The 111,237-nt window shown below is 69.8% G+C and carries 108 protein-coding genes and 1 tRNA gene (2 of these 109 only partly in view); 66 read left to right on the top strand and 43 right to left on the bottom strand.

The window, feature by feature from the left end; genetic code table 11:
* The 3 genes from AC1RU4_RS08585 to AC1RU4_RS08575 all read right to left on the bottom strand — a co-directional run.
* Window positions 1-630, bottom strand: partial view of an NAD(P)-dependent oxidoreductase gene (locus AC1RU4_RS08585; protein ID WP_492890640.1) — the 5' portion only. It extends 273 nt beyond the left edge of the window; the window shows 630 of its 903 coding nt (coding positions 1-630); its start codon is at window positions 628-630; its stop codon lies off the left edge, out of view.
* A 76-nt stretch (window positions 631-706) separates the two neighbouring features.
* The gene (locus AC1RU4_RS08580; protein ID WP_492890639.1) at window positions 707-1,315 is read right to left on the bottom strand and encodes a malonic semialdehyde reductase; all 609 of its coding nucleotides are present in this window, start codon (window positions 1,313-1,315) and stop codon (window positions 707-709) included.
* A gap of 108 nt (window positions 1,316-1,423) precedes the next feature.
* A complete protein-coding gene (locus tag AC1RU4_RS08575) occupies window positions 1,424-2,386 on the bottom strand; it encodes a LysR substrate-binding domain-containing protein (RefSeq protein WP_492890638.1) in 963 nt (320 codons plus the stop codon).
* 194 nt (window positions 2,387-2,580) lie between these two features.
* On the opposite strand from AC1RU4_RS08575, the gene AC1RU4_RS08570 reads away from it, so the two are divergent.
* From AC1RU4_RS08570 to AC1RU4_RS08520, 11 genes are all read left to right on the top strand, one after another.
* On the top strand, window positions 2,581-3,501 hold the full coding sequence (locus AC1RU4_RS08570; RefSeq protein WP_492890637.1) for a LysR family transcriptional regulator: 921 nt from the start codon (window positions 2,581-2,583) through the stop codon (window positions 3,499-3,501).
* Between the two features lie 147 nt (window positions 3,502-3,648).
* Window positions 3,649-4,827 (top strand): ABC transporter substrate-binding protein, encoded by a 1,179-nt coding sequence (locus AC1RU4_RS08565; RefSeq protein WP_492890769.1) that lies wholly within the window; start codon window positions 3,649-3,651, stop codon window positions 4,825-4,827.
* Between the two features lie 29 nt (window positions 4,828-4,856).
* Complete coding sequence (locus AC1RU4_RS08560) at window positions 4,857-5,840, top strand: Bug family tripartite tricarboxylate transporter substrate binding protein (protein ID WP_492890636.1); 984 nt, start codon at window positions 4,857-4,859, stop codon at window positions 5,838-5,840.
* Complete coding sequence (locus AC1RU4_RS08555) at window positions 5,841-6,959, top strand: 4-oxalomesaconate tautomerase (protein WP_492890768.1); 1,119 nt, start codon at window positions 5,841-5,843, stop codon at window positions 6,957-6,959. It begins immediately after the preceding gene.
* Window positions 6,960-6,981: 22 nt separating this feature from the next.
* On the top strand, window positions 6,982-7,707 hold the full coding sequence (locus AC1RU4_RS08550; protein WP_492890635.1) for a PIG-L deacetylase family protein: 726 nt from the start codon (window positions 6,982-6,984) through the stop codon (window positions 7,705-7,707).
* Window positions 7,704-8,393 (top strand): 4-carboxy-4-hydroxy-2-oxoadipate aldolase/oxaloacetate decarboxylase, encoded by a 690-nt coding sequence (locus AC1RU4_RS08545; protein WP_492890634.1) that lies wholly within the window; start codon window positions 7,704-7,706, stop codon window positions 8,391-8,393. Before AC1RU4_RS08550 ends, AC1RU4_RS08545 begins: the two co-directional genes overlap by 4 nt.
* 4 nt (window positions 8,394-8,397) lie before the next feature.
* Window positions 8,398-9,252, top strand: coding sequence for a branched-chain amino acid ABC transporter permease (locus tag AC1RU4_RS08540; RefSeq protein WP_492890633.1), 855 nt, complete (start codon window positions 8,398-8,400; stop codon window positions 9,250-9,252).
* Window positions 9,253-9,299: 47 nt separating this feature from the next.
* Window positions 9,300-10,265: a branched-chain amino acid ABC transporter permease gene (locus AC1RU4_RS08535; protein ID WP_492890767.1), complete on the top strand. Its 966-nt coding sequence runs from the start codon at window positions 9,300-9,302 to the stop codon at window positions 10,263-10,265.
* A gap of 3 nt (window positions 10,266-10,268) precedes the next feature.
* On the top strand, window positions 10,269-11,021 hold the full coding sequence (locus AC1RU4_RS08530) for an ABC transporter ATP-binding protein (protein WP_492890632.1): 753 nt from the start codon (window positions 10,269-10,271) through the stop codon (window positions 11,019-11,021).
* Window positions 11,014-11,757, top strand: a complete 744-nt coding sequence (locus tag AC1RU4_RS08525) for an ABC transporter ATP-binding protein (protein WP_492890631.1) — start codon at window positions 11,014-11,016, stop codon at window positions 11,755-11,757. Before AC1RU4_RS08530 ends, AC1RU4_RS08525 begins: the two co-directional genes overlap by 8 nt.
* Before the next feature lie 75 nt (window positions 11,758-11,832).
* A complete protein-coding gene (locus AC1RU4_RS08520) occupies window positions 11,833-12,798 on the top strand; it encodes a catechol 2,3-dioxygenase (protein ID WP_492890630.1) in 966 nt (321 codons plus the stop codon).
* 417 nt (window positions 12,799-13,215) lie between these two features.
* On the opposite strand, the gene AC1RU4_RS08515 is transcribed toward AC1RU4_RS08520, so the two are convergent.
* Window positions 13,216-13,291, bottom strand: a tRNA-Ala gene (locus AC1RU4_RS08515).
* A 157-nt stretch (window positions 13,292-13,448) separates the two neighbouring features.
* Window positions 13,449-13,850: a TIGR02300 family protein gene (locus tag AC1RU4_RS08510; protein WP_492890629.1), complete on the bottom strand. Its 402-nt coding sequence runs from the start codon at window positions 13,848-13,850 to the stop codon at window positions 13,449-13,451.
* Window positions 13,851-14,008: 158 nt separating this feature from the next.
* Between AC1RU4_RS08510 and aroA the strand changes: the two genes are divergently transcribed.
* The 6 genes from aroA (at window position 14,009) to rpsA (ending at window position 20,245) form a co-directional block, all read left to right on the top strand.
* A complete protein-coding gene (aroA, locus tag AC1RU4_RS08505; protein ID WP_492890628.1) occupies window positions 14,009-15,379 on the top strand; it encodes a 3-phosphoshikimate 1-carboxyvinyltransferase in 1,371 nt (456 codons plus the stop codon).
* Window positions 15,376-16,017, top strand: coding sequence for a (d)CMP kinase (cmk, locus tag AC1RU4_RS08500; RefSeq protein ID WP_492890627.1), 642 nt, complete (start codon window positions 15,376-15,378; stop codon window positions 16,015-16,017). The genes aroA and cmk overlap by 4 nt, the downstream gene beginning before the upstream one ends.
* Window positions 16,007-16,486 carry a carboxymuconolactone decarboxylase family protein gene (locus AC1RU4_RS08495; RefSeq protein ID WP_492890626.1) on the top strand — a complete coding sequence of 160 codons (480 nt, stop codon included), beginning with the start codon at window positions 16,007-16,009 and terminating at the stop codon, window positions 16,484-16,486. Before cmk ends, AC1RU4_RS08495 begins: the two co-directional genes overlap by 11 nt.
* On the top strand, window positions 16,483-17,250 hold the full coding sequence (gene cobF, locus AC1RU4_RS08490) for a precorrin-6A synthase (deacetylating) (RefSeq protein WP_492890625.1): 768 nt from the start codon (window positions 16,483-16,485) through the stop codon (window positions 17,248-17,250). Before AC1RU4_RS08495 ends, cobF begins: the two co-directional genes overlap by 4 nt.
* Window positions 17,251-17,364: 114 nt before the next feature.
* Complete coding sequence (locus AC1RU4_RS08485) at window positions 17,365-17,589, top strand: hypothetical protein (protein WP_492890624.1); 225 nt, start codon at window positions 17,365-17,367, stop codon at window positions 17,587-17,589.
* 949 nt (window positions 17,590-18,538) lie between these two features.
* Entirely contained in the window at window positions 18,539-20,245 is a 1,707-nt protein-coding gene (rpsA, locus tag AC1RU4_RS08480; protein WP_492890623.1) for a 30S ribosomal protein S1, read from the top strand.
* A gap of 146 nt (window positions 20,246-20,391) precedes the next feature.
* Here rpsA and AC1RU4_RS08475 read toward each other — a convergent pair whose 3' ends face one another.
* On the bottom strand, window positions 20,392-20,673 hold the full coding sequence (locus AC1RU4_RS08475; RefSeq protein WP_492890622.1) for a hypothetical protein: 282 nt from the start codon (window positions 20,671-20,673) through the stop codon (window positions 20,392-20,394).
* Between the two features lie 251 nt (window positions 20,674-20,924).
* Between AC1RU4_RS08475 and AC1RU4_RS08470 the strand changes: the two genes are divergently transcribed.
* Window positions 20,925-21,662 carry an ArsR/SmtB family transcription factor gene (locus AC1RU4_RS08470; protein WP_492890621.1) on the top strand — a complete coding sequence of 246 codons (738 nt, stop codon included), beginning with the start codon at window positions 20,925-20,927 and terminating at the stop codon, window positions 21,660-21,662.
* Window positions 21,663-21,690: 28 nt separating this feature from the next.
* Here AC1RU4_RS08470 and AC1RU4_RS08465 read toward each other — a convergent pair whose 3' ends face one another.
* Both AC1RU4_RS08465 and AC1RU4_RS08460 read right to left on the bottom strand, forming a co-directional pair.
* Window positions 21,691-22,239, bottom strand: a complete 549-nt coding sequence (locus AC1RU4_RS08465; protein ID WP_492890766.1) for a sugar O-acetyltransferase — start codon at window positions 22,237-22,239, stop codon at window positions 21,691-21,693.
* 226 nt (window positions 22,240-22,465) lie between these two features.
* Window positions 22,466-23,107 (bottom strand): glutathione S-transferase, encoded by a 642-nt coding sequence (locus AC1RU4_RS08460; protein ID WP_492890764.1) that lies wholly within the window; start codon window positions 23,105-23,107, stop codon window positions 22,466-22,468.
* 507 nt (window positions 23,108-23,614) lie between these two features.
* On the opposite strand from AC1RU4_RS08460, the gene AC1RU4_RS08455 reads away from it, so the two are divergent.
* Window positions 23,615-24,892: a polyhydroxyalkanoate depolymerase gene (locus AC1RU4_RS08455; protein WP_492890620.1), complete on the top strand. Its 1,278-nt coding sequence runs from the start codon at window positions 23,615-23,617 to the stop codon at window positions 24,890-24,892.
* A gap of 95 nt (window positions 24,893-24,987) precedes the next feature.
* Window positions 24,988-26,085, top strand: coding sequence for a bifunctional transcriptional activator/DNA repair enzyme AdaA (locus AC1RU4_RS08450; protein ID WP_492890619.1), 1,098 nt, complete (start codon window positions 24,988-24,990; stop codon window positions 26,083-26,085).
* A 232-nt stretch (window positions 26,086-26,317) separates the two neighbouring features.
* Here the strand turns inward: AC1RU4_RS08450 and hemH are convergent, their stop codons facing one another.
* From hemH to AC1RU4_RS08420, 6 genes are all read right to left on the bottom strand, one after another.
* Complete coding sequence (gene hemH, locus AC1RU4_RS08445) at window positions 26,318-27,394, bottom strand: ferrochelatase (protein ID WP_492890618.1); 1,077 nt, start codon at window positions 27,392-27,394, stop codon at window positions 26,318-26,320.
* A gap of 96 nt (window positions 27,395-27,490) precedes the next feature.
* Window positions 27,491-28,195, bottom strand: a complete 705-nt coding sequence (locus tag AC1RU4_RS08440) for a glutathione S-transferase N-terminal domain-containing protein (protein ID WP_492890617.1) — start codon at window positions 28,193-28,195, stop codon at window positions 27,491-27,493.
* Window positions 28,196-28,445: 250 nt separating this feature from the next.
* Window positions 28,446-29,873 carry a homospermidine synthase gene (locus tag AC1RU4_RS08435; RefSeq protein WP_492890616.1) on the bottom strand — a complete coding sequence of 476 codons (1,428 nt, stop codon included), beginning with the start codon at window positions 29,871-29,873 and terminating at the stop codon, window positions 28,446-28,448.
* 248 nt (window positions 29,874-30,121) lie between these two features.
* Window positions 30,122-30,736 carry a GNAT family N-acetyltransferase gene (locus AC1RU4_RS08430; protein WP_492890615.1) on the bottom strand — a complete coding sequence of 205 codons (615 nt, stop codon included), beginning with the start codon at window positions 30,734-30,736 and terminating at the stop codon, window positions 30,122-30,124.
* A gap of 191 nt (window positions 30,737-30,927) precedes the next feature.
* Window positions 30,928-32,058, bottom strand: coding sequence for a type III PLP-dependent enzyme (locus AC1RU4_RS08425; RefSeq protein WP_492890614.1), 1,131 nt, complete (start codon window positions 32,056-32,058; stop codon window positions 30,928-30,930).
* Window positions 32,059-32,647: 589 nt separating this feature from the next.
* Entirely contained in the window at window positions 32,648-32,887 is a 240-nt protein-coding gene (locus tag AC1RU4_RS08420; protein ID WP_492890613.1) for a hypothetical protein, read from the bottom strand.
* A 94-nt stretch (window positions 32,888-32,981) separates the two neighbouring features.
* Between AC1RU4_RS08420 and AC1RU4_RS08415 the strand changes: the two genes are divergently transcribed.
* The 7 genes from AC1RU4_RS08415 (at window position 32,982) to AC1RU4_RS08385 (ending at window position 39,096) form a co-directional block, all read left to right on the top strand.
* Window positions 32,982-34,589: a gamma-glutamyltransferase family protein gene (locus tag AC1RU4_RS08415; protein ID WP_492890612.1), complete on the top strand. Its 1,608-nt coding sequence runs from the start codon at window positions 32,982-32,984 to the stop codon at window positions 34,587-34,589.
* A 63-nt stretch (window positions 34,590-34,652) separates the two neighbouring features.
* The gene (locus AC1RU4_RS08410) at window positions 34,653-35,792 is read left to right on the top strand and encodes an alpha-D-ribose 1-methylphosphonate 5-triphosphate diphosphatase (RefSeq protein WP_492890611.1); all 1,140 of its coding nucleotides are present in this window, start codon (window positions 34,653-34,655) and stop codon (window positions 35,790-35,792) included.
* Window positions 35,793-35,804: 12 nt separating this feature from the next.
* Window positions 35,805-36,557 carry a DUF1045 domain-containing protein gene (locus tag AC1RU4_RS08405; RefSeq protein WP_492890610.1) on the top strand — a complete coding sequence of 251 codons (753 nt, stop codon included), beginning with the start codon at window positions 35,805-35,807 and terminating at the stop codon, window positions 36,555-36,557.
* The gene (locus tag AC1RU4_RS08400) at window positions 36,554-37,174 is read left to right on the top strand and encodes an LbetaH domain-containing protein (RefSeq protein ID WP_492890763.1); all 621 of its coding nucleotides are present in this window, start codon (window positions 36,554-36,556) and stop codon (window positions 37,172-37,174) included. Before AC1RU4_RS08405 ends, AC1RU4_RS08400 begins: the two co-directional genes overlap by 4 nt.
* A 112-nt stretch (window positions 37,175-37,286) precedes the next feature.
* Window positions 37,287-38,264: a signal peptide peptidase SppA gene (gene sppA, locus AC1RU4_RS08395; protein WP_492890609.1), complete on the top strand. Its 978-nt coding sequence runs from the start codon at window positions 37,287-37,289 to the stop codon at window positions 38,262-38,264.
* A gap of 81 nt (window positions 38,265-38,345) precedes the next feature.
* Window positions 38,346-38,639, top strand: coding sequence for an integration host factor subunit beta (ihfB, locus tag AC1RU4_RS08390; RefSeq protein WP_492890608.1), 294 nt, complete (start codon window positions 38,346-38,348; stop codon window positions 38,637-38,639).
* A gap of 46 nt (window positions 38,640-38,685) precedes the next feature.
* Window positions 38,686-39,096 carry a lipopolysaccharide assembly protein LapA domain-containing protein gene (locus tag AC1RU4_RS08385; RefSeq protein WP_492890607.1) on the top strand — a complete coding sequence of 137 codons (411 nt, stop codon included), beginning with the start codon at window positions 38,686-38,688 and terminating at the stop codon, window positions 39,094-39,096.
* A 111-nt stretch (window positions 39,097-39,207) separates the two neighbouring features.
* Here AC1RU4_RS08385 and AC1RU4_RS08380 read toward each other — a convergent pair whose 3' ends face one another.
* Complete coding sequence (locus tag AC1RU4_RS08380; protein WP_492890606.1) at window positions 39,208-39,624, bottom strand: Ohr family peroxiredoxin; 417 nt, start codon at window positions 39,622-39,624, stop codon at window positions 39,208-39,210.
* Between the two features lie 272 nt (window positions 39,625-39,896).
* Here AC1RU4_RS08380 and AC1RU4_RS08375 point away from each other — a divergent pair, with 272 nt between their 5' ends.
* The 8 genes from AC1RU4_RS08375 (at window position 39,897) to AC1RU4_RS08340 (ending at window position 50,671) form a co-directional block, all read left to right on the top strand.
* The gene (locus AC1RU4_RS08375) at window positions 39,897-40,787 is read left to right on the top strand and encodes a TIGR01459 family HAD-type hydrolase (RefSeq protein ID WP_492890605.1); all 891 of its coding nucleotides are present in this window, start codon (window positions 39,897-39,899) and stop codon (window positions 40,785-40,787) included.
* A 143-nt stretch (window positions 40,788-40,930) separates the two neighbouring features.
* Window positions 40,931-41,878 (top strand): bifunctional riboflavin kinase/FAD synthetase, encoded by a 948-nt coding sequence (locus AC1RU4_RS08370; RefSeq protein ID WP_492890604.1) that lies wholly within the window; start codon window positions 40,931-40,933, stop codon window positions 41,876-41,878.
* Between the two features lie 129 nt (window positions 41,879-42,007).
* Entirely contained in the window at window positions 42,008-45,073 is a 3,066-nt protein-coding gene (gene ileS, locus AC1RU4_RS08365) for an isoleucine--tRNA ligase (RefSeq protein WP_492890603.1), read from the top strand.
* On the top strand, window positions 45,070-45,567 hold the full coding sequence (lspA, locus tag AC1RU4_RS08360) for a signal peptidase II (protein ID WP_492890602.1): 498 nt from the start codon (window positions 45,070-45,072) through the stop codon (window positions 45,565-45,567). Before ileS ends, lspA begins: the two co-directional genes overlap by 4 nt.
* Before the next feature lie 84 nt (window positions 45,568-45,651).
* Window positions 45,652-46,347, top strand: coding sequence for a hypothetical protein (locus AC1RU4_RS08355; protein WP_492890601.1), 696 nt, complete (start codon window positions 45,652-45,654; stop codon window positions 46,345-46,347).
* A gap of 299 nt (window positions 46,348-46,646) precedes the next feature.
* Window positions 46,647-48,038, top strand: coding sequence for a M16 family metallopeptidase (locus tag AC1RU4_RS08350; RefSeq protein WP_492890600.1), 1,392 nt, complete (start codon window positions 46,647-46,649; stop codon window positions 48,036-48,038).
* Window positions 48,039-48,118: 80 nt separating this feature from the next.
* The gene (locus AC1RU4_RS08345) at window positions 48,119-49,456 is read left to right on the top strand and encodes a M16 family metallopeptidase (RefSeq protein ID WP_492890599.1); all 1,338 of its coding nucleotides are present in this window, start codon (window positions 48,119-48,121) and stop codon (window positions 49,454-49,456) included.
* A gap of 171 nt (window positions 49,457-49,627) precedes the next feature.
* On the top strand, window positions 49,628-50,671 hold the full coding sequence (locus AC1RU4_RS08340) for a hypothetical protein (RefSeq protein ID WP_492890598.1): 1,044 nt from the start codon (window positions 49,628-49,630) through the stop codon (window positions 50,669-50,671).
* A gap of 71 nt (window positions 50,672-50,742) precedes the next feature.
* Here the strand turns inward: AC1RU4_RS08340 and AC1RU4_RS08335 are convergent, their stop codons facing one another.
* Complete coding sequence (locus AC1RU4_RS08335) at window positions 50,743-52,038, bottom strand: DUF3422 family protein (RefSeq protein ID WP_492890762.1); 1,296 nt, start codon at window positions 52,036-52,038, stop codon at window positions 50,743-50,745.
* A gap of 354 nt (window positions 52,039-52,392) precedes the next feature.
* Between AC1RU4_RS08335 and AC1RU4_RS08330 the strand changes: the two genes are divergently transcribed.
* Entirely contained in the window at window positions 52,393-53,103 is a 711-nt protein-coding gene (locus AC1RU4_RS08330; protein ID WP_492890597.1) for a hypothetical protein, read from the top strand.
* On the opposite strand, the gene AC1RU4_RS08325 is transcribed toward AC1RU4_RS08330, so the two are convergent.
* Window positions 53,096-53,530 (bottom strand): hypothetical protein, encoded by a 435-nt coding sequence (locus AC1RU4_RS08325; RefSeq protein WP_492890596.1) that lies wholly within the window; start codon window positions 53,528-53,530, stop codon window positions 53,096-53,098. The genes AC1RU4_RS08330 and AC1RU4_RS08325 overlap by 8 nt on opposite strands.
* 279 nt (window positions 53,531-53,809) lie before the next feature.
* Here AC1RU4_RS08325 and AC1RU4_RS08320 point away from each other — a divergent pair, with 279 nt between their 5' ends.
* The 6 genes from AC1RU4_RS08320 (at window position 53,810) to AC1RU4_RS08295 (ending at window position 60,967) form a co-directional block, all read left to right on the top strand.
* The gene (locus tag AC1RU4_RS08320; RefSeq protein WP_492890595.1) at window positions 53,810-55,345 is read left to right on the top strand and encodes an FAD-linked oxidase C-terminal domain-containing protein; all 1,536 of its coding nucleotides are present in this window, start codon (window positions 53,810-53,812) and stop codon (window positions 55,343-55,345) included.
* A gap of 21 nt (window positions 55,346-55,366) precedes the next feature.
* Window positions 55,367-56,785 carry an 8-oxoguanine deaminase gene (locus AC1RU4_RS08315; RefSeq protein ID WP_492890594.1) on the top strand — a complete coding sequence of 473 codons (1,419 nt, stop codon included), beginning with the start codon at window positions 55,367-55,369 and terminating at the stop codon, window positions 56,783-56,785.
* Window positions 56,786-58,015 (top strand): FAD-binding protein, encoded by a 1,230-nt coding sequence (locus AC1RU4_RS08310; RefSeq protein ID WP_492890593.1) that lies wholly within the window; start codon window positions 56,786-56,788, stop codon window positions 58,013-58,015.
* 5 nt (window positions 58,016-58,020) lie between these two features.
* Window positions 58,021-59,340 carry a glycolate oxidase subunit GlcF gene (glcF, locus tag AC1RU4_RS08305; protein WP_492890592.1) on the top strand — a complete coding sequence of 440 codons (1,320 nt, stop codon included), beginning with the start codon at window positions 58,021-58,023 and terminating at the stop codon, window positions 59,338-59,340.
* A 40-nt stretch (window positions 59,341-59,380) separates the two neighbouring features.
* A complete protein-coding gene (locus AC1RU4_RS08300) occupies window positions 59,381-59,749 on the top strand; it encodes an antibiotic biosynthesis monooxygenase family protein (protein WP_492890591.1) in 369 nt (122 codons plus the stop codon).
* Between the two features lie 216 nt (window positions 59,750-59,965).
* Window positions 59,966-60,967, top strand: coding sequence for an asparaginase (locus AC1RU4_RS08295; protein ID WP_492890590.1), 1,002 nt, complete (start codon window positions 59,966-59,968; stop codon window positions 60,965-60,967).
* A 98-nt stretch (window positions 60,968-61,065) separates the two neighbouring features.
* On the opposite strand, the gene pnp is transcribed toward AC1RU4_RS08295, so the two are convergent.
* Window positions 61,066-63,219, bottom strand: a complete 2,154-nt coding sequence (pnp, locus tag AC1RU4_RS08290) for a polyribonucleotide nucleotidyltransferase (protein WP_492890589.1) — start codon at window positions 63,217-63,219, stop codon at window positions 61,066-61,068.
* 29 nt (window positions 63,220-63,248) lie between these two features.
* On the opposite strand from pnp, the gene AC1RU4_RS08285 reads away from it, so the two are divergent.
* On the top strand, window positions 63,249-63,500 hold the full coding sequence (locus tag AC1RU4_RS08285; RefSeq protein WP_492890588.1) for a hypothetical protein: 252 nt from the start codon (window positions 63,249-63,251) through the stop codon (window positions 63,498-63,500).
* Between the two features lie 47 nt (window positions 63,501-63,547).
* Here AC1RU4_RS08285 and rpsO read toward each other — a convergent pair whose 3' ends face one another.
* The 8 genes from rpsO to rimP form a co-directional block, all read right to left on the bottom strand.
* Complete coding sequence (gene rpsO, locus AC1RU4_RS08280) at window positions 63,548-63,817, bottom strand: 30S ribosomal protein S15 (protein ID WP_492890587.1); 270 nt, start codon at window positions 63,815-63,817, stop codon at window positions 63,548-63,550.
* 186 nt (window positions 63,818-64,003) lie between these two features.
* A complete protein-coding gene (locus AC1RU4_RS08275; protein ID WP_492890586.1) occupies window positions 64,004-64,285 on the bottom strand; it encodes a TM2 domain-containing protein in 282 nt (93 codons plus the stop codon).
* Window positions 64,286-64,353: 68 nt separating this feature from the next.
* The gene (gene truB, locus AC1RU4_RS08270) at window positions 64,354-65,475 is read right to left on the bottom strand and encodes a tRNA pseudouridine(55) synthase TruB (RefSeq protein ID WP_492890585.1); all 1,122 of its coding nucleotides are present in this window, start codon (window positions 65,473-65,475) and stop codon (window positions 64,354-64,356) included.
* Window positions 65,472-65,900, bottom strand: a complete 429-nt coding sequence (gene rbfA / locus AC1RU4_RS08265; protein ID WP_492890584.1) for a 30S ribosome-binding factor RbfA — start codon at window positions 65,898-65,900, stop codon at window positions 65,472-65,474. The genes truB and rbfA overlap by 4 nt, the downstream gene beginning before the upstream one ends.
* 159 nt (window positions 65,901-66,059) lie before the next feature.
* Window positions 66,060-68,834 carry a translation initiation factor IF-2 gene (infB, locus tag AC1RU4_RS08260; RefSeq protein ID WP_492890583.1) on the bottom strand — a complete coding sequence of 925 codons (2,775 nt, stop codon included), beginning with the start codon at window positions 68,832-68,834 and terminating at the stop codon, window positions 66,060-66,062.
* A 64-nt stretch (window positions 68,835-68,898) separates the two neighbouring features.
* On the bottom strand, window positions 68,899-69,594 hold the full coding sequence (locus AC1RU4_RS08255; RefSeq protein WP_492890582.1) for an RNA-binding protein: 696 nt from the start codon (window positions 69,592-69,594) through the stop codon (window positions 68,899-68,901).
* A 39-nt stretch (window positions 69,595-69,633) separates the two neighbouring features.
* Window positions 69,634-71,256 (bottom strand): transcription termination factor NusA, encoded by a 1,623-nt coding sequence (nusA, locus tag AC1RU4_RS08250; RefSeq protein WP_492890581.1) that lies wholly within the window; start codon window positions 71,254-71,256, stop codon window positions 69,634-69,636.
* Complete coding sequence (gene rimP, locus AC1RU4_RS08245) at window positions 71,256-72,098, bottom strand: ribosome maturation factor RimP (RefSeq protein WP_492890580.1); 843 nt, start codon at window positions 72,096-72,098, stop codon at window positions 71,256-71,258. Before rimP ends, nusA begins: the two co-directional genes overlap by 1 nt.
* Before the next feature lie 266 nt (window positions 72,099-72,364).
* Between rimP and AC1RU4_RS08240 the strand changes: the two genes are divergently transcribed.
* Together AC1RU4_RS08240 and AC1RU4_RS08235 are read left to right on the top strand one after the other, a co-directional pair.
* Window positions 72,365-73,249: a 4-(cytidine 5'-diphospho)-2-C-methyl-D-erythritol kinase gene (locus AC1RU4_RS08240; RefSeq protein WP_492890579.1), complete on the top strand. Its 885-nt coding sequence runs from the start codon at window positions 72,365-72,367 to the stop codon at window positions 73,247-73,249.
* A gap of 9 nt (window positions 73,250-73,258) precedes the next feature.
* Window positions 73,259-73,582: a YnfA family protein gene (locus AC1RU4_RS08235; protein ID WP_492890578.1), complete on the top strand. Its 324-nt coding sequence runs from the start codon at window positions 73,259-73,261 to the stop codon at window positions 73,580-73,582.
* 34 nt (window positions 73,583-73,616) lie between these two features.
* Here AC1RU4_RS08235 and AC1RU4_RS08230 read toward each other — a convergent pair whose 3' ends face one another.
* Window positions 73,617-74,627, bottom strand: coding sequence for a polyprenyl synthetase family protein (locus AC1RU4_RS08230; RefSeq protein ID WP_492890577.1), 1,011 nt, complete (start codon window positions 74,625-74,627; stop codon window positions 73,617-73,619).
* A 159-nt stretch (window positions 74,628-74,786) separates the two neighbouring features.
* Here AC1RU4_RS08230 and AC1RU4_RS08225 point away from each other — a divergent pair, with 159 nt between their 5' ends.
* From AC1RU4_RS08225 to AC1RU4_RS08190, 8 genes are all read left to right on the top strand, one after another.
* The gene (locus AC1RU4_RS08225; RefSeq protein ID WP_492890576.1) at window positions 74,787-75,011 is read left to right on the top strand and encodes a putative signal transducing protein; all 225 of its coding nucleotides are present in this window, start codon (window positions 74,787-74,789) and stop codon (window positions 75,009-75,011) included.
* 11 nt (window positions 75,012-75,022) lie between these two features.
* Window positions 75,023-75,820: a tRNA1(Val) (adenine(37)-N6)-methyltransferase gene (locus AC1RU4_RS08220; RefSeq protein ID WP_492890575.1), complete on the top strand. Its 798-nt coding sequence runs from the start codon at window positions 75,023-75,025 to the stop codon at window positions 75,818-75,820.
* Between the two features lie 31 nt (window positions 75,821-75,851).
* A complete protein-coding gene (locus AC1RU4_RS08215) occupies window positions 75,852-76,748 on the top strand; it encodes a S49 family peptidase (protein ID WP_492890573.1) in 897 nt (298 codons plus the stop codon).
* Window positions 76,749-76,787: 39 nt separating this feature from the next.
* Window positions 76,788-76,982 (top strand): hypothetical protein, encoded by a 195-nt coding sequence (locus AC1RU4_RS08210; RefSeq protein WP_492890572.1) that lies wholly within the window; start codon window positions 76,788-76,790, stop codon window positions 76,980-76,982.
* 168 nt (window positions 76,983-77,150) lie between these two features.
* Entirely contained in the window at window positions 77,151-78,344 is a 1,194-nt protein-coding gene (locus AC1RU4_RS08205; RefSeq protein WP_492890571.1) for an efflux RND transporter periplasmic adaptor subunit, read from the top strand.
* Window positions 78,345-78,353: 9 nt separating this feature from the next.
* Window positions 78,354-80,387, top strand: a complete 2,034-nt coding sequence (locus AC1RU4_RS08200) for a MacB family efflux pump subunit (RefSeq protein ID WP_492890570.1) — start codon at window positions 78,354-78,356, stop codon at window positions 80,385-80,387.
* A gap of 86 nt (window positions 80,388-80,473) precedes the next feature.
* Complete coding sequence (purD, locus tag AC1RU4_RS08195) at window positions 80,474-81,751, top strand: phosphoribosylamine--glycine ligase (protein WP_492890569.1); 1,278 nt, start codon at window positions 80,474-80,476, stop codon at window positions 81,749-81,751.
* Window positions 81,752-81,827: 76 nt separating this feature from the next.
* Window positions 81,828-82,733 carry a patatin-like phospholipase family protein gene (locus AC1RU4_RS08190; RefSeq protein ID WP_492890568.1) on the top strand — a complete coding sequence of 302 codons (906 nt, stop codon included), beginning with the start codon at window positions 81,828-81,830 and terminating at the stop codon, window positions 82,731-82,733.
* 57 nt (window positions 82,734-82,790) lie between these two features.
* Here the strand turns inward: AC1RU4_RS08190 and AC1RU4_RS08185 are convergent, their stop codons facing one another.
* Window positions 82,791-83,219, bottom strand: coding sequence for a nucleoside deaminase (locus tag AC1RU4_RS08185; RefSeq protein ID WP_492890761.1), 429 nt, complete (start codon window positions 83,217-83,219; stop codon window positions 82,791-82,793).
* A gap of 106 nt (window positions 83,220-83,325) precedes the next feature.
* On the opposite strand from AC1RU4_RS08185, the gene AC1RU4_RS08180 reads away from it, so the two are divergent.
* Together AC1RU4_RS08180 and rsmD are read left to right on the top strand one after the other, a co-directional pair.
* Window positions 83,326-85,677, top strand: a complete 2,352-nt coding sequence (locus AC1RU4_RS08180) for a pseudouridine synthase (protein WP_492890567.1) — start codon at window positions 83,326-83,328, stop codon at window positions 85,675-85,677.
* Window positions 85,678-85,695: 18 nt separating this feature from the next.
* Window positions 85,696-86,259, top strand: coding sequence for a 16S rRNA (guanine(966)-N(2))-methyltransferase RsmD (gene rsmD / locus AC1RU4_RS08175; RefSeq protein WP_492890566.1), 564 nt, complete (start codon window positions 85,696-85,698; stop codon window positions 86,257-86,259).
* 3 nt (window positions 86,260-86,262) lie between these two features.
* Here rsmD and AC1RU4_RS08170 read toward each other — a convergent pair whose 3' ends face one another.
* Window positions 86,263-87,048, bottom strand: coding sequence for an alpha/beta hydrolase (locus AC1RU4_RS08170; RefSeq protein ID WP_492890565.1), 786 nt, complete (start codon window positions 87,046-87,048; stop codon window positions 86,263-86,265).
* Window positions 87,049-87,365: 317 nt separating this feature from the next.
* Between AC1RU4_RS08170 and infC the strand changes: the two genes are divergently transcribed.
* The gene (gene infC / locus AC1RU4_RS08165; protein ID WP_492890564.1) at window positions 87,366-87,890 is read left to right on the top strand and encodes a translation initiation factor IF-3; all 525 of its coding nucleotides are present in this window, start codon (window positions 87,366-87,368) and stop codon (window positions 87,888-87,890) included.
* 126 nt (window positions 87,891-88,016) lie between these two features.
* On the opposite strand, the gene AC1RU4_RS08160 is transcribed toward infC, so the two are convergent.
* The 5 genes from AC1RU4_RS08160 to AC1RU4_RS08140 all read right to left on the bottom strand — a co-directional run bounded on the left by AC1RU4_RS08160 (window position 88,017) and on the right by AC1RU4_RS08140 (window position 93,198).
* Window positions 88,017-89,369, bottom strand: coding sequence for a bifunctional folylpolyglutamate synthase/dihydrofolate synthase (locus AC1RU4_RS08160; RefSeq protein ID WP_492890563.1), 1,353 nt, complete (start codon window positions 89,367-89,369; stop codon window positions 88,017-88,019).
* 17 nt (window positions 89,370-89,386) lie between these two features.
* Entirely contained in the window at window positions 89,387-90,322 is a 936-nt protein-coding gene (gene accD / locus AC1RU4_RS08155; protein ID WP_492890562.1) for an acetyl-CoA carboxylase, carboxyltransferase subunit beta, read from the bottom strand.
* 97 nt (window positions 90,323-90,419) lie between these two features.
* On the bottom strand, window positions 90,420-91,259 hold the full coding sequence (trpA, locus tag AC1RU4_RS08150; RefSeq protein WP_492890561.1) for a tryptophan synthase subunit alpha: 840 nt from the start codon (window positions 91,257-91,259) through the stop codon (window positions 90,420-90,422).
* Entirely contained in the window at window positions 91,256-92,488 is a 1,233-nt protein-coding gene (trpB, locus tag AC1RU4_RS08145; RefSeq protein WP_492890560.1) for a tryptophan synthase subunit beta, read from the bottom strand. Before trpB ends, trpA begins: the two co-directional genes overlap by 4 nt.
* A complete protein-coding gene (locus AC1RU4_RS08140; RefSeq protein WP_492890559.1) occupies window positions 92,485-93,198 on the bottom strand; it encodes a phosphoribosylanthranilate isomerase in 714 nt (237 codons plus the stop codon). Before AC1RU4_RS08140 ends, trpB begins: the two co-directional genes overlap by 4 nt.
* Before the next feature lie 219 nt (window positions 93,199-93,417).
* Between AC1RU4_RS08140 and cysP the strand changes: the two genes are divergently transcribed.
* The 3 genes from cysP to cysW all read left to right on the top strand — a co-directional run bounded on the left by cysP (window position 93,418) and on the right by cysW (window position 96,291).
* Complete coding sequence (cysP, locus tag AC1RU4_RS08135; RefSeq protein WP_492890558.1) at window positions 93,418-94,443, top strand: thiosulfate ABC transporter substrate-binding protein CysP; 1,026 nt, start codon at window positions 93,418-93,420, stop codon at window positions 94,441-94,443.
* A gap of 145 nt (window positions 94,444-94,588) precedes the next feature.
* On the top strand, window positions 94,589-95,410 hold the full coding sequence (gene cysT / locus AC1RU4_RS08130; RefSeq protein ID WP_492890557.1) for a sulfate ABC transporter permease subunit CysT: 822 nt from the start codon (window positions 94,589-94,591) through the stop codon (window positions 95,408-95,410).
* Between the two features lie 2 nt (window positions 95,411-95,412).
* Window positions 95,413-96,291: a sulfate ABC transporter permease subunit CysW gene (gene cysW, locus AC1RU4_RS08125; protein ID WP_492890556.1), complete on the top strand. Its 879-nt coding sequence runs from the start codon at window positions 95,413-95,415 to the stop codon at window positions 96,289-96,291.
* Between the two features lie 205 nt (window positions 96,292-96,496).
* On the opposite strand, the gene polA is transcribed toward cysW, so the two are convergent.
* Window positions 96,497-99,457: a DNA polymerase I gene (polA, locus tag AC1RU4_RS08120; RefSeq protein ID WP_492890555.1), complete on the bottom strand. Its 2,961-nt coding sequence runs from the start codon at window positions 99,455-99,457 to the stop codon at window positions 96,497-96,499.
* 107 nt (window positions 99,458-99,564) lie between these two features.
* Here polA and truA point away from each other — a divergent pair, with 107 nt between their 5' ends.
* On the top strand, window positions 99,565-100,314 hold the full coding sequence (gene truA, locus AC1RU4_RS08115) for a tRNA pseudouridine(38-40) synthase TruA (RefSeq protein WP_492890554.1): 750 nt from the start codon (window positions 99,565-99,567) through the stop codon (window positions 100,312-100,314).
* A 168-nt stretch (window positions 100,315-100,482) separates the two neighbouring features.
* Here truA and AC1RU4_RS08110 read toward each other — a convergent pair whose 3' ends face one another.
* Both AC1RU4_RS08110 and AC1RU4_RS08105 read right to left on the bottom strand, forming a co-directional pair.
* Entirely contained in the window at window positions 100,483-101,817 is a 1,335-nt protein-coding gene (locus AC1RU4_RS08110) for a dihydroorotase (protein WP_492890553.1), read from the bottom strand.
* Between the two features lie 121 nt (window positions 101,818-101,938).
* A complete protein-coding gene (locus tag AC1RU4_RS08105; protein ID WP_492890552.1) occupies window positions 101,939-102,997 on the bottom strand; it encodes a sensor histidine kinase in 1,059 nt (352 codons plus the stop codon).
* A 238-nt stretch (window positions 102,998-103,235) separates the two neighbouring features.
* Here AC1RU4_RS08105 and AC1RU4_RS08100 point away from each other — a divergent pair, with 238 nt between their 5' ends.
* The 6 genes from AC1RU4_RS08100 to AC1RU4_RS08075 all read left to right on the top strand — a co-directional run bounded on the left by AC1RU4_RS08100 (window position 103,236) and on the right by AC1RU4_RS08075 (window position 107,375).
* Window positions 103,236-104,042 carry a Crp/Fnr family transcriptional regulator gene (locus AC1RU4_RS08100; RefSeq protein WP_492890551.1) on the top strand — a complete coding sequence of 269 codons (807 nt, stop codon included), beginning with the start codon at window positions 103,236-103,238 and terminating at the stop codon, window positions 104,040-104,042.
* A 218-nt stretch (window positions 104,043-104,260) separates the two neighbouring features.
* Window positions 104,261-105,106 carry a CAF17-like 4Fe-4S cluster assembly/insertion protein YgfZ gene (ygfZ, locus tag AC1RU4_RS08095; protein ID WP_492890550.1) on the top strand — a complete coding sequence of 282 codons (846 nt, stop codon included), beginning with the start codon at window positions 104,261-104,263 and terminating at the stop codon, window positions 105,104-105,106.
* Window positions 105,106-105,720 (top strand): DNA-3-methyladenine glycosylase I, encoded by a 615-nt coding sequence (locus AC1RU4_RS08090; protein WP_492890549.1) that lies wholly within the window; start codon window positions 105,106-105,108, stop codon window positions 105,718-105,720. The genes ygfZ and AC1RU4_RS08090 overlap by 1 nt, the downstream gene beginning before the upstream one ends.
* On the top strand, window positions 105,717-106,364 hold the full coding sequence (locus AC1RU4_RS08085; RefSeq protein ID WP_492890548.1) for an HD domain-containing protein: 648 nt from the start codon (window positions 105,717-105,719) through the stop codon (window positions 106,362-106,364). Before AC1RU4_RS08090 ends, AC1RU4_RS08085 begins: the two co-directional genes overlap by 4 nt.
* A gap of 13 nt (window positions 106,365-106,377) precedes the next feature.
* Window positions 106,378-106,881 (top strand): tyrosine phosphatase family protein, encoded by a 504-nt coding sequence (locus AC1RU4_RS08080; protein ID WP_492890547.1) that lies wholly within the window; start codon window positions 106,378-106,380, stop codon window positions 106,879-106,881.
* 221 nt (window positions 106,882-107,102) lie between these two features.
* Entirely contained in the window at window positions 107,103-107,375 is a 273-nt protein-coding gene (locus AC1RU4_RS08075) for a hypothetical protein (RefSeq protein WP_492890546.1), read from the top strand.
* Window positions 107,376-107,770: 395 nt separating this feature from the next.
* On the opposite strand, the gene rpsU is transcribed toward AC1RU4_RS08075, so the two are convergent.
* The 6 genes from rpsU to dnaJ all read right to left on the bottom strand — a co-directional run.
* The gene (rpsU, locus tag AC1RU4_RS08070; RefSeq protein ID WP_213755039.1) at window positions 107,771-108,010 is read right to left on the bottom strand and encodes a 30S ribosomal protein S21; all 240 of its coding nucleotides are present in this window, start codon (window positions 108,008-108,010) and stop codon (window positions 107,771-107,773) included.
* A gap of 193 nt (window positions 108,011-108,203) precedes the next feature.
* A complete protein-coding gene (locus AC1RU4_RS08065; protein ID WP_492890545.1) occupies window positions 108,204-108,827 on the bottom strand; it encodes a DUF1330 domain-containing protein in 624 nt (207 codons plus the stop codon).
* A 10-nt stretch (window positions 108,828-108,837) separates the two neighbouring features.
* Complete coding sequence (pyrF, locus tag AC1RU4_RS08060; RefSeq protein ID WP_492890544.1) at window positions 108,838-109,566, bottom strand: orotidine-5'-phosphate decarboxylase; 729 nt, start codon at window positions 109,564-109,566, stop codon at window positions 108,838-108,840.
* 37 nt (window positions 109,567-109,603) lie between these two features.
* Complete coding sequence (locus AC1RU4_RS08055) at window positions 109,604-110,200, bottom strand: NADPH-dependent FMN reductase (RefSeq protein WP_492890543.1); 597 nt, start codon at window positions 110,198-110,200, stop codon at window positions 109,604-109,606.
* 32 nt (window positions 110,201-110,232) lie between these two features.
* Window positions 110,233-110,928 (bottom strand): class I SAM-dependent methyltransferase, encoded by a 696-nt coding sequence (locus AC1RU4_RS08050; protein ID WP_492890542.1) that lies wholly within the window; start codon window positions 110,926-110,928, stop codon window positions 110,233-110,235.
* Window positions 110,929-111,117: 189 nt separating this feature from the next.
* Window positions 111,118-111,237 carry the final stretch of a molecular chaperone DnaJ gene (dnaJ, locus tag AC1RU4_RS08045; RefSeq protein ID WP_492890541.1) on the bottom strand. It continues 1,023 nt past the right edge of the window, so 120 of the gene's 1,143 nt are visible here — the last part of the coding sequence; its start codon lies beyond the right edge, outside the window; its stop codon occupies window positions 111,118-111,120.

Genomic DNA, 111,237 nt, shown 5'->3' with positions numbered 1-111,237 from the left:
GGTGAGGATGACGGGGTCGATGCCGGCCTTGCGCGCCGCCATGAAGCATTCGTAGCTCAACGCCTCGAGCCCCTTCACCATGACGCTTCGCACCATCTTGACGAGGGTCGCCGATCCCACATCCGCCCCGGCGAGCGACAGCTTCATGCCGAAGGGTTCGAGTGTGCTGATGAGCCGCCCCGCCTGCGCGCCCGCCACCAGGCAGGGCGTCTTGTGGCCGGCGGGATGCACCGGCGCCATGATGGCGAGGTCGATATAGCAATCCGCATTGGCCAGCGACGCGGCGGCGGTCTTCTTGCGGCCGGGGGAGACCGAGTTGACGTCGACGAAAATCTGACCCTGGACCAGCGATGGCGCCGCCGCATGGGCGACGTCGAGGCTGGAGGCCGCCGTCACCGCCGAAACCACGATGTCGGCGCCGTTCATCGCATCGGCGAGAGTGGAGGCGAGCCGCACGCCGATGCGTTCGGCAGGCTCGCGCACCCGCGGCTCGTTGCCGGCTATGTCGTAGGCCGAGATGTCGCGCAGGCCCTCGCCGATCAGGCCTCCGGCGATCGCCTGCCCGGCCTCGCCGAAGCCGATGAAACACAGACGCGATCCGCTGAAGCTGTTCACCGTCGATCCGCTCATGCCGTTTCTTCCTCTGGTTCGCCTTCCCGCCGGTACGCCCGGCCAATGCCCGCTGCGGAGCACGGCCGGCACCGCGCTAGGCGATGGTGCAGATGTCGTCGAAGGCGAACCGCGCCGCCCGGGGGCGGACAGTGGCGGGGTCGCCATATCCAATGTTGATGAGGAAGTTCGACTTGACCTGCCCACCTGGAAAGAAGGTTTCGTCGACGACGTCGTGCAGGAAGCCGGACATCGGGCCGCAATCGAGCCCCAGTGCGCGGGCCGCCATCAAGAGGTAGGCGCCCTGAAGCGTGGCGTTGCGGAAGGCCGCGCGCCAGGACAGGTCCGGATCGGCGATGTAGCCGGCACGCCGGTCCACCGCATGGGGCGCCAGCAATTCCAGATGATCGTAGAAGTGGCTGTCGATGCCGAGCACGGCCGTCACCGGCGCCGCCATCGTCTTGTCGACATTGCCCGGCTTGAGCCCGGCGCGCAGGCGTTCCTTCGCTTCGCGCGACTTCACGAAGACGATGCGCTGCGGCGAGATGTTATTGCTGGTCGGCGGCATGCGCGCAAGGTCATAGAGATCGCGCAGCTGTCCGTCCGGCACCGGTCGGTCAAGCCATCCGTGGTAGGTGCGTCCTTCGCGGAAGAGGAGATCGAGGGCGGTTTCCGACAACCGCTCCCGGGTGACACGATGATCCATAGCCGCCTCGCCATTCGGGGAGTGGCGAAGTGATATCAAGTGAGATTGGCCCCGTCCTCCAGCCGGGAGGGTGCACAGCTATAACCTTTGGTAATAGCGGAGGCCGCCTCAGCGATCGTCGAGCAGGCCGGTCGCGCGCAGCTCGCGCACATATTCCCGCAGCGCCGCGACCATGGCGGCGAGGTTGGGCGGGTGGCGGCGGTGGCGCAGCGTGATCACGCCGGCCGGGCGTTTGCCCGAGGCCAGCGGGAGCGGCAGCATGCCGACGATGCCGCGCCGCAGATCGCCGGCCAGCATCAGCCGCGGCAGCGCGGTGACGAAGTCGCTGGTGAGGACCAGTTCGCGGATGAACGAGGTCGAGGTGGAGCGCAGCGTGCCCACCGGCAGCGTCAGCCCGGCATAGCTCAGCACGGCGTCGATCTCGTGCCCCAGTCGCTGATCGAGCGAGGGCAGCACCAGTCCGTAGTGGACGATCTCCGAGAGATCGGGATTCGGGGAAGCGAACAGCGGATGGCCGCTGCGCGCCAGCAGCGAGATCGGCTCGTGATAGATCGTCTCGCGCTGGACATCGCAGACCGTCTCCAGGTCGTAGAGCCGGCCGACGATGACATCGAGCTTTCCGCTTTCCAGCTGCGGCATCAATTCGGCGGTACGGCCTTGGACGATGCGGATGTCGAGATCGGGATTGGTGCCCCGCAGCCGGGCCAGGGTCGGCGGCAGCACGCTGGAGGCGGCGGTCGGCAGCGCCCCGACGACCAGCGTCCCGGCCCGTCCCTGTCGCACCATGTCGACGTCGTCGGCGAGCCGCTCGATCAGCGAGACGATGGCCCGTGCGCGCTCGATGACGACCCGGCCATAGGTGTTGACGAGGATGCCGCGCGCCATGCGATCGAAGATCTGCACCCCCAGCGTATCCTCGACCTCCTGGACGGCCTTGGTCACGGCCGGCTGGGAAATGTTCAGTTGATGGGCGGCCCCGAGGAAGCTTCCCTGCTCGCCGACCGCGATCATGATCTGCAATTGCCGCAGCTTGAGACCGGTGATGAGCTTGTTCTGCACGACGTTCCGCATCCCCGTGTCCGCCGGATTCTTCGTATTTTGACGCGGACGGTAGAGCGGCTCCCGTCGCTTGGCGATAGCGCATCGCCCGCCTCGCGCCAAAATGACCCGGCAGGGAGCCGGCATTGCGTGGGGCCGGACGACATGTTTGGCTGTCGCCGCGCAGGTGCGGGTCGGCGGGGCGGCATGCGGGTTGGTAGGGTTCGATGCGGATCGACGTTCTCGGACTTCAGGCCTTCGTCACCATCGCCGAGCGCGGCAGCTTCCATGCCGCCGCCTCGCATCTCAACCTGTCGCAGACCGCGCTCAGCCACCGGATCCGCAAGCTGGAAGAACTGCTGTCGACCCAGCTTCTCCTGCGCACCACTCGCCAGGTTTCGCTGACGCCGGCGGGCATCGCCCTGCTGCCGCGGGTGCGAAAGGTCTTCGAGGATCTCGGCATCGCGCTCGACGAGGTGCGCGACTCCCATGAGGTGATCGAGGAGAAGGTCGCCGTCGGCTGCCTGCCGACGGTGGCGATGAAATGCCTGCCGCTGGCCATTATCGACCTGCACCGCGATTTCCCGCGGGCCAAGGTGGCGATCCATGACAATTCCGCCAGCGAGATTGCCGAGAAAGTGCAATCCGGCCAGGTGGAGTTCGGCGTCACCATCGTCGCCGCCAATCGATGGGACCTTGAGCTGAAGCCGGTCGTCAAGGAGCCCTTCGTTCTGGTCTGCCACAAGAGCATGCCGCTGGCGGATGCCGCGTCGCTGACCTGGGCGCAGATCGACGGGCTGCCGCTGGTGCGCATCAGCGCCGAAACCGGCAATCGCGTGCTCATCGACGACGCGCTCGGCTCGAGGGGCGAGGCGATGTCATGGCACTTCGAGGTGCAGCGCGTGTCCACCGCGGTGAGTCTGGCGCGGGCCTGCGTCGGCTACACCATCGTGCCCCTGCTCGCGCTGGGAGCGACCGAGGCGTCGGACGTCGTGGCCATCCCGCTGCGCTCGCCGACGGTGACGCGCACCCTCGGCGTGGTCACGCGCAAGGGCGTGCCGCTGAGCCCGGCCGGCCGCCAGTTGCTCAAGCTGCTGACCCGCCGGCTCAAGGACAGCTTCCCGCATCCGGAGGCCGATGAATCCTGAACAGGATTCATCAATCGCTGCATTCTGATCATTTGATTGCCTAAAGCCGTCGTCTCATGGTGCGCGCAATGCTTGCCGTGGCCGCCGCTACGTCATCCCGGCAAAGCGAAAAATCAAAATAAAAATCTCCGAGGAGAACGCCAGATGATGATCAATCGACGCCATCTTTTCGCCGGCGCCGGATTTGCGCTCGCCGCCGTGGCGACCCACCGTGCCGCCGCGGATTCCGGCACGGTCAAGGTCGGCCTCATTGCTCCGATGACCGGGCCGTTCACGTCAACGGGCCGCATGCTCGAAGCCGGGGCGCGCCTCTACATGGCGCAGGCCGGCGATACGGTAGCCGGCAAAAAGATTGAGCTTATCCTGCGTGACGACACCGGCGTCGCCGATGTGACACGCCGCATCGCCCAGGAAATGGTGGCGAATGACGGCGTCGAGGTGCTGGCCGGATTCGGGCTGACGCCGCTGGCGCTTGCCGTGGCCCCGCTCGCCACCCAGGCCAAGGTGCCGGAAGTGGTGATGATGGCCGCCACCTCGGTGGTGACCGAGAAGTCGCCCTATATTGTGCGTGCCGCCTTCACCCAGGGCCAGACCACCGTTCCCATGGCCGAATGGGCCAAGGCGAACGGGATCAATCGCGTCGTCACCATCGTCGCCGACTATGCGCCCGGCATCGACACCGAGACCGCCTTTGTCAGCCGCTTCAAGGAGTTGGGGGGCGAGGTCGCCGAGACCATCCGCGTGCCGCTCTCCAACCGCGACTTCGCGCCGTTCCTGCAGCGCGCGGCCGATGCCAAGCCGGACGCCCTGTTCGTCTTCGTGCCGACCGGCCTCGGCGCCACGCTGATGAAACAGTTCGTGGAGCGCGGGCTCGACAAGGCCGGCATCCGGGTGCTCGGCGAGGGCAGCGTCACCGAGGACGACATCATCACCCAGATGGACGATTCGGTGCTCGGCATGGTTACCTCGCACCATTACTCCGCCGCCCATGACAGCCCGGAGAACAAGGCTTTCGTCGCGGCCTTCCGCGCCGCGAATGGCGGGCTGCGCCCCAACCACGTGGCGGTCCATGCCTATGACGGCATGCGGCTCATCTACGAGGCACTGAAGAAGACCGGCGGCAAGACCGACGGCCCGGACCTCATCGCGGCGATGAAGGGGCTGAGCTGGGAGAGCCCGCGCGGTCCGCTGACCATCGACCCGGAAACCCGTGAGCCGATCCAGAACATCTATATCCGCCGCGTCGAGCGACGGGACGGCGAACTCTACAACATCGAATTCGCCACCATCCCGCACGTCAAGGACCCGGCGAAGATCCGTTCCTGACGCCATCCCCCAGATCAAGAGATACGCACATGCTCAGCAGACGCTCGGTTCTGGCGGCTCTCGGCGTCGGCACGGTCGCCGCCCCCGCCATCCTTCGCGCCCAGTCCGCCTGGCCCTCGCAGATGATCAGGATCGTGGTGCCCTTCACCCCGGGCGGCAGCACGGACCTGCTCGCCCGCCTCATCGCCAACCGGATCTCCCCGTCGATCGGCGGGCCCGGCATCATCATCGAAAACAAGCCGGGTGCCGGCGGCATGACCGCCGCCACCGAGGTCGCCAAGGCGGCGCCGGACGGCCACACGTTGATGATGGGGCATATCGGCACGCTCGCCTTCAACCCGGCGCTCTATCCCAACCTGCCCTACGATCCGCTGCGCGACTTCCAGCCGGTGGCGCTCGTCGCCTCGGTGCCCAACATCCTGGTGATAAACCCGGAGGTGCCAGCCCGGGATTTCGGCGAATTCGTCGCCTATGCCAAGGCCAATCCCGGCAAGCTGAACTACAGCTCCGGCGGCCAGGGCAGCGCCGCCCATATCGCCGGTGCCTATCTCGCCTATCGGGCCGGTTTCCAGGCGGTGCACATACCCTATCGCGGCACGGCGCCGGCGGTGGTGGATCTCGTTGCCGGGGTGGTGCAGTTCACCCTCACCGGTGGCCCCGCCGTGCTGCCCTTCGCCAATAACGGCAAGCTCCGGGCGCTTGGCATTGCCAGCGCGAACCGCGCCACCTTCGCCCCGCAGCTGCCGACCATCGCCGAGAGCGGATTGCCGGGCTTCGAGGCGGTGCAGTGGTATGGCATCGTCGCGCCGGCCGGGACGCCGATGGCGATCGTCGACCGGCTCAACCGCGAGATCAACGCCCAGCTCGATACGCCCGAATTCGTAGCGGCGCTGGAGAAGGACGGAGCGGTGGCGAGCAAGCGAACACCTGATGGGTTCAGGCAGCTCATCGCCAGCGAGATCCCGATTTGGCGGGAGGTGATCACGCAGGCAAACATCACGGCGGGAGGCTGAATCGTGCAGACCGGCATCAATTGCATGCTCGTGCGCGGTGGCACGTCGAAGGGGGCCTATTTCCTCGCGGAAGATTTGCCTGCCGATGCCGACCTGCGCGACCGCCTGCTGCTGGCGCTGATGGGGTCACCGGACAAGCGCCAGATCGACGGCCTTGGCGGCGCCCATCCGCTGACGAGCAAGGTCGCGATCATCTCGAAGTCAACGCTGCCGGATTGCGATGTCGACTTCCTGTTCGTCCAGGTAGGTGTCGACAAGCCCCTCGTCGACACGACTCCCAACTGCGGCAACATCCTGGCCGGGGTCGGGCCGTTCGCTCTGGCGCGCGGTCTGGTGCCGGCCACGAGCCCGCGCGCGACGGTGCGCGTGCGCACCCTCAATACCGGCACCATCGCCGAGCTGACGATGGAAACGGAGGGCGGACTGGCCCGGACCGAGGGGTCGGCGCGCATCGACGGCGTGCCGGGCACCGCGGCGCCGATCAGCATCGGATTTCTCGATGCGGAAGGCTCGGTCTGCGGCGCATTGCTGCCCACCGGCAACGCCGTCGACATCGTCGACGGTGTCGAGGTCACGCTGATCGACAATGGCATGCCGGTCATCGTGCTGCGCGCCGCCGATGTCGGGCGCACCGGCTATGAGAGTCGCGACGCGCTCGACAAGGACACCGAGCTCAAGCGGCGCATCGAGCGTATCCGCCTCGCCGCCGGCCCGCTGATGAATCTCGGCGACGTCTCCGGCAAGGTCGTGCCGAAGATCGCGCTTGTGGCGCCGCCGCGCGAGGGTGGGGCGATCTGCACGCGCAGTTTCATCCCGCACGAGTGCCACAGCGCAATCGGCGTGTTCGCCGCGGTGACGGTCGCGACCGCCGCCGCCCTGCCGGGATCGCCGGCGGCCTCGGTGGCGGCGATGCCGCCAGGCCGGCAGCGCTCGATCAGCGTCGAGCATCCTACCGGCGAATTCACCGTCGACCTCACGGTCGGCGGCACGGCGGAAAGGCCTGTCGTCGAACGCGCCGGCCTGCTGCGCACCGCCCGCATCCTGATGGATGGCCGGGCCTTCGCGCCCGCCTCCGTATTGGCGACGGAGCGCAATCCCGCCCGCACCGCTGCCGAATAGCATTGCAACAGAGGACTATCCTATGGCTGACAAGCCGAAATCCGGTCTCGTCATCACGGCCCATCCCGGCGATTTCGTCTGGCGTGCCGGCGGAGCGATCGCGCTGCACGCCGCGCGCGGCTTCACGATGAAGATTCTGTGCCTGTCCTATGGTGAGCGCGGCGAGAGCCAGTTCGCCTGGAAGGCAGCCGGGGTAAACATGGCCGACGTCAAGGCGCAGCGGCGCGAGGAGGCCGAACGGGCGGCGCGGATTCTCGGCGCCGAGATCGAATTCTTCGACGCCGGCGACTATCCCCTGCGCACCACGCCGGAAATGCTCGACCGGGCGATCGACGTGTTCCACGAACTGAGCCCGTCCTTCGTGCTCACCCACTCGCTCCACGATCCCTACAATGTCGACCACCCGGAGGCGACGCGCTTCGCCCAGGAGGCGCGGATCATCGCCCAGGCCGCCGGGCACAAGCCGGATCCGGCCCGCGCCTATGCCGCGCCGCCAGTGTTCCTGTTCGAGCCCCACCAGCCTGAGCAGTGCGATTACAAGCCGACGGTCATTCTCAATATCGATGAGGTCTGGGAGGCCAAGCGCAAGGCTTTCGAGGTGCTCGCCGCCCAGAAACACCTCTGGGAATATTATACCCGCGTGGCGCTCAACCGCGGCATGCAGGGCGGGCGCAATTCCGGCCGCGCGATGACGTATGGCGAAGCCTATCAGCGCCTGTTCCCCGAAGCCCTCGAGGTGCTCGCATGAACCCCGTCGTCATCCGCACGGCCAAGCGTGCCGCTGTCGCCGACATCGCCACCCTCGGCGAGCACGGCGTCGCCACCACGCACGAGGCGATGGGCCGCAGCGGTCTCATGAAACCTTACATGCGGCCGATCTATCCCGGCGCGCAGATCGCCGGCAACGCGGTCACCGTGCTCACCCAGCCGGGTGACAACTGGATGATCCATGTGGCGATCGAGCAGGTGAAGCCCGGCGATGTGCTGGTGATCGCCTGCACCACCGATAACACCGATGGCATGTTCGGCGACCTGCTCGCCACCTCGCTGAAGGCGCGCGGCGGTATCGGCGTGATCACGGATACCGGCGTGCGCGACGTGCGCGTGCTCACCGAAATGGGCCTGCCGGTATGGGCGCGGGCGATCTCGGCGAAAGGCACCGTCAAGGCGACTCCCGGCAGCGTCAACGTGCCCGTGGTCTGCGCTGGCGCGCTGGTCAATCCTGGGGACGTCATCGTAGCCGACGACGACGGCGTGGTGGTGGTGCCGCGGCTCGAGGCCGCCACCGTGGCCGGGAAGGCCGCGGCGCGCGAGGCGAACGAGGCGCAGAAGCGGGCGCGGCTCGCCTCCGGCGAGCTCGGCCTCGACATGTATGCGATGCGCGATGGGCTGGCGAAGGCGGGTCTCGTCTATATCGACGACCCCGAAGGCTAGCTCGATGCTGACGATTCTGTTCGACGGCGTCGCCTTCGGGATGCTGCTGTTCATCCTCGCCTCCGGCCTCGCCGTGACCCTCGGGTTGATGAACTTCGTCAACCTCGCCCACGGCGCCTTCGCGATGGCCGGTGGCTATGTCACGGTGATCCTGATGCAGCGCTATGGCGTGCCGTTCATCGCAACGCTGCCAGCGGCCTTCCTTGTGCCGGCGGCGATCGGGGCGGGGCTGGAGCGCAGCATCTACCGGCCGATGTACGCCAAGACCCATCTCGACCAGGTGCTGTTCTCGATCGGACTGGTGTTCATGGCGGTGACCGCCGTCGACTATGCGATGGGCTCGCAGCAGCAGCTGGTGCGCTTGCCGGCCTGGCTCCAGGGACGGTTCGACATTGCCGGCATCGGCATCGGCAAGTACCGCGCCTTCGTCATCGTCGTGTGCGGCCTGCTCGCCCTTGCCCTGCAGTCGGTGCTGGCCGGCACCCGCTTCGGCAGCCGGCTGCGGGCGGCGGTGGACGACCAGCGCGTGGCGCGCGGGCTCGGCATCAATGTCGGCGCCATCTTCACCGCGACCTTCGCCGTCGGCTCCGGCCTCGCCGGGCTCGGCGGGGCGCTCGGCGCCGAGATGCTCGGCCTCGATCCGACCTTCCCGCTGAAGTTCATGATCTACTTCCTGATCGTGGTGACCGTCGGCGGTACGTCCAGCATTACCGGCCCCTTCGTCGCGGCGCTGATGATCGGCGTCGCCGACGTGGCCGGCAAATACTACGTGCCGCAGCTCGGCGCCTTCATCATCTACCTTCTGATGGTTGCCGTGCTCGTCACCCGGCCCAATGGCCTGTTCGCGAGGTCGAGCTGATGAGCGTCTCCCTGAGTTCCGAGGCCTGCCTGCCGCTGGCGACGCGCATGGCCGCGCGGCTGGCCGCCAGCCGTCGTTGGAAAGGCGCCGAGTTCTTCTTCTGGGCGGCGGCTGTGGCGGCACCTTTCGTCATGCCGAAGGCGGCGCTGCTCCTCAACGAGATTGCCATCCTCGGCTTGTTCGCGATGTCGCTCGATCTCATCCTCGGGTTCACCGGCATCGTCTCGCTCGGCCATGCCGCTTTTCTCGGCGCGGGGGCCTATGCCGCCGGGCTGTTCGCGCTGCATGTCTCGCCGGACCCGCTGGCGGGGCTCCTCGTCGCCATGGCCGCCGCGGCGGTCTTCGGCTTCCTCGCCAGCTTCCTCGTGCTGCGCGGCAGCGACCTGACCCGGCTGATGGTGACGCTCGGCATCGCGCTGCTCGCCTATGAGGCGGCCAACGCCCTGCGGGACATTACCGGCGGCGCCGACGGGCTGCAGGGCATCGCGATGGGGCCGCTGCTCGGCCTGTTCGATTTCGACATGCGCGGCCAGACCGCCTATGCCTATTCGCTCTCCATCCTGTTCGTGCTGTTCCTCGCCGCGCGGCGGATGACGAAATCGCCCTTCGGCCTCTCGCTGCGGGCGATCCGCGACAACCGGCTGCGCGCTTCGTCCATCGGCATCGCCAGCAAGCTGCGCATCGTCACCATCTACACCATCGCCGCCGCCTATGCCGGCGCGGCGGGCGCGCTGATGGCACAGACGACGCAGTTCGTCTCGCTGGACGTGCTCGATTTCCATCGCTCGGCCGATCTCATGCTGGTCCTGATCATCGGTGGCGCGGGCTATCTCTATGGCGGGCTGATCGGCGCCGTCGTCTTCAAGGTGCTGCAGGACGCCATCGCGTCGATGACCCCGCAATATTGGCAGTTCTGGATCGGCCTTCTGCTGGTGCTGTTCATTCTCGGCGGCCGCGAGCGGCTAAACTCCCTCATCGCCGCGGCCCGGCGCCGGCTCGGCTGGAGATCCTGAGCCATGGACGCAGCCCTGAGGACGGTCAATCTCGTGAAGCGCTTCGGCGGCATCACCGCCACGAACGACGTGTCGCTCACCGTCGAGCGTGGCGCCCGTCACGCGCTGATCGGCCCCAATGGTGCCGGCAAGACCACCTTCGTCAACCAGCTTACCGGCGTGGTCCGACCGACCTCCGGCCGCATCGAGCTCGACGGGCGGGACATTACCCGTGCCTCCGGCGAGGCACGGGTGCGGCTGGGCATGAGCCGGACGTTCCAGATCAACCAGCTGTTCCGCAGCATGTCGCCGATGGAGATGCTGTTGCTGGTACTGTCGGAACAGCATCATCTCGGGTTTCGCCTGTGGCGCCGGCTCGACGCCTCCGCCGATCTCATTGCCGAAGCGGCGGCGATCGCCGAGCGGTTCCGGCTCGACGACGTGATCGACGTGGAGATCGCGACGCTGGCCTATGGCAAGCAGCGCCAGCTGGAAATCGCCGCCGCCTTCGCCGCCCGCCCGCGCGTGCTGCTGCTCGATGAGCCGGCGGCGGGCGTGCCGGAAGCCGAGCGGCACGACTTGCTGCGGACGGTGGCGGACCTGCCGGCCGATGTCAGCGTCGTCCTCATCGAGCACGACATGGACCTCGTCTTCCGCTTCGCCACCCGCATCACCGTCCTCGTCAACGGCACCGTCATCGCCGACGGTGAGCCCGGCAAGGTCGCGGCCGATCCGGCGGTGCGTGCCGCCTATCTCGGGGAGAGCCTCGATGCCTGATGTGCTCGAAGTGTCCGGCCTGTGCGCCGGCTATGGCGAGGCCGCGATCCTGCACGGCATCGATCTCGCGCTCGGCGAAGGGCGCTCGCTGGCGCTGCTCGGACGCAACGGCGTCGGCAAGACCACGCTGATCAATTCGCTCGTCGGCGTGACCCGGCGGACCGCCGGCACGATCTCGGTAGCCGGCCGCGATATTACCGGCCTCTCGCCCGAACGCCGCGCCCGCGGCGGGATCGGCTGGGTGCCGCAGGAGCGCAACATCTTCCGCTCGCTCACCGTGCTGGAAAACCTGACCGCCGTCGCGCTGCCCGGCGCCTGGACGCCGGAGCGGGTGTTCGAGATGTTCCCGCGGCTCGCCGAGCGCCGGAAGAACCTCGGCAACCAGCTCTCCGGCGGCGAGCAGCAGATGCTCGCCATCGGCCGGGCGCTGGTGCTCAACCCGAAAGTGCTGCTGCTGGACGAGCCGACCGAGGGCCTCGCCCCCATCATCGTCGAGGAACTCCTACGCGCGCTGAGGCGGATATTCCTCGACGAGGGCATTGCCGGCATCGTGGTCGAGCAGCATGCCCAGAAGATCCTGAGGATGACGGACCAGGCGATCATTCTTGACCGCGGCCGCGTGGTGTACCGCGCGACGAGCCGCGACCTGCTGGCCGACAATGATGCACTGCAGGCCTTTCTTGGCGTCGCTGCCCAACCGCCGGCGGCTCCGCCCGGCGATCGCCGCCTCGCCTGAACCTTGGACGAGCCAAACGTTCAACGACGTAGATGCCCAACGATATGCCGGCCCCCAGGGCTGCAGAGGAACGCCATGACACCGGAACCGATCTTCGACGTCGCCCATCTCGCCCATGTCGAGCTGCTGACGAACCAGCCGGAGCAAAGCCTCGACTTCTTCGTCAATCTGATAGGCCTGACCGAGAGCGGCCGAGAGGGCGATTCCGTCTATCTCAGGGCGTGGGACGACTACGAGTTCCATTCGCTGAAGCTGACGGCCTCCCACACCACCGGCGTCGGCCATATCGGCTATCGCGCCACCAGCGAGCAGGGGCTGCTGCGGCGCGTCGCCGCCATCGAGGCGATGGGCGCCGGCCTCGGCTGGACCGAGGGCGATCTCGGCCACGGGCGCTCCTATCGCTTCCTCGACCCGGACGGCCACGTGTTCGAGATCTATTTCGACACCCGCAAATATGTGGCGCCGCTCTCCGAGCGACCGGCACTGAAGAACCAGGCCCAGCGCAAGCATGGTCGCGGCGCCGGGGTGCGCCGGATCGACCACGTGAACCTGCTGGCAAGGGATGTCGGCGCCATTCGCGATTTCCTGCCGAAGGCGCTGGGCAGCCGTGTGACCGAACAGATCGTGCTCGATTCCGGCGAGGTGGCCGGCTGCTGGTTCACGGTCAACAACAAGACCTACGACATCGCCTACACGCGGGACTTCACCGGCAGCAGCGGGCGCTTCCACCATGTGACCTACGCGGTCGACCAGCGCGAACAAGTGCTTGAGGCCGCCGACCTGTTCCTCGAGAACGGCGTCCATATCGAGACCGGCCCGCACAAGCACGCGGTGCAGCAGACCTTCTTCCTCTATGTCTACGAGCCGGCCGGCAACCGGGTCGAGGTCGCCAATGCCGGCGCCCGGCTGATCCTCGACCCCGACTGGCAGACGGTCACCTGGACCGAAACCGAGCGCAGGAAGGGCCAGGCCTGGGGCTTGAAGACGATCGAGAGTTTCCACACACACGGCACGCCGCCGGTCGTATCAGCCGGACATTGAGGGATCTGGCCTGCCGTTCAGGCGAAGCTGGCTTGCGGCTTGCGTCGGTTCGGCAGCGGGATCGTCGTGGCGGAACGGCCCGGCCTCGATCGCGTGCCAATGCCCATGCGGCCTGCCGGCCTTGAGCCGCGTCAGCGCCATGCGGGTGCATTCGAATGTGACGCTGGCGAGATCCGCGCTCCAGCGATGCGGGCCGGGCCGGCCAGCTTGCGCAGCCGAGCGCGGTGCAGGGGCCGGCAGGTGTCAGCCCGCTCCAGCCTGCCCTGACAGCCACCCCGATTTCGGAATCACCACGGCCCAATCCGCGCCGGACGACGCCGGGCTCGCCATGTGCTTCCGAAGGGCCAAACGCGGAAGGGTACGCACCGCACCGGGCGAGCGACGCGAGCTATCCAATTCATATCAAAAGGAGAAATTTGGTGGAGCCAGGCGGAATCGAACCGCCGACCTCTTGAATGCCATTCAAGCGCTCTCCCAACTGAGCTATGGCCCCACCGGGGGCGTCGGGCGTGCGAGCGTCACGGAAGTGGCTCGCTTGGGGATCGCCCGACTTGTCGCGGCGGCGTCAACCGCCGCGGGACGCCCGTAAAGCACACGGCGAAGGAGACTGCAAGCCTCCAATTCGCATCTTGTGCCTTCATCAAGCGCTTTCAGCCTTCCTCGTCGTCCTCGATGCCGTCGCCGATCAGGTCGGTGACGTCGTCGTCGCCGTCCTCATCCTCTTCGAGGAAGGTGTCGTCGTCATCGCCATCGGCCTCGACTTCGTCGTCGATCTCGATGTCGTCGTCGGTCGCCGCCGCCTTGGCCGGGGTAGCGGCCTCCTCGTCGGCATCCTCCAGCGACACCAGTTCGACGTCCTCGACCTCCTCCGTCTCGGGATCCGCCTCGGCTACGGCCGCGCGGGCGGGTTCGGGGCGGCCGCGGGAAATCGGCACGGTGATCGGCACGATCTGCCCGGTATAGGGCGAGATCACCGGATCCTTGTTCAGATCGTAGAATTTGCGCCCGGTTACGGGGCAGACACGCTTGGTGCCAAGTTCGGGTTTCACCACGGTTAGGACCTCGGAAGGTGGTGGGTGAAAAGGGTTGCTCCCATTGAACGCAGGTTCCGGCGCTGTCAAGCTGCAATTGCAGAACCCGTGACGGGGCTCACGCGGGCGTGTTAGGACAGCGGCGCGCTAGAATCCATGCTCCGTCCGAGGTGCCTTACATGAGTGCCGTTGCCTCCCATTCGAGCGGACACGCCGCCGCGCCTGCCCCTGCGACCGCGTCCCGATCCGGCGCGCTCGAAGGTTCGGTGAAGGTGCCGGGCGACAAATCCGTCTCGCACCGCGCGCTCATCTTCGGGGCCCTGGCCATTGGCGAGACGCGGATTTCCGGCCTTCTCGAAGGCGAGGACGTGCTCAACACCGCCAAGGTCTGCGCCGCGCTCGGCGCCCGGGTGGAGCGGCTCGGCGCGGGGGAATGGCGCGTCCAGGGCGTCGGCATCGGCGGCCTGCGCGCCCCGGCCGCCGCGCTCGATTTCGGCAATTCCGGCACCGGCGCCCGGCTGATGATGGGCATGGTGGCCGGCAGTCCCATCGAGGCGACCTTCGACGGCGATGCCAGCCTGCGCCGCCGCCCCATGCGCCGCATCCTCGATCCGTTGGAGCGCATGGGCGTCGAGGTGGTGGAGGCGGCCGAAGGCGGGCGCCTGCCCATTCGTCTCAAGGGGCCGCTCGACCTCATCCCCGTCGTCTATGAAAGCCCGGTCGCCTCGGCGCAGATCAAGTCGGCCGTGCTGCTCGCCGGCCTCGGCGCGCCGGGCGAGACGGTGCTGATCGAGAAGGAGGCGAGCCGCGACCATACCGAGCGCATGCTCGCGCATTTCGGTGCCGACATAAGGGTGGAGCCCCATGGCGCACACGGCCGCAGGGTGACGCTGAAGGGCCGGCCGGAACTGAAGCCGGCGCCGATCCACGTGCCGGCCGACCCGTCTTCCGCCGCCTTCCCGCTGGTCGCGGCGCTGATCGTGCCGGGCTCGGAGGTCGTCATCAACGGGGTGATGACCAATCCGCTGCGGACCGGATTGTTCAAGACTCTCATGGAGATGGGGGCCTCCATCGAGCTTCTCGGCGAGCGGGTCGAGGGCGGCGAGAGCGTCGCCGACCTGCGCGTGCGGGCCTCCGACCTCACGGGCGTCGACGTGCCGGCCGAGCGGGCGCCTTCGATGATCGACGAGTACCCGGTCCTCGCGGTCGCGGCCTCCTTCGCCCGCGGCACCACGCGGATGCGCGGGCTTTCCGAGCTCCGGGTGAAGGAATCCGACCGGCTGGCGGCGGTGGCGGCCGGCCTCGCACAGGCGGGCGTCGCCTATTCCATCGAGGGCGACGACCTCATCGTCGAGGGGACCGGCGCGGTCGCGGGCGGCGGCACCGTCGCCACCCATATGGACCACCGCATCGCCATGAGCTTCCTGGTAATGGGGCTCGCTTCCAGCAAGCCTATGAAAATAGACGACATTTCCTTCGTCGCCACCAGCTTCCCCGCCTTCGTGCCGCTGATGACCGGCCTCGGCGCGGCGATCGAGGCGGTTGCATGATCATCGCCATCGACGGGCCGGCGGCATCGGGAAAGGGCACCGTCGCCCGCGCGCTGGCGGCGCATTTCGGGCTGCCGCATCTCGATACCGGCCTGCTCTATCGTGCTGTCGGCCGTGAGGTTTTGGCCCGCGGCCTCGATTTTTCCGACATTCCCGCCCTTGTCGGGCTGGCCGCCGCGCTGGAGGTGAATGCCCTCGACCCGGAGGCGCTGAAGGCCGGTCCCGTGGGGGAGGCGGCCTCGCGCGTCGCGGAAATTCCCGAGGTTCGTCAAGCACTTATACAGCTCCAGCGCGACTTCGCCGGCCAGCCCGGCGGGGCGGTGCTGGACGGGCGCGACATCGCCACCGTCATCGCGCCGCAGGCGGAGGTGAAGATCTTCGTCACCGCGACGCCGGAAGCCCGCGCCGCCCGGCGCTTTTCCGAGCTTTCCGCCCGCGGCGAAGACGTGACGGCGCATTCGGTGCTGGAGGATATTCTCAAGCGCGATCAACGTGATACAGGCCGCGCCAATGCCCCGCTGGTGCGGGCGCCGGACGCGGTGCTGCTGGACAATACCGGGCTCGACAAGCACGCCAGCATCGCCCGCGCGCTGGCCATCGTCGCCGAGCGAACCGGAGGCCGATCGGATGTCCGGTGAGGATGGTGCGGTGTACGGTGAGGCCGGGAATTTCGAAACCGGGACCGATCGGCGCGGTTCGCCCGACGAGACCAGCGCCGAGCGGCTCGCCCGCGGCCATGAGCGGCTGGGCCGGATCACCGGGCGCTCCGGCGAGGAGGTGATGGCGGCGATGGCCGACGTCGCCCCCGACTTCGCCCGCTATATTTTCGAGTTCGGCTATGGCGACATCTATTCCCGCCCCGGGCTCGACCTGCGCACCCGCATGCTCGCCACCGTCGCCGGCCTGGTCTGCCTCGGCCATGCCCAGCGCGAGCTGGAGGTGCATATCGGCTCGGCGCTGAATTGCGGCGCCTCCCGCGAGGAAGTGGTGGAGACCATCATGCAGATGGCGCTCTATGCCGGCTTCCCCGCCGCGCTCGACGCGCTGTTCGTCGCCCGCCGCGTCTTCGCCGCCCGCGACGCCGTGCCCCCGGCGGCGGAAAAATGACCCGCCGCGTCCTCGTCATCGGCATCGGCATGGGCGACCCCTCCTCGCTCACCCTGCGGGCGGTGGCGGCGATCAACCGGGCGGATCTGTTCTTCCTGCTCGACAAGGGCGAGGCGGCGGCCGAGCTGATCCACCTGCGCGAGGCGATCCTGACCACGCACCGCCGCGCGCCCTGGCGCAGCGTCACCGCGGCAAGTCCGGCACGGGAGAAGGGCGGCGGCTACCGCGCCGGCGTGGAGGCCTGGCACGCGGCGCGGGCGGCGCTGCTGGCCGGGCTGATCGCGAGCGAGCTGCCGGAGGACGGGGTCGGGGCGCTGCTCGTCTGGGGCGACCCGATGCTCTACGATTCCACGCTGCGGGTGCTGGAGGCGGCGCGGGGACTGGGCGCCGCGTTCGAGATCGAGGTGGTGCCGGGCATCACCGCCGTGCAGGCGCTGTGCGCGGCGCACGGGATCCCGCTCAACGGCATCGGCGAGAATGTGGAGGTGACCACCGGGCGGCGCGTGGCCGCGAAGACGCCCGACGCGCCGGCCTTCGTGGTGCTGCTCGACGACGGCATGGGCCTGCGCGCCGCGATGGAGCGCGGCGAGCCGCTCGACATCTGGTGGGGGGCCTATCTGGGCACGCCCGACGAGATGCTGCTGGCGGGGCGGCTGTCGGATGTCGGGGAGGAGATCCTGCGTGCGCGGGCCGAGGCGCGGGCGCGCAAGGGCTGGGTCATGGACGTGTGGCTGGGACGGGAGGCTGCGGCGCGGGCGGGCTGACGGTCCGGGGCGGGATGGCGCATGACGCTTCCGCAACGACCGGTGCTGCCGCATGATCGTGCCCTACCGGCCTGCTTTCGGGTCGGCCCCGCCCCTGCGCGCCGGAGACCGACCATGGCCGACAATGTTCCCGTCCCGCTACCCGACATCCAGGCGGGCTACGTGCCGACCCATCCCGAGGAGATCCACGGCGACTACGACCTGCGGATCGGCAGCTTCATCCGGCTGCAGGGCACCGGGCGGATCACCCCGGCCGGGCTGGTCTGCGGCGGCATCTGCGCTGCGACGGTGCTGCTCGCGACAGCGGTGCTGGTACGGGCGGCGCGCTCGCGGGGGTAGGCGCTGCCGCGCGGGGGGCGGGAGGGCCGTGTGCGGTGGGGCCGTATCCAGGCACGCCGGACGAGATGCTGATGGCCCGAAGGCCACCCTATGCTGAAATGAGAGCGAGCGCTGATGTCGCAACCCTATATCAAAATTTAAGAGGGCCTTGATCTATTTGTAATTCGAGTTCGACTTGAAATTCAAATATCGATCTGCTTCATTAAATAGCAATTCGCCGAATTCAGTAGTTTCTTTAGTCATTCCGATACGGCTTACGTGAATATAGGCCTCGGAAATCAGCAACGCATCCTCCCGTATTCGAATATAAATTCGGCATTCATTTTGCTTGAATGCAATGTGCGGCTTCAGCTTGGTTGGTCATGAAGCCTATGGTGCTCCCCGTTCAAGAGGCGCACGATCGTGACTCGAATTTCGCAGTCGGTATCTTCAACGGGCATCTTCCTCTTAATCCCTTCATTCGCTTGCCATCCCCCTCCCCTTGGCTTATGACACGCGCGTCCGGGCGTCCTCACAAGGATCAGCCGTCGCGGGCGGGCCGGGGATGCGGGAAGCGCGTCCCTGCTATCGGAGGATAGCCCGCCGCGCTTCCGATCCGGCCGCCGCAGGACCGATCGATTTCCGGCCCTCGTCAGCGGCCGTCCGCCTTCCCATATAATGGCTCGTGAAGCCGGTCGCGCCGCCCGTTCGGGTGGCCGCCGGCAGGCATCGCCCCTGCCGGGCGTCGCCGCGAGCCTTCCGGTGCCCGGTCTCCGCCTGGGCGGGCCGGCCGGATGGGAAGCGGGCCGCCGGCACGGCCGAAACCTATCGTCGCTCCGCCACGGCCACCGCGCCGGGTCTTTCGGGGGTCGCACCCCGGAAGGCTGCACCGGGACCGCCAGACCCGTTGCCCGTGGCGAAGACGACGTCCATCAACCCGTCCGGCGCAATCCCTGGCTCAGGAGCATCTATGTCCGCTACTCAAACCGCACTTGCGTCCCGCGACGATTTCGCCGCGATGCTCGAAGAGAGCTTCTCTCTCGCCGAACCCGCCGAAGGCTCGGTGGTCAAGGGCATCGTCGTCGCCATCGAAAAGGACCTCGCCATCATCGACATCGGTCTGAAGACCGAAGGCCGCGTGGCGCTGCGTGAATTTGCCGGCCCCGGCCGCGACCAGCAGATCAAGGTCGGCGACGAGGTCGAAGTCTATCTCGAGCGCGTCGAGAACGCGCTCGGCGAGGCCGTGCTGTCGCGCGACAAGGCCCGCCGCGAAGAGAGCTGGGTCCGTCTCGAGAAGGCGTTCAACGCCACCGAGAAGGTCACCGGCGTGATCTTCAACCAGGTGAAGGGCGGCTTCACCGTCGATCTCGACGGCGCCGTGGCCTTCCTGCCGCGCTCGCAGGTCGACATCCGCCCGATCCGCGACGTCGGCCCGCTGATGCACAACCCACAGCCGTTCCAGATCCTGAAGATGGACCGTCGCCGCGGCAACATCGTGGTCTCGCGCCGCACGGTTCTCGAAGAGACCCGCGCCGAGCAGCGCCACGAGCTGGTGCAGAACCTCGAAGAGGGCCAGGTCATCGACGGCGTGGTCAAGAACATCACCGATTACGGTGCGTTCGTCGACCTCGGCGGCATTGACGGCCTGCTGCACGTCACCGACATCGCCTGGCGCCGCGTCAACCACCCGACCGAGGTGCTGAACATCGGCCAGACGGTCAAGGTGAAGATCATCAAGATCAACCACGAGACCCACCGCATCTCGCTCGGCATGAAGCAGCTGCTCGGCGATCCGTGGGAGGGCATCGAGGCCAAGTACCCGGTCGAGGCCCGCTTCAAGGGTCGCGTCACCAACATCACCGACTACGGCGCGTTCGTCGAGCTGGAGCCGGGGATCGAGGGCCTGATCCACGTCTCCGAGATGAGCTGGACCAAGAAGAACGTCCATCCCGGCAAGATCGTCTCCACCTCGCAGGAAGTGGAAGTGGCGATCCTCGAGGTGGATCCGGTCAAGCGCCGCATCTCGCTCGGCCTCAAGCAGACCCTGCAGAACCCGTGGGATGCCTTCGCCGAGAAGTATCCGGCCGGCTCCACCGTCGAAGGCGAAGTCAAGAACAAGACCGAGTTCGGCCTGTTCCTCGGCCTCGACGGCGACGTGGACGGCATGGTGCATCTCTCGGACCTCGACTGGAACCGTCCGGGCGAGCAGGTCATCGACGAGTTCAAGAAGGGCGACGTGATCAAGGCGGTCGTCCTCGACGTGGACGTCGACAAGGAGCGCATCTCGCTCGGCGTGAAGCAGCTGGCCGGCGACCCCTTCGCCGATGCCGGCGAGCTGAAGAAGGGCGCGATCGTCACCTGCGAAGTCACCGACGTGAAGGACGGCGGCGTCGAGGTGAAGATCATCGGCACCGACATGTCGACCTTCGTGAAGCGCTCGGAACTGGCCCGCGACCGCGGCGACCAGCGCCCGGACCGCTTCGCCGTCGGCGAGAAGTTCGATGCCCGCGTCATCCTGTTCGACCGCAAGGCGCGCAAGGTGCAGGTCTCGATCAAGGCGCTCGAGATCGCCGAGGAGAAGGAAGCCGTGGCCCAGTTCGGCTCGCAGGATTCCGGGGCGTCGCTGGGCGACATCCTCGGCGCCGCGCTGAAGAAGGCCAACGAGAAGGCCGACTGAGCGGAATCCGCTCGATCGCCTGATCGATGAAGAATGAGACGGCCGGCGTGGCGACACGCCGGCCGTTTTGCTTATGGGGGCCGGGAATGATCGCCCGCGCCTGCGCGGCATCCCGCCCGATCGGGGATGGCGGCTCCACCGGGATCCTAGATCGAGGGCGGCGGCTCCACCGCCGGCGGCAGGCTGTCGGGCGGCAGTTCCTGCGGCGTGTCGCCGGGGCGGATATCCGGCTCGCCGCGGCCGGGCGGGGGAATGTCGGGACCGCGATCCGGCGGATTGGGGTCCTCCACCGGCGCCGGCGGGCTGTCCGGCGTCTCGGCCGGGGCGGGAATGTCCGGCCCGCCGGGCTCGGGCGTGCGCGGCGGCTCCGGCAGGTCCGGGGCGGCGGGCTCGGGAATGTTCGGATCGACGGCGCTCGGTACGGTCATGGCGTCCTCCTGTGTCACGAAGAGAACGGGCCGAGGCGCACCGGGGTTCCGGTCCGTCGCCCGGCCGTGCCCGGCGATGCTTCGGCGCCGGCCGAAATGTCAAGGGCTGACCGGACGGCCGGCGGCTGCTAGCCTCGGTTCGGTCGAGGTGGACGACCTTGGCGGGGAAAATGCGCGCGCGAGCGGCGCTCGGGGCGGCCCGCGTCGCTCGGAGGCGCCGCTCCGGGCGGAAAGGGTGCGAGGATCGGGCCATGGCGCAGATCGTTTCGGGAAGCCAGATCGCCGAAATCGCCGCGCTGGTCGGCGATCCCGCCCGCGCCAACATGCTGATGGCGCTGATGGGCGGCCGGGCGCTGACCGCCGGCGAACTGGCGCGCCATGCCGGCGTGACCGCGCAGACCACCAGCGGCCATCTCGCCCGGCTGGCTTCGACGCGGCTGGTGACGGTGTCGAAACAGGGCCGGCACCGCTATTACCGGCTCGCCTCGCCGGAGATCGCCGAGGTGATGCACGCGCTGACGCTGGCGGCGAGCGTGGGTCCGCCGCGCCACCGCCCCGCGGGTCCGCGCGACGAGGCGCTGCGGCTGGCCCGCAGCTGCTACGACCATCTGGCCGGCCGGCTGGCGCTGGCGCTCGCCGATGCGCTCGCCGCGCAGGGCCTCGTCGCGCAGTCGGACGACATGGCGGCCCTGACGCCGGAAGGGCGGGGATTCTTTGCCGACTTCGGGCTCGACCTGCGGGAGAAGCCGGGCATGCGCCGCCCGCTCTGCCGGACCTGCCTCGACTGGAGCGAGCGCCGGCCGCATCTCGCCGGGCGGCTCGGCTCGGCGCTGCTCGACAGGCTGATCGAGCTCGGCTGGCTGGCGCGCGTGGCCGACAGCCGGGCGCTGGCGGTGACCCGTGCCGGCGAGGCGGGGCTCGCGGCGCAGTTCCGGCTGCCCGCCGACTGGCGCTGCGATCCGTTGGCGCCGGCTGCCCGCGCGGCCTGAGGCGGGGCGGCGAGAGGCCGCCCGCCGCCTACCGCACCCGCGCGGGGTTGCCGACCGCCTTCGCTCCCGCCGGCACGTCCCTGGTCACCACCGCGCCGGCACCGACCAGCGCGTCGTCGCCGATGGTCACGCCCGGCAGAATAATGGCCCCGGCGCCGATCCAGACATTGCGCCCGATGGAAACCTTGCGGCCGAATTCGAGGCCGGAGCGTCGCTCGCCGGCGTCGCGCGGGTGGTCGGCGGTGAGGATCTGCACCCCCGGCCCGATCTGCGTGCCGTCGCCGATGCGCACCTCGACCACGTCGAGGATCACGCAGTTGAAATTGAGGAACACCCCGGCGCCGAGCCGGATGTTGAAGCCGTAGTCGCAATGGAAGGGCGGGCGCACCACGGTGCCGGCGCCGACCGCCCCGAGCCGCTGGCGCAGCAGCGCGCCGCGCGCGGCTTCCGGCAGGCCCAGCGAGGCATTGTAGCGCGCCATCCAGGCGAAGGCGGCGGCCTGGCAGGCCTGAATTTCCGGGTCGCCGGCGTGGTAGAGCTCGCCGGCGAGCATCTTCTCGAACTCGCTCGGGGGCATGAAATCGCTCTGAAGCTTGAGGGCGGCCTGCGCCATGTCTGTCGTCCGGCTTGTATCGCCCGGCCGGGCGAGGGGCCATCGACTAGCGGAGTTCCGCCCTGCCCGGAAGCGCCGGCGCCATCACGTTTGGCGACGCTTTGAATCGCGGGGACGAACGCCGGCGGCGGGCGGGTCTAAAGCTTCCGTTCATGCTTCCGCGGGGCGGGCCGGCGCCGCGTCCCGCCGGTCAGAACTCGACGTCGAGCTCTTCCATCTCGTCCGGCTCCACCCGCGCGTCCCCGCTCCATTCCAGCATCGGCGGGAAGGCCAGCATGGTCTTGCAATAGGCGGCGCTCAGCGGGTCGAGCGGCACGTCATAGGTGGCGAAGCGCGAGCAGACCGGCGCGTACATCGCATCCGCCATGGTCGGGGCGGCGCCGAACAGATAGGGGCCGCCATAGGTCTTGAGGCACTCGTTCCAGATGGCGACGATGCGCTGGATGTCGCCCTGCGCCCCGGTCCACACCTTGAAGCCGGGATGGCGCGCCTTGATGTTCATCGGCAGCGCCGAGCGCAGATTGGCGAAGCCGGAATGCATCTCGCCGCAGATCGAGCGGCAATGCGAGCGCGCCGCCTGATCGCTAGGCAGAAGCCCGGCCTCTGGCGCGATTTCATGCAGGTACTCGGCAATGGCGAGCGTGTCCCAGATGCGTAGCCCCCGATGGTCCAGCCGCGGCACCAGGAAGGAGGAGGACTGCAGCAGCAACTCGGCGCGGATGCTGGGATCGTCGGCGGAAACCCGCGCCTCCTCGAAGGCGAGGCCGGCCATGCGGCACAGCAGGAATCCGCGCAGCGACCATGAGGAATAGTTCTTGCTACTCAGCGTCAGCGTCGCCGCCGCAGGCGAGCGGGCGCGCGGAGCGGAGCTTTCGGTGGTTTCGGGTGTTGACGAGGATGCGGCCTTGCCGGCCGGCGATGTGCGGGCCGAAGCCTTCCCGGCCGAAGCCTTACCGGCGGCTGCAGGCTGTGCGGGAGCCGGTTTTTCGGCCACGGGGGCCGCGTCGTCGTCGGGCGCCTTCATGCGCTTTGGCGGGCGGCGTCTGGAAGCGGCGGCCGAGGCGGGCATGATCGGTGGTCCTGTGTTGACGCGGGCGAGCATAGCTGACCTCCGGGCAATCACACTTCGTGCCATTCCCGATGGCGCGCGCGCGATACCGGCCCGCCGCACCGGCCGGCGGCCGACTCCTTCGTCGTATCGTGCTGGCGCCGGCTTTGTTCTAGCCTGCCCGGATGCGCGCCGCGGCGCGTGCTGCCGGCGGCGTCCCGCAGCTGCCCGTCCCCTCCTCCGCTCCGGGTTCCTCCGTTCCGGGCCCCTCCGCTTCAGGCTCCGCCGCGCATGATGTACGCTGCCTATCAGGCCCAGGCCGACCTTCTCGATCCGATGCGCACCATGGCGCGGCTGTCGCGACGGATGATCGAGACCACGATGGGCGGTTTCGGCGGCCTCGGCCTCGGGGGCGCCGGCTTCGGCGGCCAGGGTTTCGCGGGCCAGGGTTTCGGCGGCCTCGCGCTGCTGCGCAACGTCACCGCCATGCTGGAGATGTTCGAGCGCTCCAGCCTCAGCCACAAGCGCCCGGCCTTCGATATCGGCACCGTCACGGTCGGCAATCGCGAGGTGGCGGTCACCGAGGAAGTGACGGCGAGCCTGCCCTTCGGCTCGCTGCTGCATTTCAGGAAGGATGTCGACCAGAAGCAGCCGCGCATCCTGGTGGTGGCGCCGCTTTCCGGCCATTTCGCCACCCTGCTGCACGGCACGGTGAAGACGCTGCTGCCGGAGAACGACGTCTACATCACCGACTGGCACAATGCCCGCGACGTGCCGCTTTCCGAGGGCGCCTTCGGCTTCGACGATTATGTCGAGCACGTCATCCGCTTCCTGGAGATCATCGGGCCGGGCGCGCACGCGCTCGCCGTGTGCCAGCCCTGCGTGCAGGTGCTGGTGGCCACCGCGGTGATGGCGCAGCAGGACAACCCGGCGACGCCGCATTCCATCACCCTGATGGCCGGGCCGGTCGACACCCGCGTCAACCCGACCAAGGTCAACGATCTCGCCACCTCGAAGCCGCTCGACTGGTTCGAGCAGAAGCTGATCGCCACCGTGCCGCCCGGCTTTCCCGGCGTCGGGCGGCGGGTCTATCCCGGCTTCGTGCAGGTGAGCGCCTTCATGGCGATGAACATGGACCGGCATGTGAAGGCGCATGTCGAATTGTTCGAGAACCTCGCCATGGGCGAGCACGAGAAGGCCGCGACCGCCAAGAATTTCTACGACGAGTATTTCGCCGTGCTGGACCTCGCCGCCGAGTTCTATCTGGAGACCATCCGCATCGTGTTCCAGGAGCACGACCTGCCGCGCGGGGTGCTGACCTACAGGGGCGATCCGGTGGATTTCCGCGCCATCCGCCGCACCTCGCTGCTCACCGTCGAGGGCGAGCGCGACGACATCTGCGCGGTCGGCCAGACGGTGGCGGCGCAGGACATCTGCTCCTCGCTGCGCCCGCACCGCAAGCGCCACCACATGCAGGCCGGCGTCGGCCATTACGGCGTGTTCTCGGGCCGGCGCTGGCAGGGCCAAGTCTATCCGCTGGTGCGCAACCACATCCTGTCGGCGGACTGAGGCGGGGAGGCGCGGCGTTCGGCGGGGCCGGCGGAATCCGAAATCGGTGCCCGATTTCCGGCGCCGGCATCGCCGGTTCCTGATAATTTTGCCGCATGCTTTTCGATCTGCCGGACCCACGGACACTCTATCGCGCCCTGCTCGACCGGGACGAGCGCTATGACGGCCAGGCCTATGTCTGCGTCGCGACCACCGGCGTGTTCTGCCGGATGACCTGCCCGGCCCGCAAGCCGCTGTTCGAGAATTGCAGCTTCCACGGCACGATCGGCGAATGCATCGAGGCCGGGTTCCGCCCGTGCAAGCGCTGCCATCCGCTTGCCCCGGCCGCCAATGCCGACCCGGTCGTCGCGGCGCTCCTCGCCGCGCTCGACGAGCGGCCGGACCGCCGCTGGAGCGAGGATCACATCGCGCGCATGGGCTTCGACCTGTCGACGGTGCGGCGCAGCTTCAAGCGGCATTTCGGCATGACCTTCCTGGAGATGGCGAGGCAGCGGCGCCTGCGCGAGGGCTTCGAGACCCTCGCCGACGGCGGCAAGGTGATCGACGCCCAGCAGGAGGCCGGGTTCGAATCGGCCAGCGCCTTCCGCGCCGCCTTCGCCCGGCTGCTCGGCCGCGCGCCGGGCGAGCTCGCGGGCGGCGACGGGACGGGGCGCGGCATGTTGCTGGCCGACTGGATCGCTACGCCGCTCGGTGACATGATCGCTATCTCGGACGCCTCGCATCTGCATCTGCTGGAATTCATCGACCGCAAGGGCCTGCCGGCCGAGGCCGGGCGTCTCCATGCGCTCGCCAAGGGCGATCTCGGCATCGGCTCCCATGCGCCGACCGAGCAGATCCGTGCCGAGCTGGGGGATTTCTTCGCCGGCCGCTCGGCCGTCTTCGAGACGCCGCTGGCCCTGCACGGCAGCGCCTTCACCCGCGCCGTCTGGGCCGAGCTGCGGCGGATCCCGCCCGGCACCACGGTGAGCTATGGCGAGATCGCGCGGCGGATTGGCCAGCCGACGGCGACGCGCGCGGTGGCGCGGGCGAACGGCGCCAACCAGCTGGCGCTGATCATTCCCTGCCACCGGGTGATCGGGGCCGACGGTTCGCTGACCGGCTATGGCGGCGGGCTGTGGCGCAAGCAGAAGCTGCTGGAGATCGAGCAGCACTATCAAAGGCCGGCGCCGGCGGACGGAAGGCCCGGCGCCTGACCATCGCGCATCTCCATCCCGAGCGCCCGACCTGCAAAGCCTGCAAAGCGCAAGCGCACCCCGCGGCGGCAGTCGGCTCCCTCTCCCCGACGGGGAGAGGGCTGGGGTGAGGGGGTTCTCCGACTTGGTGGCCGGGCTCCCCCTCACCGACCCGCTTTGCGGGCCACCTCTCCCCGACGGGGAGAGGGAAGGAAGGGCGTTCGGCGGGGGAGGCGGCCGCGGGGCGAGGGGTTCAACCCAGGTCCACCCAGCCGGCTAATTCGCGGCGCACCACCTGCTCCAGCACGTCGATGCCGGGCTCGCTGTCGTTCAGGCAGGGGATGAAGTGGAACTTCTCGCCGCCATTATGGTGGAAGATCTCGGCATTCTCGCCGGCGATCTCCTCCAGCGTCTCCAGGCAATCGGCGACGAAGCCGGGGGTGAGCACGGCGAGCCGCTTCACGCCGGATTTCGCCAGCGCTTCCACCGTCTTGTCGGTATAGGGCTGCAGCCATTCCGCCTTGCCGAAGCGCGACTGGAAGGTGAGCTTCAGCTTGCCCTCCGGCCAGCCGAGGCGCTCGCGCACCAGCCGCGCGGTCTTGTAGCAATAGCAGTGATAGGGATCGCCCTTGTCGAAATATTCCCTGGGGATGCCGTGAAAGGAGGCGAGCACCAGCTCCGGCTCCCAGTCCAGCCCGGCAAGGGATGTTTCGATCGAGGTGGCGATGGCATCGATATAGACCGGGTCGTCCGGCCACGGCGCGGCCACCCGCAGCACCGGCTGCCAGCGCATCGCCTTCAGCGCATCGAAGGCGGCGTCGCAGACGGTGGCCGAGGTGGCGGCGGCATATTGCGGATAGAGCGGCACCAGCAGGATACGCTCGCAGCCCTGGCTTTGCAGCGCCTCCATGCGCGAGGCGATGGACGGGTTGCCGTAGCGCATCGCCCAGTCGAAGACGAGGCGGCGGTCGAGGCCGGCGAGGCGGTCCTCCAGAGCGTTCGACTGCGCGCGGGTGATGGTGCGCAGCGGGCCCTCGTTGAGCTCCCTGTTCCAGATGGTCTGGTAATCCCTGCCCTTGGCCTGCGGGCGCTTGGACAGGATGATGACGTTGAGCAGGAACCACCACAGGACGCGGTTGACCTCGATCACGCGGCGGTCGGAGAGGAATTCCTTGAGATAGCGCCGCATCGACCAGTAATCGGTACCGTCAGGCGTGCCGAGATTGACGATGAGCACGCCGATCTTGCCGAATTTCACCGGCGGATGGTCCGCGGGCAGATGCCCGGCGGCGCCGGACGGCGTAACGGGGGGCGTCACGTTCTGGTTCATCTCGGGTCCCGACCTGTCGGCTTTCGCCCGCTTATAGGCGAATTCAGCAGCGATGCCACCACGCCGGATCGGGCGCGGTGGCAGGCCTTGTACGCATCAGCCGCGCGGGGGGATCTCCAGCCCGCGCTGCACGGCGGGACGGGCAAGGCCGCGCGCGAGCCAGGCGGGGACGTTCTTCAGCTCGTCATAGGCGACCAGCTCGCCGGCGCCGTAGAAGCCGATCAGGTTGCGCACCCAGCCGAGCATGGAGATGTCGGCGATGGTGTAGGCGTCGCCCATGATCCAGTCGCGACCCTCCAGCCGGTCCTCCAGCACGCGGAGGAGGCGCCTGGATTCGGCGGCGTAGCGGTCGCGCGGGCGCTTGTCCTCATAGTCGCGGCCGGCGAATTTATGGAAGAAGCCGAGCTGGCCGAACATCGGGCCGATGCCGCCCATCTGGAACATCAGCCACGCGATGGTCTCGTAGCGGGCGGCGGGATCGGCGGGCAGGAACTGGCCGGTCTTGTCGGCGAGATAGATCAGGATGGCGCCGGATTCGAACAGGCCGAGCGGCTTGCCGCCGGGGCCGTTCGGATCGAGGATCGCCGGGATCTTGCCATTGGGGTTGAGCGCCAGGAATTCCGGGGTCCAGCTCTCGTCCTTGCCGATGGCGACCGTATGCGCCTCGTAGGGCAGGCCGGTCTCCTCCAGCATGATCGAGACCTTCACCCCGTTGGGGGTCGGGAAGGAATAGAGCTGCAGGCGGTCGGGATGCCGGGCCGGCCAGCGGCGGGCGATCGGGAAGGCGTCGAGGTCGGTCACGGGGAGCTCCGGGGCAGGGAAGGATCGGAGCTTAGGTAGGGATTGGATGCTGGGATGCCAGAGTGGCGGGGCGCATCGATGCGATGAGAACGCGCCTCTCAAGGAGAGACGCGCCGCTGAAGCGAGGTCATTCCCGGCTTGGCCCGGCGACCCCCTCTTTTCCCTTGCCGGGCCCGGCCTGAAAACGGAAATGGCCGGGACAAGCCCGGCCACGTTGTCGTTCGTTGCGCGATGCGCGGGTTCGAAGACCTCACCGCACCAGGATGTTGCGGAACTGCCAGGGGTCGGAGGTGTCGATGTCCTCGGGGAACAGGCCCGGTCGGCCGTCGAGCGGCGTCCAGTCGGTGTAATAGCCCTTCACCGGGCCGAGATAGGGCCTCTGCACCTGCAGGCAGCGCTTGTAGTCCATCTCGTCGGCCTCGACGATGCCGGCTTCCGGGTTTTCCAGCGCCCACACCATGCCGGCGAGCACGGCGGAGGTGACCTGGAGGCCGGTGGCGTTCTGGTAGGGCGCGAGCTTGCGGGTCTCCTCGATGGAGAGCTGCGAGCCGTACCAATAGGCGTTCTTCGCGTGGCCGTAGAGCAGCACGCCGAGCTCGTCGCGGCCGTCGACGATCTCGTGCTCGTCGAGGATGTCCCAGTCGTCCTGGAACTTGCCCTCGGCGCCGAACATCTCGTGCAGCGACAGCACGGCGTCGTTGGCCGGGTGATAGGCATAGTGGCAGGTCGGGCGGTACACCGCCGTCCCGCCGTCGCGGACGGTGAAATAGTCGGCGATGGAGATCGCCTCGTTATGGGTGACGAGGAAGCCGTATTGCGGGCCGGGCGTCGGGCACCAGCTCCGCACGCGGGTATTGGCGCCGGGCTGCAGCAGGTAGATCGCCGCGCCGCAGCCGGCCTCGTGGGTGCGGCCGTTCTCGGGCATCCACGTCTCGTGGGTGCCCCAGCCGAGCTCGGCCGGCTGCAGCCCCTCGGAGACGAAGCCCTCCACCGACCAGGTGTTGACGAATACGTTCATCGGCTTGGGATTGCGGGCGCGCTGGGTGTCGCGCTCGGCGATGTGGATGCCCTTCACGCCGGCGTCCTGCATCAGCTTGCCCCAGCCCTCGCGGGTGGTCGGCTCCTCGAAGGAAAGGCCGATTTCGGTGGCGACGTCGACGAGCGCCTGCTTGACGAACCACGACACCATGCCCGGATTGGCGCCGCAGCAGGACACCGCGGTCGGCCCGCCGGGAGTGGCACGCTTGGCGGCCAGCATGGATTCGCGCAGCGCGTAGTTGGAGCGGCTGGCGGTGCTGGCGTTCTTGTCGAAATAGAAGCCGAGCCACGGCTCGACCACGGTGTCGATATAGAGGCAGCCGCATTCGCGGGCGAGCTGCATCATGTCCACCGAGCCGGTATCGACGGAGAGGTTCACCATGAAGCCGCGCCCGCCGGTGGTCAGAAGCGGGGTGAGCAGCTCGCGGTAATTCTCTCGGGTGACATGGGCCTGCACATAGCTCACGCCGCGCTCGTCAAGCAGCGCGCGGTCGTCGTCGACCGGATCGATGACGGTGAGACGGTCCTTGTCGAAATCGAAATGGCGTTCGAGCAGCGGCAGCGTCCCGCGACCGATCGAGCCGAAGCCGATCATCACGATGGGACCGTCGATTTTTGCATAGACCGGCCAGACCGCCATTCTCAGGGAACCTCCTACAGAGCCTTGGTAATTCCAGGGTGCGCGCACCATGGGCAGGCGAGCGTGCCGCGTCAATGGTGACGCGCGCGTGACGGGCGTCGGCAGGACGCCGCTGGTCATGGGGTGCGCCGCCCCGGGGGACCGCGATGAGCGACCTTCCGCGCCGGGGCGGCGCGAGGAGCATGCCCGGCACAAGCCGAACGGCTTTGCGGTCGGAACATGCCCGGACCTGTCGAGGCGCCGGCGCCTCAGGCCGAGCGCTTCAGTTCGGCGGGCGCGGTCTCGCGGGCGATCAGCTCGGAGAGGCTCGGGGCGGCAAGCGCCGCGCCGGTCGGGCTGACCAGGCCGCGCGCGCCCTTGAGCGCGCCCGGCTGCAGCTCCAGCCCGAGGAAGCGCGAGCGCTCGAAGGCGCCGGGCAGCCACAGGCCCCCGGCATGCGCCGGATCGAAGCCGAAGCGCGCGTAATAGGGCGCGTCGCCGACCAGCAGGATGGCGCCGTGGCCGAGACGCGACGCCTCGACGATCGCCACGTTCATCATCGCCTTGCCGAGGCCGCGGTCGCGGAACCACGGATGCACCGCCAGCGGGCCGAGCAGCAGCGCCGGCCGGGCCGGGCCCGCCGTGACGTGCCACAGCCGCAGCGTGCCGATGACCCGGCCATCGGCGCCATGGGCAGCGAAGGCGAGCCCGTCCGCCGGCTTGCGCCCTTCGCGCAGCCGTTCGCAGGTCTTGCCGAGGCGCGCGGCGCGGCCGAAGGCGAGATCGAGCAGCGCCTCGCGCTGGGCGATGTCGGCCTCGCGCTCCAGCGAGATCGCGGGGGCGGGACCGGCGAAGGGGACGAGGGTCGAAGCGGCGTATTCCATGGCAGCCTCCAACGCCCGGGTTCGCCGGGCAAAGAGGTGAAGGGAATTGTGGAAGTCCGGAACGACGGGTTCGTTCCGTCCGGCCGCGCGAGGGCGGCATCCGCCGGGAGGCGGGGGAAGATCCCGGACCGCCGCTGGCGCGGCGACCGGGAATCCTGAAGGAAACGGGGAGCCCGGCTCAGATCACGCGATCAGATCACGTAGGACTTGAGCGGGTCGAAGCCGTTGAACGCCACCGCCGAATAGGTGGTGGTATAGGCGCCGGTGGCCTCGATCAGCACCTTGTCGCCGATCGCCAGCGAGATCGGCAGGAACACCGGGTCCTTCTCGTACAGCACGTCGGCCGAATCGCAGGTCGGGCCGGCCAGCACGCAGGGCTCCACCGCGTCGCCGTCCCGCGTGGTGCGGATCGGGTAGCGGATCGCCTCGTCCATCGTCTCGGCGAGGCCGCCGAACTTGCCGATGTCGAGATAGACCCAGCGCATGGTGTCGGTGTCCGACTTCTTCGAGATCAGCACCACTTCCGCCTCGATCATGCCGGCCGCGCCGACCATGCCGCGGCCCGGCTCGATGATGGTTTGCGGGATGGCATTGCCGAAATGCCGCGACAGGGCGCGGAAGATCGCCTCGCCATAGGCCTCGGCCGCCGGCACGTCCTGCAGGTAGCGGGCCGGGAAGCCGCCGCCGAGATTGACCAGCGACAGCTGGAAGCCGCGCTCGGCGCACTGGGCGAAGATCGTCGAGGCGGACGCGAGAGCGGCGTCCCAGGCCTCGACATTCTTCTGCTGCGAACCGACATGGAACGACACGCCATAGGCTTCGAGCCCGTTGCGATGGGCATGCTCCAGCACGTCGACGGCCATCTCGGGCTCGCAGCCGAACTTGCGCGACAGCGGCCATTCGGCGCCGGCGCCGTCGCACAGGATGCGGCAGAACACCTTCGAGCCGGCGGCGGCGCGGGCGATCTTCTCGACTTCCTCGACGCAGTCGACCGAGAACAGGCGCACGCCGAGCTGGAAGGCGCGCGCGATGTCGCGCTCCTTCTTGATGGTGTTGCCATAGGAGATGCGGTCGGCGGTGGCGCCGGCGGCGAGCGCCATCTGGATCTCGGCGACCGAGGCGCAATCGAAGCACGAGCCGAGCGCGGCCAGCGCGCACAGCACTTCCGGCGCCGGGTTGGCCTTCACCGCGTAGAACACGCGGGTGTCCGGCAGGGCGCGGGCGAAGGCGGCATAGTTGCGGCGCACGACGTCGAGATCGACGACGACGCAAGGACCGTCCTCACGTCGGTTGCGCAGGAATTCACGGATACGGTCGGTCATGGCGCTCTCCCACAGACCCGAAGCTTCGACCCATGGATGCGACCACCCGCCCGCGGCGCCAATGAGCCGCGTTCGTGGCGAGAAATTGCATCCGTTCGCCGGCTGCACGGTTTTTGCCGCAAAGCCGGATGGAATGGAGCCGTGGCAGCGATGCGATCACGCGCGCATGTGGAGGGCGCCGTGCTCGATCGATGCCTTCGCTTGGTACGGGAAACCCGACCGCACGCCCGGCAAGAAGTAGTGCCTCTTCAGTTTCCCGACCTTTGGAGGGCCGACAGAGACCAAAAAAGCCCGCTACGTCGTTGCTTCAAGTCACGTTCCCCGCTGAGAGCGAGGTGCGCCGGTTTCGCCTCCGGCTACCGATCTGACTGGTGACGTTCCGGCCTCTTGTCCGGACTGTCACCGATCGGCACGCGACCACAGGCACGTGCGAATATTGGGCGAGGGTGATGTAGGGATATTCGCCGTCACATGCAAGCGGCTTTTACGGTTTTTTGCATGCCAGGACGGGGAGCGCCGGCGGCGGGGGTGCCGTGATCCGGTACGCTGTGCCGGCTAAGGGGTCGGGCGGGCGGGCAGCCGCCTGCGCTCAGCCCTCGACGAAGGGCTCGACGCTCTTGGCCTTCAGCACGAATCGATAGATGCCGTAGAGGGCGAGCAGGCCGAACAGGCCCTCGAAGATCAGTTCCCACACCAGGCTCGCCTGGAACAGCGCGGCGATGGCCCAGCCGGCGGCGAGGCCGGCGCCGATCAGCTCGGCCCCGAGCAGGATGGCGGCGCTCATCACCGTGCTGACATGGTCCCAGCGAATGCGTCGGCCCGTGCTCATCGCTCTCTCTACCCTTAATCGACGGCGCGCAAACTGCTATGCCGCGTCTCGCCGGTCAAGTCGCGCGGCCGGACCTCGATTCGGGAGACCAGGAATGGATCGCTTCGCCGCACATGAAAGCCGTCACGGCGGCCGGGGCGTGATCGCCGCGCCGCACCGGCTCGCCGCGCTGGCCGGGCGCGCGGTGCTGGAGGAGGGCGGCAACGCGGTGGAGGCGATGATCGCCGCCGCCGCCGCCATCGCCGTGGTCTATCCGCACATGAACCATCTCGGCGGCGACGGCTTCTGGCTGATTCGCGGGCCGAACGGAAAGCTGCGCTATATCGAGGCCGCCGGCTATGCCGGGGCCGGGGCGACGCGGGCCTTCTACCTCGACAAGGGCTTCGACGCGGTGCCGGGGCGGGGACCCTTCGCCGCGCTCACCGTGCCCGGCCAGATCGGCGGCTGGCAGCTGGCGCTGGAGACCGCCAAGGCGCTGGGCGGGCGGATGCCGCTGAAGCGGCTGCTGGAGGATGCCATCCTGCATGCGCGCGAGGGCTCCCCCGTCTCGCCGTCGCAGGCGCGGCTCACGCAGGAGAAACTCACTGAGCTGAAGGACGTGCCCGGCTTCGCGAGTGCCTTCCTCACCGACGGCAAGCCGCCGGAGGCCGGCAGCACGCAGCGCGCCGAGCGGGTCGCCGACACGCTGGACCGCCTCGCCGGCGCCGGGCTCGACGATTACTATCGCGGCGATGTCGGGCGCGAGCTCGCCGCCGACCTGGAGCGGGCCGGCAGCCCGGTGACGCGGGCCGACCTCGCGAACTATCGCGCGGTGGTGCGGCCGCCGCTCGCCGCCAGGCTCGACAACATGAAGCTGTGGGGTTCGCCGCCGCCGACCCAGGGCCTCGCCAGCCTGATGATCCTCGGCGTTTTCGAGCGGCTCGCCGTGCCGGAGGCAGAGGGCTTCGCCCATGTGCACGGGCTGGTCGAGGCGACCAAGCGCGCCTTCCTGGTGCGTGACCGGGTGGTCACCGATCACGACCGCGTGAAAGTCGAGCCGGCCGACTTCCTCACCCCCGCGGCGCTGGCGCGCGAGGCCGACCTCATCGACATGCGCCGGGCCCTGCCCTGGCCTCAGGTGGCGCAGCGCGGCGACACGGTGTGGCTCGGCGCGGCGGATTCGTCCGGCCTGTCGGTGTCCTATATCCAGTCGATCTACTGGGAATTCGGCTCCGGCCTCGTTTCCCCCTCGACCGGCATTCTCATGCAGAATCGCGGCTCCTCCTTCTCGCTGGATCCGCGGGCGGTGAACCCGCTGGAGCCGGGCCGCCGGCCGTTCCACACGCTCAATCCCTGCATGGCCGAATTGCCGGACGGGCGGATCGTCGTCTTCGGCACCATGGGCGGCGAGGGCCAGCCGCAGACCAATGCGGCGGTGATGAGCCGCTATGCCCGCTTCGGCGTGCCACTCGGCCAGGCGGTGGCGCGCCCGCGCTGGCTGCTCGGCCGCACCTGGGGCGACGACACGGTGGGGCTGCGCGTCGAGGGCGCCTTCGATTCGCGGGTCGCCGACGATCTCCTGCGCGCCGGCCACAATCTCTCCGTCCTGCCGGAGTCCTACAGCGACACGATGGGCCATGCCGGCGCGGTGGTGCTGCACCCGAAGGGGAATATCGAGGGCACGCACGACCCGCGCTCGGACGGCGACGCCGAGGCGGTGTGAGGTGGCCATTATGTGGCACCGCGCTTCATCGAACGGTCACGGCAACATGCGAGACGCGCGCCGATGGAAACGATTCTCACCCATGCCCGACTCGTGCTCGACGATGCCATCGTCGAGGGAACGCTGGTCTTCGAGGGCGGCACCATCCGTGCCGTCGACGAGGGCCGTTCGCATCTGCCGGCCGCCGTCGATTGCGGCGGCGCCTATCTCGCGCCCGGCCTGATCGACCTGCATACCGACGCGCTGGAAGGCCATTTCGTGCCGCGCCCTAGGGTGATCTGGCCGGACGCCCGCGCCGCCGCCCTCGCCCATGACGCGCAGATGGCCGGCGCCGGGGTGACGACGGTGTATGACGCCATCTGCGCCGGCGGCTTCGACCAGTCCAAGGCCGACCGGCGGGCGCTCTATACGGTGATGCTCGACGCGGTGGACGAGGGCATGGCGCGCGACATGTTCCGCGTCGAGCACAGGCTGCACCTGCGCTGCGAGCTCACCGACCCGACGCTGGAAGAGCTGGTGGCGAGCGCCTGGGGCCGCCCGACCCTCGCCCTCGCCTCGCTGATGGACCATACGCCGGGCGCCCGGCAATGGCGCAATGTCGCACACCTCAAGACCTATCTCTCCGGCATCGGCAAGACCGAGGCGGAGATGGAGCGCGAGCTCGGCGAGCGCGCCGCGCGCGGCCAGGCCGCCGTCCCCGGCAATTTCCGCCGCATGGTCGACCTGTTCGCCGGCTCCGGCATCGTGCTGGCAAGCCATGACGACACCACGCCGGCCCATGTCGACGACGCCAAGGCCGCCGGCTGCACCATTTCCGAATTCCCCACCACGCCGGAGGCGGCGCGGGCGGCACGGGCGGCCGGCCTCGCCACCATCGGCGGGGCGCCGAACGCGGTGCGCGGCGGCTCGCATGCCGGCGGCGTGTCGATGCGCGAGCTCGCGGCCGAGGGCGTGCTCGACGCGCTGGCCTCCGACTACGTGCCGGCGAGCCTGCTGCAGGCCGCCATCGCCCTCACCCGCACCCCCGGCCTGCCGCTGCACGCGGCGCTGGCGCTGGTGACGTCAAAGCCGGCCGCGCTGGCCGGGCTCGCGGATCGCGGCCGGCTCCGGCCGGGGCTGCGCGCCGACCTGCTCACCTTCATCCTCGTCGACGGCACGCCGGTGGTGCGCGAGGTCTTCCTCGCCGGCCGGCGCATCTTCTGAACGGGAGACCGCATGACCGCCATTCCGGCCGAACCCCGCTACGCCATCTATTACGCCCCGCCGGCCAGCAGCCCGCTATGGCGCTTCGGTTCCTCGGTGATCGGCTACGACGCCGAGACCGGGCGCGAGCCGCCGCTGCCGGCATTGAGCCGCTTTTCCCCCGAGCGCTGGCGCGACCTCACCACCGAACCGCGCCGCTACGGCTTCCACGGCACGCTGAAGGCGCCGTTCCGCCTCGCCCCCGGCAGGGACGAGGCCGGGCTGCGCGCGGTGTGCGCGCGCTTTGCCGCCGACCGGGCGAGCTTCGCCTGCGCCGGGGTGGCGCTGGCCTCGATCGGCCGCTTCTTCGCGCTGAAGACGGTGTCGACCTGCGCGGCGCTGAACCGGCTGGCGGCCGGGGCGGTGGCGGCTTTCGACGATTTCCGCGCCCCGATGAGCGAGACCGAACGCGAGCGGCGGCTGCGCGCGCCGCTGACCGAGCGGCAGAAGGACTATCTCTCGCGGTGGGGCTATCCCTATGTGCTCGACGATTTCCGCTTCCACATGACGCTGACCGGCCCGCTCGACGAGCCCGACCGCGCCGCCGCCGAGGCCGAGCTCGCCGAGCTGTTCGCCCGCAGCGGGGCGGACGGGCCGCTGATCGTCGGCGGCATCGCGCTGTACCGGCAGGATTCGCGCCAGGATTCGCGTCGGGACGGCGGTAATGGCAACGGCTCGGGCGGCGAGCGCTTCCGCCTCGTCGAACGCTTCGCCTTCGGGAGCTGACGCGCGTGAAGCTGGGTGTGGAGCCGCTGATCGACCCGACCGCCGAACTGCACGCCAGCCGCCTCGGCCGCTACACCGAGGTCGGCGAGCGCACCCGGCTCGTCGAGGTCGAGCTCGGCGACTATTCCTATGTCGTGAACGACAGCGACATCGCCTATGCCACCATCGGCAAGTTCGTCTCCATCGCCGCGATGACCCGCATCAATCCCGGCAACCATCCGATGGAGCGGGCGAGCCAGTCGCATTTCACCTATCGCGCCGGCGATTATTTCGAAGGCGAAACGAACGAGACGGCGCTGTTCGAGTGCCGCCGCGCGGCACGGGTGACCATCGGCCACGACGCGTGGATCGGTCACGGCGCCATCGTGCTGCCGGGCCGGCATGTCGGCACCGGGGCGGTGGTGGCGGCCGGCGCGGTCGTCACCAGGGACGTGGCGCCCTACACGATCGTCGGCGGCAATCCGGCGCGGCCGATCCGCGCGCGCTTTGCCGCCGCCATCGGCGAGCGGCTGGTCGCGCTCGCCTGGTGGGACTGGGAACATGCGCGGCTGCAGGCGGCGCTGCAGGATTTCTGCGCGCTGCCGGTGGAGGCGTTTCTGGAGCGGCACGGCGGCTGAGCCAGGCGGCATTTGAATACCGCCCTGCCGGATCGGGATGGTTCCGGCCTTGCGCCGGCCCGGCATGGGCTCTACCTCAGGGGCTCATTTCGCTGAGGAGCGGCCGCACGCGATGATCGGCACTGCGATGGACGTCGATTCCCTGCTCGACCGCAGGCGGCTGCGGCGCAAGCTCACGTTCTGGCGGGTGGCGGCGCTGCTGCTGGTCGCCGCCGCCGCCACGCTGGCGGCGATCTGGTGGAGCGATGGCGGCATCACCCCCCGTTCGGCGCCGCATGTGGCGCGGGTGGTCATCGGTGGCGTGATCCGCAACGACCGCGAGCGGCTGGAGATGTTCGACGACATCGCCAAGTCCGGCGCCCGCGGCGTGATCGTCGCCGTCGACAGCCCCGGCGGCACCGTGGTCGGCTCGCAGGCACTCTATGACGGGCTGCGCCGGCTCTCGGCCAAGCTGCCGGTGGTGGCGGTGGTCGACGGCATGGCGGCGTCGGGCGCCTATATCGCCGCCATGGGCGCCGACCATATCGTGGCGCCGCGCAACGCCATGGTCGGCTCCATCGGCGTCATCTTCCAGTATCCGAACTTCTCCGAGCTGATGAAGACGGTCGGCGTCTCCTACGAGACCATCAAGTCGAGCCCGCTGAAGGCGGTGCCGAACGGCTTCGAGCCGACCAGCGAGGCGGCGCGGGCGGCGGTGCAGTCGCTGGTGAGCGACAGCTACGACTGGTTCCGCGACCTCGTCTCCGAGCGGCGGCTGCTCACCGGCGACAAGCTCGCCCTGGTGGCCGACGGACGGGTGTTCACCGCCCACCAGGGCCTGCCCCTGCGCCTCGTCGACGAGCTCGGCGACGAGCGCACCGCGAGGCAATGGCTGGCGCGCGAGCGCGACGTGCCCGAAAGCCTGCCGGTGCGCGATTGGCGCACCGGGCGGACCAGCAGCGAATTCGGCTGGCTGCGCGGCGCCGCCGTCCGACTTATGTCGCTGTTCGGCCTCGACGATGTGGCTTCCGTGCTGCTCGATCCCGCCTTTGACGCCGGCGGCCAGTCTCGCCTTGACGGTCTGTTGGCCCTCTGGCACCCTCGCGACTAGGCTGGGCGGAGCCAACAGTTTCCAGAATAAGGTGTTTTCGGATTTGCGACGAGCCGAAGACGAAAAGGGGCCGGGGCGTCGATGATCAAGTCGGAACTAGTCCAGCGTATCGCGGAAGCGAATCCGCATCTCTATCAGCGCGACGTCGAGAATATCGTCAATGCGATCCTCGACGAGATCGTCGGAGCACTCGCCCGGGGAGACCGGGTGGAACTGCGCGGCTTCGGCGCCTTCTCGGTGAAATCGCGCCCGGCGCGCACCGGGCGCAACCCGCGCACCGGCGCCCATGTGGCGGTCGACGGGAAGGCCGTGCCGTATTTCAAGACCGGCAAGGAAATGCGCGAACGCCTCAATGACGGCGTCGATCTGGAATAGCGTCACCGCAGAATGACGCGTCTGGAATAGATTCGGGAGTGAATGCGTGCTGCGCCGCATCGTATTGATCGTGCTGATCCTGCCGGTGTCCATCGGCCTCGTCATGCTGGCGGTGGCCAACCGGCACCCGGTGTCGCTGGTGCTCGACCCCTTCGCCGGGGCGCTGTCGATCGAGCTGCCGCTGTTCGCGGTGGTGTTCGCCAGCCTCATCGCCGGCGTGGCGCTGGGCGGGCTCACGGTATGGTTCAAGCAGGGCCGCTACCGCAAGGCGGCACGCAGCGCCGGGCGCGAGGCGCGCCGGGCCAATGCCCAGGTCGAGAGCCTGCGCGCGTCGATCTCCGAGCGGCCGGAACGCGCGCCGCGCGGACTCGCGCCGGGCGGACTTGCAGCGGGCGGACTTCCGGCGCCGGGCGGAAGGGCTCCCGCCGCGCTGCCGGACCGGCGCGACGCCGCCTGAGCGCAAACGCGACCGGCGCCCGTGCGGCGCCGGTTTCCTGTTCGTCGGACGCGGGGATGCCCCGGCCATGCGCCGGGGCCGTGCAGGCGTGCGCCGAGTTGCGCCCCCGGCTTACTCGACGGCGAGCTCGACCGGGATGTTGCCGCGCGTCGCCTTGGAATAGGGGCACATCTGGTGCGCGGCCTCGAGGACTTCCTGCGCCTGCTCCTTGCTGAGCGCCGGCGCCTTGAGCGTGAGCTTCACCGCGAGGCTGAAGCCGCCCTCGCCCTTCTGCAGCGAGGCGGCCACCGTGACCGAGGCATCGGAGACGTCGAGCTTCTTCAGCCCGCCGACCGCTTCCACCGCCGAGCCGAAGCAGGCGGCATAGCCGGTGGCGAACAGGTGCTCGGGCGTGGTCTTGCCCGGCTCCAGCACGCCGTTCTTCGGCATGCCGAGATCGACGGAGACCGAGCCGTCGCTGGTGGCGGAATGGCCGTGGCGGCCGCCCTTGGCGGTGGCGGTGCCGGTGAAGAGCGTGGTCGCGGTCATTGGGAAACTCCCTGTGCGGTGGTTGAAGGAATGTAAGGCGATGAGCGCAATATAGCTCTATCTATATCGTGCGACAATATCGTGAACGATATATTTTTCGATACCGCCGGTCTCACCTTATGTGCTGCCCTGCTGCCGCCCCTGCATCCGGCTCCACCCCGGCGGGAGGCTGCCATGCCGCCGACGGCCTTGTGCCCGGCGGGTGGGCGTGGCACTCCGGGCATGGCATTTGCCGCCTCCCGATCCCGCCTGTTGCGAGCCCGTTCCGCGCCATGTCCTCTGCCTCTCTCTCCTCCAAGCCGTCGATCCCGGTCCTGCCCTTCGCCGAGCTGGCGAGGCGCTATGACGTGATGCTGTGCGACGTGTGGGGGGTGCTGCATAACGGCGCCGCGGCCTTCGCGGCCGCTTCCGACGCGCTGATCCGCGCCCGCGACATCGGGCGGACGGTGATCCTGGTCTCCAATGCGCCGCGGCCCAACGAGGATGTCGGCGTGATCCTCGACCGTTTCGGCGTGCCGCGCAGCGCCTATGACGCCATCGTCACCTCCGGCGACGTCACCACCGGCCTGCTGCGGGCCCGCGGCGCGAGGCAGATCTGGCATCTGGGCCCGGACCGCGACCTCGGCATCTATGACGGCGCCGCCGTCGATCTGGTCGCGATGGAGGAGGCGGAGCTGGTGGTGTGCACCGGCCTGTTCGACGACACCGTCGAGACGCCCGAAAGCTATCGCGACACGCTGGCGCAGGTGAAGGCGCGCGGCCTGCCGCTGATCTGCGCCAATCCCGACATCGTGGTGGAGCGCGGCGGCGACCTGATCTGGTGCGCCGGCGCGCTCGCCGAGGCCTATGCCGAGATCGGCGGCGAGGTGGTCTATTGCGGCAAGCCGCACCGGCCGATCTACGAGGCCGCCTTCGCCAAGGCCGCCGAGCTGCGCGGCGCCCCGGTCGAGCCCTCCCGCTTCCTCGCCATCGGCGACGCCCTGCGCACCGATCTCGCCGGCGCGCTCGGGGTCGGCATCGACTGCCTGTTCATTGCCGGCGGCATCCATGCCGGCGAGCTCGGCCTGGAGCGCGGCGGCGAGATCGATCCGCGCGCGCTGGCCCGGCTGATCGAGGACGGGCCCGGCCGCCCGGCCGCGGCGGCGCCGCAGCTCGCCTGGTAGCGCGGCGGCGCATCGGGCCTGGCGATCCCCTGGTTCCATCCGGCCGCAAAAGGCTCTAGGGGTTTGCCCGGTTGACGCGCCCGCCGCGCATCTCCAGTTTTGCCCCGCCTTCTGTCCCGGTCGTATTCCCCGGTCGTGCCCTGATGAGTGCTCCCGCCTCCCGCCCCTTCCCCATTCTGCGTGCCGGCGAAGCCGTGCCGGCCTCCCTCGCCGGCTCGGTGGTGGCGATCGGCAATTTCGACGGCGTGCATCGCGGCCACCGCGCGGTGATCGGCACCGCCATCGACGTCGCCCGTGCCGCCGGCCGGCCGGCGCTGGCCATGACCTTCGAGCCGCATCCGCGCGCCTATTTCCGCTCGAACGAGCCGATGTTCCGCCTGACGCCCGAGCCGATGAAGCTCGCCCTGCTCGCGCAGACCGGCCTCGACGGCGCGGCGGTGCTGACCTTCGACGGGCTGCTGGCGGCCAAGGACGCCGAGAGCTTCGTCGCCGACCTGCTGGTCGGCTGGCTGAAGGTGTCGGCGGTAGTCGCCGGCTTCGACTTCCATTTCGGCAAGGGACGCGGCGGCTCGCCGGCCTTCCTGCGCGAGGCGGGCGAGCGCCACGGCTTCGAGGTGCGGATCGTGCCGCCGCTGCTCGACGACGGGGCGCAGATCTCCTCCAGCGCCATCCGCGCCGCGCTGGCGCAGGGGCGGGTCGAGCAGGCGGCGCACATGCTGGGCGCGCCCTTCGCCGTCGAGGCCGAGGTGATCCACGGCGACAAGCGCGGGCGCGAGCTCGGCTACCCCACGGCCAACATGCGGCTCGACCCGGCGATCGAGCTCGCGCACGGCATCTACGCGGTCACGGTGGAGATCGACGGGGTGGAGCGTCCGGCGGTGGCGAGCTTCGGCCGCCGGCCGACCTTCGACGATGGCGCGCCACGGCTGGAGACCTTCATCTTCGACTGGTCGGGCGATCTCTACGGCAAGATCCTGCGCGTGGCCTTCCACGCCCATCTGCGCCCGGAGCTGAAATTCGACAGCATCGAGGCGCTGATCGCGCAGATGGACGAGGACAGCGCCCGCGCCCGCGCGATCCTCGGCGCTTGAGCGCCGGCTCCCGACACCGCGCCGGCCAACCAACCCCCGCCGGCCAACCAACCCCCGCCGGCAACGCCGCACCCTTGCACGCTTCCGCCGCTGCGCTTAAACCGTGCGCGACAGCGCAGGGAGCCGGTCATGACGAACCGTAACAGCGAAGGCCGCGAGCCGAAGACGCCCGACACCGATGGTGCCGGCGAGGGCCACGACTATTCGTCGACGCTGTTCCTGCCGCAGACCGACTTCCCGATGCGCGCCGGGCTGCCGCAGCGCGAGCCGGAATTCCTCACCCGCTGGGAGAAGATCGGCCTCTACCGGCGCCAGCGCGAAGCCGGTGCCAGCAAGCCGCGCTTCGTGCTGCATGACGGCCCGCCCTATGCCAATGGCAACCTCCATATCGGCCACGCGCTCAACAAGATCCTGAAAGACGTGGTGGTGCGCTCGCAGGGCGCGCTCGGCCACGATTCCAACTATGTGCCGGGTTGGGACTGCCACGGCCTGCCGATCGAGTGGAAGATCGAGGAACAGTACCGCGCCAAGGGCCTCAACAAGGACGAGGTGCCGGTCGTCGAGTTCCGCCAGGAATGCCGCGCCTTCGCGCAGGGCTGGATCGACGTCCAGCGCGAGGAGTTCAAGCGGCTCGGCGTCGGCGGCGACTGGTCGCATCCCTATGTGACGATGAGCTTCGACGCCGAGGCGCAGATCGCCCGCGAGATCATGAAGTTCGCCGGCAACGGCCTGCTCTATCGCGGCTCCAAGCCGGTGATGTGGTCGGTGGTGGAGCGCACCGCGCTCGCCGAGGCGGAGGTCGAGTATCACGACCACCAGTCGACGACGATCTATGTGAAATTCCCGGTCACCGGCTATCGCGAGCGGGTGACCCCGGTCGGCAGCGCCCCGGCCGGCCTCCAGGCGCCGGACAAGGCGGACGACATCCACCTGTTCCCCTCCTACGAGGGCGCCTCGATCGTCATCTGGACGACGACGCCCTGGACCATCCCCGGCAACCGCGCCATCGCCTTCTCCAAGGACGTGACCTATGCCGTCTACGAGGTGACCGAGGCCGCCCCCGACAACTGGGCCAAGGTCGGCGAGCATTTCATCCTGGCCGACAACCTGGCCGGCGACGTGTTCAGGGCCGCCCGCGTCACCGCCTACGAGCGCCGCCGCGAGGTCGACCCGACGCATCTGGTCTGCGCGCATCCCTTTGCCGGCATCGAGGGCGGCAAGGGCTATTTCAACTTCCCGGTTCCGGTGGTGGCCGGCGACTTCGTCACCGACGATACCGGCACCGGCTTCGTCCACATGGCGCCCGGCCACGGCGCCGACGACTTCAACCTGTTCATGTCGGCCCGCCTCGGCGAGGTGCCGCACACGGTCGGTCCCGACGGGCGCTATTACGAGCATGTGCCGCTGTTCGCCGGCCGTCGGGTGATGGACGACAAGGGCAAGGACGGCGACGCCAACGATGCCGTCATCAAGGCGCTGGCGGCGGCGGGAAAGATCATCGCGCGCGGGCGGCTGAGGCATCAGTACCCGCACAGCTGGCGCTCCAAGGCGCCGGTGATCTTCCGCAACACGCCGCAATGGTTCATCGCGATGGACAAGGACATCGCGGCGGCGGACGGCTCCTCGACCGAGGGCGACACGCTGCGGGCGCGGGCGCTCGGCGGCATCGCCGGCGTCGACTGGGTGCCGGCCTCGGGCCAGAACCGCATCAACGGCATGATCGAGAACCGCCCGGACTGGGTGGTGTCGCGCCAGCGCGCCTGGGGCGTGCCGATCGCCGTGTTCGTGAAGGACAAGGGCGACGGCACCGTCGAGATCCTGCGCGACGACAAGGTGAACCAGCGCATCGCCGATGCCTTCGCCGCCGAGGGCGCCGACGCCTGGTACAAGGAGGGCGCGGCGCAGCGCTTCCTCGGCACCGACTACAGCGCCAATGAATGGCACAAGGTCGAGGACATCCTCGACGTCTGGTTCGACTCGGGCTCGACCCACGCCTTCACGCTGGAGGTGCGCGAGGACCTGAAGGTCGACCGCGCCTTCTCGGGCGGGCCGGACCGGGTGATGTATCTCGAGGGCTCGGACCAGCATCGCGGCTGGTTCCACTCCTCGCTGCTGGAGAGCTGCGGCACCCGCGGCCGCCCGCCCTACGACGTGGTGCTGACCCACGGCTTCGTGCTCGACGAGCAGGGCCGCAAGATGTCGAAGTCGATCGGCAACGTCGTCGCCCCGCAGGAGGTGATCAAGTCCTCCGGCGCCGATATCCTGCGCCTGTGGGTCTGCGCCTCCGACTATTCCGACGACCTGCGCATCGGGCCGGAAATCCTCAAGACCACGGTCGAGACCTATCGCAAGCTGCGCAACACGCTGCGCTGGCTGCTCGGCTCGCTGCACCATTACCGCGAGAGCGAGCGCGTCGCCTATGCCGACATGCCGGCGCTGGAGCGCATGGTGCTGCACCGGCTGCACGAGCTCGACAAGGTGGTGCGCGAATCCTACGCCGGCTTCGACTTCAAGCGGGTGAACGCGGCGCTGACCCAGTTCATGACCGCCGAGCTGTCGGCCTTCTATTTCGACGTGCGCAAGGACGCGCTCTATTGCGACCCGATCTCCTCGGTGACGCGCCGCGCCTGCCTGACCGTGCTCGACGAGGTGTTCCAGCGGCTGGTGATCTGGCTGGCGCCGATCCTGCCCTTCACGGCGGAGGAGACCTGGCTCGCCCGGTTCCCCTCGCAGGACGGCTCGGTGCATCTGGAGACCTTCCCCGACACCCCGGCCAAGTGGCGCGACGAGACGCTGGCCGACGAGTGGCGCAAGATCCGCCTGGTGCGCCGGGTGGTGCTCGGCGCGCTGGAGGTGGAGCGCGCCGCCAAGCGCATCGGCTCCAGCCTGGAGGCGGCGCCGGTGATCCATGTGTCGGATCCGGCGCTGTTCGCGGCGGTGAGCGCGGTCGACCTCGCGGAAGTGTGCATCACCTCCGACGCGCACCTGATGCCGGACGAGGGGCCGAAGGAGGCCTTCCGGCTCGACGACGTGCCGGGCGTGAGCGTGGTGCCGGCGCGGGCGGAAGGGCATAAATGCGCCCGCTCCTGGAAGATCTCGCCGCTGGTTGGCACCGACCCCGACTTCCCGGACGTGACCCCGCGCGATGCGCAGGCCCTGCGCGAGCGCGCCGGCGCCCGGCGAGCGGCCGAATGAAGCTGCGCCTCTCCGGTCCGCTCACCCGGCTCGGCGGCGCCTATGCGCTGGCCGCGCTCGCCGTCGACCAGGCGAGCAAGCTCGCGGTGCTGCACGGCGTCGATTTCGGCGACAGCGGCAAGGTGACGATCGCGCCGTTCCTCGATCTGGTGCGCGCCTGGAACACCGGCATCAGCTACGGCATGTTCGCCGGCGAGGTGGACGGCTGGTGGCTGCTGGGCGGGCTGAAGCTCGCCGCCGCGGTGCTGTTCTGGTTCTGGCTGGCGCGCACCGAGCGGCGCATCGAGGCGATCGCGCTCGGCCTGCTGATCGGCGGCGCGCTCGGCAACGCCATCGACCGCCTCGCCTATGGCGCGGTGTTCGACTTCGTCTCGCTGCACGCCTTCGGCTTCTACTGGTACGTGTTCAACCTGTCGGACGTCGCCATCGTTGCCGGGGTCGGGCTGCTTTTGTATGATTCATTTTTCGGCGGCGCCGTAAAAACGCCGTCCTGAGGTGAAAACTGCAGCCGAGTCCCTGCGTCAGGTCCCGAACCACGTTTCTCGGGAGCATAGGCGGGGCCGGCAGGAGACGACCGCATGACGAATCCGCGCATCACGATATCGACCCGCGCATGGCGCGCGTCCCGGCTCATGGTCGCCGCCCTCGCGGCCGGCCTTTCGGCGCTGGTGATGCTGGCCGCCGGCCCGGCTTCCGCACAGGAAGACAATTTCACCGAGCAGATGCTGACCTCTCTCGGGCTTGTCGCGGCGCCGCCGCCGGACATCGATTATCGCGAGCGCGCGCCCATCGTGGTGCCGCCGTCGGGCGACGTGCTGCCGCCGCCGCGCGACAGCGCCGCCATCACCCAGAACCCGGCCTGGCCGAAGGATTACGACGACCAGAAGCGCAAGGCGGCCGAGGCCCAGGCCAAGAAGACCAAGATCTTCACCAATGACAACGCCCAGACGCGGGCGCTGGGTCCGGCCGAGATGGCCGCCAACCGCTCGAACACCACTTCGAACCACCAGGCGGTCGGCGCTAATGCCGCCGCGCGCGACGACTGGCTGCGTCCCAAGGGCCTCGAATTCTTCGGCTGGGGCTCGAAGACCGAGCAGAAGCCGATGGTGTTCGCCGGCGAGCCGGATCGCGATTCGCTGACCCAGCCGCCGCCCGGCTTCCAGACCCCGGCTCCCGGCGCCGCCTATGGCGTGGTGTCCGAGCGCGTGGAGGACAAGGCCTGGAACCCGCTCAGCTGGTTCGACCGCACCCAGAAGAACAAGGACCGCAACTGAGCGCGCCGCAGCCTGCAGGCTCGCGCCGGGCGCATCGCCGCCGGGCGCGCCGGGACTTTTCGGCGTGCTCACACGGGATTGATCCGGCGGCGCCCCCGCGGCGTCGGTTATGTGGCACCTTGGCCCTTCGAGGTGCTCTCGCCTTTCCTAGAGGCGCCTTCCCCGAAGGCGCTTCTCTTCGAGGCGCTGACGCCGCCCGTCGCCTGGCGCCGCAGGCGGTGCCTTAGGGTGCGCGCGTGGCGCGGCACCCCCATATGCCTCATCTGGATGCCGTGACCGACATGTCGACTGGAAAACTCATGCCCGCTCTGCTGCTCGCCGCCGCCACCGGGGTTGCCACCGGTCTGGCGACCCTTGCCGCCCCCCGCCCGGCCGAGGCCGCCGAGGTGGCGCAATACACGCTCGACAACGGCATGCAGGTGGTGGTGGTGCCCGACCATCGCGCCCCGGTGGTCACCCACATGGTGTGGTACCGGGTCGGCTCGGCCGACGAGCAGCCCGGCAAGTCCGGCATCGCCCATTTCCTCGAGCACCTGATGTTCAAGGGCACGCAAAACCATCCGGCCGGCGAGTTCTCGCAGGTGGTGGGCAAGCTGGGCGGGCAGGAGAACGCCTTCACCTCCACCGACTACACCGCCTATTTCCAGCGCGTCGCCAAGGAGCACCTGTCCACCGTGATGGGCTTCGAGGCCGACCGCATGACCGGCCTCGTGCTCACCGACGAGGTGGTGCTGCCCGAGCGCGACGTGGTGCTGGAAGAGCGCCGCATGCGCACCGACAACGACCCGGCCAGCCAGCTCTCGGAAGCCGCGCAGGCGGCGATGTTCACCAACCATCCCTATGGCCACCCGATCATCGGCTGGGAAGACGAGATCCGCCAGCTCAACCGCGAGGACGCCCTCGCCTTCTACCGGCGCTTCTACACGCCGAACAACGCCATCCTGGTGGTGGCCGGCGATGTCGAGCCCGAGGCGGTGCTGAAGCTGGCGCAGGAGACCTATGGCAAGGTTGCCCGCCGCGCCGACACCGCCGAGCGGGTGCGGCCGAAGGAGCCGATCCCGCGCGTCGAGCGCCGGCTGGTGCTGGCGGATGCCCGCGTCGGCCAGCCGAGCCTGTCGCGCGCCTATCTGGTGCCGTCCTACCGCACCGACCCCGGCGAGAGCGTGGCGCTCGACGTGCTGGCGCAGGTGCTCGGCGGCGGCTCGACCGGCCGGCTCTACCGTTCGCTGGTGGTGGAGCAGGGCCTCGCCGCCGGCGCCGGCGCCTGGTACCAGAGCACGGCGCTCGACGACACCCGCTTCGGCCTCTCGGCCACGCCGCGCCCGGATGTCGAGATGGCGAAGCTGGAGGCGGCGCTGGACGCGGCGGTCGCCGACTTCATCGCCGGCGGCCCCGAGGCCGGCGAGCTGGAGCGCGCCAAGACCCGGCTGGTCGCCGAGGCGGTCTATGCCCAGGACAACCAGGCGACGCTGGCGCGGATCTATGGCGCGGCGCTCGCCACCGGCACCAGTGTCGAGGACGTCAAGACCTGGCCCGACGCGGTGAAGAAAGTGACCGCCGAGGACGTGAAGGCGGTGGCGCGCCGCTACCTCGTCCCCTCGCGCGCGGTGACCAGCGAGCTGCTGCCGGCGCGGGCCGTCGTGCCCGCTCAGGCGGGCCCGGCATCCGCCGCGCCGGAGAAGCGCTCATGAGCGCCGATCGGCGCCGTGGCGCCTCGCCGAGCGCCGGGCTCACGCGCTCCCTCCGTACCCTTGCCTTAGGCTTGCTCGCCATGACCGCCGTCGTCTCCCTGATCCCGCCGACCCAGGCCCAGTCCGAAACCACCCGCATCCAGCGGGTGGTCAGTCCGGGGGGCATCGAGGCCTGGCTCGTCCACGACACCACGCTGCCGCTGGTGGCGATGGAGGTCGCCTTTCTCGGCGGCGCCACGCAGGACGCGCCCGACAAGCCCGGCACCGCCAGCCTGATGGCGTCGCTGCTCGACGAGGGCGCCGGCAATCTCGATTCCCGCGCCTTCCAGGACCGGATGGCGGAAAAGGCGATCGAGCTGCGCTTCGATGCCTCGCGCGACATGGTCGGCGGCTCGCTGCGCACGCTGTCGGAGAATATCGGCCCGGCCTTCGAGCTGATGCGGCTCGCGGTGACCGCGCCGCGCTTCGACACCGAGGCGGTGGAGCGCATCCGCCAGGGCCAGCTCGCCAGCCTGCGCCGGCGCGCCAACGACCCCTCGACGCAGGCCAGCCTCGCCTGGTCGGCGCGCGCCTTTCCGGGCCATCCCTATGGCCGCCCGCTCGCCGGCACGCTGGAGAGCGTGCCCGCCATCACCCGCGACGACCTCGCCGGCTTCGCCCGCCGCACCATCGCGCGCGACAATCTCAAGATCGCGGTGGTCGGCGACGTGACGCCGGAAGTGCTTGGCCCGGCGCTCGACCAGATGTTCGGCTCGCTGCCGGCCAAGGCCGAGCTGACGCCGGTGCCGGACGTGGTGCCGCAGGGCCTCGGATCGGTGGAGGTGAAGCCGCTCGACGTGCCACAGACCTCGATGGTGTTCGGCGGCATCGGGCTGAAGCGCAGCGATCCCGATTTCATTCCCGCCTATGTGCTGAACCACATGCTGGGCGGCTCGGCCTTCTCCTCGCGCCTGTTCAAGGAAGTGCGCGAGAAGCGCGGCCTCGCCTATTCGGTCTACAGCCAGCTGGCCTCGCTCGACCATGCCGGGCTGATCCTCGGCGGCACCGCCACCAAGAACGAGCGGGCCGGCGAGACGGTGGAGCTGATCCGCGCCGAGTATCTGAAGCTGCTGACCGACGGGCCGACCGAAGCGGAGCTCGCCGACGCCAAGAGCTACCTGATCGGCTCGTTCGCGCTGCGCTTCGATTCCTCCGCCAAGGTGGCCTCGCAGCTGTTGCAGATCCAGATCGACGATCTCGGCATCGACTATATCGACGTGCGCAATGCGCTGGTGGCGGCGGTGACGCTGGACGACGTCAAGCGGGTGGCCGCGCGGCTGAACCAGAACCCGGCGCTGCTGTTCAGCCTGGTCGGCAAGCCCGAGGGCCTGGCGGCCGGGGCGGCGACGCCGGCCGGCGCCGTGTCGAACGGAGGCTGAGGCGCGTGATCTGCGCCCGAGGCCTGTTCCCCTGCGCCGCGATGCTTTGCTATAAGAGCCGCCGCTCTTATGGATTGGTGAATGACGCGGAGGAGCGCAGGCGGCCCGAACGGCGCCGTATCAGCGCGCGGGGGGGCCTGCGTCGCACCGCAAGGACGGGGGAACGTGCCTATGCGTAACGGTCTTTTCGGTGTCGGTCGGATGACGGCTCGCGCGCGGGGCCTGCTTGTGGTGCCGGCGCTCGGCCTCCTGCTGGCGGGTTGCGCCGGTGCCGGCATCGGCGGTGGCGGCAACGAAGGGCCGATGGGTGCCGGCAATGCCGGCGACCAGGGGCTTCTCGGCTCGCAGCTGGAGACCACCACCGTCGCCCCGAGCGCGGCCGCGTCCTCCTCCTCCCGCACCGCCGCGGCCCCGGTCGCCGTCGCGCCGGCCAGTTCCGTCGCCACGCAGACCGTTGTCGACGGCGCCGGCACCTCGGGCGCCAATTCCACCGCCGGCGTCAATGCCGACGACTATTCGTGCCCCACCGTGCAGGTGCGCGCCGGCGCCGCCGCCTGGCAGGTCACCGACAAGGCCGATGGCAGCATCCGCTACCAGGCGACGCTCGGCGCCTTCTCGCGCGAATGCCGGTTTTCCCGTCCCGACATGACCATGCGCGTCGGCATCCAGGGCCGGGTGCTGCTCGGCGCCAAGGGCGGGCCGGGCAAGGTCACCGTGCCGCTGCGCGTCGCCGTGGTCGAGGAAGGCCCGACGCCGCGGCCGGTCTGGACCAAGCTCTACGCGGTGCCGGTGGAGATCGGGCAGGGCGTGCTGCAGGTCGATTTCGGCCTGGTCGCCGACGACCTGACCTTCCAGCTGCCGTCGCCCGGCCTGCTCGAGCGCTATGTGGTCTATGTCGGCTTCGATTCGCAGAGCGGCGAGGCGGAGGCCAAGCGCACGACCAGGCCGAAGCCGGCCGCGACGGCGACGGCGAGGCCCAAGCCGGTGCAGCCCAAGCCTGCGGCAGCTCCCGCGGCGGATGCGCCGGCCGAGGCGAGCACGCCGGCCGCCGCGCCGACCCGCGTGCAGGTGGCGCCCGCGGCGCCCGCAACCCCGGCGCCCGCTGCCGCGTCGCAGGCCGGCACCACGCCGGCCGCTTCCTCCTCGGCGTCGTCCAGCAGCCAGACGCAGTGGATCGGCGCCCCGGCGCCGCAGACGGGCGGCTTCTCGCAATAGGCGAGGCGGATCGAGCCGGCGCGAATCACGGCCGATGGGGGCGCTTCTCCCCGTTGGCGATGATGCGCCGCTCACACCTCGTCGAAATGGCCCTTGCGGATGCGCCGCACCACCATCCAGATGGTCAGCACCACGAAGGGTACGGCGATCGCCGTGGCCGGGCCGACCGAATAGTGCAGGCCGGCATGCTCCGCCGCCGCGTGCAGGCCTTCCAGCGCATAGTGCAGCAGGCTGATCACGTAATAGGAGATCGCCGCCACCGACAGGCCCTCGACGGTCTGCTGCAGGCGCAGCTGCATGCGCGCGCGCTTGTTCATCGAGCTCAGCAGGTCGCGATTCTGCTGTTCGAGCTCGACATCGACGCGGGTGCGCAACAGGTTGGCGGCGCTAGTGAGCTTGAGCGACAGGTTGGCCTGGCGCTGCTCGGTGGTCTCGCAGGTGCGCATCGCCGGCTGCAGGCGGCGGGCGAGGAATTGCTGCCAGGTGGGAAAGCCGGCGATCGGCCGCTCGCCGATGGTGCGCAGGCGCAGGCCGACGATCTCGTCATAGGCGCGGCTGGCACCGAAGCGGAACAGCGAGGCGGCGGCATCCGCCTCGACCTCGGCGGCGAGCGAGGTGAGCTCGTCCAGCAGCTTGTTGTTGGCGGCGAGCCCTTCGGTGTTCTTCATCTCGTTGGTCACGCCGCGTAGTCGCTCCTCGATGAGGGCGACGGTGGGGGCGATGCGCCTCGCCTCCGGCAGGCCGAGCAGGGCGAGGGTGCGGTAGGTCTCGACCTCCAGCACCCGCTGCACCAGCGCCCCGGCCGCATCCTCCGTCATGCCGCGGTCGCGCACCAGGATGCGCACGAAGCCGGATATGTCCGGCTGGAAATCGGTGGCGATCTCGGCGAAGCCGTCCTCGACATCGGAGCGCGCGAGGCTGGCGCGGTCGAACAGCCGTTCGAGCGGCAGCGCGTCGGCGGTGTCGGTGACGAGGTTGAGGTCGATGGCGACCAGCAGCAGGCCGGGCTGCGGCACCTGCGCCAGCGGCGCCATCAGGCTCGACGAGGAGGGATGGAAGGGCAGGCCGCCCTCGACGATGTCCTCCGCCGGCAGCTCCCAGGTATAGGTGGTGAACTCGGCATGGCGCTCCCAGCGCACGTTGACGCCACCGAACGTGGCGCGGTGCTGCTTGGCCTTCCGGGAGGGCGCCGGCTGGCCGCGTGCCGCGCACAGGGTGGCGAAGGCGTCGCGGTCGGCCTTGGCCTGCTCGCGGTCGACCAGGAAGGCGAGGTGCAGCAGCCGCGCCGGGGTGGCGATCGGCACGAAGGGGCGGGCATGCAGCTCCGCGAGCACGCCGGCGCGCAGCGGATGGTCCGTGAACGGCATCGAGCCGACGGGCGCTGCCGCTCGCGCCACCCCTTGCGCCGCCGGCGGCGCGGGATCGGCAATGCCGACAGCGGGCGCGTCGGGATCGGGCACGGCGGGAATTGACACGGCACGTCTCCTAAGGTTCGCGGCGCGACGCTTGCGGAACTTTTAGCCGGTCGAAGCGGTTGCACGGAGACTGAGGCAAGGCAAGGCCGTTGGCGGTTACGCTGCGTTCGAAACGCGCTGGAAACGTGTGAAAATATAGCGCAGCGACGTTAACGGGCGGGCAATGCCGATGCGTTTAAGAATTCGGTTGCATTGTCGATTGTGGCGGATGCATGAACGTTGGTGGGCGGGTTCGGGAATCGGAACATGACGGTGCTTGCGCGTATCTGGGGCCTGTGCGCTGTCGCTATCCTGGCTCTCGTCATCTCGTCTCCCGCCGACGCCCAGACCAATGTCAAGCCGCGTGTCTACCTGCTGCGCGGGCTGGCCAATATCTTCTCGCTGGGCATGGACGACCTCGCCACCAAGCTGAACGAACGCGGCATCAAGGCCAGCGTGCATTCCTATTCCGACTGGCAGGCGCTCTCCACTGCCGCGGTGGCGGAGGCCAGCGCCGGCAGGCGGCGCCCCTCGCCGGTGATCATCATCGGCCATTCGCTCGGCGCCGATGCGGCGGTCTACATGGGCAACCGGGTCAGCGGCAGCGGCGTGCCGGTTCCCCTCGTCGTCACCTTCGACCCGGTGACGCCGACCACCGCCTCGGCGGCGATCGGCCGGGTGGTGAATTTCTATCAGGGCGCGGGGTCGGGCAAGCCGGTGTCCGGGCCGAAGGTCCAGAACGTGAACATGGCGGGCATGAGCAATGTCGGTCACTTCAACATCGACAAGCTGGCCGAACTGCACGAGCGGGTGATCTCGATGATCGAGCGCCCGGCACGCCCGGTGCGGCCGAAGCCGACGACCCGTCCGGCGGCGCCGGTCGCCGCCGCCCCGCCAGCCGTGCCGTCATTCGCCACCGAGACCGCCTCGGCGCCGCCGGCGAGCGTGCCGCTCTCGGCGAGCCGGGCGCCTAATTGAGCTCGACCGACACCACCTTGAACGTGTGCATGTCGCCGCTCTCGTCGCGCAGCGAGACATATTCGCCGGGTGCGAAGGCGTGGTCGGCGAAGCGGTAGCCGGCCTCGTCGTCGTCGACATCGCCCTTGTCATAGTCGAACACCCAGGTGGCGCCGCTTGCGCCGCCGGCCCGGTGCACCAGCATGCCGTCCTCCGGCGCATCGGAACCCCAGAATCGATGCACGGTGCACGCCGCGCGCGTGGTGCGCCACGCTTCCAGGTCGATATGGCCGTAGGCATCCAGCGGGGCGACGAATTCGTAACCGTGGCGGCCGCTGCCCTCCGGAAAATCCTTCGAGCGGGCGAGGTTGAGCCGGACGCGCTTCAGGGCGATCGCATCGACGCCGGCGGCGGAGGGCCGCGTCGCCGTGCTGGTGGACGTGCTCATGGACGATCTCCTTGTCGGCGGGCGCGGCGCACCCTCTTCCTTGTCCACCCATAGAGGTGATCACCGCCTTGATCTGCCGCAAGGGGCGCGGCGAAAGCCGCCCGCCGGATCGGACAGGCCACGGGTCGACCGGCAAACACGGGCTCGACCGACAGACACGGGCTCGACCGACAGACACGGGCTCGACCAACAAACTAGAACCGGTGGTCTAGATTTTTTACCAGAGCCGGTGCATTGCTTTCCCTAGAATGGGTCGAATGACCGAAGGGGAGGAGCGCCATGAGTGGCCAGCTGTCGGCCGATCACGCGACGTTCGATCATGTCGGCCTCGTCATGCCGGCGCCGGATGCCGGCGTGCTGGCGCGGCGCGGGCGGATCATCGCCGATCTGCGCGCCATCGTTCCCGGCGAGGGCGTCATCGACACCGAGATCGAGATGCGCCCCTATGAGAGCGACGGGCTGACCGCCTATCGCCAGCTCCCCCTCGCCGTGGTGCTGCCCTCGACGACGGCGCAGGTCTCCCGCGTGCTGGCCTATTGCCACGCCAACGGCATCCGGGTGGTGCCGCGCGGGGCGGGCACCTCGCTGTCCGGCGGCGCGCTGCCGCTGGAGGACGCGATCCTGCTCGGCATGGGCAAGTTCAACCGCATCCTCGACATCGATTTCGACAACCGCACCGTGACCGCCCAGCCCGGCGTGACCAATCTCGGCATCACCAATGCGGTGGTGCATAACGGCTTCTACTATGCGCCCGATCCCTCCTCGCAGATCGCCTGCACCATCGGCGGCAATGTGGCGGAGAATTCCGGCGGCGTGCATTGCCTGAAATACGGCCTCACCACCAACAACGTGCTCGGCGTCGAGATGGTGCTGATCACCGGCGAGGTGATGCGGCTCGGCGGCCGGCATCTCGATTCCGGCGGGCTCGACCTGCTCGGCCTCATCGTCGGCTCGGAAGGGCTGCTCGGGGTGGTCACGGAAGTCACCGTGCGCATCCTGAAGAAGCCGGAGACCGCGCGGGCGGTGCTGGTCGGCTTCCCGTCCTCCGAGGCGGCGGGCGAATGCGTCGCCGCCATCATCGCCGCTGGCATCATTCCCGGCGGCATGGAGATGATGGACAAGCTCGCCATCGAGGCCGCCGAGGCCTTCGTCAAGGTCGGCTATCCCCTCGACGTCGAGGCGCTGCTGATCGTCGAGCTGGACGGGCCGGAAGCCGAGGTGAACCACCTGATCGAGCGCGTCGCCGCCATCGCCTCCGGGCTCGGCTGCATGACGCTGCGCGCCTCCACCAGCGAGGAGGAGCGCATGGCCTTCTGGGCCGGGCGCAAGGCGGCGTTCCCGGCGGTGGGGCGCATCTCGCCGGATTACTACTGCATGGACGGCACCATTCCGCGCAAGGAGCTGCCGCGCGTGCTGGCCGGCATGACCGCGATGTCGGAAAAATACGGCCTCGCCTGCGCCAACGTCTTCCATGCCGGCGACGGCAACCTGCACCCGCTGATCCTCTACGATGCCAACAAGCCGGGCGAGCTCGAACGCGCCGAGGCCTTCGGCCGCGACATCCTCCTGCTCTGCGTCGAGGTCGGCGGCGTGCTCACCGGCGAGCACGGCGTCGGCGTCGAGAAGCGCGACCTGATGGGCTCGATGTTCAACGAGGTCGATCTCGCGCACCAGCAGCGGCTGAAATGCGCCTTCGATCCCGGTTCGCTGCTCAATCCCGGCAAGATGTTCCCGCAGCTGCACCGCTGCGCCGAGCTCGGGCGCATGCATGTCAGCCGCGGCCAGGTGCCATTTCCCGACATTCCGCGCTTCTGAGGCCGGGTATCCGAGGCAGATATGGCCACCCTGCTCGCCAAGAACGCCAATGTCCTTGTCACCATGGACGGGACGCGCCGGGAAATCCCCGGCGGCGGCCTGTTCGCGCGCGACGGCATGATCGAGGCGGTGGGGCCAGCCGAGGCGCTGCCCGCTGCCGCCGACCGGGTGATCGACCTGTCCGGCCATGTGGTGCTGCCCGGCCTCGTCAATTGCCACCACCATCTCGACCAGACGCTGACCCGCAACCTGCCGGCGGCGCAGAACACCAACCTGTTCCGCTGGCTGAAGGCGCATTACCGCATCTGGGGCGCCCGCACGCCGGAGGCCTCGCGCACCGCGACGCTGGTCGGGCTCGCCGAGCTGGCGCTGTCGGGCTGCACCACCGCCTTCGACCACGCCTACGTATTCCGCAACGGCTGCAAGGTCGACGACCAGATCGCCGCCGCGCGCGAGATCGGCCTGCGCTTCATGGTCTCGCGCGGCTCGATGTCGCTCGGGCAGTCGCGCGGCGGCCTGCCGCCGGACAGTTGCGTCGAGGACGAGGACGACATCCTCGCCGATAGCGAGCGGGTGATCGGCGCCTATCACGACGCCAGGCCCGGCGCGATGCTGCAGATCGCGCTCGCTCCATGCTCGCCGTTCTCGGTCTCGCCGGAGCTGATGCGCGACAGCGCGGCGCTGGCCCGCCGCCACGGCGTGCGCCTGCATACCCATCTCGCCGAGACCATCGACGAGGAGCGCTACACGCTGGAGCGCTTCGGCAAGCGGCCGGTCGCCTATATGGAGGAACTCGGCTGGCTGGGCGACGATGTCTGGTTCGCCCATGCCGTGCATGTGAACGCGCATGAGATCGGCTGCTTTGCCGGTGCGGGAGTCGGCGTGTGCCATTGCCCGTGCTCGAACATGCGCCTCGCCTCCGGCATCGCGCCGGTGAAGGCCTACGGGCGCGCCGGCGTGAAGGTCGGGCTCGGCGTCGACGGCTCGGCCAGCAATGACGGCAACCACATGCTCGGCGAGGCGCGCCAGGCGATGCTGCTGGCGCGGCTGCAGATCAGCCTGCGCCCGCCCGAGGGGCCGGACACCGCGCTCTCCACCTCCGATCCCGCGCGCGACCATGAATGGATGACCGCCCGCGAGGCGCTGGAGCTCGCCACGCTGGGCGGCGCCTCCGTGCTGGGGCGCGAGGATATCGGCTCGCTCGCGCCCGGCAAATGTGCCGACTTCACCGCCTTCCGCCTCGACGACCTCGCCTTTGCCGGCGGCCTGTCCGACCCGGTCGCCGCCACGGTGTTCACCGGCCCGCACCGCGCTGCCTGGACCGTGGTGCATGGTGAGCCGGTGGTCGCGCGCGGCGAGATCGTCACCATCGACCTGCCGGCGGCGATCGCCGAGCACAACCGACATGCGGCGCGCCTTGCCGCCCTGTCCTTCGAGTGAATGGCCATGACCGCGTCGACCGCCGATCGCCTGTGCCCGCGTGACGAAGCCGAGCTCGTCGAGACCGTCCGCTGGGCGGTGTCGGAAAATCGCACCCTCGACGTCGCCGGCACCGGCTCCAAGAAGGAGCTCGGCCGCCATATCCAGACCGACGCCACGCTGGACCTCTCGGCGCTGACCGGCGTGACGCTGTACGAGCCGGCCGAGCTGGTGCTGAGCGCCAGGGCCGGCACGCCGGTCGCTGACATCGCGGCGCTGATCGCCGCCTCCAGCCAGATGATGGCCTTCGAGCCGATGGATTACGGCCCGCTCTTCGGCCGGCCGAAGGGGCAGGGCACGCTGGGCGGGCTGATGGCCACCAATCTCGCCGGCCCGCGCCGTCCCTCCGCCGGCGCCGCGCGCGACCATGCGCTCGGGCTGCGCGCGGTCTCCGGCCGCGGCGAAGCCTTCAAGGCCGGCGGGCGGGTGGTGAAGAACGTCACCGGCTACGACCTGCCGCGCGGATTGTCGGGCTCCTACGGCACGCTCGCTGCCTTCACCGAGTTCACCATCAAGATCCTGCCGCGCCCGGAAACGCTGGAGACGCTGCTGATCCTCGGCCTCGACGACGCGGCCGCCGCCAAGGCGATGAGCGCGGCGGTCGGCTCCTATTACGACGTTTCCGGCGCTGCCCATGTGCCGGCCGACGTCGCGGCCGGGATCCCGGCGCTGGCCGGCACCGGCACCTCGGTGACGGCGCTGCGGCTGGAGGGCGTGCCGCCCTCGATCCGGCATCGCCGCGCCAAGCTGGAAGCGCTGCTCGCCGGCTTCGGCACGCTCGCCGCGCTGGCGGAGGCGGAGTCGACCGCGCTGTGGGAGGCGCTGCGCGATGTCGAGCCGTTCGCCGGCGACCTTGCCCGCGCGGTATGGCGCGTCTCCACCGCGCCGATGCAGGCCGCGGCCGTCGGCGCGGCCATGCGCGCGGTCGGCGCCGCCTGCTTCTACGACTGGGCCGGCGGGCTCATCTGGATCGAGATGCCGGGCGCCGATCCGCGCGCCGATCTCGTGCGCGGCGCGCTCGCCGCCGCCGGCGGTCACGCGACGCTGATCCGCGCCGATGTCGCGACCCGCGCCGGGACCGATGTGTTCCAGCCGCTCGATGCGGTGACCGGGGCGCTGGTGAAGCGGATGAAGGACGGTTTCGACCCGAGCCGGGTGCTCAGCCCCGGCCGCATGTATGCGGGAGTGTGAGGACCATGCAGACCCATTTCTCGCTCGCCCAGCTCGCCGATCCGCAGGTCGCCCGCTCCGAACAGATCCTGCGCGCGTGCGTGCATTGCGGCTTCTGCACCGCCACCTGCCCGACCTATGTGCTGCTGGGCGACGAGCTCGATTCACCGCGCGGCCGCATTTACCTGATCAAGGACATGCTGGAGAACGAGCGGCCGGCCACCGCCGAGGTCGCCAAGCATGTCGACCGCTGCCTGTCCTGCCTGTCCTGCATGACCACCTGCCCGTCGGGCGTGCATTACATGCACCTGGTCGACCATGCGCGCGACCATATCGAGGCGACCTACAAGCGGCCGCTCGCCGACCGGCTCACCCGTGCCCTTCTCGCCATCGTGCTGCCGAATCGCGAGCTGTTTCGTCTCGCCATCGGCGGCGCCATGCTGGCGCGGCCCTTTGCCGGCCTGTTCGAGAAGCTGCCCGGCCTCGCCCCGATCGGCGCCATGCTGAAGCTCGCCCCCGCCCGCCCCGCGACCCGCTCGGCCAGCGAGGGCCAGCGGCGCTTCACGCCCGAGGGGCCGCGCCGTGCCCGCGTCGCATTGCTGGACGGCTGTGCCCAGCCGGTGCTGCGGCCGGAGATCGACGATGCCGCCATCCGCCTGCTCACCCGCATGGGGGTGGAGATCGTCCGCCCCGTCGGCGGCGGCTGCTGCGGCTCGCTGACCCATCACATGGGCAAGGAGGAGCCGGCGCTCGCCAATGCCCGCGCCAATGTCGACGCCTGGTGGCGCGAGATCGCGGGCGAGGGGCTGGACGCGATCATCGTCACCACCTCGGGCTGCGGCACCACGATCAAGGATTACGGCCATATGCTGAGGCTGGAGCCGGCCTATGCCGAGAAGGCGGCGAAGGTGTCGGCGTTGGCCAGGGACATCAGCGAGTTCCTGGTCGAGCGCGAGCTTCCGGTGCCGGTGATCGATGCCGGCCTGCGCGTCGCCTATCACTCGGCCTGCTCGCTGCAACACGGGCAGAAGGTGAAGACCGCACCGAAGGAATTGCTGCAGCGTGTCGGCTTCCAGGTCCTGGAGCCGGCCGAGGGGCATCTGTGCTGCGGCTCGGCCGGCACGTATAATATTCTCCAGCCGGAGATCGCCGGAAAACTGCGCGACCGCAAGATCGCCAATATCGAGCGCACCCAGCCGCAGGTGATCGCCGCCGGCAATATCGGCTGCCTCACCCAGATCGGCGGCGGCACGTCCATTCCCGCCGTGCATACGGTGGAACTGCTCGACTGGGCGACCGGGGGGCCGAATCCGCTGCCGGCGACGGTCGCCGTCGCGGCGGAATGAGCGGGCGGGGCTCGCCCCGCGCTCCGAAGGAGGCCGGTACATGATCGCCGTCATCTTCGAGGTCTGGCCGGCCGAGGGCGAGCGCCAGCACTATCTCGACCTTGCCGCCGCGCTGCGCGCCGATCTCGACGGGCGCGACGGCTTCATCTCGGTGGAGCGGTTCGAGAGCCTCACGGAGCCGGGCAAGCTGCTCTCGCTCTCCATCTGGCGCGACGAGGAGGCGGTGCGCGCCTGGCGCTGCCTACCCTCGCATCGCGCCGCGCAGGGCAAGGGGCGCGGCACGGACGGGCACGGCGGCGTGTTCCGCGACTACCGGCTGCGGGTGGCGAGCGTGCTGCGCGACTATGGCCTGCAGGAGCGCGACGAGGCGCCGGACGATAGCCGCGCGGCGCATCTGCCGGTGGTGTGAGGTGAGGCCCGCTTGACTTTGCCTCTCCCCATGGGGAGAGGCCGGCCGCATAGCGGCCGGGTGAGGGGTGACGACATCGGGAAGCGTCGAAGGCCTCTCTCTCTCCACTGGGGGAGAGAGCGGATATGCTCGCGGCGTGAGGCGATGACTGGCGGGCGACAGCGCGGCGGCTGGCCGTTATAGGTGGATATACCTCCCGCGCCTGCCGGAACCGCCATGTCCCACGCCCCCCGACGTCCCCGCCTGCTCGCCCTGTCGCTTGGCGGCACCATCACCATGACCGCCTCGCCCGGTGGCGGCATCGCCCCGACGCTCGGCGCCGCCGATCTGGTGGCAGCGGTGCCGGGATTGGGCGAGGTGGCGGATATCGAGGCGCGCTCGCCGTTCCGGGTTGGCAGTTCCTCGCTCACGCTTTCCAATATCGCGGCGGTCGCCGCCGACATAAGCGCCGCCTTCGCGGAAGGGTTCGACGGCGCCCTGGTGATCCAGGGCACCGACACCATCGAGGAGACCGCCTTCGCGCTCGACCTCATGGTGCGCGACGCCCACCCGGTGGTGGTGATCGGCGCCATGCGCGGACCGCAGCAGCCGGGCGCCGACGGGCCGGCCAACCTGCTGGCCGGCGCCATCGTCGCGGCGAGCGCGGAGGCGCGCGGGCTCGGCACGCTGGTGGTGCTGAACGACGAGATCCATGCCGCCCGCTACGTTCGCAAGGCGCATACCGCGCTCACCTCGGCCTTCGTCTCCGACAATGGCGGCCCGCTCGGCCTCGTCGCCGAGGGACGCGCGCGCTTCTTCACCCGCGTGGAGACGCTGTCGGTACGGGCACTGGGGGCGCCGCTCGGCGAGCTGCCGGCAGTGGCGCTGATCAGGATCGGCATGGGCGACGACGGCAGGCTGCTGCCGGCGCTCGCCGGCCTCGGCTATGCCGGGGCGGTGATCGAGGGCGCCGGCGCCGGCCATGTTCCGGGCGCGATGGCGCCGGGCGTCGGCGAGCTGGCGGCGCTCATGCCGGTGGTGCTGGCGAGCCGGACGCTCGGCGGCCCGGTCTTCGAGCGCACCTATGGCTATCCCGGCTCCGAGATCGACCTGATCGCGCGCGGCGCGATCCCCGCCGGGCTGCTGCCGGCGCTGAAGGCGCGGCTGCTGCTGATCCTCGCGCTCAAGGCGGGGTTTTCACGCGCGGAGATCGCGGAAGCGTTCGCGACCTTCGCGTAAGGCGCCGCACCGCACCTCGCGGAACTGGATATCCACATCCCGCAAACGAAGCGGGGCGCCCGAAGGCGCCCCGCTCTGAACATGAGGCGTGCAGCCGATCACTCGGCGGCGCCGGCCTCGTCGTCGTCGGACTTCTTCGCCTCGAGGTCCTCGCCGGTCGCCTGGTCGACGACCTTCATCGACAGGCGGGTCTTGCCGCGCTCGTCGAAGCCGAGCAGCTTAACCTTCACCTTGTCGCCTTCCTTGACGACGTCGGAGGTCTTGCCGACACGCTCGCGGGTGAGCTGCGAGATGTGCACGAGGCCGTCCTTGGCGCCGAAGAAGTTCACGAAGGCGCCGAAATCGACCACCTTCACCACGGTGCCTTCATAGATCTGGCCGACTTCCGGCTCGGAAGCGATCGACTTGATCCAGTTCAGCGCCGCCTTGATCGAATCGCCGGACGCCGAGGCCACCTTCACGGTGCCGTCGTCCTCGATATTGATCTTGGCGCCGGTCTTCTCGACGATCTCGCGGATGACCTTGCCGCCCGAGCCGATCACTTCGCGGATCTTGTCGACCGGGATCTGGATCACCTCGATGCGCGGGGCATGCTCGCCGAGCTCGGCGCGGGCGCCGGTCAGCGCCTTGCCCATCTCGCCGAGAATGTGCAGGCGGCCATCCTTCGCCTGGCCGAGGGCGACCTTCATGATCTCCTCGGTGATGCCGGCGATCTTGATGTCCATCTGCAGGGCGGTGACGCCCTTGTCGGTGCCGGCCACCTTGAAGTCCATGTCGCCGAGATGATCCTCGTCGCCGAGGATGTCGGTGAGCACGGCGAATTTCTCGCCTTCCAGGATCAGGCCCATGGCGATGCCCGCCACCGGACGGCGCAGCGGCACGCCGGCATCCATCAGGGCGAGCGAGGTGCCGCAGACCGTGGCCATGGAGGACGAGCCGTTCGACTCGAGGATCTCCGACACCGCGCGCAGCGTGTAGGGGAACTCGTGCGCGGGCGGCAGGATCGGGCGGATGGCGCGCCAGGCGAGCTTGCCGTGGCCGATCTCGCGGCGGCCGGGCGAGCCCATGCGGCCGGTCTCGCCGACCGAGAAGGGCGGGAAGTTGTAGTGCAGCAGGAAGCGCTCCTTGTAGGTGCCTTCCAGGCTGTCGATGAACTGCTCGTCCTCGCCGGTGCCGAGGGTCGCGACCACCAGGGCCTGCGTCTCGCCGCGGGTGAACAGCGCCGAGCCGTGGGCGCGCGGCAGCACGCTGGCTTCGGCGACGATCGGACGAACGGTCCTGGTGTCGCGGCCGTCGATGCGCACGCCCTCGTCGAGGATGGTCCAGCGCACGATCTTGGCTTCGAGCTCCTTCAGCACCTCGGAGAGGACCTGGGCGTCCGGCACGTCCTTGCCCTCGGCGGCGAGGGCGGCGTAATGCGCCTTCGCCTTGGACTTGGCGGCGCCGACCGCCTCGTAGCGGTCCTGCTTGCGGGCGATCTTGTAGGCCGAGCGCAGCTCGTCCTCGATCAGGCCGCGCAGCTCGGCTTCCAGCGCCGAATGGTCGGGAGCGGCGAAGTCGCGCGGCTCCTTGGCGGCCTTCTCGGCGAGGCGGATGATGGCGTCGATCACCGGCTGGAAGTGCCGGTGGCCGAACATCACCGCGCCGAGCATGACTTCCTCGGCCAGTTCCTTGGCTTCGGATTCGACCATCAGCACGGCGTCGGCGGTGCCGGCGACCACGAGGTCGAGAGCCGATTCCTTCAATTCGTCGGTGGTCGGGTTCAGCACGTATTCATTGTCGATGAAGCCGACGCGGGCGCCGCCGATCGGGCCCATGAACGGCACGCCGGACAGGGTGAGCGCCGCGGAAGCCGCGACCATCGACACCACGTCGGGGTCGTTCTCCAGATCGTGCGAAAGCACGGTGATGACGACCTGGGTGTCGTTCTTGTAGCCGTCGGCGAAGAGCGGGCGGATCGGGCGGTCGATCAGGCGGGAGACCAGGGTCTCCTTCTCGCTCGGACGGCCTTCGCGCTTGAAGTAGCCGCCGGGAATGCGACCGGCCGCATAGGCCTTTTCCTGGTAGTTGACGGTGAGCGGGAAGAAGTCCTGGCCCGGCTTCGGCGACTTGGCCGAAACGGCGGTGGCGAGCACGGTGGTGTCGCCGTAGCTGGCGAGCACGGCGCCATCGGCCTGGCGGGCCATCCGGCCGGTCTCGAGGGTGAGCGTGCGCCCGCCCCAGTCGAGTTCCTCGCGGTGAATGTCGAACATATGTATCTCTGGCTTTCCGAAGGACGGCCATGGGCAAGACGGCCGGAGGCTCCTCGAACGAGGAGAAGCCTCCGGCGATCCTGCCATGGCCGCCGCTTCTGTCGGACGCGGCGAACCCCATGCCCGCCGCTCTTGCGGGCTCGAAGCCGGTCTCTTTGCGCAGCGGCGGCGAGAACCTGCTTCAGCTTGTCGAATCGAGAGCCCTTTCGTGCCGATCAGGCGGTTGCGCCGGATCGGCAAGGGCTTCGGCGCAGCGGACCATCCGCCTCGCGCCGTCTTGATAGAGGACGAGGCCCGCACCGCTGGGATGCGAGCCTCGCGTTCAGCCTCAGCGGCGGATGCCCAGCCGCTGGATCAGGGACTTGTAGCGGGATTCCTCGGTCTTCTTGAGATAGTCGAGGAGGCCGCGACGCGCGGACACCATCTTGAGCAGACCGCGACGGGAATGGTTGTCCTTCGCGTGGCTCTTGAAATGGCCGGTGAGGTTGGAGATGCGCTCGGTGAGGATCGCAACCTGCACTTCCGCCGAACCGGTATCGCCCGGCTTGGTGGCATATTCGGTGATGAGCGCCTGCTTGCGCTCGGCAGTAATCGACATCGGGTATCCTTTCCGGGTTTCGATAGTGAAGGGCGGGCCGCCATTTTGCGGGGCTCGCCGGTTCCGCCGATCGGCCGGGCCGGGATGTCGTCCAGCGCGGTCGAATAGCAGCGGATCGCGCGGACCACGGGTCCGCAACGCGCGCGCACCATACACGAAAACGCCAGTGTGGCTAGTATGATGAGGTCAGCCTGCCAATGCCATCGTCATAAGCCTCTGACGTATCTGATCCTGCTTGGAGCGCACCATTCCAGGAATCAGGAACGCATCGATCAGTAACCAAATAAAGCCAACCACGATGAAGTAGGTCAAAATCTGAAGCACGGCGCTCCCGGGGCGACCGAGGTAGAAACGATGCGCCGAGACGATGCCGAGGAAGAACCACAGCAGATAAGCCACCACGGCGGATGGTCCCTCATTACTGATCCGGGTTTCGATCAGGATTTTATCTTGCGTACTGAGTCCCACTGGTGTCCTGCCTCCGCCACATGTCTGAGTATCAAATTACCGCGGTTGAGAAGGCCGTCAACACAACTTTACGATCCGGAATGGAAGATGCGCTTGGGGAAGATCTCGCCGCCCTCGGCCTCGCCGAGCGCCACCAGGCGGCCGCTCGCCGTCACCGCGACCGGGCCTTCGAGGATCGGCGCGTCGCGCCCGCGCAGGATGATCGACTGGCCGCGGGCGAGCCGCGCCGCATCGGCCGGGCTCACGCGGAGCGAGGGCAGCGTGTCGAGGCCGATCTCCACCGGCCGCAGCTGGTCGAAGGGCGGGGTCTCGCCGCGCTCGTCGAACAGGGTGCGCAGCGTCTCCAGCGGCACCAGCTCCTCCTCGGCGAAGGTGCCGACGCTGCTGCGCCTGAGCGCGGCGATATGGCCGTGGCTGCCCAGCATCCGGCCGATGTCGCGGGCGAGCGAGCGCACATAGGTGCCCTTGCCGCATTCGGCCTCGAACACCGCGTGGTCGGCATCCGGCATGTCGACGAGGTCGAGCCGGTGGATGATCACCGGGCGGGCGGCGAGCTCGACGACGATGCCGTCGCGGGCGAGGTCATAGGCGCGCTCGCCATTGATCTTCAGCGCCGAGAAGGCCGGCGGCACCTGCTCGATCTCGCCGCGGAAGGCCGGCAGCGCGGCGAGGATCGCCTCGCGGGTCGGGCGGATATCGGAATGGGCGACGGCCTCGCCTTCGCTGTCGTCGGTATTGGTCTCGACGCCCCAGCGGACGGTGAAGCGGTAGACCTTGCGGCTGTCCATGACGAAGGGCACCGTCTTGGTCGCTTCGCCGAGCGCGATCGGCAGGCAGCCGGAGGCCAGCGGGTCGAGCGTGCCGGCATGGCCGGCCTTCTTGGCGGAGAACAGCCATTTGACCGCGCCGACCGCCTGGGTCGAGGTCATGCCGACCGGCTTGTCGAGCAGGATCCAGCCGTCGACGTCGCGCTTGGGGCGGCGGGCCTGACGATCCTTGCCGCGCGGTCCGCGATGCTCGCGCGGGCCGGCATGGGCGGCAGCTGCATCGGCGACCGGCGCCTCGCCGGCAAGCGCTCCGGCGGAAACCGTCGCGTCGATGCCGGCTTCAGCCGCGAGAGTCTCGGCAATGGCGGCTTCGGCCGCAAAGGTCTCGGAAATGGCGGCTGCAGCCGCCAGGGGGGCGTTCATTTCTCGTCTCCCGCGTCGTTCTTGTCGTCGTCTTCGTCCTGGAGATCGCGCTGCACGTCCGGCGAGCGCAGCAGCGCGTCGATGCGCGCGCCTTCCTCGAAGGAGGTGTCGATGCGGAAGCGCAGTTCCGGCGTGTATTTCAGCGCCACCCGGCGCGAAATCTCGCCGCGCAGCGGCTTGGCATTGGTGGCCAGCACGTCGATCGCCGCCTTGGGGTCCTTGCCGCCGAGCGGCATGACGAAGCAGGTGGCGATCTTCAGGTCCGGGCTCATCCGCACTTCCGGCACGGTGATCAGCACCTTGGCCAGCGCCGGATCGGCGATGTCGCCCCGCGACAGGATGTCGGACAGGGCGTGGCGCACCAGTTCGCCGACGCGCAACTGGCGCTGGCTCGGGCCTGAGCCCGAGCTCGTCTTGGTCTTCATGGCGTTCAACAATCCTCAGGGCGCCCGCCCCGGCAGCGCCGGAGGGCGGGACGGCTTCGACCGGAGCCGACGGATTCGGACCGTCCGGCTCCCGCGGAAATCACAAGGCCGGGCGGCATGCCGTCCGGCCGTCGCGCGCGCCGCCGCAGCGGCGGGCGGTCACAGCGTGCGCTGGACCACCTCGACGCGGTAGCACTCGATGACGTCGCCGGCGCGCATGTCCTGGTAATTCTCGAAGGACATGCCGCATTCCTGGCCGGCCTGCACCACGTTGACCGCATCCTTGAAGCGGTTGAGCGTGGCGAGCTTGCCTTCGTGGATGACGACGTTGTCGCGGATGAGGCGGACATGCTGGCCGCGCTCGACGGTGCCGTCGGTGACGCGGCAGCCGGCGACCTTGCCGACCTTGGACACCGCGAAGATCTCCAGGACCAGCGCGTTGCCGAGCATGGTCTCGCGGTTGATCGGGGCGAGCAGGCCGCCCATCGCCAGCTTCACGTCATCCACGAGGTCGTAGATGATGTTGTAGTAGCGGATCTCGATGCCGGCGCGCTCCGCCGCCTCGCGGGCTTCCTTGTTGGCGCGCACGTTGAACGCGACGATCACGGCGCCGGCCGTCTCGGCCAGCGTCACGTCGCTCTCGTTCACGCCGCCGGCGCCGGAGTGGATGATCCGCGCCTGCACCTCGTCGGTGCCGAGCTTGTCGAGCGAGGCGATGATCGCCTCGACCGAGCCGGACACGTCGCCCTTGATGATCAGCGGGAATTCCTTGCGGCCCGCCGCCTTCACCTGGCTCATCATCTGCTCGAGCGAGCCGCGCACGGTGGCCGAACGCGCGGCCGCCTTCTCGCGCTTCTGGTGCTGGCGATAATCGGTGATCTCGCGGGCACGGGCTTCGCTCTCCACCACGGCGAGGCGGTCGCCCGCCTCCGGGGTGCCGTTGAAGCCGAGGACTTCCACCGGCATCGACGGCTCGGCCGCCCCGACCGGGGAGCCCTTGTCGTTGATGAGGGCGCGCACGCGGCCCCATTCGGCGCCGGCCACGACGATGTCGCTGACGCGCAGGGTGCCGCGCTGCACCAGCACGGTGGCCACCGGGCCGCGACCGCGATCGAGCTTGGCCTCGATGACGGTGCCTTCGGCCTCGCGCTCGGGATTGGCCTTGAGGTCGAGCACTTCGGCCTGAAGGGTGATCAGCTCCAGCAGCTTGTCGAGATTGGTGTGGGCCTTGGCCGACACTTCCACTTCGAGCGTATCGCCGCCGAGGCTTTCGACCTGAACCTCGTATTGCAGCAGCTCGGAGCGCACGCGCTCGGGCTTGGCATCGGGCTTGTCGATCTTGTTGATCGCCACGATCAGCGGCACCTTGGCGGCGCGGGCGTGATTGATGGCTTCCACGGTCTGCGGCATGACGCCGTCATCGGCCGCCACCACCAGCACCACGATGTCCGTCACCTTGGCGCCACGGGCGCGCATGGCGGTGAACGCGGCGTGGCCGGGCGTGTCGATGAAGGTGATCTTGCCGCCGAGCGGCGAGGTCACCTGATAGGCGCCGATATGCTGGGTGATGCCGCCGGCCTCGCCGGACACGACATTGGCCGAGCGCAGGGCGTCGAGCAGCGAGGTCTTGCCGTGGTCGACATGGCCCATGATGGTGACGACCGGCGGGCGCGATTCCAGGTTCTCCGGCGCGTCCGGCGTGTCGAACAGGCCTTCCTCGACGTCGGATTCGGCAACGCGGCGCACGGTGTGGCCGAGTTCCTCGGCGATCAGCTGGGCGGTGTCGGCGTCGATCACGTCGGTGATCTTCACCATCTGGCCCTGCTTCATCAGCAGGCGGATCACGTCGACCGCGCGCTCGGCCATGCGGTTGGCGAGTTCCTGGATCGAGATGGTCTCCGGCACGATGACTTCGCGCGAGATCTTCTCCTTCGCCTCGACATGGCGATGGCCGCTCATGCGCTGGGTGCGGCGGCGGAAGGCGGCGACCGAACGCTGGCGCTCTTCCTCGCCGGACTGCGCCGTCACCAGGGTGAGGCGGCCGCGATTCTTCTCGCCGCCGGCCGGCCGGGTCGGCTTCTGCGGCGGCGGCACCGGGCGCGCAGGTGCGCCACCGGGGCCACGGCGGACCGGACGGCGCTCCTCTTCTTCCGATTCCATCGAGCCGGGGCCGCGCGGGGTCGCCACGCGCGGGGCGCCGGGCGCCGGGGCGGACGGGGCCGGGCTGGCCGGAGCCGCGGCGCGCGGAGCGGGAGCGGCGGCCGGAGCCGGCTGAACGGCGTTGTCCTCGCCGAAACGCTTGCGCGCCTCCTGCTCGGACTTGCGCTTGGCTTCCTCGTCGAAGGCGCGGCGGGCGTCTTCCTCGCGCTTGCGGGCCTCGGCGGCCTCGCGCTCGACCTTCTCGCGGGCCTCGCGCTCGGCGCGCCGGCGGGCTTCTTCCTCGGCGATACGGCGCTCTTCGGCCTCGCGCACGCGGGCGTCCTGCAGCGCGGCGGTGCGCGCGCGGGCTTCTTCCTCGGTCAGCGAGCGAAGCACGACGCCGCCGGGGCGCTGATTGACGGGCGCGGGGCGCGGCCCGGAAAAATTGGCGCCGGGCGCCGGCTGGGTGCGGCCCTGCATCGGCGGGCGCTGCTGCTGCTGCGGCTGCTGCGACGCCGGGCGCGCGGCGGCAGCCGGCTGGGCCGGGCGCGGCGGCTGCGGTGCCGGGGCGGCGGGCGCGGCGGCGGCGGCCGGAGCGGAAGGCGCGGATGGTGCATCGGGCTTCTCGCCCGGACCGAACACGCGCCGCTTCACCTTCTCGACCACCACGGCCTTGGATCGGCCATGGCTGAAGCTCTGGCGAACGACGCCCTGCTCGACAGGCCTCTTGAGCGTCAGGGTCTTGCCCTGGCTAACGCCCATCGTCTTCTCGCCGGGGTTCTTCGTATCGGTCATTCGGTATCCGTTCCTGAGCATCCGCGCCCTGTTGCGGGATGCCTCACATCTGTGCGCCGGCTTGCTATCCAGCGCGCCAGCTCTCGAGCCTTCTTACGCGCGCGAGAAACCCCGCGCTCGTGGGATGGGCGAGCAGCGCAGCATGTACCACATTTGCCCGCCCCAACGCCAAGTCCAATTGCACGCCTGACAAAGAGTTAACGAAGGCGATTTCCCGCCCGTTTGCCTCCCCCGCGCGCCGTGCCAGCGCATCGAGCTTGGCCACCCCGTCGCGCGCCGCATCGGAGGCGTGAACGAGGACGATGGCGCCGCCGAGCAGCGCCTCAGTCACCTTGGTATTGCCCGTCACCAGCTGCCCCGCCTTGTTGGCGAAGCTGAGGGCGGCGAACATGTCCTTCTCGAGCAGGGCGTCGACCATCTCGACGAGACCCGCATCGGCGCGGCCCGAATCCGCCCTCGCCTTGCCGCGGAAGGCGCGGCCGAAAGCCTTCTTCTTCAGCGCCAGCGCCAGCTCGGAGCGGGTGGCCCCGACCCAGGCGCCGCGCCCGGGCAGTTTGGCGGCGAGGTCCGGCACCACCGTGCCGTCCGGCGCCACCACGAAGCGGAGCATCTCGCCGACCGGACGCACGGTCCGGCTGGCGAGGCACAGGCGCGTCAGCTCGCGGCGCGCCGCGGCGGGACCGGCATCGGTCTCGTCCGGCTCGCCGGCGCCGGCGGCAGCCTCATCGGCATCCGCCTGCCCGATCGCCTGCTCGCTCACCCCGCGGCACTCCCCTCGTCGTCCCAACCGGTGCGGGGCTCATGCCCCGGCGCCGGTGTCTTCCTCGTCGGTGCTCTCGTCGGCGGGGTCCTCGCCCGGTGCGGGGAGCTCGTCGGCCGAAATCCAGCCCGCCTTGACGCGGGCCTGCATGATCAGCGCCTCGGCATCCTCGCGGGAGAGCTCGAAGCCTTCCAGCGCGCCGGCGATGCGGACGGTCTCGCCGTCCTTGCGCTCGGTCCAGCCGGTGAGGTCGTCGGTGGCGCAGCCGGCAAGGTCCTCGACCGTCTTGATGTCGTTCTCGCCGAACGCCACCAGCATCGGCGAGGTCACGCCGGGAACCTCGCGCAGCTCGTCCTCGACCCCGAGGGCGCGGCGGCGCTCGTCGAACTCGGCCTCCACCTGGGCGAGATGGCCGAGCGCGCGGTTCTGCAGTTCCTGCGCGGTGTCCTCGTCGAAGCCCTCGATGCTCGCGAGCTCGGCGATCGGCACATAGGCGAGTTCCTCGACGGTGGCGAAGCCTTCCGAGGCGAGGAGCTGGCCCATCATCTCGTCGAGGTCGAGCGCCTCGGCGAACATCTTCGAGCGCTCGGCGAATTCCTTCTGGCGCCGCTCGCTCTCTTCCGCCTCGGTCATGATGTCGATGTCCCAGCCGGTGAGCTGGGAGGCGAGGCGGACATTCTGGCCGCGGCGGCCGATCGCGAGGCTTAGCTGGGCATCCGGGACCACGACTTCAATACGCTCGCGGTCCTCGTCGAGCACCACCTTGACGACTTCGGCCGGCGCGAGGGCGTTGACGATGAAGGTGGCGACGTCGGGCGACCACGGGATGATGTCGATCTTCTCGCCCTGCAGCTCGTTCACCACCGCCTGCACGCGCGAGCCGCGCATGCCGACGCAGGCGCCGACCGGGTCCACCGAGGAATCGCGCGAGGTGACGGCGATCTTGGCGCGCGAGCCGGGGTCGCGGGCCACCGCCTTGATCTCGACGATGCCGTCGTAGATTTCCGGCACTTCCTGGGCGAACAGCTTCGCCATGAACTGCGGATGGGTGCGCGACAGGAAGATCTGCGGGCCGCGCGGCTCGCGGCGCACGTCGTAGACATAGGCGCGCATGCGGTCGCCGGTCTTGAAGACCTCGCGCGGCAGCAGCTCGTCGCGGCGCAGCGAGGCTTCGCCACGACCGAGATCGACGACCACATTGCCGTATTCGACGCGCTTGACCGCGCCGTTGACGATCTCGCCGATGCGGTCCTTGTATTCGTCGTACTGCCGGTCGCGCTCGGCCTCGCGCACCTTCTGCACGATGACCTGCTTGGCGCTCTGCGCGGCGATGCGGCCGAAATCGAAGGGCGGCAGCGTGTCGGCGATGGAATCGCCGACCTGGGCCGCCGGGTTCAGCCGGCGCGCGTCGGCGAGGCTGATCTCGATGGAGGAATTGTCCACCTGGTCGACGACCAGCAGATGCCGCGCCAGGCGCAGCTCGCCGGTGCGCGGGTTGATCTCCGCATGGATGTCGGTCTCGGCGCCGTAGCGGGAGCGCGCCGCCTTGGCGATCGCGTCCTCCATGGCGGCGATGACGATGTGCCGGTCGATCGATTTTTCGCGCGCGACCGCGTCGGCGATCTGCAGAAGCTCGAGCCGGTTTGCACTGACGACAGCCATCAGTTCGTCTCCTTCACGGTGAATTTCCGTTTGGCATTCGATTTCTTGCCCGGCTTGGCGCCGCCCGGGGGCTTCGGCCAGGGCTTCGACTTCTTGATGGCGTCCTTGCGGACGGGCATCTTCTTGGGCGGGAGGATGCGCACCGCGATCTCGTCGCCGCCCGCTTCCGACGCGTCGGCATCCTCCGCCGGCTCGTCGCCGGCCAGGTCCTCGTCGTCCTCGTCGAAATCCGCGCCCTCGCGCAGCGCCTTGTCGCGCCGCAGGGCGTCGCGGATCAGGCCGTCGGTCAGCACGAGGCGGGCGTCGCCGATATCGGCGATCGGCAGACGGTGGGTGTCGGGCGCATCGGCGGGGGCGTCGGGCAGGCGGATCACCGCATGGGCGCTGTCGGTGCCGATGAGCGTGCCGCGAAAGCGCTTGCGGCCCTCGTGCGGCACCGCCATCTCCACCTTCACCTCATGCCCGGTCCAGCGCTGGAAATCGCTGATGCGCACCAGCGGCCGGTCGATGCCGGGGGAGGACATTTCGAGATTATAGGCGCCGGTGATGGGATCCTCGACATCGAGCACCGGCGAGATGGCGCGGCTGGCCGCCTCGCATTCGTCGATGCCGAAGGTGCCGTCCGGCCGCTCGGCCATGATCTGCAGGGTGAGGCTGTCGCCGCCGGAAATCTTGACGCGCACCAGGCGGAAGCCGAGGCCTTCCAGCACCGGGCCGACAATGCCGGCCACCCGAGCGGCCGGGCCGGTCTCGGTGACGAGACGCGGCTCGTCGAGCGCGGCCGCAATCGCGACGATCTCTTCGGACGCGATCTCTTCGGGTTTGGTGTCGTTCTCGCTCATCGTCCTCGCCGGATACTGAAGTCGCTCACAATGCAAAAAGAGCGGGTCCCGGCGGCGGAACCCACTCTCAACCGACCGTCAGGTCATCTGAGATATGTGAATGGCGCCGCTTATACGCCCAAACCATCCTCGCGGCAAGCGGCGCTCCGTCCACGCTTGATGCGGCCGATACGGGCATGCGGAAGCCGGGACGCGGAACCGCGCGGCGATGGCGGCCCGGTCATCCGGCGCTTGTCGACCGGCGCGGCTCCGCGCATAAGCGGAACATGCCCCGTCCCGCTTCCTCCCCGCCGCTGTCCGAGCGCGCGCTGGCCAAGATCAATCTCGGCCTCGCCGTGCTCGGCCGCCGCGCCGACGGCTATCACGACCTGTCCAGCCTCGTCGCCTTTGCCGGGGTCGGCGACCGATTGGCCTATGCGGCGGACGGGGAGGCCGGGCTCGACCTCTCCGGCCCCGGCGCCGCCACGCTCAAGGTCGAGGCGGACAATCTGGTGCTGAAGGCCGCGCGCGAGCTCGCCGCCCGCGTGCCGGGCCTCGCCGTCGGCCGCTTCGCGCTCGACAAGCGGCTGCCGGTCGCCTCCGGCATCGGCGGCGGCTCGGCGGACGCCGCCGCCGCGCTGCGGCTGCTCGCCCGCGCCAACGGCCTCGATGCCGGCGACCCGCGCCTATTCGAGGCCGCGCTTGCCACCGGCTCGGACGTGCCGGCCTGCCTTTTCGGCCGCGCCTGCCTGATGAGCGGGCGCGGCGAGACCGTCGCGCCGGTCCTGCTGCCGCGCTTCGGCGCGGTGCTGGTCAATCCGCGGCGTCCGATCGCCACCGCCGCGGTGTTCCGCGCGCTCGGCCTCGCCCCCGGCACGACCCGTTCCCCGGCGGTGCCGGTGCCGGCCGGCTTCGCCACGCAGGGCGCGGTGCTGGCCTTTCTCGCCACGATGCCCAACGATCTCGAACCGCCGGCCCGCGCGCTGGAGCCGTCGCTCGCCGAGGTGGCCGACACCTTGGCTGCGACGCCGGAGGTGCGGCTGGTGCGCATGTCCGGCTCGGGGGCGAGCTTTTTCGGACTTTATGACGATTGCCGGGCGGCGGCGCGGGCGGGCAAGCTCATCGCCGCCGCGCGGCCGGACTGGTGGGTGAAGTCCACCATCATCGGCTGAGGGGCGCGCATGGTCACCGGTTTCATCTATGCGCTGGCGGCGCTCGCCGAGATCGCCGGCTGCTTCGCCTTCTGGGCGGTGGTGCGCTCGGGGGCGAGCCCGCTCTGGCTGGCGCCGGGCGCGCTCAGCCTGGTCGCCTTCGGCGCCCTGCTCACCCAGGTCGAGGCCAGCGCCGCCGGCCGGGCCTTCGCGGCCTATGGCGGCGTCTATATCGCCGCCTCGCTCGCCTGGCTGTGGGCGGTGGAGGGGCTGCGGCCCGACCGCTGGGACATCGTCGGCGGCGCCGTCTGCCTCGCCGGCGCGGCGATCATCCTCTACGCGCCGCGCGGCTGAGCGCCATTAGTGCGCACTCTTCAGCGCGCACCCCTCACCGGGCTCTGGCGACGCAGAACTCCACCACGTCGATCAGCGCCTGCTTGGCCGGGCCGTCGCGGAACAGGCCGAGCGCGTCCTTGGCGATGGCGCCGTAATGGCGGGCGCGCTCCACCGTGTCGGCGAGCGCGTGATGACGCGCGAGGCAGTCGATCGCCCGTTCCAGATCGCCGTCGCCGATCTCGCCCTCCTGCAGGCAGCGCTTCCAGAAGGCGCGCTCCTCGTCATTGCCGCGGCGGAAGGCCAGCACGATCGGCAGGGTGATCTTGCCCTCGCGGAAATCGTCGCCGACATTCTTGCCGAGCTTGGCGCGCGAGCCGCCATAGTCGAGCGCATCGTCGATGAGTTGGAAGGCGATGCCGAGATTCATCCCGTAGCTGCGGCAGGCGGTCTGCTCGGCCTTGGTGAGCTTGCCGAGCACCGGCCCGACCTCGCAGGCGGCGGCGAACAGTTCGGCGGTCTTGCCGCGGATGACGGCGAGATACTCGTCCTCGCTGGTGGCGGTGTTCTTGGCGGCGGCGAGCTGGGCGACCTCGCCCTCGGCGATCACCACCGCGGCGGTGGAGAGGATGTCGAGCGCCCGCATGTCGCCGACCTCGATCATCATGCGGAACGCCTGGCCGAGCAGGAAGTCGCCGACCAGCACGCTCGCCTCGTTGCCCCACAGCATGCGGGCGGCGAGCTTGCCGCGGCGCATCTCGCTGTCGTCGACCACGTCGTCATGCAGCAGCGTCGCCGTGTGCATGAACTCCACCGAGGCGGCGAGCTTCACATGGCCTTCGCCCCGGTAGCCGGCGAGCGCGGCGGTGGCGATGGTGAGCATCGGCCGCAGCCGCTTGCCGCCGGAGGAGATGAGATGCGTCGCCACTTCCGGGATCATGGCGACGTCGGAGCCGGTGCGCGACAGGATCAGCGCGTTGACGCGCTCCATGTCCTCGCGGACGAGGGCGACGATGCTCTCCAGCGACGGTTCGGCCACGGGATCGAAGGGTATGACGACAGCCACAGACATGTTCCGACAATGTTCAGCCCGGCCGACAGGATAAGGACACGCCCCCCTGTCCGGCAAGCCGCCCGCCGCGGCGGGCATGCCGGCGGGGAAGTGCGGCGGCGGGACGGCGCGCCCGGCCCTCCCCAGCCGGCGGCCGGCATGCCATGATGCGGCATGCGGGAAATCATGCGCACCAACGATCCGGTCCTCCTCTCCGCCGTCGAGGCGCTGCTCGGGGCCGACGGCATCGCCCATCTCGTGCTCGACCGGCATATGAGCATTCTGGAAGGTTCGCTCGGCGTCATCCCGCGCCGGGTGCTGGTGGAGGACGACGCGGCGAATCGCGCCCGCCGGCTGCTGGCGCAGGCCGGGCTCGGCGGCGAGCTCGTGCCGGAATGAGGTGGAACGCGATGAGCCTTCCCGATCCCGTGGCTTCGGAACCGCCGGCGACGGATCTGCCGATCACCGACGACACGCTGCTCGGCGGGCGGCTGCGCCTGCTCCAGCCGGCGCGCGGCCATCGCGCCGGGCACGACGCGCTGCTGCTGGCGGCGAGCGTGCCGGAGGGCGTCCGCCTCGCCGTCGATCTCGGCGCCGGGGTCGGCGCCGCCGGCCTCGCCCTTGCGGTGCGCTGCCCGGACGCCCTCGTCACGCTGGTGGAGATCGACCCCGCCACCGCCGCGCTCGCCCGCCGCAACGCCGCCCGCCAGCAGCCGGACGTCTCGGCGCGGGTGCGGGTGGCGGAGGCCGACATCGCCACCCTCGCCCGTCCGGGCGGGCCACCCGAGCCCGTGGCCCGCGCCGCCGACGCGGTGCTGATGAACCCGCCCTTCAACGATCCCGCCCGCCATCGCGTCTCGCCGAGCGAGCGCCGGGCGCTCGCCCATATGGCGGACGATTCGGCGCTGGATATCTGGATCCGCGCCGCCGAGCGGCTGCTGGCGCCGGGCGGCCATCTCGCCCTCATCCACCGGCCGGAGGCGATCGAGGTGATCCTCGCGTCGCTCTCGGGCCGTTTCGGCGCCGTGACGATCCGCCCGGTGCATGGGCGCCCCGGCACGCCGGCGATCCGGCTGCTGGTCGGCGCGGTGAAGGGGAGGCGCACCGCGCCGGCGCTGCTGCCCGGCCTCCTGCTCGCCGACGGCGCGGGCCGGCCGACGCCGGAGGCCGAGGCGCTGCTGCGCCGGGGGACGGCGCTTCCCGCTTGAGCCGCGGCCCGGCCCGCCCTATGTCTTGCTGATGGCAAACGCGTCCTTGTTCACCCAGTTGCGCCGGCACATGGCGCCCGTCCTGCCGGCCTCGCTGCGTGACGACGCGGTGATCGTGCCGGTGGTCCGGCTGTCCGGCACCATCGGCATGGGCGGCCCGCTGCGCCCTTCCATCACCCTCGCCTCGGTGGCCAAGAGCCTCGACAAGGCCTTTGCCACCAAGCGGGCCAAGGCGGTGGCGCTGGTGATCAATTCGCCGGGCGGCTCGCCGGCGCAGTCGCATCTCGTCTACAGGCGCATCCGCGAGCTCGCCCGCGAGAAGGACCTGCCGGTCATCGCCTTCGTCGAGGACGTGGCGGCCTCCGGTGGCTACATGCTGGCCTGCGCCGCGGACGAGATCGTCGCCGATCCGTTCTCGATCATCGGCTCCATCGGCGTGGTGAGCGCCGGCTTCGGCTTCGACCGCGTGATCGACAAGCTCGGCATCGACCGGCGCGTCTACACCGCCGGCGAGCGCAAGGTGATGCTCGATCCGTTCCAGCCGGAAAAGCCGGAAGACGTCGAGCGACTCAAGGGCCTGCAGCGCGACATCCACGCGGTGTTCGTGTCGCTGGTGCGGGAGCGGCGCGGCGACGTGCTCGCCGCCGACGAGGCGACGCTGTTCACCGGCGAGTTCTGGGCGGCCGAGCAGGCGCAGGCCTTCGGCCTCATCGACGCCATCGGCGACCTGCGCTCCTATCTGCGCGCCCGCTACGGCGACAAGGTCTCGACGCCGCTCGTCACCTCCGGCGGCGGGCTGCTCGGCCGCCGCACGCCCGGTGTCGGTGCGGCGGGAGCGCTCGGTGCCGGGGCGATAGGTGCCGGCTTTGCCGAGGAACTCGTCCACGCCGCCGAGGCGCGGGCATTGTGGGGCCGCTTCGGCCTGTAGGCGCATGCTTTCGGGCCCACGCTTCGAGGAAATCCATCCATGCCTCCTTTCCTGATCGTCGCCCTCGGTGCCTTCGGCGCCGCCGCCCTGGTCAAGATGCTGGCGCGCGAGTCCCGCCGGGTGAATGCCGAGCTCGACGCCGCCCGCCGCGCCGAGGACGCGACGCCGGCCCCGGCCGCCCCGACCCTGCGCCGCGACCCGGTGACCGGCGAGTATCGCCCGCAGGAGCGTTGAGGCCGGCGGGCGAGGAAACTGGCGGGCAGGGAGGCGGCGAGCGCGCCGTTCGCCGGCCTTTGGGTACCGTTCGGGCGCCGGCGGGGCATCATTACCGCGAATTCACTTTGTGCAGTGCGGCTTCCGTTTTATCCCCTTGTATGGACAGGGGAAGCTACGGGACCGGCCATGCTGCAGCGCTCCAACACGGAACTCGGTGAGACCACGCTCGCCCGCAGCCGCCCGCGTCGCTGGCCATGGCTGGCGCTGGTGGCGGTTCTGGCGGCCGGCGGCGGCTTCTATGCCTATCAGCAGCGCGAGCGCGCGGCGGAGGCGCCCGCCTACCAGACCGCCAGGGTCGAGCTCGGCGATATCGAGACGCTGGTCACCGCCATCGCCAATATCCAGCCCAAGACCTATGTCGATGTCGGCACCCAGGTGTCGGGCCAGCTGCGCACCGTAACGCCCGATGTCGGCGACGTGGTGAAGAAGGGCGACCTGCTCGCCGAGATCGACCCCACCGTCTACCAGACCCGCGTCACCGGCGACCGCGCCAATCTCGACAACCTGAAGGCGCAGCTGGCGCAGGCCGAGGCGCAGCTGGTGCTCGACAGGCTGCGCAACGAGCGCGCCCGGCAATTGCTCGCCAACCAGAGCGGCAGCAAGGACGCCGCCGACGCCGCCGATGCGACGGCGCGCATCAGCGCCGCCAAGATCGACGCGCTGCAGGCGCAGATCAAGCAGACCCAGGCGACGCTGGACGGCGACCTCGCCAATCTCGGCTACACCAAGATCTACGCGCCGATGGACGGCACCGTGGTCAGCCTCTCGGCCAAGCCCGGCCAGACGCTGAACGCCAACCAGTCCGCCCCCATCGTGCTGCGCATCGCCGACCTGCAGACCATGACCGTCACCGCCCAGGTGGCGGAAGGCGACATTCCGCGCATCAAGGTCGGTGCATCGGCCTATTTCAACACGCTCGGCCTGCCGGACCGGCGCTGGGAGGGCGTGGTGCGGCAGATCGAGCCGACGCCGACCGTCGTCAACGACGTGGTGCTCTACAACGTGCTCATCGACGTGCCCAATGCCGACCTCACCCTGATGACCAACATGACGGCGCAGGTGTTCTTCCGCCTCGGCGAGGCGAAGGGCGTGCCGCTGGTGCCCACCGCCGCCATCCGCGCCGGCCGCGACGGCGCCAGGAGCGTGCGGGTCCTGACGCCCGGCGGCGCCGTCGAGGAACGCAAGGTGACCACCGGCCTGTCGAGCCGCTCGGTGACGCAGGTCATCGACGGCCTGTCGGTCGGCGACACGGTGATCACCGGCACCCGTGGTCCGGCTGCGGCCCCGGCGCGGCCGGGCATGCCGCCGCGGCTCGGCTGAGGCGGCGCCATGAGCTCCGAAACCACCGGTCTTGAGATCGCGAGCGAGGCGCCGGAGGCCCAAAGGGCCGCCACCGGCGTCGCCGACGCGGAGCCGGCGATCGTCGAGCTCGTCGATGTCAGCCGGCTCTATCCGAACGGCGAGAGCGTGGTGCGGGCGCTCGACCGGGTGTCGCTGTCGATCCGGTCCGGCGAGTTCGTCGCCATCATGGGCCAGTCCGGTTCGGGCAAGTCGACGCTGATGAACATCGTCGGCTGCCTCGACCGCCCGACCTCCGGCCGCTACCACATCGGCGGCGTGGAGGTGGAGGGGCTCGACCCAGACGCGCTGGCGCATCTGCGCTGCACCACGTTCGGCTTCGTGTTCCAGCGCTACAACCTGCTGCCGACGCTCACCGCGGCGGAGAATGTCGAGATCCCCGCGATCTATGCCGGCCTCGGCCGCGAGGAGCGTGCCGGCCGCTCGCAGGCGCTGCTCGCCCGGCTCGGCCTCGCCGAACGGGCCGGACATCGGCCGAACCAGCTCTCCGGCGGCCAGCAGCAGCGCGTCTCCATCGCCCGCGCGCTGATGAACGCCGCCCCGGTGATCCTCGCCGACGAGCCGACCGGCGCGCTCGACAGCCGCAGCGGCGAGGAGGTGCTGGCGCTGCTCAAGGAGCTGAACGCCGAGGGCCACACCGTCATCCTCATCACCCACGACGCCGAAGTCGCCGCGCATGCGCGGCGCATCGTGCGCTTCCAGGACGGGCGCATCGTCTCCGACGAGCCGACGCCGGGCGCGGCCGCGGCGCCGCCGCCGGTCGTGCCGCCCAGGCCCGCCGGTGCCCTCGCCGGGCGCGGCGGCCTCGCCCGCTTCGTGCCCGACCTTGCCGAGGCGGTGCGGATGGCCTTCGCCTCCATGCACGCCAACCTGTTCCGCACCGTGCTGACGCTGCTCGGCATCGTCATCGGCGTCGCCTCGGTCATCACCATGCTGGCGGTGGGCGACGGCGGCAAGAAGCAGGTGATGGAGCGCATCGCCCAGATCGGCACCAACCTGCTGATCGTGCGGCCCGGCGCGCCGGGCATCCGCACCTCCGGCGACAACGCGACGCTGCTGCCGGAGGACGCCGAGGCGCTGCGCGCCATTCCCGGCCTCGGCGCGGTGGCCGCCGAGCGCAGCGGCCGCTACACGATGCGCTTCGGCTCGGAGGATTATTTCACCCAGATCATCGGCACCACGGCGGATTACCTCGCCGCCCGCGACTGGCCGGTCGACAGCGGGGTGATGTTCTCCGCCGACGACGTGAAGACCTATGCGCCGGTGGTGGTGCTGGGCCAGACGGTCGCGAGAAACCTGTTCGGCGAGGACGACCCGGTCGGGCGCTATGTGCTGGTGAAGAACGTGCCCTACCAGGTGATCGGCGTGCTCTCGCCGCGCGGCGCCAATGCGTTCGGCCAGGACCAGGACGACGTGGCGCTGGTGCCGCTCTCCACCGGCTTCGTGCGCATTTACGGCCGGCGCTTCGTCAATTCGGTGACGCTGAAGGTGGATGACGCCGCCAATATTCCCGCCGTCGAGAGCGAGGTGAGCCGCATCCTCGTCGAACGCCACCAGGCCGAGGATTTCCAGGTGCGCAACACCGCCCAGTTCCTCGAGACCGCGGTGGCGACGCAGGAGACGCTGACGCTGGTGCTTGGCTGCGTCGCCGCCATCTCGCTGATCGTCGCCGGCATCGGGGTGATGAACATCATGCTGGTCAGCGTCACCGAGCGCACCCGCGAGATCGGCATCCGCATGGCGACCGGCGCGCGCATGAGCAACATCATGCTGCAGTTCAACACCGAGGCGCTGGTGGTGTGCGGGGTCGGCGGCGCGGTGGGGGTGGCGATCGGCCTCGGAGCGGCGCTGGGCCTGGGCTCGCTCGGCGTCAACGTGCTGCTGTCGCCGCTGCCGCCGCTGCTCGCCTTCGGCTGCGCCTTCCTCACCGGCCTCGTGTTCGGCTACCTGCCGGCCCGCAAGGCCGCGGGGATGGATCCGGTGGTGGCTCTGGCCTACGAATAGGCCGGCCCCGCCCTCGATCCGCATGGCCGCCCTCTTGCCCGCCGCGGCGCGGTCGGATACGCGAAGCGCGACACGGGAGGCCTTTCATGAACGTTCTTCTGCTCGGCTCGGGTGGCCGCGAGCATGCGCTGGCCTGGAAGCTGGCGCAGAGCCCCTCGCTCGGCGCGCTCATCGCGATTCCCGGCAATCCCGGCATCGCCGAACATGCGCGCTGCTTCGAGACCATCCCGCTCACCGACCACGACGCCATCGTCTCGGTCTGTGCCGCCGAGAAGATCGACCTCGTGGTGGTCGGGCCGGAGGCGCCGCTGGTCGACGGCATTGCCGACCGGCTGATCGCCGAGGGCCTGGCGGTGTTCGGCCCGCGCCGCGTCGCCGCCCAGCTCGAAGGCTCGAAGCTGTTCACCAAGGAATTGTGCCGCCGGCACGATATCCCGACCGCCGCCTTCGGCCGGTTTTCCGATGCCGGGGCCGCCCGCGCCTTCGTGCATGAGCGCGGCGCACCGATCGTGCTCAAGGCCGATGGGCTGATGGCCGGCAAGGGCGTCGTCGTCGCCATGAGCCTCGCGGAGGCTCTGGAGGCGGTGGACGAGGTGTTCGCCATGGGCGCGCCGGGCGGCGGCCCCGGCACCGAGATCCTGATCGAGGAATTTCTGGAGGGCGAGGAGGTCAGCTTCTTCTGCCTGGTCGACGGCGAGACCGTGCTGCCCTTCGGCTCGGCGCAGGACCACAAGCGCGCCTTCGACGGCGACGAGGGTCCCAATACCGGCGGCATGGGCGCCTATTCGCCGGCCCCGGTCTTCACCGCCGAGATGGAGCGCCGCACGCTCGCCGAGATCGTCAAGCCGACCGCGCGGGCGCTCGCCGATGCCGACAGCCCCTATAGCGGCGTGCTGTTCGCCGGGCTGATGATCACCGCCGACGGTCCGAAGCTGATCGAATACAATGTCCGCTTCGGCGATCCCGAATGCCAGGTGCTGATGCTGCGGCTGGAGGGCGACCTGCTCGAATTGCTGCACGCTACTGCCACCGGCCAGCTGGTCGACCAGCGGGTCTCCATGGCGCCCGACGCCGCCATCACCGTGGTCATGGCCGCGCGGGGCTATCCGGGAGCCTATGCCAAGGGCACGCCGATCGCCGGGCTGGAAGCGGCGGCAGCGGTGCCGGGCGTGCACGTCTTCCACGCGGGGACCACGCGCGAAGGCGGGCGCATCGTCGCCAATGGCGGGCGGGTGCTCAACGTTACCGCCGTCGGCGCCAATGTCGCCGAGGCGCGCGAGCGTGCCTACGACGCGGTGGCGCTGGTCGACTGGCCCGAGGGCTTCTGCCGGTCCGACATCGCCTGGCGGGCGCTGGCCGGCTGAACCCGAACATCTGAACCATGACGGGTGCCACGGCGTTTTCAAACAATTGCCGTGGAATCATGCGATACCCCCCGCCATGGACGATCCCTTTGCCGCACGCGGCCACTATCCGCCGCCCCACGATCCTGTGATCAGCTCGCACGGCACCTCGACGGCCGTGCACGAGCCCTCGATCGCCGTCGCCCTCGGTTCGGGCGGCGCGCGCGGCCTGGCGCATATCCTGGTGCTGGAGGCGCTGGACGAACTCGGCATCCGCCCCGCCGCCATTGCCGGCGCCTCGATCGGCGGGCTGATCGGCGCCGCCTACGCCTCCGGCATCCCGGCCCACGAGCTGCGCCATATGATCTCCGTGCTGCTGCGCGATCGCGGCGAGGTGATGCGCCGGCTGCTCGCCGCCCGCGTCGGGCGCATCGCCGACCTGTTCGGCGGGCTGGGCAATCCGGTGCTGATCGATGCCGAGCGTTTCGTCGAAGGCTTCCTGCCCGCCTCGGTGCCGGAGCGCTTCGAGGAACTGTCGATCCCGCTTCATGTCGTCGCCACCGATTACTGGGCGCGGCGCGAGCAGGTGTTCTCGACCGGCGAGATCCGCCCGGCGGTCGGCGCCTCGCTGGCGATTCCCGGCCTGATCCGACCGGTCGTGCATGCCGGCCACACGCTGGTCGACGGCGGCGCGGTCAATCCGCTGCCCTTCGACCTGCTGCGCCTGCGTGCCGACAAGGTGCTCGCCGTCGACATAACCGGCGGCCATGGCGGCGAGACCCGCGGCGTGCCGGCCCCCTTCGACGCCATGTTCGCGACCTTGCAGATCATGGCCGGCAGCATCGTCGCCGAGAAGTTGAAATCCGGCGCGCCGGACATCCTGATCCGCCCGAATGTCGATTCCTTCCGGGTGCTCGACTTCTTCCGCGCCGCCGCCATCTTCAAGGCTGCCGAGCCGGTGAAGGACGAGGTGAAGCGCCGGGTGGAGGCGGTGTTCGCCTGAGACCGTGCCGCAGGAACGGCCCGACTCCCGCGGGCAGGACCGGCGGGAGAGGCATCCCTAGCGCCGCGCGGCGAAGAAGTCCTTCAGCAGGTCGGCCGCCTCGCGGGCGCGCAGCCCGTCATAGATGTCCGGCACATGGTGGCAGGTCGGCGCCGAGAAGAAGCGCACGCCACTCTCCACCGCCCCGCCCTTGGGATCGGCGGCGCCGTAATAGAGCCGGCGCAGCCGTGCCCAGGCGATGGCGCCGGCACACATGGTGCAGGGCTCCAGCGTGACGTAGAGATCGCATTCCACCAGCCGGTCGCTGCCGACAAGCGCCGCCGCCTTGCGGATCGCCAGCATCTCGGCATGGGCGGAGGGGTCGCTCAATTCCCGCGTCCGGTTGCTCTCCGCCGCCAGCACGGCGCCGCCGCGCACCACCACCGCGCCGACCGGTACCTCGCCGCGCGCGGCGGCCTTTTTCGCCTCTTCGAGCGCCTGCGCCATGAAATCGGGCCGTGAAACGGTCGTGCTCAAGCGCTCGTGTCCCCAAAAGCTCGCGTCCGCGCCCCGGACGTGATAGCACCGCCGCCCTGAGATCGGATCAATCCACATGTCCAAGACGCCGCCGCCCCGCAAGGAACAGAACCGCGTGCCCCGTGCGCCGCGCAGCCTCGCCCCCGCCGAACCGCGGGAGGCCGAGCGCGTGGCCAAGGTCATCGCCCGCGCCGGGCTCGGCTCGCGGCGCGAGATCGAGGACTGGATCGGCGAAGGCCGGGTGACGGTGAACGGCGAGGTTCTCGCCACCCCCGCCCGCACCGTGACGCCCGAGGACGCCATCACCGTCGACGGCCGCCCGCTGCCGGCCAGGGAGCGCACGCGGCTGTTCCTCTACCACAAGCCCAAGGGCGTGGTGACCACCAATTTCGATCCCGAGGGCCGTCCGACCCTGTTCGAGATCCTGCCCCAGGGATTGCCGCGGCTGGTCTCGGTCGGCCGGCTCGACCTCACCACCGAGGGGCTGATCCTGCTCACCAATGACGGCGGGCTGTCGCGGGTGCTGGAGCTGCCGGACACCGGCTGGCTGCGCCGCTACCGCGTGCGCGCCAAGGGCGACATCACCCAGGACAAGCTCGACGCGCTGATCGGCGGCGTCACCGTCGACGGCGTGCATTACGGGCCCATCGAGGCGATGCTCGACCGTGTGCAGGGCGCCAATGTGTGGCTGACGCTGGCGCTGCGCGAGGGCAAGAATCGCGAAGTGCGCAACGTGCTCGGTTCGCTCGGCCTCGACGTGAACCGGCTGATCCGCCTCTCCTACGGCCCGTTCCAGCTCGGCGAGCTCCCCCAGGGCGAGGTCGAGGAGGTGCGCACCCGCATCCTTGCCGACCAGCTCGGCCCGGAGCTCTCCGCCGCCGCCGGCGCCGATTTCGAAGGGCCGGTCTTCGTTTATGACGGCTCCGACGAGGAGGCGCCGCGCGCGCCGAAATCCGCCTCCAGCCCGCCGTCGCGCTCCGCCAAGGGCGCCCGCTATGCCAAGGCCGAGGGTGCCGAGGATCGTCACCGCCGCCGGCCGATCGACACCGAGCCCACCGCCGACAGGACGGTGAAGGCCGGCCTCGTCGCCGATCGCAAGGGTCGCAAGGTGCTGGTGCAGCGGGTAAAGAGCACCGCCCCCGAGCCGGCGCCCGAGCGCGCGCCGCCGCGTGGCCGCCGCCCCGAGGGCGACCGCCCGTTCCGCTCGCGCGAGGGCGGCGAGCGTCCGCCGCGTCGCGACGATGCCGAGCGCCCGGCCCGTGCCCGTGTCGAACGCCCGCGCCGCGAGGAGGGCGAGGGCGGCGAACGCACCTTCCGTCCGCGCCCGCCGCGCGAGGAAGGCGACCGCCCGCCGCGCCGCGAGGATGGCGAGCGTCCGTTCCGCGCACGTAGCGAGCGTCCCGAGGGCGCGCGTCCGTTCCGCAAGCGTGAGGAAGGCGACCGCCCATTCCGCTCGCGCGAAGGCGGCGAGCGCCCGCCGCGTCGCGACGACGCCGAGCGTCCGGCCCGTGCTCCCCGGCGCGAGGAGGGCGAGCGCACCGAGCGCGCCTTCCGCCCGCGCACCCCGCGCGAGGAGGCGGCCGCCGAGCGTCCGCCGCGCCGCGAGGATGGCGAGCGTCCGTTCCGTGGCCGCAGCGAACGTCCCGAAGGCGAGCGTCCGTTCCGCAAGCATGAGGAAGGCGACCGCCCCGCCCGCAGCCGCGATATCGGCGACCGCCCGCCGCGTCGCGAGGATGGCGAGCGTCCGTTCCGCGGTCGCAGCGAGCGTCCCGAAGGCGAGCGTCCGTTCCGCAAGCGTGAAGAGGGCGACCGCCCCGCCCGCAGCCGCGATATCGGCGACCGCTCGCCGCGTCGCGAGGATGGCGAGCGTCCGTTCCGCGGTCGCAGCGAACGTCCCGAAGGCGAGCGTCCGTTCCGCGAGCGCTCCTTCCGTGGCGAGGGCAGCGATCGTCCCTATAGCGGCCGCGTCAAGTCGGAGGAGGGCGGGCGTGCCCGTCCGCAGCGCTCCGGCGGCAGCGAGGGCGCAGAGCGTCCCCGGCGCGACAGCCGGCCGGAGGGCAAGGGCGCCGGCGGCAAGACCTATGGTGCCAAAACCTATGGCGCCAAGAATTTCGAGGGCCGCAAGAGCTCTGACGGCGACAAGCCCCGCGGCGAGCGCTCCTTCGGCGACAAGCCTCGCGGCGAGCGTTCCTTCGGTGACAAGCCTCGCGGCGAGCGTTCCTTCGGTGACAAGCCTGGAGGGCGTCCCGCGGGCAAAAGCTTCGCCGGGAAGCCGGGCGGCAAGAGCTTCGGCGGCAAGCCGGGAGGCGGGCGGCCGAGCGGTGGCAAGCCTTCTGGCGGCAAGCCTTCTGGTGGCAAGCCCGGCGGTGGCAAGCCGCGCGGGGATCGTCCCGCCGGCGGCCCCCGCGGGCGGACGCCGCGCAGCTGATCGCGGGGAACCCGAGCGATGCGGATCGTCGGCGGCCGCTTCGGCGGTCGGCCCCTCCGGGGACCGAGCTCCAACGCCACGCGCCCCACCACCGACCGGCTGCGGGAGGCGCTGTTCAACGTGCTCGCCCATGCCTATGACGACGCGGCCGACGGCGCGCGGGTGCTCGACCTGTTCGCGGGCACCGGCGCGCTGGGGCTGGAGGCGCTGTCGCGCGGGGCGAAATTCGCGGTGTTCGTCGAGGAGGCGGCCGAGCCGCGCGGCCTGATCCGCGCCAATATCGAGACGCTGGGCCTCGGCGGCATCACCCGCATCTTCCGTCGCGACGCCACCAGGCTCGGTACCGCGTTTGCGAGCGACGCCTTTGATCTCGTCTTCTGCGACCCGCCCTATGGGCGCGGCCTCGCCGAGAAGGCGCTCACGGGCGCGCGTGACGGCGGTTGGCTGGCGCCGGGGGCGCTCGTCGTCGTCGAGGAGGCGGTGGAGGCCGGCTTCAAGGCGCCGGAAGGCTTCGAGGAACTGGAGCGCCGGCGCTACGACGCCACCGAGGCGGTGTTCCTGCGCGCACCCGGCGCGGCGTAGACCTCAGCCGAACGAGGCCACCGCCGCCAGGATGCGGTCGATATCCTCCGGCCGGGAGAGCCGGTGGTCGCCGTCCTTCACCAGCGTCGTCACCACGTCGTCCTCGGCGAGGCAGGTGACGAGCCGCATCGCGTGCTGCCACGGCACCACCTCGTCGGCGATCCCGTGCAGGATGCGCACCGGGCAGCCGATGGCGAAGGGCGCGTCGAGCACCAGGTTCCGCCGCCCGTCCTCGATCAGCGCGCGGGTGACCGGCTGTGGCTCGCCATAGTCGGAGGGCCGGTACCACACGCCGGTATCGAGGATCTCGGTGCGGATCTCCGGCGTCATCGCCTTCCACATCAGCTCCTCGGTGAAATCCGGCGCCGGGGCGATCAGCACCAGCCCGGCGAGCCGCTTTTCGCCGCGCGCCGCCAGCGCCCGCGCCAGCAGCAGCGCGATCCAGCCGCCCATGGAGGAGCCGACCACCACCTGCGGCCCGCCGGTGCAGCGGTCGAGGACGGCCAGCGCCTCCTGCGCCCAATCCGAGATGGTGCCGTCGATGAAGCGCCCGCTCGATTCGCCATGGCCGGAATAGTCGAAGCGCACGACGCGGCGATCATGTGCCGTGCCCCAGGCCGCCAGCTCCTGGGCCTTGGTGCCGCGCATGTCGGAGTGATAGCCGCCGCACCAGAGCACGCCCGGCGCATCCGCGTCGCTGCGTCCCGGCGTCATCCGCACCGCGATGCGTCGTGCCGGGATATCCCCCTGCGCGTCGATCTCGATGAAATCCGGCATATCCTCGTCCATCGCCTGTCCCCGGCTCCGTCCCATCCCCGCGTCCGGGTGGGGAATCGGCCGCCCGGCGGCGCACTCAAGTCGCGCCGGAGCCGGAAAAGCAACATCAAAAGGCAAAGCCGGGCCCGGAATTGCTCATTTCAACGGCTTTCACGCTCATTGACGCTACGTAAGACCGTTGACTTCCGCCGGGTTTATCCCGATGTTCTGCGACCGTTTTATACGCGCGGCAAAGAGCCGGCCTGCCTGTCCTGCAAGCCCGGCCCGTCTTGGAAGCGCGATGAAGCGTATCCCGAACGGCAGAGGAGAAAACCGCCATTCGTCGCCCAATGAGAGTCGCCGCGCCCGAAAAGGATGGCCCGCGCGTCAACGAAGACATCCGCATCCGTGAAGTCCAGCTCATCGACCAGGACGGGCAGAATCGTGGCGTCGTGCAGACGCGCGACGCGATCGTCATGGCGCAGGAAGCTGGCCTCGACCTCGTCGAGATCGCACCGAACTCGGTGCCGCCCGTCTGCAAGATCCTCGATTACGGCCGCTTCAAGTACCAGAACCAGAAGAAGGCCAACGAGGCGCGCAAGAAGCAGCACATCGTCGAGATCAAGGAAATCAAGCTGCGCCCCGGCATCGACACCCATGATTACGAGGTGAAGATGAAGGCGATCCATCGCTTCTTCGACGAAGGCGACAAGGTGAAGGTCACCCTGCGCTTCCGCGGCCGCGAGATGGCGCATCAGGAGCTCGGCTACAAGCTGCTCAACAAGGTCAAGGAAGAGCTCGCACCGATCGCCAAGGTCGAGTCCGAGCCGCTGCTGGAAGGCCGGCAGATGATCATGGTGCTGGCGCCGCGCTGAAGCGCGGGCCAGTCTGGCGGTGGCGCCGCGCCGTGGGTGCGGGTGCCGTCGCCTTGTCGCCGTCCGGGACAGGGAGCGGCCATCCGGCCGTCTCCCGCGGACGGTCTTTCCTATCACGCGCTGGCTTCAGTCCGGCGGATTGCCGTTCTCGGCCAGCACCGCGCCGGCGAGATAGAGCGAGCCGGCGATCAGCACGCGCGGCGCCGGCGCCACCGGAAACGCCGCCAGCCCGTCCAGCGCCGCGGCGACGCTCGCGGCGGTCGAGGCGGACATGCCATGCGCGGCCCCGGCCGCCGCCACCGTTTCCGGCGGCTGGCCCTTGTGGTCGCCCGGTACCGGCACGGCGATCAATTCGCGCGCCAGCCCGGCGAAGGGCGCGAGGAACGCCCCTGAATCCTTGCTGCCCAGCATGCCGATGATCAGCACCAGCGGACGCGGCACCCGGTCCTCGATATCGGCCAGCGCGCTCGCGAGCGCCTGTCCGCCGGCGGCGTTGTGGCCGCCGTCGAGCCAGACGTCGACCCCGTCCGGCGCACGGGCGGTGAGCGGGCCGGGACCGAGTCGCTGCAGCCGCGCCGGCCATTCCGCCGTCCGCACCCCCTCTTCATAGGCCTGCGTCGGCACGGCGAAGCCGGGGTCGGCGAGGCCCGCCACCCGCAGCGCCTCGACCGCCAGCCCGGCATTCTCGATCTGGTGCGGGCCGACAAGGCGCGGGCGCGGCAGGTCGAGCAGCCCGTGCTCGTCGGAGACGATCAGCCGCCCACCCTCGTCATGGGCCTGGAACTGCTCGCCCATGATGTGCAGCGGCGCCGCCATCCGCGCCGCCATCCGCTCGATGGGCTTCAGCGCCGCCTCGCTCTGGCGGCCGACCACCACCGGCACGCCGCGCTTGATGATGCCGGCCTTCTCGCCGGCAATGGCGGCGACGGTGTCGCCGAGGAAGTCGACATGGTCGATCGATACCGGGGTGATGACGCTGGCGAGCGCGCGGTCGACCACGTTGGTGGCGTCGAGCCGCCCGCCGAGGCCGACCTCCAGCAGCAGCACGTCGGCCGGCACTTCCGAGAACAGCAGGAAGGCGCTCGCGGTGGTGATCTCGAAGAAGGTGATCGGCTCGCCGCCATTGGCCTTCTCGGCGCGGTCGAGCGCGTCGATCAGCACCGCGTCGTCGACCAGGTGCCCGGCGAGGCGGATGCGCTCGTTGAAGCGCACCAGATGCGGCGAGGTATAGACGTGCACCCGCCGGCCGCTCGCCTCCAGGATCGCCCGCATGAAGGCGACGGCGGAACCCTTGCCATTGGTGCCGGCGACATGGATGAGCGGCGGCAGCCGGCGTTCGGGATGGCCGAGCCGCTCCAGCAGCCGCTCCATGCGGTCGAGCGACAGGTCGATCAGCTTGGGATGCAGCGCCAGCAGTCGCGCGAAGATGGCGTCGATGGGCGGGCTCGCGCCGCCGTCGGCGGCCGGAAGGGCAGGCACGGCGCGTCTTCCTCGGGTCAGGACGCCGCCGAGGCGGCAACAGCGGCGGCGGCGAGGGCGGGCACCTCGCCCGCGACGGGCCCGGTCTTCGCGGCACCGGCGGCCGGCGCCCGCATCAGCAGGCGGCACAGCCGGCCGAGCGTGTCGCGCATCTCGTGGCGATGCACGACCATGTCGACCATGCCGTGCTTGCGCAGGAATTCCGAGCGCTGGAAGCCCTCGGGCAGCTTCTCGCGGATGGTCTGCTCGATGACGCGCGGCCCGGCGAAGCCGATCAGCGCCCCCGGCTCGGCGATGTGGACGTCGCCCAGCATGGCATAGGAGGCGGTGACGCCGCCGGTGGTCGGGTTGGTGAGCACGACGATATAGGGCAGGCGCGCCTCGCGCAGCTCCTGCACCGCGCAGGTGGTGCGCGGCATCTGCATCAGCGACAGGATGCCCTCCTGCATGCGCGCCCCGCCGGAGGAGGCGAACATGATGAACGGCGTGTGCCGCGAGGCGGCGGTTTCCAGCCCGGTCACGATCGCCTCGCCGGCGGCCATGCCGAGCGAGCCGCCCATGAAGCCGAAATCCTGCACGGCGATGGTGATGGGCAGCCCTTCGAGCTTGCCGTAGCCGACCTTCACCGCGTCCTGCGCGCCGGTCTTGGTGCGGGCGTCCTTGAGGCGGTCGGTGTAGCGCTTCTCGTCGCGGAACTTCAACGGGTCGGCGGGCACCGACGGCAGCGCGACGTCGTACCACTTGCCGCCGTCGAACATCGAGCGCAGCCGCGACGTCGGGTCCATGCGCATGTGGAAGCCGGACCCCGGCACCACGTACAGATTGGCCTCGAGATCCTTGTGGAACACCATCTGCCCGGTCTCGGGGCACTTCACCCACAGGTTCTCCGGCACTTCCCGGCGATTGAGGAAGCTGTTGAGCTTGGGGCGGACGACGTTGGAGATCCAGTTCAAGGGCTCGCTCCGGGCAGGGAAGGCGGCGCTCGGCGGCGCCGATCTTCATCTAGTCACGCAGAAAGGCGAGGAAAAGGCGAGCGGTAACGTGCGCCCGTCATTCCGCCGCTTTGGGCCGGGCGGTGCGCACCGCCTCCGCCAGCGACGAGACGAGGCGGGTGACCGCTGGCACGGTCGCCGGGGTCGCCTTCTCGTCGGCGTCGAGGCTCGACCGCAGCGCGTCGATCAGCGCCGAGCCGACCACCACGCCATCGGCGCCGGCGGCGATGGCGGCGGCCTGCGCCGGGGTCTTCACCCCGAAGCCGACCGCGACCGGCAGCGGCGTATGCGTCTTGATACGGCGCACCGCCTGGCTGACCGCCGCCGCGTCGGGCGTCGCCGAGCCGGTAATGCCGTTGATCGACACGTAATAGACGAAGCCCGCCGTGTGCGCGAGCACCGCCGGCAGCCGCCTGTCGTCGGTGGTCGGGGTGGCGAGGCGGATGAAGGCGAGCCCGGCGGCGAGCGCCGGCAGGCACAGCTCGTTATCCTCTTCCGGCGGCAGGTCGACCACCACGAGGCCGTCGACGCCGGCGGCCTTGGCATCGACGAGGAAGCGGTCGACGCCGTAAATGTAGATCGGGTTGTAATAGCCCATCAGCACCACCGGCGTGGTGCTGTCCGCCTCGCGGAAGGCGCGCACCTGGGCGAGCGTCTTGACGAGCGTCTGGCCGTTCTTCAGCGCCCGCAGGCCGGCGGCCTGGATCGCCGGGCCGTCGGCCATCGGATCGGTGAAGGGCACGCCGAACTCGATGACGTCGGACCCGGCTGCCGGCAGCGCCTTCAGCAGCGCCAGCGAGGTGTCGTAGTCCGGGTCGCCGGCGGTGACGAAGGTGACGAGCGCGGCGCGTCCCTCGCGGGCGCAGGCCTCGAAACGGGCGGTGAGGCGGGTGCTCATATGCGGGTTCCCAGAATTTCCGCCACCTGCGGAATGTCCTTGTCGCCGCGGCCGGAGAGATTGACCACCATCAGGTGGTCCCTCGGCAGCGTCGGGGCGATCTCGGCCACCTTGGCCAGCGCATGCGCCGGCTCCAGCGCCGGGATGATGCCCTCGAGGCGCGACACCAGCTGGAAGGCGGCCAATGCCTCCTCGTCGGTGGCGGAGATATAGGTGGCGCGGCCGGTCTCGTGCAGCCAGGAATGCTCCGGCCCGATGCCGGGATAGTCGAGGCCGGCGGAGATGGAATGCGCCTCGGCGATCTGGCCGTCGTCGTCCATCAGCAGATAGGTGCGGTTGCCGTGCAGCACGCCCGGCCGGCCGCCGGTGAGCGAGGCGGCATGCTGGCCGGTCGGGATGCCGTGGCCGGCCGCCTCGACGCCGTAGATCTTCACCGCCGGATCGTCGAGGAACGGGTGGAACAGGCCCATCGCGTTGGAACCACCGCCGATGCAGGCGATCAGGCTGTCCGGCAGCCGGCCCTCCTGCTCCAGCATCTGCGCGCGGGTCTCGTGGCCGATCACGCTCTGGAAATCCCGGACCATGGCCGGATAGGGGTGCGGGCCGGCCACGGTGCCGATGCAGTAGAACGTGTCATGCACATTGGTCACCCAGTCGCGCAGCGCCTCGTTCATGGCGTCCTTCAGCGTCCTGGCGCCGGACTGCACCGGCACCACCTCGGCACCGAGCATCTTCATGCGGAACACGTTCGGCGCCTGCCGGGCGACGTCGAGCGCGCCCATGTAGACGACGCATTTCAGCCCGTAGCGCGCGCAGAGCGTGGCGGTGGCGACGCCGTGCTGGCCGGCGCCGGTCTCGGCGATGATGCGCGGCTTGCCCATGCGGCGGGCGAGCAGGATCTGGCCGAGCACGTTGTTCACCTTGTGGGAACCCGTGTGGTTCAGCTCCTCGCGCTTGAAATAGATCTTGGCGCCCATCCCCTCGGCGGCATTGGCGCGCAGGTGCTCGGTGAACCGCTCGGCGAAATAGAGCGGGCTCGGCCGGCCGACATAATGCTTCAGCCCCGCATCCATCTCCGCCTTGTAGGCGGGGTCGGCCTTGGCCGCCTGATAGGCCGCCTCGAGGTCGAGGATCAGCGGCATCAGGGTCTCGGCGACGAAGCGGCCGCCGAATATGCCGAAATGTCCGTTCTCGTCGGGGCCGGTGCGGAAGGAGTTGGGAGCGTTCACGAAGCGGGGCTCGTCTGTTCTGCCGGCAAGGGTTCTGCGCCCGGGCCGGCGGCGGTTTCGGGGTCGCGGGCGGCATCCCGCGCTTCACGCATGAACGCGGCGATCCGCGCCGGGTCCTTCACGCCGGGCGCGCTCTCCACGCCCGAGGATACGTCGACCCCGGGCGCGCGGATCAGGCGCAGGGCTTGCGCCACGTTCTGCGGCGTCAGCCCTCCTGACAGCATGAAGGGCTTTGCAAGGTCAAGCTCGGCCAGAAGATTCCAGTCGAATGGCACACCGTTTCCGCCCGGCAGCACTGCGCCCTTCGGTGGCTTGGCATCGAGCAGCAGCCGGTCGGCGACCGGCTCGTAGGCCGGCAGCCGCGCGAGATCGGCGGCGGCGGCGATGCCGATCGCCTTCCAGACCGGCAGATTGAAGCGCGCCCGCACCTCGGCGACGCGCTCGGGCGTCTCATGTCCATGCAGCTGCAGGATGTCGGGATGCACGGCGTCGATGATGCCGGCGAGCGCGGCGTCATCGGCATCCACGGTCAGCGCGACGACCTGCGCGCGTCCACGCGCGCGCGCGGCCAGCGCACGCGCGGTCGCATGATCGACATAGCGCGGGCTCGGAGCGAAGAACGCCAGGCCGATCATGTCGGCGCCGGCGTCGAGCGCCGCGTCCAGCGTCTCCGGCGTCTTCAGCCCGCAGATTTTGATCTCGATCGACAAGGCCGTCTCCTCGGGGCCGTCTCCTCGGGACGTGCACCTAGCACGGATCGGCCGCCGCTGGCGAGCGCGCGCGTCGCCGGCGCGTCGCGGCGATGGCGGGCGGGTCAAATATCCCCTTCCGCGACGACAATCGCCGTGCTAGGTCATATTCGAATGTGAAATACCAAATTTCACGAATATTTTCGGTGCTTAAGGCGCCGCGTCCCCGGAGATCCTGCCATGCGCCCGTCGCGCCGCCTCGTCCTCGCCGCCGCCCTCGCGCCCCTGCTGGCGCCGTTCGTGCTGTCCGCCACGCCGGCCCGCGCGGAGGAGCCGACCTCGATCCTCAACGCCTCCTACGACGTCGCCCGCGAGCTGTTCGAAGCGATCGACAAGGATTTCGAGCCGGCCTACAAGGCCAAGACGGGCAAGGCGATCAAGGTCAACCAGAGCCATGCCGGCACCTCCAAGCAGGCCCGCTCGATCGTCGAGGGCCTGGAGGCTGACGTGGTGACCTTCAACCAGATCACCGACATCACCTTCCTGGCCGACAAGGGCTATGTCGCCAAGGATTGGCAGGCCCGCCTGCCCAACGCCTCCTCGCCCTGGTATTCCTTCCCCGCCTTCCTGGTGCGCCCCGGCAACCCCAAGAACGTGAAGAACTGGGACGACCTGGTCCGCGACGACGTGAAGCTGGTCTTCCCCAACCCGAAGACCTCCGGCAACGCCCGCTACACCTATCTCGCCGCCTATGCCTTCGCCCTGGAGACGTTCAGCGGCGACGCCGCCAAGGCCGATGCCTTCGCCAAGAAGCTGCTGTCCAATGTCGTCGTCTTCGACACCGGCGGGCGCGGCGCCACCACCTCCTTCGTCGAGCGCGAGCAGGGCGACGTGCTCATCTCCTTCGAAGCCGAGGTGATCAGCGTGAAGGACGCCTACAAGGACAAGAACTTCCAGGTCGTGGTGCCGCCGGTGAGCCTGCTCGCCGAGTTCCCGGTCGCGGTGGTCGACAAGGTGGTCGACAAGCGCGGCTCGCGCCAGATCGCCACCGACTACCTCACCTGGCTCTATTCGCCAGAAGGCCAGACCATCGCCGCCGAGGGCAATAACCGCGTCGTCGACGCCAAGGTCGCCGATCGGTTCAAGGCGAAGTTCGCGCCGGTGCGCCTCGTGAAGGTCGAGGACGTGTTCGGCGGCTGGGCGGACGTGCAGAAGGTGCATTTCGCCTCCGGCGGCAAGCTCGACCAGCTCTTCGTCGGGCAGTGAGGCGGCGCCGGATTTTCACGCGATGATTGCGTGAAAACGGCATAAGCGCTGGACAGCGGCGTCTGATTGCGGCATGGCCGGGAATGTCCCGGCCATTGGCCGTCCTGGAGTGCGCGAGCCGCCGCCGACGCAAGGAGCCGAGCCGTTGAACCGCGTCGTCCCGGGCTTCGGATTGTCGCTCGGCATCACCCTCTTCTATCTCAGCCTCATCGTGCTGCTGCCGCTCGGTGCGCTGGTCGGGCAGGCGCTGGACGTCGGCTGGGAGCGCTATCTCGCGATTCTAAGCGGCCCGCGCACCTTCACCGCCTTCCGCATCACCTTCGCCACCGCCGCCATCGCCACCGCCTTCAACGCCGTCTACGGCCTGGCGCTGGCCTGGGTGCTGGCGCGCTACGAGTTTCCCGGCAAGCGGCTGCTCGATGCGCTGGTCGACGTGCCCTTCGCGCTGCCGACCGCGGTGGCCGGCCTCGCGCTGTCGGCGCTGCTGGTGAAGAACGGCTGGCTGGGCGGCCCGCTGGCGTCGCTCGGCATCGAGGTCGCCTATACGCCGCTCGGCATCGCCGTCGCCATGGCCTTCACCTCCCTCCCCTTCGTGGTGCGCACGGTGCAGCCGGTGCTGGAGGACCTGCATGCCGACGTGGAGGAGGCCGCCGCCACGCTCGGCGCCTCGGATGCGCGCATCTTCGCCCGCATCATCCTCCCCGCCATCTTCCCGGCCTTCCTCACCGGCGCCTCGCTGGGCTTCGCCCGCTCGCTCGGCGAGTTCGGGGCGATCATCTTCATCGCCGGCAACCTGCCGATGAAGACCGAGGTGGTGTCGCTGCTGACCTTCATCCGCATCGAGGAATATGACTACCCGGCCGCCGCCGCCATCGCCGCGACGCTGCTCGCCACCGCCTTCGTCATGCTGTTCCTCGTCAACATGATCCAGCTCTGGCAGCAGCGCCGGATCGGCACGGAGGACTGAGCATGGCCGGACCGCCGCGGATCCCGCGCCCGCGCAAGGAGCAGTTCGCCGCCCGCGTCCGCGTCGGCAGCGGCGCCGCGACGCGCCGGACGCTGATCGGTGCGGTGCTGCTGGTGACGGCGCTGGTGCTGGTCGCCCCGCTCGCCGCCATCTTCGCCGAGGCGTTCAAGCATGGCTGGCAGCCCTATGCCGCCGCCTTCGCCGCACCGGACACCCAATATGCCATCTGGCTGACGTTGGTCACCGCCGCGGTGGTGGTGCCGATCAATATCGGCTTCGGCATCGCCGCCGCCTGGTGCATCGCCAAGTTCTCCTTTCCCGGCCGCAACCTGCTGGTGGCGCTGGTGGAGCTGCCCTTCTCGATCTCGCCGATCATCGCCGGCGTCGCCTATCTGTTCGTCTATGGCGCGCAGGGCCTGCTCGGGCCGTTCCTGGAGGCGCACGACATCAGGATCATGTTCGCCGTGCCCGGCATCATGCTGGCGAGCCTGTTCGTCACCGCGCCCTTCGTCGCCCGCGAGCTCATCCCGCTGATGATCGCGCAGGGCTCTGAGGAGGAGGAGGCGGCGGTGACGCTGGGAGCCGGCGGCTGGCGCATCCTGCGGCGGGTGACGCTGCCCAATGTCCGCTTTGCCCTGCTCTACGGCGCGGCGCTGTGCAATGCGCGGGTGATGGGCGAGTTCGGCGCGGTGTCGATCGTCTCCGGCAACATACGCGGCCAGACCAATACGCTGCCGCTGCAGATCGAATTGCTCTACCAGGACAACAACGCCATCGCCGCCTTCGCGGTGGCGACGCTGCTCACCGCGGTGGCGCTGGTGACGCTGGTGGCCAAGGCGATCATCGAGCGGCTCGACCGCGCGCGCGCCGAGGCGCATTGAGGGCAGTTCCGAGAGCGGTCGTCGTCCCGGCGATGCCTTCCTTTCCCTCTCCCCGTTGGGGAGAGGTGGCCCGCTTCGCGGGCCGGTGAGGGGCTACGCGGTTGGGAGGTGTCGAAGACCCCTCACCCCATCCCTCTCCCCGGCGGGGAGAGGGGGCGACCTCATTGTTTGACGTCGCGGCTTTGGAGCAAGGCCATTGCAGCCCTCAATGCGCCTCGTCCCAGTTGGCGGCGGCGCGGGCGTCGACCTTGAGCGGCACCCGCAGGCCGACCGCCGGCAGCGGCGCCTCCTCCATCACCCTGGCGATCACCGGGATGGTCGCGGCGATCTCGTCGTCCGGCACCTCGAAGATCAGCTCGTCATGCACCTGCAGCAGCATGCGGGCGTCGAGCTTCGCCGCCGCCAGCGCCGCATCCATGCGTATCATCGCCCGGCGGATGATGTCGGCGGCCGAGCCCTGCAGGCGGGCATTGATCGCCGCCCGCTCGTTGAAGGCGCGGATGGACGGGTTCTTGGCGTTGATGTCGGGGTAGTGGCAGCGCCGGCCGAACAGCGTCTCCACATAGCCGTGCTCGCGGGCGAAGTTGCGCGTCTCGTCCATATAGGCGCGGATGCCGGGGAAGCGCTCGAAATAGCGCTTGATATAGGCGCCGGCCTCCTCGCGCGGGATCGACAGCTGGTTGGCCAGCCCGAAGGCCGAGATGCCGTAGATGATGCCGAAATTGATCGCCTTGGCCCGCCGGCGCACTTCCGCCGGCATGCCGGCGATCGGCACGCCGAACATTTCCGAGGCGGTCATCGCGTGGATGTCGAGCCCGTCCTGGAACGCCTGCCGCAGCGAGGGCGTGTCGGCGATCTCGGCGAGCAGCCGCAGCTCGATCTGCGAATAGTCGGCCGAGACCAGCTTGTGACCGGGCGCCGCGATGAAGGCCTTGCGGATCTTGCGGCCTTCCTCGGTGCGCACCGGGATGTTCTGCAGGTTCGGCTCGGAGGAGGAGAGCCGCCCCGTCGTGGTGGCCGCCAGCGCGAAGGAGGTGTGCACCCGACCGGTACGCGGGTTCACATAGGTTGGCAGCGCGTCGGCATAGGTCGATTTCAGCTTCTGCAGCTGGCGCCAGTCGAGGATGCGGCGCGGCAGCTCGTGGCCCTGCTCGGCCAGTTCCTCCAGCACGTCGGCCCCGGTGGACCACGCCCCGGTCGGGGTCTTGCGGCCGCCGGGGATCTGCATCTTGCCGAACAATATGTCGCCGAGCTGCTTGGGCGAGCCGGGATTGAAGCTCTCGCCCGCCATCTCGCCGATCTCGGCCTCCAGCCGCGCCATACCCTGCGCGAAGTCGCCGGACAGCCGCGAGAGCATCTGCCGGTCGATGAGGATGCCGCGCCGCTCCATATTGCCGAGCACTGTGACCAGCGGGCGCTCCAGCGTCTCGTAGACGGCGCTCTTGCGCTCGGCCGCCAGCCGGGCCTTCAGCACCTGCCACAGCCGCAGCGTGACGCCGGCGTCCTCGGCGGCATAGGCGACCGCCTTCTCGATGGAAACGCGGTCGAATGTCACCGCGCCCTTTCCCTTGCCGGCGACCTCCTCATATTTGATCGGCGTGTGGCCGAGCCAGCGCATGGAGAGCGGGTCCATGCCGTGCGGCGACACCCCGGCGTCGAGCACGTAGGAAATCAGCATTGTGTCGTCATAGGGCGTCACTTCGACGTCGTGCCGGGCGAAGATCAGCCAGTCATATTTGAGGTTCTGGCCGATCTTGAGCACGGAAGGCGCTTCGAGCAGCGGCTTCAGCACCGCGAGCGCCTCGCCGAGCGGGATCTGGCCGGGGATCAGCCCTTCGCTGAACAGCCCGTCGCCGGCGCCGACATGCTGCAGCGGCACGTAGCAGGCCTCGTTCGGTGTCAGCGCCAGCGAGAATCCGACGAGGTCGGCCTGCATCGGGTCGAGCGAATTGGTCTCGGTATCGACGGCCACCACGCCGAGGTCGAACGCCTTCGCCACCCAGGCCCTGAGCCGGGCGACATCCATCACCGTCTCGTATGTCGAGCGGTCGACCGGGGTGGCGGTGGCCTGCGCCACCTTCTTCGCCGCCAGGGCGGTCGGGTTGAAGCTCTCCCCCGCGCCCGCGGCGGCAACGCTTCCGCGCTCGCCCGGTGCGGCCTCGGCATCGGGGAGCAGGCCCGCCGTCTCCGCCATCGCCTCGGAGGCGGCGCTGCCGGCGACCAGCTTGGGATCCGGCTCGATCTCGGCGATGACGATGTCGTAGGCCTCGCCGACGCGGCGGGTGAGCGTGGTGAACTCCATCGCCTTGAGGAAGGCGACCAGCCGCTTGCCTTCCGGCTCCACCACCGCGATCTCGTCGAGCGGCACTTCCAGCGGCACGTCGCGCTTCAGCGTCACCAATTCGCGCGACAGCCGTGCCTGGTCGGCGAACTCGATCAGGTTCTCGCGGCGCTTGGTCTGCTTGATCTCGCCGGCGCGGGCGAGCAGCGTGTCGAGGTCGCCGAACTCGGCGAGCAACTGCGCCGCGGTCTTGATGCCGATGCCCGGCACGCCCGGCACGTTGTCGACCGAATCGCCGGCCAGCGACTGCACGTCGATCACCTTCTCGGGCGCCACGCCGAACTTCTCGAACACTTCCTCGGTGCCGATCGCCCGGTCCTTCATCGGGTCGTACATGCGCACCAGCCCGTCGACCAGCTGCATCAGGTCCTTGTCGGAGGAGATGATGGTCACCTGCGCGCCGCGCTTCTTCGCCAGCTCGGCATAGGTGGCGATGATGTCGTCGGCCTCGAAGCCGGACTGCTCGACGCAGGCGAGATCGAACGCGCGCGTCGCCTCGCGGATCAGCGGGAATTGCGGGCGCAGGTCCTCCGGCAGGTCCGGGCGCTGCGCCTTGTAGAGCGGGTAGATGTCCTTGCGGAAGGTCTGCTCACTCTTGTCGAACACCACCGCGAGATGGGTGGGCGCCGGCGAAAACCCCTGTGCCCGCACCAGCTTCCACAGCATGTTGCAGAAGCCGGCCACCGCGCCGACCGGCATCTTGTCGGAGGAGCGGGTCAGCGGCGGCAGCGCGTGATAGGCGCGGAAGATATAGGCCGATCCGTCGATCAGCACGACATGGTCGCCGGGGTCTACGATGTCGATGCGGTCGGGATTGGCGGACATGGGAGGCTCCGGTTCGGGGGCGCACGATGCCCGAACCCGCCGGGTCGGGGCAAGGGCGCAGACGCCGGCACAGGTGACGGCGGCCCCGGCCAGCGTTACAGAGCCTGATGCCCCGCTACAAGCTCATCATCGAATATGACGGCACGCCCTTCATCGGCTGGCAGGTCCAGGCCGCGGGCGCCTCCGTGCAGGGCGCGCTGACCGACGCGGTGGAACGCTTCACCGGCGAGCGCGTGCATGTGCAGGGCGCCGGCCGCACCGATACCGGCGTGCATGCCACCGGGCAGGTCGCCCATGTCGACCTGACGAAGGACTGGCGGCCCGACACGGTGCGCGACGCCCTCAACGCGCATCTGCGGCCGCTGCCGGTCGCGATCCTGGCGGCGGAGAAGGCGGCGGACGATTTCCACGCCCGCTTCTCCGCCATCGGCCGGCGCTATCTCTACCGCATCGTCATCCGCCGCGCCGATCTCGCGCTGGAGCGCGACCGCGCCTGGCGGGTGCTGCGCCCGCTCGATGCCGCGGCGATGGCGGAGGGCGCGCGGTATCTCATCGGCCGGCACGACTTCACCACCTTCCGCGCCATCGGCTGCCAGGCCGCCTCGCCGGTGAAGACATTGGACCGGCTGGAGGTGGAGGAGGTGCCGCTGGATTTCGGCCGCGAGATCCGCATCCACGCCGCCGCGCGGTCGTTCCTGCACCATCAGGTGCGCTCGATGGTCGGCACGCTGGTGAAGGTCGGCGAGGGCGCCTGGACGCCCGCCGATGTCGGCGGGGCGCTGGAAGCCCGCGACCGCACCCGCTGCGGCCCGATGGCGCCCTCGGCGGGGCTCTATCTGGCGGAGGTGAGGTATTGAGCGGCGGTGGGGTCGCGTCTGCGTGCTTCGAGGCCGGCCTGCGGCCGGCACCTCAGCATGACGGAGGCTTTCAACGACAGATCTTCGACAACCCGTCTTCGATAACCCGACCTGCGTCATCCTGAGGTGCGCGCATGGCGCGCCTCGAAGGACGCACCGCGCGTCGCCTCACAGCGGCTTCAGCGCGTCCATGAAGCGCACCGGCGCGCCCTGCGACGGCGCGGTCAGCTCGCCCTCCCACATCACCCTGGTCCCGCGCACGAAGGTCCCGACCGGCCAGCCGGTGACCTCGACCCCATCATAGGGCGTCCAGCCCGGCTTGGAGGCGATCCAGCCGTTGCGGATGGTTTCCTGCCGCTTCAGGTCGACCACGGTGAAGTCGGCGTCGTAGCCGACCGCGATCCGTCCCTTGGTGGCGATGTCGAAGATGCGGGCCGGCCCGGCGCTGGACAGGTCGACGAAGCGCTCCAGCGACAGACGGCCGGCATTCACATGGTCGAGCATCATCGGCACCAGCGTCTGCACGCCGGTCATGCCGGAGGGGCTGTCGGGATAGGGCTTGGCCTTCTCCTCCAGCGTGTGCGGGGCGTGGTCGGAGCCGAGCACGTCGACGACGCCATCGGCCAGCGCCGCCCACAGCGCCGCGCGGTGATGGGCGTCGCGCACCGGCGGGTTCATCTGCACCAGCGAGCCGAGCTTCGTGTACCAGGTCTCGTCCATGGTCAGGTGATGCGGCGTCACCTCGACGGTGGCGACATCCTTGTTGTCGCGCAGGAACGCCATTTCCTGCGCCGAGGTGACGTGCAGCACATGCACGCGCTTGCCCTCCTCGCGGGCGAGGTTGACGAGGCGCGTCGTGGCGGTCAGCGCCGCGATCTCGTCGCGCCACACCGGGTGCGAGGAGGCATCGCCCGGCACGCGAAGGCCCTTGCGCTCGGAAAGGCGCGGCTCGTCCTCGCAATGGAAGGCCGCGCGGCGGCGGATCACCTTGAGGATCGCCCTGACGCCGGGATCGTCGGCGACCAGCAGCGAGCCGGTCGAGGAGCCGATGAACACCTTGATGCCGGCGGCGCCGGGCAGCATTTCCAGCTCCGGCAGGTCGGCCACGTTCTCATGGGTGCCGCCGACGAAGAAGGCGAAGTCGCAATGCATGCGGTTGGTCGCGCGGGCGATCTTGTCGGCCAGCGCGTCGGCGGAGGTGGTGAGCGGGTTGGTGTTCGGCATCTCGAACACCGCGGTCACCCCGCCCATCACCGCCGCGCGCGAGCCGGATTCGAGGTCTTCCTTGTGGGTGAGGCCGGGCTCGCGGAAATGCACCTGGGTGTCGATCACGCCGGGAAGCACGTGCAGGCCGGTGCAGTCGATGGTCTCGCCGGCCTGCGCGGCGTCGAAGCAGCCGATGCCGGCAATGCGCCCGCCGGTGACGCCGACGTCCCGCAGGGCGATGCCGTCCTGGTTCGCCACGGTGCCGCCCTTGAGGATGAGGTCGAAGGTCTGGGGCATGGTGTCCTCGCCGGTAGGAGCGCGCGGGAGATTAAGCTGCGGGGCGCTCTTAAACCAAGTCGGGCCGTGCGGGAACGGGGTTTGCGCCGTCGGCGCGGCGGGAAAGCGATCCGCGCGGCCGTCAGGCGAGCGTGAACGCGACCCGCACCAGCGTGCCCGCGCTCGGCGCGGTGCCGGCGAGTTCCACCTGCCCGCCCAGCTGGGTGGCGAGGCCCTGGATGATCCGCCAGCCGAGGCTCTGGCTGCGGGCAAGGTCGATGCCCGCCGGCATGCCGCGCCCGTCGTCGCCGATGGCGATCTCGTAGCGCTGCGGGCCGCGCGGCGTGACGGCGATGCGCACCGTGCCGGCGGCGCCGGCGGCGAAGGCGTGCTTGAACGAATTGGTGACGATCTCGGCGACCAGCATGGACAGCGTGGTCAGCTGCGTCACGTTCAGCGGCAGGTCCGGCGAATCGACCCTGCAGGCAATGCCCTCGGCACCGGAGGCGGCGATGAGGTCGCCGCACAATTCGCGCAGGAACTGGTCGGTCGGCATGTCGAGCCGCTCGGGCGCATAGAGCCGGCGGTGGATGCGGGCGATGGTGTCGAGCCGGGCGCGGGCCTCGTCGAGCGCGATCAGCGCATGCGCCGGATCGTCGGCGGCGCGGCGCTTGTGCAGGCTCAGCAGCGCCGCCACGAACTGCATGTTGTTGGCGACGCGGTGCTGCAGCTCCTGGAACATGATGCGCTGGTTCTCGTAGAGCCGGGCGGTGGTCTCCTGTTCCACGCGCAACTGCTCGGCGGCGCCGAAGGTGAAATGGATCAGCGCGATGTCGATGGCGGCGATGGAGATGAAGAAGGCCAGCGCCAGCAGCGCCTGGCCGTTCAGCAGGCTCATGCCGGTCGACGGACCGACGAAGAAATACCAGGCGGCGCAGGTCGACAGCGCCGCGCAGGTGATTCCCGGCCGCAGCCCGCAGAAGAACGTGGTGAGGATCACCACCGGGAAGAAGGTGAGGAAGGGAAAGTCCGGCGGCAGCACGTCGTCGACGGCGAATCGGGTGCCGAGCGCGGTGGCGAACATGGCGACCCCGAAGGCGTCGCCCATCCAGGCGTGCCGGCGCAGCGGCCGTGCCGCCTCCACCAGCTTCCAGAACAGCGAATTCCCGGAGAGGCGGCGTGCGGGATGCGGTTCAGACATGACGCCGCGCGGCTGGCTCGCACGCGCGAGGGCGGCCGCGATCGTCGCTCCCGCGCGATCGTCCGTACCGGATCACCTTCGACGCGGATGCCACCGACGAATCCCCTCTCCCATACCTGCGACAATCCCCTTGTAGAGGGCACGCGAACGGAGTTCTGCGCACTGGTGAACATTTGGTCCCCTACTGCGTTGCCAGTGCGGCGATCACGAGGCACAGGCACGAGGCAGGGAGAACAACATGAACGGTACCGGGACGGCCAATATCGCGTTCAACGGCGCTGCGACCGGCAACAACCTGCTGGCGGCGCTGCGCGAAGGCGATTTCGCGTTGCTGCGCGGCCATCTCATGCGGCTCGACCGGCCGGCCGGCGCGGTGCTCTACGAGCCGGGCGACGACGTGCGCACGGTCTATTTCCCCTGTGGGCCGACGCTGGTGTCCTTCATGGTGATGCTGGAGGACGGCCGGCCCGCCGAGGTCGGCATGGTCGGGCGCGAGGGCGCGGTCGGCGGCATCGTCAGCCAGGGCCGGCTGCCGGCCTATTGCCGCGCCGTGGTGCAGATCGGCGGGACGTTCCTGCGGCTCGACAGCGCCGAACTGGAGCGCGCCAAGGAGCAGTCGCTCAGCCTGCGCCATCTGTTCGCGCGCTATGCCGACTGCCTGCTGGCGCAGATCTTCCAGTCGGTGGGCTGCAACGCCGCCCATTCCATCGAGCAGCGCACCGCCAAATGGCTGCTCAGCGCCATGGACCGCACCGGCGACGAGAATGTGCGCCTCACCCAGGAACAGCTCGCCTCGATGCTGGCGGTGGGGCGCTCCTATATCGGCCGGGTGCTGCATTCATTGCGCGAATCGGGGGCGGTCGATACCCGCCGCGGCCGGCTGGTGGTGAAGGACGCGGCCAAGCTGCAGCAGATCAGCTGCGACTGCGCCAATGCGGTGGTGCGCCATTTCGACGAGGTGCTGAGCGGCGTCTATCCCAGCGGCGATTTCACCGGCGGCCATGGCGCCAATGTCGACTCCCGCGCGGCCCAGTTCCGTTCCTGAGGGCGGCTTCCCCACGGTTCATGCCGTCCTTCCCGCGGCGGCGGCTCGCTCCGCCGTCGACGTCCCCCGTTTCGCCATGACCTCCTTCCCGCTTCGCTCTTGCCCCGGCCGGCCGCTGGTCTTACCTGTGCGACACGGCCGGCTTGCCCGCGCCGCAACACATCCGCATTGATCGATCGGGCGCGCGTGGTGCCGAACGTCGTGCCGGGAGGCGGCCCATGCCCATCGCTCTTCTCGAACAGCGCGCCCTTGCCCGCGTCGACGGCGTCGAGGCGGCGCATTTCCTCGACAACCTGCTCACCGCCCGCACCCCCGAGGCCGGCGACGCCCGCTTTTGCGCGCTGCTGACCCCGCAGGGCAAGATCGTCAGCGACCTGTTCCTGCTGGCGGTGGAGGGCGGCTTCCGCCTCGAGGCGCCGGCGGACCGCCTGCCGGAGCTGTTGAAGCGCCTCGCGCTCTATCGCCTGCGCGCCAAGCTGGAGATCGTGCCGCTGGAAGGCTGGCGCGTCGGCGTCGCCTGGGGCGGCGATGCGCCGCCGGCCGGCGCGCCAGCCTATGCCGACCCGCGCCTGCCGGCGCTCGGCACCCGCTTCCTGCTCGCCCCCGGCGCCGAGGTCGAGACCACCGCCGGTGAGGCCGACTGGCAGGCGCACCGGGTCGCGCTCGGCGTGCCGGAGGGCGGGCGCGACTTCGCCTATGCCGACGCCTTCCCGCACGAGGCGGACATGGACCAGCTGCACGGCGTTGATTTCGACAAGGGCTGCTATGTCGGCCAGGAAATCGTCAGCCGCATGCAGCATCGCGGCACCGCCCGCACCCGGCTCATCCCCTTCGCGGTGTGCGGCGCCCCGCCGGCTCCCGGCACGCCGATCCTCGCCGGCGGCAAGACGCTGGGCACCGTCGGCTCCGGCGTCGAGGGGCGGCTGCTGGCGCTGGTCCGCCTCGACCGCCTCGCCGAGGCCCGCGCGGCCGGCCTCGCCATCGAGGCCGACGGCGCCACGCTGGTGCCCGAGCCGCTCGCCTGGGCCTCCTTCCCCATTCCCGGAACCGGGAGCGCCGCCTGATGGCCGACATGCACGTTCACGCCGATGGGATCCGCCGCTGCCAGTGGTGCGGCACCGACCCGCTCTATGTCGCCTATCACGACGGCGAATGGGGCGTGCCGGAGCATGACGACCGCGCCCTGTTCGAGAAGCTGATCCTCGACGGCTTCCAGGCCGGGCTCGCCTGGATCACCATCCTGCGCAAGCGCGAGGGCTTCCGCCGCGCCTTCGACCGATTCGAGCCGGCGATCATTGCCGACTACGGACCGGAAAAGGTCGAGGCGCTGATGCGCGATGCCGGCATCGTGCGCAACCGCTCCAAGATCGAGGCGACCATCCGTTCCGCCCGCGCCTGGCTCGACATCATGGACAAGGGGCCGGGCTTCTCGAAGCTGCTATGGGAGATCAACGGCCCGGTGCTCGACAATGCCCGCGAGCCGGACGCGCCGCCCATCGTCACCTCGCCGGTGGCGCAGGCGATGTCGAAGGAGCTGAAGCGCCGCGGCTTCAACTTCGTCGGCCCCACCATCGTCTATGCCTTCATGCAGGCGGTCGGCATGGTCGACGACCATGTCGTCACCTGCCACCGCCACGGCGCGCGCACGTTCGGGGTGCGTCCGGGGGATGCTCCATGAAGGCCACGCCTGCGCCCCGCGCGTGGCAGCGCATGCTTTCCGGCCGGCGGCTCGACCTGCTCGATCCCTCGCCGCTCGACATCGAGATCGAGGACATCGCCCACGGCCTCGCCCGCGTCGCCCGCTGGAACGGCCAGACCGGCGGCGAGAACGTGTTCTCCGTCGCCCAGCATTCGGTGCTGGTGGAAGTGATCGCCCGCCGGCAGGCCGCCGCCGCCGGGTTCGACCTCGACCGGCGCTGGCGCCTCGCCATGCTGCTGCACGATGCGCCGGAATACGTGGTCGGCGACATGATCAGCCCGTTCAAGGCGGTGCTCGGCGGCAACTACAAGGCGGTCGAGGCGCGGCTGCTGGCCGCCGTCAGCCTGCGCTTCGGCCTGCCGCCGGTCTGGCCGGCGACGCTGGTGAAGAAGGTCAAGGCCGCCGACCGCGCGAGCGCCTTCCTGGAGGCCACCCGCCTCGCCGGCTTCGAGGTCGGCGAGGCCAGGCGCTTCTTCGGCACGCCGTTTCCGCTCGACCCCGCCGCCGAGCGGGACTATCTGACTCCGTGGAGCGCCGGCGAGGCCAAGGCGCGCTTCCTCGCCCGCTTCGACGAACTCGCGAGCCAGCCCGCGGAAGACCGCCTGGCCGCAGGTGCCCCATGATCGGGAGGCCGATATGATTCACGTCTGCCCGCTGTCGCGGCTCGAGGAGACGGTGACGCGCACGGGTGCCTCGCATGTGCTCACCGTCATCAATGTCGGCACGCCGGTGGTGCGCCCGGTGACGATCCGGGCGGAGGACCATCTCTTCGTCGGCTTCAACGACATCACCGCGCCGCAGGACGGGCTGATCCATCCGGCGCAGGCCCATGTCGAGGCGATCCTCGGCTTTGCCCGCCGCTGGCCACGGCAGGCGCCGCTGGTGGTGCACTGCTTCGCCGGCATCAGCCGCTCCACCGCCTCCGCCTTCGTCGCCGCCTGCGCGCTGGCGCCGGAGCGGGACGAGATGGCGATCGCCCACGCCTTGCGGGAGGCCTCCCCGAGCGCGACGCCGAACGCGCTGCTGGTCGCGCTGGCCGATGCCGCACTGGGCCGGCAGGGCCGCATGATCAGCGCCGTCGCCTCCATCGGCCGCGGCCGCGAGGCGATGGAAGGCGAGCCGTTCGAGATCGTGCTTTGACGCCGTCGACCCTCGGGCGGATGTCCGACACGAGGGGCGCCCGCTCCCTGCCCCAACATGCTCCGGCCTTACTCTGCCGCTATTGAGCAACAGCGCGGCCGAAAAGACACAAGTCGGCGATTTTCGGCGCGCCGTTAACCCTCCTTCAAAACTTGGGGGGAACGTCCGAATCACCGTGCTATGGTGAGTCGGGCGCATTCCACACGCCCGGAGGTGCCGATTTGTCCGAGATTACCGACCCGACCGCCATCGATCCCGCCGCCGAACGCGCGCAGGAGGACGAACGCCACGCTGCGCTCGCCTATCTCGATGAGGCATGGAACGAGGCGGTCTATGACGGCCTCGACGAGGATTGCCTCGCCCAGGCGGCGCTGTTCACCGCCATCCGCTCGATGGTCGCCACCTATGGCGAAGACGCCGCGGCCGATTTCGCCGCCCGTCTGGCCGAGCGCATCCGCGCCGGCGAATACACCGTCCCGCTGAATCGCCAGTAATATTTTTCGCGCGCAGGGCCTGGAGCCCGGCGCGATCGGGCGCGCATGCCTGACGTCCCCGGCGTGACCCGTTCCCCGTCGATGGAAGGCGCTCAGCCGCCCGGCGTCAGGCCCGCGATGCCGAGCCCATCCAGCCCCGTCTCCAGCCTCCGCCAGCCTTGCCGACGGTAGAAGCCGGCCGTTCCTCGACATCGCCGGCGATCAGCGCAGCGCTACCGAGGCAATCCGCATTGCGATGGGCGACCGGCGTAGAAGGGATCGGAGCCGTTCCCGGTCGTCGTGCTCCTCCCATCGCCGCGGGTTCATAGGCCGGGACAAACGCCAAAAAGCGCGGCGACATCGTCACCGCGCTCGTTCGGCAATCATTCGGGTGGCCCGGGAAGGGGCCGCCGCGATCAGCGGGCGCCGGGCACGACCTTCGGCTTGGACGGCAGCAGGCCCTCGCGCTGGGCGCGCTTGCGCGCCAGCTTGCGCGCGCGACGGACGGCCTCGGCCTCCTCGCGGGCGCGCTTCTCGGAAGGCTTCTCGTAATGACCGCGCAGCTTCATTTCGCGGAAGATGCCTTCGCGCTGCATCTTCTTCTTGAGGGCCTTCAGGGCCTGATCGACATTGTTGTCCCGAACGAGAACCTGCACGTGTCTTCCTCTTCGTGCCGTCGCTTTCGCGTATGCGTTGAATTCGCCGACCGGATCGGGGTCCCGATTTCAGGTCGGGACCGCGCATATCCGATCAAGGTGTGCGCAGATAGCAGAACCGGCCCGGCTTGTCCACAGGCCGCGCGGTCCGGCCGGGCGAATCCATATCCGCCCGGCGGGGAACCCCGGCGGCCTAGAGCGCGCCGCGGATGACGATCACTTCCGCCTCGGCGGCCTGCTTGCGGAACGCATAGGCCGCCTGGTACTCGGGCGAGCGGTAGCAGGCCAGCGCGGTGTCGTAATCCCTAAAGGCCAGCACGACATTGCGCGAGCGCGCCGGGCCGACCACCACTTCGTGCTTGCCCCCGCGCACCAGGAACCAGCCCTTATATGCCTCGATCGCCGCGGCGTCGGCGGCGATATAGGGCTTGTAGCCCTCGGTGTCGTGCACGTCGATGCGCATGATCCAGTAGCCGGTGCCCGGCCCGCCCGCCGGCCCGTCGATCACCCCGGCCGCCGGCTGCACGCCCTCGTAGCCCTCGATCACGATATGCTCGCCGACCGAATATTGCCGGCGGATGGCATAGGCGGCGGCGTATTCCGGCGAGTTCCAGCAGGCCAAAGCGGTGTCGTAATCCTTGAACTCCACCACCACGTTGCGCGATCGCGCCACCCCTTCGACCGCCTCGAACTCGCCGCCGCGCACCAGGTGCCGGGCGCCGTAGACGTCCCAGGCGGCGGCGCTCGCCGCGACATAGTCCTTGTAGTGCTCGGCGTCGCTCACATCGAGGCGGACGATCCAGTATCCCTTGGCCATGGTCTTTCTTTCAGCTGGCGGACAAAGCGGCGGCGATCTCGGCCTGCACCGCGCGCGCGGCGGCGGCGGGGTCGGGCGAGGCGACGATCGGGCGGCCGACCACGAGATGGTCGGCGCCGGCGCGGATGGCGGCGGCAGGGGTGGCGATGCGCTTCTGGTCGCCGACGGCGGCGCCTTCCGGGCGCACGCCGGGAGTGACGATGGCGCGGCGCGGGCCCAGCACCCGGCGCACCGCCGCCGCGTCGGTCGGGGCGCAGACGATGCCGTCGATGCCCGTCTCGCGCGCCTGCTCCACCCGGCGCCGCACCGTGGCCTCGACGCCGGCGGCATAGCCGGCCTCCGCGAGGTCGGCCTCGTCATAGGAGGTGAGCACGGTGACCGCGAGGATGCGCAGCGGGCTGGCGCCCTTGCCCTCCATCGCCGCGCGCATGGTCTGCGGATAGGCATGCACGGTGAGGAAGCTCGCGCCCATGGCGGCGACGCTGGCGACGCCGCGCGCCACCGTGTTGCCGATGTCGTGCAGCTTGAAGTCGACGAACACCTTCTTGCCTTCGCCGATCAACTCGCGGGCGAAGCCCAGCCCGCCGGCAAAGCCGAGCTCATAGCCGATCTTGTAGAAGGTGACGGTGTCGCCGAGGCGCGAGACGGTATCCTCGGCGGCGCGCAGCGACGGCAGGTCGAGGGCGACGATCAGCCGGTCGCGCGGATCGGCGACCGCGGGGCGCGCTTCGATGCTCATCAATGGGTCTCCCGGCGCTGTGGACGCTCAAGGCGCGTCAGACGCGCAGGCCCGCGCGCAGCGCCGACTGGTCGATAAGCGCGCGCAGCGTTCCGCGCAAGCGCTCCAGCTGCCGTTCGTCCTTGAAATCGCCGCCATCGGCGAAGGCCTGGTGGGCCGCCGGCACCATCGCCTGCTCGGCGAGCACCAGCGCGCTCAGGCCCAGCGCCAACACCTGGCGCAGCATCATCGCCGCGCGGTAGCCGCCGAGCGCGCCGGGCGAGGTCGAGCCGATGGCGAAGACCGGCCCCTTGAACGGGTCATGCCCGCCGCCGGCGGCCGGCGGCTTGGCGCGGCTCGCCCAGTCGATGGCGTTCTTCAGCAGCGGCGGCAGCGCGGCATTGTATTCCGGCGTGACGATGAACACCCCGTCGGCCAGCGCCAGCTGGTCGCGCAGCTGCCGCGCCGCTTCCGGCATGCCCTCGGCGGCCTCGAGATCGGCGTCGTAGATCGGCAGCGGATAGTCGACCAGCGAGATATGCACCGTGTCGGCGCCGAGCAGCGCCAGCTCCCGCGCCGCCAGCGCGGCGAGGTTCGCCGAATAGGACCCGGTGCGGATCGAGCCGGCGAAACACAGGATGCGCGGCGCTCTCATCGTCGGCTTCGTCTCTTCTCTGGCGCGGCCGCTCACGCGGCGACGGCGGGCTCGGCGGCACGATACACCCAGACGCGGGCCGGCGGCAGGTTGCGCCACACGCGCGGGCTGCGATGGGCGTGGATGCGCTCCGGCGCCGGCGGCACCGGCGACACCACCGCATAGGTGAACTGGATGAACGGCGCGCCGGGCCGCGACAGATCGAAGGCCTGCTGCACCAGCCGCTCGCGCTCCGGCGCCGGCCGGGTGAACAGCGGCAGGCTGGACACCACCGCCACCGCCGGCTTGCCCAGCGTGCCGTCCAGTGTCGTCTGCATGTCGTAGGCGTCGCCCTGGATCACCGTGGCCTGCGGATAGCGGGTCTTCAGCAGGGTGCAGAATTCCGGGTTGTACTCGATCAGCACCAGGCGCTCCTGGGCGATGCCGCGGGCGATCAGCGCCGCGGTCACCGGGCCGGTGCCGGGGCCGAGCTCGATCACCGGCCCGTCATGGTCCGGCTCGACATAGCCGGCCATGGTGCGGGCCAGCGCCCGGCCGGAGGGCGAGACCGCGCCGGTGCGCAGCGGATTCTGGAACCAAGACTGCAGGAAGCGCACCTCGTCGTCGAGGCGGGGCTTCCTGATCGACGTTTTACCGTCCGACGCCTTGCCGTCCGACGTCTTGCAATCCGTGAGTTTCGGGAGGGAGAGCTTGGAAAACGGCCGGCGGGTCGAGGAGCGCTGCAGCATACCACTTCACTTCCAGGCGCCGCCCGGGGGCAGCCGCGATGACACGGGATGGAAAACGCGGGTCTCGGAAACACTTCGGAAACACTAAAGCGGATATCCGCCGATGTTAAGGCATGCGGATGACGCCGCCGTTACATGCGCATGACATGTCGCCCGGCTACATCACCGGTCCCACATCATCGGGCCGTCTCACTCGGCATCGCCGGCGAAGAAATCCTTCACCTTGGCGAAGAAGCCGTTCGCTTCCGGGTGGGTCTCCTTGGAGCATTCCGCCTCGAATTCGGTCAGCAATTCGCGCTGGCGGCGGGT

It is taken from the genome of Ancylobacter sp. GW821-FHT10E12 (genome assembly GCF_058809335.1).
This window is presented reverse-complemented; position numbering and strand designations above follow the sequence as displayed.

Bases quoted from the DNA above. Each gene is read 5' to 3' on its own strand.
- AC1RU4_RS08580 (WP_492890639.1), bottom strand. From the start codon at position 1,315: ATGGATCATCGTGTCACCCGGGAGCGGTTGTCGGAAACCGCCCTCGAT.
- AC1RU4_RS08575 (WP_492890638.1), bottom strand. From the start codon at position 2,386: ATGCGGAACGTCGTGCAGAACAAGCTCATCACCGGTCTCAAGCTGCGG.
- AC1RU4_RS08570 (WP_492890637.1), top strand. From the start codon at position 2,581: ATGCGGATCGACGTTCTCGGACTTCAGGCCTTCGTCACCATCGCCGAG.
- AC1RU4_RS08565 (WP_492890769.1), top strand. From the start codon at position 3,649: ATGATCAATCGACGCCATCTTTTCGCCGGCGCCGGATTTGCGCTCGCC.
- AC1RU4_RS08560 (WP_492890636.1), top strand. From the start codon at position 4,857: ATGCTCAGCAGACGCTCGGTTCTGGCGGCTCTCGGCGTCGGCACGGTC.
- AC1RU4_RS08550 (WP_492890635.1), top strand. From the start codon at position 6,982: ATGGCTGACAAGCCGAAATCCGGTCTCGTCATCACGGCCCATCCCGGC.
- AC1RU4_RS08545 (WP_492890634.1), top strand. From the start codon at position 7,704: ATGAACCCCGTCGTCATCCGCACGGCCAAGCGTGCCGCTGTCGCCGAC.
- AC1RU4_RS08540 (WP_492890633.1), top strand. From the start codon at position 8,398: ATGCTGACGATTCTGTTCGACGGCGTCGCCTTCGGGATGCTGCTGTTC.
- AC1RU4_RS08535 (WP_492890767.1), top strand. From the start codon at position 9,300: ATGGCCGCGCGGCTGGCCGCCAGCCGTCGTTGGAAAGGCGCCGAGTTC.
- AC1RU4_RS08530 (WP_492890632.1), top strand. From the start codon at position 10,269: ATGGACGCAGCCCTGAGGACGGTCAATCTCGTGAAGCGCTTCGGCGGC.
- AC1RU4_RS08525 (WP_492890631.1), top strand. From the start codon at position 11,014: ATGCCTGATGTGCTCGAAGTGTCCGGCCTGTGCGCCGGCTATGGCGAG.
- AC1RU4_RS08520 (WP_492890630.1), top strand. From the start codon at position 11,833: ATGACACCGGAACCGATCTTCGACGTCGCCCATCTCGCCCATGTCGAG.
- aroA (WP_492890628.1), top strand. From the start codon at position 14,009: ATGAGTGCCGTTGCCTCCCATTCGAGCGGACACGCCGCCGCGCCTGCC.
- cmk (WP_492890627.1), top strand. From the start codon at position 15,376: ATGATCATCGCCATCGACGGGCCGGCGGCATCGGGAAAGGGCACCGTC.
- AC1RU4_RS08495 (WP_492890626.1), top strand. From the start codon at position 16,007: ATGTCCGGTGAGGATGGTGCGGTGTACGGTGAGGCCGGGAATTTCGAA.
- cobF (WP_492890625.1), top strand. From the start codon at position 16,483: ATGACCCGCCGCGTCCTCGTCATCGGCATCGGCATGGGCGACCCCTCC.
- AC1RU4_RS08485 (WP_492890624.1), top strand. From the start codon at position 17,365: ATGGCCGACAATGTTCCCGTCCCGCTACCCGACATCCAGGCGGGCTAC.
- rpsA (WP_492890623.1), top strand. From the start codon at position 18,539: ATGTCCGCTACTCAAACCGCACTTGCGTCCCGCGACGATTTCGCCGCG.
- AC1RU4_RS08475 (WP_492890622.1), bottom strand. From the start codon at position 20,673: ATGACCGTACCGAGCGCCGTCGATCCGAACATTCCCGAGCCCGCCGCC.
- AC1RU4_RS08470 (WP_492890621.1), top strand. From the start codon at position 20,925: ATGGCGCAGATCGTTTCGGGAAGCCAGATCGCCGAAATCGCCGCGCTG.
- AC1RU4_RS08465 (WP_492890766.1), bottom strand. From the start codon at position 22,239: ATGCCCCCGAGCGAGTTCGAGAAGATGCTCGCCGGCGAGCTCTACCAC.
- AC1RU4_RS08455 (WP_492890620.1), top strand. From the start codon at position 23,615: ATGATGTACGCTGCCTATCAGGCCCAGGCCGACCTTCTCGATCCGATG.
- AC1RU4_RS08450 (WP_492890619.1), top strand. From the start codon at position 24,988: ATGCTTTTCGATCTGCCGGACCCACGGACACTCTATCGCGCCCTGCTC.
- hemH (WP_492890618.1), bottom strand. From the start codon at position 27,394: ATGAACCAGAACGTGACGCCCCCCGTTACGCCGTCCGGCGCCGCCGGG.
- AC1RU4_RS08435 (WP_492890616.1), bottom strand. From the start codon at position 29,873: ATGGCGGTCTGGCCGGTCTATGCAAAAATCGACGGTCCCATCGTGATG.
- AC1RU4_RS08430 (WP_492890615.1), bottom strand. From the start codon at position 30,736: ATGGAATACGCCGCTTCGACCCTCGTCCCCTTCGCCGGTCCCGCCCCC.
- AC1RU4_RS08425 (WP_492890614.1), bottom strand. From the start codon at position 32,058: ATGACCGACCGTATCCGTGAATTCCTGCGCAACCGACGTGAGGACGGT.
- AC1RU4_RS08420 (WP_492890613.1), bottom strand. From the start codon at position 32,887: ATGAGCACGGGCCGACGCATTCGCTGGGACCATGTCAGCACGGTGATG.
- AC1RU4_RS08415 (WP_492890612.1), top strand. From the start codon at position 32,982: ATGGATCGCTTCGCCGCACATGAAAGCCGTCACGGCGGCCGGGGCGTG.
- AC1RU4_RS08410 (WP_492890611.1), top strand. From the start codon at position 34,653: ATGGAAACGATTCTCACCCATGCCCGACTCGTGCTCGACGATGCCATC.
- AC1RU4_RS08405 (WP_492890610.1), top strand. From the start codon at position 35,805: ATGACCGCCATTCCGGCCGAACCCCGCTACGCCATCTATTACGCCCCG.
- sppA (WP_492890609.1), top strand. From the start codon at position 37,287: ATGATCGGCACTGCGATGGACGTCGATTCCCTGCTCGACCGCAGGCGG.
- ihfB (WP_492890608.1), top strand. From the start codon at position 38,346: ATGATCAAGTCGGAACTAGTCCAGCGTATCGCGGAAGCGAATCCGCAT.
- AC1RU4_RS08380 (WP_492890606.1), bottom strand. From the start codon at position 39,624: ATGACCGCGACCACGCTCTTCACCGGCACCGCCACCGCCAAGGGCGGC.
- AC1RU4_RS08375 (WP_492890605.1), top strand. From the start codon at position 39,897: ATGTCCTCTGCCTCTCTCTCCTCCAAGCCGTCGATCCCGGTCCTGCCC.
- AC1RU4_RS08370 (WP_492890604.1), top strand. From the start codon at position 40,931: ATGAGTGCTCCCGCCTCCCGCCCCTTCCCCATTCTGCGTGCCGGCGAA.
- ileS (WP_492890603.1), top strand. From the start codon at position 42,008: ATGACGAACCGTAACAGCGAAGGCCGCGAGCCGAAGACGCCCGACACC.
- lspA (WP_492890602.1), top strand. From the start codon at position 45,070: ATGAAGCTGCGCCTCTCCGGTCCGCTCACCCGGCTCGGCGGCGCCTAT.
- AC1RU4_RS08355 (WP_492890601.1), top strand. From the start codon at position 45,652: ATGACGAATCCGCGCATCACGATATCGACCCGCGCATGGCGCGCGTCC.
- AC1RU4_RS08350 (WP_492890600.1), top strand. From the start codon at position 46,647: ATGCCCGCTCTGCTGCTCGCCGCCGCCACCGGGGTTGCCACCGGTCTG.
- AC1RU4_RS08345 (WP_492890599.1), top strand. From the start codon at position 48,119: ATGACCGCCGTCGTCTCCCTGATCCCGCCGACCCAGGCCCAGTCCGAA.
- AC1RU4_RS08340 (WP_492890598.1), top strand. From the start codon at position 49,628: ATGCGTAACGGTCTTTTCGGTGTCGGTCGGATGACGGCTCGCGCGCGG.
- AC1RU4_RS08335 (WP_492890762.1), bottom strand. From the start codon at position 52,038: ATGCCGTTCACGGACCATCCGCTGCGCGCCGGCGTGCTCGCGGAGCTG.
- AC1RU4_RS08330 (WP_492890597.1), top strand. From the start codon at position 52,393: ATGACGGTGCTTGCGCGTATCTGGGGCCTGTGCGCTGTCGCTATCCTG.
- AC1RU4_RS08325 (WP_492890596.1), bottom strand. From the start codon at position 53,530: ATGAGCACGTCCACCAGCACGGCGACGCGGCCCTCCGCCGCCGGCGTC.
- AC1RU4_RS08320 (WP_492890595.1), top strand. From the start codon at position 53,810: ATGAGTGGCCAGCTGTCGGCCGATCACGCGACGTTCGATCATGTCGGC.
- AC1RU4_RS08315 (WP_492890594.1), top strand. From the start codon at position 55,367: ATGGCCACCCTGCTCGCCAAGAACGCCAATGTCCTTGTCACCATGGAC.
- AC1RU4_RS08310 (WP_492890593.1), top strand. From the start codon at position 56,786: ATGGCCATGACCGCGTCGACCGCCGATCGCCTGTGCCCGCGTGACGAA.
- glcF (WP_492890592.1), top strand. From the start codon at position 58,021: ATGCAGACCCATTTCTCGCTCGCCCAGCTCGCCGATCCGCAGGTCGCC.
- AC1RU4_RS08300 (WP_492890591.1), top strand. From the start codon at position 59,381: ATGATCGCCGTCATCTTCGAGGTCTGGCCGGCCGAGGGCGAGCGCCAG.
- AC1RU4_RS08295 (WP_492890590.1), top strand. From the start codon at position 59,966: ATGTCCCACGCCCCCCGACGTCCCCGCCTGCTCGCCCTGTCGCTTGGC.
- pnp (WP_492890589.1), bottom strand. From the start codon at position 63,219: ATGTTCGACATTCACCGCGAGGAACTCGACTGGGGCGGGCGCACGCTC.
- AC1RU4_RS08285 (WP_492890588.1), top strand. From the start codon at position 63,249: ATGGGCAAGACGGCCGGAGGCTCCTCGAACGAGGAGAAGCCTCCGGCG.
- rpsO (WP_492890587.1), bottom strand. From the start codon at position 63,817: ATGTCGATTACTGCCGAGCGCAAGCAGGCGCTCATCACCGAATATGCC.
- truB (WP_492890585.1), bottom strand. From the start codon at position 65,475: ATGAACGCCCCCCTGGCGGCTGCAGCCGCCATTTCCGAGACCTTTGCG.
- rbfA (WP_492890584.1), bottom strand. From the start codon at position 65,900: ATGAAGACCAAGACGAGCTCGGGCTCAGGCCCGAGCCAGCGCCAGTTG.
- infB (WP_492890583.1), bottom strand. From the start codon at position 68,834: ATGACCGATACGAAGAACCCCGGCGAGAAGACGATGGGCGTTAGCCAG.
- nusA (WP_492890581.1), bottom strand. From the start codon at position 71,256: ATGGCTGTCGTCAGTGCAAACCGGCTCGAGCTTCTGCAGATCGCCGAC.
- rimP (WP_492890580.1), bottom strand. From the start codon at position 72,098: ATGAGCGAGAACGACACCAAACCCGAAGAGATCGCGTCCGAAGAGATC.
- AC1RU4_RS08240 (WP_492890579.1), top strand. From the start codon at position 72,365: ATGCCCCGTCCCGCTTCCTCCCCGCCGCTGTCCGAGCGCGCGCTGGCC.
- AC1RU4_RS08235 (WP_492890578.1), top strand. From the start codon at position 73,259: ATGGTCACCGGTTTCATCTATGCGCTGGCGGCGCTCGCCGAGATCGCC.
- AC1RU4_RS08225 (WP_492890576.1), top strand. From the start codon at position 74,787: ATGCGGGAAATCATGCGCACCAACGATCCGGTCCTCCTCTCCGCCGTC.
- AC1RU4_RS08220 (WP_492890575.1), top strand. From the start codon at position 75,023: ATGAGCCTTCCCGATCCCGTGGCTTCGGAACCGCCGGCGACGGATCTG.
- AC1RU4_RS08215 (WP_492890573.1), top strand. From the start codon at position 75,852: ATGGCAAACGCGTCCTTGTTCACCCAGTTGCGCCGGCACATGGCGCCC.
- AC1RU4_RS08210 (WP_492890572.1), top strand. From the start codon at position 76,788: ATGCCTCCTTTCCTGATCGTCGCCCTCGGTGCCTTCGGCGCCGCCGCC.
- AC1RU4_RS08205 (WP_492890571.1), top strand. From the start codon at position 77,151: ATGCTGCAGCGCTCCAACACGGAACTCGGTGAGACCACGCTCGCCCGC.
- AC1RU4_RS08200 (WP_492890570.1), top strand. From the start codon at position 78,354: ATGAGCTCCGAAACCACCGGTCTTGAGATCGCGAGCGAGGCGCCGGAG.
- purD (WP_492890569.1), top strand. From the start codon at position 80,474: ATGAACGTTCTTCTGCTCGGCTCGGGTGGCCGCGAGCATGCGCTGGCC.
- AC1RU4_RS08190 (WP_492890568.1), top strand. From the start codon at position 81,828: ATGGACGATCCCTTTGCCGCACGCGGCCACTATCCGCCGCCCCACGAT.
- AC1RU4_RS08185 (WP_492890761.1), bottom strand. From the start codon at position 83,219: ATGGCGCAGGCGCTCGAAGAGGCGAAAAAGGCCGCCGCGCGCGGCGAG.
- AC1RU4_RS08180 (WP_492890567.1), top strand. From the start codon at position 83,326: ATGTCCAAGACGCCGCCGCCCCGCAAGGAACAGAACCGCGTGCCCCGT.
- rsmD (WP_492890566.1), top strand. From the start codon at position 85,696: ATGCGGATCGTCGGCGGCCGCTTCGGCGGTCGGCCCCTCCGGGGACCG.
- AC1RU4_RS08170 (WP_492890565.1), bottom strand. From the start codon at position 87,048: ATGGACGAGGATATGCCGGATTTCATCGAGATCGACGCGCAGGGGGAT.
- infC (WP_492890564.1), top strand. From the start codon at position 87,366: ATGAGAGTCGCCGCGCCCGAAAAGGATGGCCCGCGCGTCAACGAAGAC.
- trpA (WP_492890561.1), bottom strand. From the start codon at position 91,259: ATGAGCACCCGCCTCACCGCCCGTTTCGAGGCCTGCGCCCGCGAGGGA.
- cysP (WP_492890558.1), top strand. From the start codon at position 93,418: ATGCGCCCGTCGCGCCGCCTCGTCCTCGCCGCCGCCCTCGCGCCCCTG.
- cysW (WP_492890556.1), top strand. From the start codon at position 95,413: ATGGCCGGACCGCCGCGGATCCCGCGCCCGCGCAAGGAGCAGTTCGCC.
- polA (WP_492890555.1), bottom strand. From the start codon at position 99,457: ATGTCCGCCAATCCCGACCGCATCGACATCGTAGACCCCGGCGACCAT.
- truA (WP_492890554.1), top strand. From the start codon at position 99,565: ATGCCCCGCTACAAGCTCATCATCGAATATGACGGCACGCCCTTCATC.
- AC1RU4_RS08110 (WP_492890553.1), bottom strand. From the start codon at position 101,817: ATGCCCCAGACCTTCGACCTCATCCTCAAGGGCGGCACCGTGGCGAAC.
- AC1RU4_RS08105 (WP_492890552.1), bottom strand. From the start codon at position 102,997: ATGTCTGAACCGCATCCCGCACGCCGCCTCTCCGGGAATTCGCTGTTC.
- AC1RU4_RS08100 (WP_492890551.1), top strand. From the start codon at position 103,236: ATGAACGGTACCGGGACGGCCAATATCGCGTTCAACGGCGCTGCGACC.
- ygfZ (WP_492890550.1), top strand. From the start codon at position 104,261: ATGCCCATCGCTCTTCTCGAACAGCGCGCCCTTGCCCGCGTCGACGGC.
- AC1RU4_RS08090 (WP_492890549.1), top strand. From the start codon at position 105,106: ATGGCCGACATGCACGTTCACGCCGATGGGATCCGCCGCTGCCAGTGG.
- AC1RU4_RS08085 (WP_492890548.1), top strand. From the start codon at position 105,717: ATGAAGGCCACGCCTGCGCCCCGCGCGTGGCAGCGCATGCTTTCCGGC.
- AC1RU4_RS08080 (WP_492890547.1), top strand. From the start codon at position 106,378: ATGATTCACGTCTGCCCGCTGTCGCGGCTCGAGGAGACGGTGACGCGC.
- AC1RU4_RS08065 (WP_492890545.1), bottom strand. From the start codon at position 108,827: ATGGCCAAGGGATACTGGATCGTCCGCCTCGATGTGAGCGACGCCGAG.
- pyrF (WP_492890544.1), bottom strand. From the start codon at position 109,566: ATGAGCATCGAAGCGCGCCCCGCGGTCGCCGATCCGCGCGACCGGCTG.
- AC1RU4_RS08055 (WP_492890543.1), bottom strand. From the start codon at position 110,200: ATGAGAGCGCCGCGCATCCTGTGTTTCGCCGGCTCGATCCGCACCGGG.
- AC1RU4_RS08050 (WP_492890542.1), bottom strand. From the start codon at position 110,928: ATGCTGCAGCGCTCCTCGACCCGCCGGCCGTTTTCCAAGCTCTCCCTC.